A 115,343-nucleotide genomic window follows, 5' to 3' on the forward strand; every position below is an offset into this window, starting at 1 on the left:
ATTCCAAAAAGAGTCATCACCTGAATTTCCAATGATAACAAATAAAATAAAGGGAATGATCAATTCTTTTAAGGCACTCATGATTTCGTAAAAAATAGTAATGGGATGGAGACGTTTTGGTTCAGACATCATCTTTTGCCACCCTTGCCAAAGCCGAAATCAAACGGCGTAATTCCTCCGCTTCCCCTACATCGACTGCCGGTATTTCATGTGTGGTCGCCGCAGTCGAAATAGAAACGGTCGCTAAATCGTATTTTTTTAAGAGCGGTCCTTGTGAGGTATCGACATGTTGAACCCTCACCATCGGAACAAGCGTCCGGTGTACAAAAATGACGCCGTGCTGCAGCTCCAATTCATGCTCATTTACCTCATACCTCCAGCGTTTCCAACGGATTGAAGGAATGATCCAAACGGCGCTGACTGTTTCTATCAAAGCCAGCAGGCCGGTTACTACAACGATCCAAACAGGCCAATCCAAGAAATAAGCCGCTACTCCCACACCAATTGCAATCGCCCATGCGATAAGCGAAAAAATGACGCCCATCATCCTCCATACTTTTAATCCGCGCTTCGATATTCGTTTTGCCGGTATAGTGATCTCCATGAAATTCTCCCCTCAGTTTGCATCAATACATACGAAATGATCGTACCATGTCATTGCCTATTTTACATCTTGCACAATAAAAATGTAGCTAATTTCCAACAAAAAAACAATCGGAAGATTCAAACCCTCCGATTGTTTATAACATATGTTGACCGCCTACGCTTTTTGAGCGTGTTCTTATATGCCGCCTCTTGCACGGACGGTTATAAGCGAGTAAATATTGCGTTTCTTACTTAATAAGATGTTCTGCGGCCGCTAGGACGGCGCTGCGGTTTCCGGTGGCCCTTGTATGATTGCTGCCCCGGCTTTCCGCGTCTGCTTCGCCCTCCGCCGCCAAAATGCTCCCTTTTAGAAGGAAGCGGACGTTCTTCCGAAATATGGACCGGCGTTTTGTCCGGTTCCTTTGTGATGACTTTGAGCGCAGCAGCAATGATTTCAACAGGATCATCATGCTCAGTCAATAAATCTTTGGCACTCGTTTTATACTCATCCAAATCGCCTTCCTGAATTGCTTCGCTCAGTCTTTCCATCGCGATGCGCTGCTGTCCTTCGAGCGCCTCATCCCAGGTTGGCGGGCGCATCGGCTGCATCCGTTTTTTCGTTGTCTGTTCGACAATACGCAAATAACCCATTTCCCGCGGGCTGACGAATGTAACAGCCATCCCTTCTTTTCCGGCCCGCCCTGTCCGGCCGATCCGGTGAACATAGCTTTCCGGATCTTGCGGGATGTCATAGTTATAAACATGCGTGACACCCGAAATATCCAGGCCCCTGGCGGCAACGTCGGTCGCGACCAGGACGTCGACTCTGCCTTCTTTAAATTTTTTCAATACGGATATGCGCTTCGCCTGGCTTAAATCACCGTGAATTCCTTCTGCTGTATAGCCTCTGACTGTCAAGGCGTTCGCCAGCTCATCCACACGGCGTTTCGTCCGGCCAAAGACGATGGCCAATTCGGGTGATTGCACGTCAAGAAGCCGGGAAAGAACGTCAAATTTTTCCCTTTCAGGCACCTTAATAAAATATTGTTCAATTAAAGGCACCGTCATCTCGCGGGCTTGAACCCGAACTGTTTCAGGCGATTTCATAAACCGTTCGGCAATCCGGCGGATCGGGTCCGGCATCGTTGCTGAAAAAAGCAACGTTTGCCTTTCATCCGGAACGGTTTTCAATATGGCTTCAATATCATCAATAAAGCCCATATTCAACATTTCATCTGCTTCATCCAAAATAAGCGTATGCACATTGTTCAGTTTGAGTGTTCTCCGGTTGATATGGTCAAGAATCCGCCCCGGAGTTCCAACGATAATATGCGGGCCTTTTTTCAATGCGCGGATTTGGCGTTGAATATCCGAGCCACCGTAAACGGCAAGGACTCTTGCACGGGAATCCATACCGATTTTATATAGCTCTTCCGATACTTGAATCGCGAGTTCACGTGTCGGAGCGATAATGATCCCTTGAACCGTCGGGTTTTTTGTATCGATTTTTTCAATAAGGGGAATACCAAATGCGGCCGTTTTTCCCGTACCTGTTTGGGCTTGGCCGATCAAATCTTTCCCTTCCTTGCTGAGAGGAATTGTTTTTGCCTGTATCGGTGTCGCTTCTTCAAAGCCCATTCTATTGACTGCTTTTAAAATAGCCGGGCTTAAATTCAAATCTGAAAACTTCGTCAAAGCTTCTCAATCTCCTTTAAAAAGTATGAGGCAAAATGCCCCACTCACTTTAAGAACCGCTGCAAAAAATTGTAAACGATGTGCTTATTCTATCATTAAAACGAGTCGATTACAATTTTTTGCGACAAAGCCTTTCAGGCATTTTACCATGATTTGTATAATGTTATTCGTCAACTTCCAGCGTCAAAGCTTCCACAACTTTTTCCATTTTCATGCCTCTAGAAGCTTTTACCGCTATGATTTCTCCTCCTGTTAGCTTCTCTTGAAGGGCGGCAGCCAGCTCGTCTTGATCTTGGAAAGAAAATACCCGCTCTTCCGGGAAGTTTTCTTCTGCCCCCTTCGCAATACTTTTCCCTAACCTTCCGTATGTATAAACATACGTTATTTTTTCGGGACTGATTTCTTCGCCTATTTCCCGATGGAATTTTTCTTCATCTTCCCCGAGTTCCAACATATCGCCCAACACGAGTATTTTCCTTCTTTTTTCATCCATTGATTCAATTAATCCAATCACCGCACGGAGTGCTGTTGGGCTAGAGTTGTAGACGTCATTTAAAATGGTGGAACCTTTCGGGCCTTTTCTCCATTCCATTCTCATCGTAGACAGTTTTACAGATTTCAAACCCTCTTTTATATCAGAAAATGGGACAGAGAATTCTCTAGCCGCATGCAGGGCAGCCATGGCGTTCATCATATTATGCTTTCCTGCTATCGGAAGAAACAATGGTTCATCTGGATAACTGGAAACGACAAAAGTGCTTCCTCTTTCTTCCATTTGTATATGTAGCGGATAAAGATCATTGTCCGGCGTTTCTCCAAACGTTTTGAGCCTTGTCTGTTTTAACCTGCTTGCTCTTTGCACAAGCAGCGGTTCATTTCCCGGATAAACGAACAGACTGTCTTCTTTCAGTCCTTCCGTAATTTCAAACTTTGCATCAGCAATGGCTTCCCTTGACCCAAGATCTAGCAAGTGAGCTTCTCCGATATTGGTAATAATCGCCACATCTGGTTTGGCAATATCCGTTAAAAGGGAAATTTCCCCTCTTCCACTCATGCCCATTTCAAGGATGGCAATCTCCGTATCTTCTCTCAAAGATAGAATCGTAAGTGGCAAACCGATATGATTATTCAAATTTCCTGCTGTTTTTTGCACACGGTATGTTTCGCCCATCACAGATGCCGCTATATCTTTTGTCGTTGTTTTTCCATTGCTGCCGGTAATACCGACGACCTTGGCAGGCAGTTCGTTCCGGTAGGCCTTGGCCAGATCCTGCAGCGCTTTTAAAACATCTTTTACCACAATCAGCGGATATCCTTCCGGGGGATGGGGAACGTCCTCTTGCCATAGGGAAGCGGCGGCTCCTTGTTCAAAAGCTTTTTCAACAAATTGGTGGCCGTCCGAATTATCGCCTTTCAAAGGAACGAAAAGGTTGCCGGGAATGATTTTTCTGGAATCAATGGAAGCTCCTTTCAACATAACATGGGCATATGGCGAAAGGTCGTTCATTACATTGATCATGGTGGAGATCTGTCCTATCGTTCTTTCGATCAACGGAATACCTCCTTAAAAAGTATGGGTAATCTTTTGTTTTTCCTCAAAACGCTCTATGCCCAAGTCAATGAGACGCTCAATCAGTTCAGCATATGGAAGACCAGTGTGTTTCCAAAGCAGCGGGAACATGCTGAACGGTGTAAATCCGGGCATTGTATTCACCTCATTGATCAGTACCTGGCCATCTTCTGTTATAAAAAAGTCAACCCGCGCCAGCCCTGAACAATCCAATTCTTTATATGCGGCAATCGCCATTTCACGGAGCTCCGCATACTGCTCTTCGGAAATATCGGCCGGAATGACAAGTTCGGTCGATCCGTCCTGATATTTTGCCTCATAATCGTAAAATGCTTTTTTAGGAACAATCTCCCCCGCAACCGAGCAGGAAACTTCATCATTTCCAAGCAGGCCAATCTCAATTTCGCGTGCCGTTACCCCCTGCTCAATGATGATTTTGCGATCATAGCGAAAGGCCTCTTCAAATGCCGCAACCAATTCTTCCCGGTTTTCACATTTGCTAATGCCGACACTCGATCCGAGATTGGCCGGTTTTACAAAACACGGATACCCAAACCGGGCTTCCACTTCATCATAAGCGGTATCGCGGTCTGCTTCCCAAGCGCTGCGAATATACGAAACATATTTTACTTGCCGCAGCCCCGCCTGTGCGAACAAATTTTTCATCGTCACTTTATCCATCCCGGCAGACGATGCAAGCACGCCATTTCCCACATATGGAATATTCAACACTTCCAGTAATCCTTGAATCGTGCCGTCCTCTCCATTCGGACCGTGCAAAAGCGGAAAAACAACATCGTAACCAGACTGAAGAGAAGATGGAATCATATCTGTAGATTTATGTGAAAGCTGATCTTCACCAGTGCTGCTCAGCCCTTCGTTAGAATTGTTATTTAAAAGCTGCAGTTGGGCAACATCTGTGATTGTGTCTGTAATTTTCGATCCTTCGGCCCATTGCCCTTGCTTGGAAACATAAATAGGATAAATATCAAACTTGTTTTTATCAAGCGCTCCGATCACCGCTTTGGCTGTTTGCAGTGAAACCTCATGCTCTGCGGATTTTCCTCCATATAATAAACACAATTTCATTGCTTCTTACATCCCCTATCTTCATGACATGTCTTTTATTTTAACATGATTTGCCGAAAAACAAATGGTTTTCATCAGCCCAGTTTAAAATATGCATTTGGGCAAGCAGACGTGCAAAGCGTTGGTGTTCAAGAAAGGATTCACCATCCATTTTTCCAAAATTTAAAACTAATCTAAATCCTCAAAAATTATGCTATAATAATGCAGACGCCACTCTCCCGTTCCCTTAAAAAAAGATTTTTATAAAGGAGGTTTATCTTGAAAAAGATTGGTTTATTGCCCAGAATTATCATCGCGATTGTCCTCGGCATTTTGATTGGTCTTGTTTCTCCCGAATGGCTTGTGCGTATATTTGCAACATTCAACGGACTCTTTGGAAACTTTCTTAACTTTATTATCCCATTATTAATCATTGGATTTATCGTTCCCGGAATTGCGTCCGTTGGAAAAGGCTCGGGAAAACTGCTGGGGTTTACGGCTGGGATTGCTTATCTTTCCACCATTGGAGCCGGACTGCTCGCCTTTCTTACAGCTAAAATACTATATCCCAACTTGTTGAACAATCAATCTGTCAAAGAGTTCACCAACCCGGAGGAAGCACTGGCATCACCCATGTTCACCGTTGAAATGGCACCAGTGATGGGAGTCATGTCGGCATTGCTATTCTCATTTGTAATCGGAATCGGTATTGCCGCTCTCAAACTCGAAACCATGTTAAAGTTCTCCGAGGATTTTCGATCCATCATTCAATTAACGATTGAAAAGGTCATTATCCCATTACTACCTGTCCATATATTCGGCATCTTCGCCAATATGACGCATGCAGGACAAGTTGGAGCTATTTTAAGCGTCTTTATAAAAGTATTTATCATGATTATCCTGCTTCACCTAACGTACCTAATGATTCAATACACGGTTGCGGGCACGACAAGCAGGCAAAATCCGTTTTCGATGTTAAAAACGATGGTCCCCGCCTACTTTACAGCCCTGGGAACACAATCATCAGCAGCAACGATTCCGGTGACATTAAAACAAGGCAAAAAAATTGTAAAACGAGAGCGCATTGCTGATTTCGCCATTCCACTGTGTGCTACGATCCACCTGTCGGGAAGCACGATCACCATTGTCAGTTGTGCCATGGCTGTCATGTTTATGCAGGGTCATACCTACACATTAGCATCTTTAATGCCGTTCATTTTGATGCTTGGAATCACAATGGTTGCCGCTCCCGGCGTTCCAGGCGGAGCCGTGATGGCAGCGGTTGGCCTGCTGGAATCAATGCTTGGATTCGGACCGGCAATGACCGCCTTGATGATCGCCCTTTACATCACGCAAGACAGTTTTGGAACTGCGTGTAATGTTACAGGGGATGGAGCTATCGCAGTGCTCCTTGACAGTACGGTAGACAAAAAAGCAACGGCTTAAAGCCGTGTAAAAGAGGAAAAATGGGCGGAGAAATGCGACTTCCCGCCCATTTTTTAATAGATGATCGCCTGCCATTCACTGTTTCTTCGGTCAAGGACAAGCCTTCCCGCAGGTGCTCTCCTGCTTCGAACCTCAAATTCCTCCACCATTTCATCCATGTCCTGAAAGTCACCCATCACCCAAATCGGAATAACGGCTCTTTGCCTGTCAACGGTGACTTTTTCAAGGGAAAAAGCGAGCCCTTCACACATAAAGTCAGTATATACTTGTAACACTTCCAACGGGACCGGAGGAATGGATCGGCTCCGCAATCTTCCAAAAAATGAACGCTCTCTTTTCGGACTGACCTTGGTGGACAACACACCCCCAAGCATGCCGTAAAAGTGCTCCCAGTGTTTATAATAGGTTCTATTGAAGAAGCCGTCTTCCTGGGTAAGATAGGCATACTGGTTTCCAAGAATTCGATAAAATGGCGGCCTGAGCGGAGCTTTCATATGGCTTAAATACAAAAGCTCCGCCAATGATTGGCTTTCCATTTCATTTAAATCATCCTCATCCGTAAAATCAATCCAGCAAAAATCACCATATCGATCGACATGATCATTCATCAGTTGCTGAATGCTATCTTCCGATGCGTAATGAAGAAGTGTATGCATATTAAAATATCCGTCCTCAAATTTATGCTTCAATAGCAAAAGATTCGCAGGCTTAAATGGAATGCTGTCCATAAACTCTGGAAACTCAATCCCATATGACAATACATACTTGTGCGTATAGTTCATATGTACGTATATTACATTTTTACCGCCAGAATGATTTCTCAACGATACATCCTCCACATCAGATTAACGATGAACCTATTGGTATATCTATATAATAGCAAAAATAACTTGTTGTAGTATTACATATTTACTACAAATTTCACCAATTCAAAAACCAATAGTTTACAGGCGTTCCATTTGGGGACATGTCAACATTGAATACGTGTATATCAATTAAATGGAAATGGGGCGTTTTTTATCACAAACAACTTCTTCCAGGAAACAAATTCCTTTTTGTGGAAAATAACTAAAAAATCTGCCGGAATCATGATAAGAATCTCCATTTAGAGGGTAAAGTAGGGATACAACGAACAGACTTTTCCAATAGGAGGTGAAGTCCCATCCGGATGAAAAAAGAATCCGGTAGTGGGATGCTCCATTGCTTGTTATCAACATTTTACTCGTCATCTTACTCATTGGTTTAACAGCATTTTTCGTAGCATCAGAGTTTGCCATCGTAAAAGTCAGGAGTTCACGCCTCGATCAATTGATGGCGGAAGGAAATAAAAAGGCGGCTATAGCCAAGCGCCTTGTGGCAAATTTAGACGGTTATTTATCAGCAACCCAGCTGGGCATTACCGTAACTGCCCTTGGACTTGGTTGGCTTGGAGAGCCAACGGTTCAAGTCATCGTAACACCTATCTTTGAGAGCCTGAATATACCTGAGCCATTGTCAGGAGTCCTTTCTTTTGTCATTGCCTTCAGCCTGGTCACATTTCTCCATGTCGTAATCGGAGAACTCGCTCCAAAAACATTTGCCATCCACAAGGCAGAAGAAATTACTCTTGCGGTGGCGATACCGCTTATCTGGTTTTATAAAATCATGTTTCCCTTCATTTGGCTGTTGAATGGAGCGGCACGCCTAATAGTGGGGTTATTTGGAGTCAAGCCCGCTTCGGAAGGAGATATTGCCCATTCCGAAGAAGAACTCAGGATTATTTTATCGGACAGTTTAAAAAGCGGGGAAATCAATCAGTCGGAATATCAGTATGTGAATCGGATTTTTGAATTCGATAACCGGGTAGCAAAAGAAATCATGGTTCCAAGAACAGAGATCTTGACAATTGATAAATCAGCCACTGTTAGTGAAATGATGAAAATCATTAAGAAGCAGCGTTTTACCCGCTATCCTGTTATTGACGGAGATAAAGACAACATAATTGGGGTCGTCAACATCAAAGAATTTCTAACCGACTGCATGGAAGACAATTGCACTGACAACCAGCCGATTTTACCATATGTAAAGCCGGCCATCCGTGTCATTGAGACAATCCCGATCCAACAGCTCCTTGTTAAAATGCAAAAAGAACGAAACCATATAGCTGTTTTATTTGATGAGTACGGAGGAACCGCAGGCATTGTGACGGTTGAAGATATACTAGAAGAGATTGTTGGAGAAATCAGAGATGAATTTGATGAAGATGAAATGCCATACATTCGCAAACAGGGGGAAAAACATTACCTGCTTGATGCCAAAGTTTTAATAGAAGAAGTGAACGATCTTTTGGCGACCCATATCGAATGTGAAGATATTGACACCATTGGCGGTTGGCTTTTAACACAAAAATACGATTTGCAGGAAGGGGATGTAATCGAAGCTGAAGGATATCAATTTCATGTAAAATCCATGGACGCCAAACATATTCATGTGATTGAGGTAACTCCTTCTGGATGACCATTTTATTACCCAGGAAATGATGCATTTCGACAAAATGATTATATAATCTTAATGTGGAAAGCTCCAAAAAACGCATGAATAAGGGGCTGGGACAAACCCTGTAAAATGAAATAAACCGCATGGAATCAAGTTTAAAACCTTGATTTCACGCGGTTTTATTCTCACGATCTTTACGAATATGAATCAGCTTTTAATTTATGTCTCGGCCCCTATTGTGTTAAAAAATCCCTATCATCGCTACATCAACATATTTCGCTTTCCGCAGGTCTCTTCAGCTTCCTCGGAAAGCAAAGGGTCGCTTTCCTGAGGGATCTTCAGCTCGAACTATTCCCGCAGGAGTCTACCTATTTTGACTACGCTAAAAGCTTACGCATTATACACTGGGACAATTTATCCCGCTTGTAAGGTGCCGCAAGACTTCCACTTCAAAATCTTGAGTGAATACAAGAGAAAACGGCACCTAAATGCCCGATTGGTTCAACTAACATTCAGTAGGAGCCCTACTGAATGAAGTTTCACTTTATTGTTCGTTTTTTCATCAGCTGATTTTGTTGTGTCCCAGTCTCTACTACTCTATATCTAAAATTGGCATTCAGTATAACCTGGCATTGTCTCGATTTCAGCAAAGACTTCCATTAGTTCAAGCCTTGACTTCGTCTTTGAAATGTTCACTCCCATCTCCATAAGACTATTGATCATTTGTTCCAATTGCTCATGATCTCTTTGCAAAAAGACCACCTCATTTAGAATTTCCACTAATGACATTTTACCTTAAATTTTATGTAGTGTGTATCGCTTACAAAATAATTCACAAAATTTCTATCAAATGTTAAAAGTTTTCTTTATATATCCCCTATTTTTTATCGAATAAACCTGTTTTTTTGAAAAAGGGCTATTCCATCAATATGCTGGAATAGCCCTCCCTTTTATTCGCTTGGGTTCATATCCGAAAAGCGGTCTTTTGCTTCTTCATATTTTTACTTTGCTTCTCCTTTTGCCTTGTCCCATTTTCCTTCCGCCTGAAGCCGCTTGTTATCCGTCGCTTCACCAAAAGTATCTTTCGCTTCGCCTTTCACTTTATCCCAAGTTCCTTCTATTTTTCTATTCTTGCTCATAAGGTTTCCTCCTTTTAAAAAAGAATTATATTTTATACGTACCCGCTGTAAAAAACGCAAAACCAAATAGAGCAAACGAATCCGTTTGCTCTATTTACGGAGATATTTTCTTTTCCGAGAAGGTCATGAATGAACGAAAAAACGCAATGGCTCTTCTTTTCTTTTTATTTCGGCTTGCTTCTAAACGTTCAAGCAAAAGCTGGTCACGTTCTCGATCCTTTATTTTTTCGGCCAGTTTTTCTACTTTCATTGTCAGCTTTTCATTAATATTTGCCAGTTCGGCTTGTTTTTCTTCTAAATAATGGATTTTTTCCGTCAACTTTCCAATTGTGATTTCTTTTTCTGCACTAGGGAGAACCTGCTCACCCCGGCTGGCCACCTGTGCTGCTGTAGCTTCTGCCGCCTGCTCCACTGTCCAGCCTTCCTTGGAAATGCTGTCGATCATTTCTTTTATGTTATCCAAATCCTTTTTCCGAAAAATCCGTCCGTTATTTGCTCCACGTTGAAAACCGTAACCCTTTGACTCCAGAATGACTGCATAATTTCTGAGGGTGCTGACCCCAATTCCCAATGCCTTGGCTGCCTCGGAAGTAAATACTTCTTTTTCCACAACAGACCCTCCCCGATTTTCACTTGTACTAATACATATTCTTCATTCGGAAAGATTGTCCTCTCTCTAATAATGTAGATTGGAAGGAAGTTTTGTCACGCCCTTTTTCAAAAAAAGACAAGGAGAGCACTTTTTTTACATAAGAGTCAACAGCGATAAAAACCAAACTGCATGGTTCTGCTCATCTGCGGCGGCCCTTCGAAACACATGCCTCATATATGGGTGGTTTGCCCGATCCGCGACATGAAGATAAAAATCAACGGTGTCTTGTTCATTTTCAAAAGCGAACCTTAATCCCTCACGATATCGATCCGGACATGGTTCGCTTATCTCTGGTACTGGTTGACGTTTGATAAGGAACATATACAGTGCAGAAAACTCATGAAAATGCCGAATTTCATCTTCCCGAATCTCCGTTATGATCTTTTTTTCTTTCTTTGTCGGTGCCATCTCGATCAGTTTCGTATAACACTGTATGGCGCTGTACTCCCCATTGACAGCTCTTGCAACCTCCTTCAAAAGTCCTTGGTCGACCGTAAAACTTTTCAACGGCTATCTTCCTCTCTTTTTTTCTGTTGTATCATATGCCGTCGCTGTACCAAGGTGCTTGCCCTAAGCACAAGGAGCTATATGCGCCAACATTTTGCCGCTATCTACAAGTAAGCAAGAAACATCAGCCACTATTCTTCTTTTTGCTGAATGAGGAATTTGTTAGGAGCGCCAAGGTGGCAGAGCTGATAACAGTCCCAAAATGAAATACAGGCATCCGTTTCGATCCTTCATGGAACAATACACAAGGCGTCAGAGCTCGTTTGTGAAATGTTAATGGGCGCTTTTTAGTATAAAGATCAATGAATGAAAATAAGTTGAAGCAGATCAGTTTTTCTGATAAAGCTTTTTAGAAGACAATAGTTGCACCATTATAATAACGATGCTTCGTTATAAATAGTGAAGGGAGACGGTGGAAGGCGTTAATAAATTTATGAGGTTGAGAAACATACAATCCAAAGGACATATCCAGAACATTAAATTTTCAAATTTTAAACATCATTATTACTCACTTTGATTTTATGCTAGTGGAGTCAAAGGAGAGTGTCCATGTCGGCCTTTGAACGCTCTCCTCTTGCATTTAAAACTTTGACATCATCTTCTGATCCTTACTTATGATGATGGAACTGGTTCCAGTAAAAAACAGCTGATTGCTTTATCATTCTTATTCTCACCCTGAAAGAGTAAATTCAATTCTATGGCATGTACATTCTGCCCGCATACTCTCTCATTTTTTCTCCCAGAGTGCTATTTTGAATACCAGATATCTTACTTCAACCAAAAGACATTTGCATGAGAATAATGATTTTTAGGAGTTCAAGCCGTTTAACACTTTATGTAGCAAGCGACGGTTCCCGCCATAAACAGATAGGAGCGATGGTCACTACATTCCAACGCTCCTCTGGACTACCTTGTTTGGCCACGGTGAAAATACCCGATCATCCCATTATCAAACCTGCCAAGGGCGATTGATGGATGGCGTCCTTTTTCTTGGGATGCTCGGGCCAAGTTCTTTGCGACTCATCCGCCTTGGTTCCATGCCATTTTCAATTCTCGTTTTCAAAACTTGCGGCATGGAATACAAGTTTGGCGGTAAAAATACCCGTTTTGCCAGCATTCCGCATTCCGGACATCCGGCACTCCCCCGGTTCCCCTCCATGTTCCGAAAAACCAATGTAAACTCCCCGCAATCATTGCAACGAAATGTATAGCTTGGCAAAATATTTCCTCCTGTTATTTCGGCATGATGTCTTTTTCAAATATTTGCGTTGGTAGCGCAACCGTACAACAAGCGTTCGGAATATCGACAATGCCGGCGACATGGCCTTCAACCGGTGCCGAACTGAGCAGCATGTATGCCTGCTCACCTGTATATCCAAGTGTTTTTAAGTAGTCAATCGCGTTTAGGCATGCCCTCCGATAAGCGATGTTGGCATCCAAATAGTGTTGTTTTCCATCTTTTTCATCAACAGAAACGCCTTCAAAGACGAGAAAGTCGGTGTAAAGAGGATCGACAGGCCCCGGTTTGAAAACAGGGTTGTTTTTAATCATATATTTTTCCATTCCACCTTTGATGACATCGACCTTCAGGTCGATCCATCCCGACATTTCAATTCCGCCGCAGAATGTAATTTCCCCGTCCCCTTGCGAGAAATGGAGGTCTCCCACCGACAACTTTGCTCCGTCCACAAACACCGGGAAGAAAATTCTGGATCCTTTCGACAAGTTTTTGATATCACAGTTTCCGCCGTTTTCCCTTGGAGGCACGGTCCGTGCACCTTCCTTGGCTACCCGGTCAAAATCGGCACCTTTGAGTGTTCCTAAAACGGCGCTTTCAGGTGTTGGCAAATTGGCAAGCGGCGGCTCCCGATCGGGATTTGTTGCCTTTAATGCTTCCTCTCTCCTGTTCCACTCGTTCAGCAGTTCCAGCGATGGCGCCACTCCGATGAGACCCGGATGAATGATTCCTGCAAACTTAACCCCAGGCACATGGCGTGAAGTTGTATAAATCCCTTCGAAATCCCAAATGGATTTTTGCGCTTCCGGAAAATGGTCGACGAGAAAGCTGCCACCGTTTTCTTTTGCAAAAATCCCATTAAATCCCCATTCATATTCCTGAAAAGCGCCTATATCCAAAATATCAACGACCAACAAATCTCCCGGCTTTGCCCCATTTACGTAAACTGGCCCGCTCAACACATGAACGCGTTCCAGATTTACGTCCCTTACATCGTTAGGACTGTCATTATTTTGAATTTGACCATCCGTCCACTCCTTGCACTCCATCCGAAATGCCGTTCCCGGATTGACCGAAAAAGCGGCCGGGATATCAGGGTGCCACCGATTATGTCCCGGGTGAGCCTGTCCCTCCATTGGTTTGCTAAGGTCCAGCTTAAACATTGTCTTGGGCATGCTTACTTTCCTCCCTACATGATTTTTCAACATCTTTGAGAAAAAATTGTGCAAATACATTATATTATAAAGTTTCAAAAAATTATATTGTTTTCAAAAACACTTCCCCATGACGATAACCCGGGACCGCTTAAACTTCTTCTGCTCGACTATGACACTTCGTAAAAAAATGGGGATATAAAATCAATCATTGCCTATCGACGAAACCCATACCTTTCAACTGCCTGTATAAAGTGCTTCCCGCTATTCCCAAGTGTTTTGCGGCCAAGCTGTAATCGCCGTTGCAAAGCTGGATGGAGCGAATCAGCGCCTGTTTTTTAATCTGTTCCTTTAATGGGACCTCCCCATTATACTGGGGCATCAGTCTTCCAAATAAAGTAAAACTTCATTCAGTAGGCGTTTTCTTCCATCTCCTACTGAATGTTAGTTGAACCAATCGGGCATTTAGATGCCGTTTCTCCCACTTGGACATTTTGTATTCACTCAAGATTTTAATGTGGGAGTCTTACGGCACCTTATATGCGGGATAAATCTACCGGCAACACTTCCATGCCAAGCTCACATCCGCTCATTCTGACCAAGGCCATCTCCAATATATGTTGGAGCTCACGAATATTGCCGGGCCACTCGTATAGCTGAAGCGTATCGTAAAATGAAGGAGATACCTTGATAAAAGGCTTGCCCCATCTCTCTGCCCATTTTTCAATAAAATGGGCGGCCAGTAATGGAATATCTTCCCTTATTTCCCGGAGAGGCGGAAGATGAATCGGGATGACGTTCAGATGGAAAAATAGATCTTCCCGAAAATTCCCTTTCTCTACTTCCTCATGCAAATTTTTATTTGTCGCTGCGATAATTCGAACATCGATTGGAATCATCTTATGGCCGCCAATCCGGACAACTTCTTTTTCTTGTAAAATCCTTAGCAGAACCACTTGCATTTCCAAAGACATTTCACCAATTTCATTTAAAAAAGCCGTTCCCCCGTCCGCAAGTTCGAACTTTCCCGAACTGCCGACTCTCCGTGTACCCGTAAAAGCGCCATCCTCATAGCCGAAAAGCTCACTGCCGAGCAAATCACGTGGAACGCCGCCGCAATTGATCACAATAAATGGTTTATGTTTTCGCTTGCTTTCGTTATGGATCGACTGCGCAAAAATGTCTTTGCCTGTCCCACTTTCGCCAATGAGCAGCACGTTGGAATCAGAACGGGCGGCCTTTTTGCCTTCCAGCTTACTTTTCCGGATGATTTTGCTTTTACCAACAATATCTCGAAATGTCACTTTCTCCTGGCTGCCTGAAAGCGGATCGATGAATGGCCTTGCTCTTTGAATTTCTTTTATCGTTAATAATTTCCCGATTTTTTGACTATGTTGAAAGATCGTTTTGGAGGTAAGCAACACATGAGTCTGTTTTAGATTGTTTAACAATTTTAGTTTTATTTCTTGATGCAGGTCATTTGGAATAGCTGGCAAATCATAGAAGATGCGATTTATAAAAATGTCCGTAACATGCTTTCCGAGCAATTCATGTTCTTTCTTTTGGATGATCCGCTGCAACACTCGATTCGTCTTGATAATTTTCCCATATGTATCAATGATGATCATTCCCTCAGCAAACGTATCCGTCGTGACTTCCAAAAGACGGTTCTTCACTTCGTTGCCTCTTGATTTTTCTAACATTTGTAATTGCTTCTCGATGGCCTCTGCAGAAGGAACAACCAAACCAAGCGTGTGGGGATGAGCTTTCCCTCCCAGCCCCGACATATTCAAAACGCCAACCATATTTCCCGCAGAATTGCGGATCGGAGCTGCGGAACACGTCCATGGATGGCTTGCTTGTATATAATGTTCGAACTCCCAAATTTGTGTAGGTTTTCCTCTTGCGATACAAGTGCCAATCCCGTTGGCCCCCTTTGCCTCTTCGCTCCATAACGCCCCTTCCAGAAATTGAACTTTCTCGGCCAATCGTAACGGCTCCTTATCACCCAGCATTTTGATAAGACGGCCATGTTCGTCACACAGAATAACAAGAAAACCCGAGCCTTTGACAATGGAAAAAAGATGTTCCATAAGCGGGAGAGAAGTGCTGATAAATTCCTTTTTCTTCAACTGCAGACTTTTCAATTCACTAGGCGACATCACATTTGTTCCCCTATGGATATACGGATCCACACCGTAAGCTTTTGAACGCAGCCATGCCTCCCGTACCTCTTTTTTGACAGCTCTATGGAGCTGTCCATGCCAAACAAAGTCCTCCCAAAGCTCCTGCATCAACTTTCTTTTTATCAAATAGATCACCTCAAAGATATCTTATTTTCATTATAGATTGATCTTTAAGAAAATTGAAACTTCTTTTTATGGCCAAAAAGAACTAAAAGTGCGCTAGGTCTTTTATCATGGTTTCATTTTATCATTAAAGAAGCGAAAAAAGTAGCTATTCTGTATGGAACAGTCCATCCAAGCCATAATAACGTAAAAAGGAGAGAATCTTTCATGAATATATTTGAACCTACGTATTCTCCCGGAGACATTGTTTATGTCCTGTACCGCAACCCCCATACGCAAAACGTTGCCATGATTCAAGAGGCGGCCATTGTCAGCGATCCCGATCACCCGGGCCAACTTGCCGTTTTCCTGTACGAAACGTACTATCCGATCACGGAGGATATGGCAATTTACCGTACGGAGGAAGAGGCTGAAAAAGCTTATAACTACTACTTTGGCTCAGTTGAATAATTTTTCATACAAACCTAAAGGAGGGATAGCAAATGGTGAAGCCATTTATGCCGCAACTTGTATACTTCGAACCAAAAGCAATGGAATATCCACTTGGGGAACAACTGTTTCAAAAATTTACCGACTTGGGAACAGAAATCCGGTATACGACCTCACACAACCAAATCCGTAATTTGCCGGGAGAGAATGATTTTCAAAGGTACCGGATTGCCAAATCAACACTCGTTGTCGGGTTGAGAAAGACGCTAAAATTTGACACATCCAAACCATCTGCCGAATATGCCATTCCATTTGCAACGGGTTGCATGGGCCACTGTCATTATTGTTATTTACAAACGACGATGGGCAGCAAACCTTATATTCGAACGTATGTCAATGTCGATGAAATTTTACAGGCGGCACAACAGTATATTGATGAACGAACCCCTGAAATTACAAGGTTTGAAGCATCCTGCACATCAGATATCGTCGGGATTGACCATTTGACGCATACGTTAAAAAGAGCAATCGAATATTTCGGGCAATCGGATTTTGGCAGGCTTCGGTTCGTGACAAAATTTAACACCGTTGACCATTTGCTTGATGCCAAACATAACGGGCGGACCCGTTTTCGCTTTAGCATGAACGCGGAATACGTGATCAAATATTTTGAACCGGGGACATCCCGGTTACACGAGCGGATTGAAGCCGCCGCAAAGGTCGCCCACGCCGGGTATCCCCTTGGCTTCATCATTGCGCCGATTTATTTGCACGAAGGTTGGCAGGAAGGTTACAGGCAGCTTTTCGAACAACTGAGTGCCGAACTGCCTGATGAGGCGAAAAATGGAGTGACGTTCGAATTGATCCAGCATCGCTTTACAAAACCGGCCAAGAGAGTAATTCAAAAAAATTACCCGATGACCAAACTCGAACTGGATGAAGAAAGACGCCGTTATAAATGGGGTAAATACGGCATTGGCAAATATATTTATCCGAAAGAAGAAGAGACAGAAATGAAAGAAACATTGTTCAAGTATATCGAAACATATTTCCCGGAAGGAAAAATTGAATACTTTACGTAATCACTTGTACCGGGTGAAAGAGTCGCCCGGCGCGCATCCGAATGTTGTCTTCTGCCGCAGCGTCATATACGACAATAAAACAAGTCGATGGACCCGCTGTTTTTTCCATGTTCAATGGAGAGGAAAACTGTAAAGATTGGGCCGCAAAAAGCTCCCTCAATTCATATAAAATGCCTTTGGAACCGACGGGAACGATGGAAAGCACCTTTTTTTGACGTGAAAACCATTGAAAAAGACGTAGCGGCGCCACATCTCCGTTACATTCAATGACCTCATTCCCGACTAGCGGTTTCCCTATGACGGCCACTTTCATCTGTTCCGTCAAACACAAGGGAGCTTCCTTCCGTTTCTCTCTTTTACCCAGGACAGAAATGCCAACAGCTGACTGACTTAAGGAAAAATTTGTTTCCGTACTTCCGGTTATAGAAAGCTCCTCCAAACCCAATTCTCGAATCCCTTTTGTAATCCCCTCCTTAAGAGAAAACCAGGCACGATCTCCGCAAAAGTTGTAAAGAACAACAGAAAACGGGACAGCTCCTGCCGACACGCACTCCATAAAAGCGACGCGAAAACTGTAATAGGACACAATCTCATAGGGAACAGCCACTTGATCGTCCGGCTTCATTCCGATCGCCCCGCTGTTGTCACAAGCCACAACAAGTTCCAGCCTGTCATTAAACGGAATGATAGCAACATCTCTCTTCATCTTGCTGATCCCCAAATCCTTTTTTGGAAAATGCCTTCAAACCTTGGAATAATGAGAAGCGCCGCAATAGTGTTGCATGCCGCACCAAGGAGCAAAGAAGGAACAATGGCTACGTAAAATGCTGTGTTGAAAAGAAAAATCATAGGCAAAGGAGCGATCAGGCTGTTGCTTAGGATAAAAAGGATGGCCGCCGTTTTCCTTTTGCCGCTCCGGTATACCCATGAAAACATCCAGACGACCACTGCCATTTCTAGAGCAATGATAAAATGCGCCGGTCCCAACGGCATCCCGGCAATTAATGCAGATAACAGGTGGCCGAAACCCGCCACAAAACCGCCCGCCCTTCCGCCAAGCAATGCGGCCGCAAGGAGTGCCGGGAAGGAATCCAAAGCAATGCTTCCAACAAAGGAAGGAATTTTAATCGAAGCCCCGATGACTGACAGAGCCAGAAACAACGCGAGCAAGCTGATCTTTTTAACGCTCATCCTTCTTCCCCTTGCGCTTTCCGTCACGGAATACGTTCGCGCTTCTGACATACTCGACATCTGGCACATTCAACCGGAAATTAATAACCCGGGCCAGCGCGAAAAAATAATCGGAAAGCCTGTTCAAATATTGCAAAGTGACCAGAGAAAGAGACTCGTCTTGCTTCATTAACTTCACAACAAGCCGTTCCGCCCTTCTCGTCACAGTTCGAGCGATATGAATGGATGCGGCAGGCTTCGTGCCCCCCGGTAAAATAAACCGCTCCAATTTTGGTGCTTCTTCAACAAGCTTGTCGATCCTCTCTTCTAAGTATGTGATCGCCTCTTCCGTTAACTTCAAAGGCCGTTTTTTCGAAACACTGGCCAAATCCCCGCCACAATCAAACAGTTCATGCTGAATTTTTTCCAGATCATCCAGAACATCCGCAAATTGGTTACGATCAAGCTCCGCCATTGCCTGCCCGACAAAACCATTCAACTCATCGACCGTTCCATACGCCTCCACCCGAATATCGTCTTTATCAACCCGGCCGCCAATAATGCTCGTTTTTCCTTTGTCACCCGTTCTCGTATAAATTTTCAACACTTTCCCCTCCCCAAAATGGTTAATCGTCTATGCGACATTTCCGACCAGAATGATTCTGGATGCGAGCCAACATGAACATACTCGCTAACTTCCACAAATACTTGCCGCTTTACGCAAACACTCGCTAATTTCCATAAACACTTACCACTTTACAGAATTACTCGCTAATTTCCACAAATACTTACCGCTTTACGCAAATACTTGATAATTTCCACAAATACTTACCGCTTTACGCAAATACTTGATAATTTCCACAAATACTTACCGCTTTACGCAAACACTCGCCGCTGATCACGACATGCTCTCCACCCTCCTGAACTCGCGATTACGAGCCGCTTATCATCAAAATACTAGCAATCTCTTATACGGACTACGATCAAGATGCTTATTTCAAGCGCTTTGCCACACCGTACCAGATCCAATCAAACCGGTCACAGCATTTGACCGCATCTTGGTAAAACCAGCCCGTCAAATCACGCCACTCTCTTACTTCTCTTTCCATCGGCACAATTCCTTTAGAAATATCCGTTCCTATTAAAACAATTGTTCGCTCACCGCTTCTTTCCCAATCAAGCCAGGCTTCGATCCATGTTCTTCCCGTATCCCGGGTAAAGGCGGAGCCCATTTGCAAAATCCATTGCTCAACACCTTCCAACACGACGATGCGGCTTTCAGGGAGATCATTCGGAAGGGCATCCTCCCGATAAGCGGAAAACCAATTGAATGAACTTTCTTTATGAAGTTTGTAAAACGACCTCACCCACTCGGCCTTTCCATTAAAGGCACCTCCTGTAACGAAATGCATATGTCACCCCTCCTAAATCCTTCCTTTGTCCAAACGAGTTCGTATCCAGAAGCCAACGGGACATGCCATTCAAAAAAAGCTTTGCTTTCCGGCGCCACCTTCGATAACAAAAAGCGAATCACTCCTCCGTGAGTGATGACGGCAGCGCTGTTAACTTGAACTGCTTCGATGTGCGCTTTTATGAAATCCCAGCCTGTTTGCACTCGTGCCGCAAACTGGTCAAACGATTCTCCACTGTCAGGCCCCTTAGAAAAAGGGGCATCAAGCCACGCTTGGTAAGTTTTCAATTGCCGCAAGTCCTCATAAGTTTTTCCTTCCCAATCACCAAAGTGCATCTCCTTTAATTCGGTGAGCGCCATCACAGTTTGCCTAGGAAATAAGATACCGGCTGTTTCCAAACAGCGAGCAGCGCTACTTGAAAAAATAACACCGGGCGATATCACATGACTGGAAAGCGCCCGCACCATTTCCCGGCCTTTTTTATTCAGGGGAGAATCTGTCCAGCCAATGTAGGCAGACCGCTCATTCTCATCCGTCATCCCATGGCGTAATAATGTAATAACCAAACGATCATCCATAATCCGGCTTCCGTCCCCTCAGTAGCGGCCCCGACGATATCACCTGTGATCCCGCCAAATGCTGTTTTGGCCACTTTTTTCCACATAACGAACAACAAAATCGCAGCAATGATCATCAAGAGAGCTTCTGTATTCCATAAAAAAACGAGAAGATAAATAGGATATACCCATCCTGTTTGCCGTCTGCATGCTTGTTGAAAAAAATGGGCCAGCCCGTCGTTTTTCGCAGCCGGTACAAATAAAAGCATCAGCCCGGCAACCATTTTACCTAAAGCAGGAATCAGCATGATCCATAAATATGTAACATCTTCAGCCTTTTGAACAATCTCATAAATAAAAAGGAATTTCGCTGCTAGTAGCACGATGATACTGATGACGCCAAACGCTCCCACTCGCGGATCAACCATGATTTCCAGACGTTTTACCCGGTCCCGATAGGAAAAATAGGCATCGCTGCTGTCGATCCAGCCATCCAGGTGAATCCCGCCGGTAACCACAATCATCAGAAACCAGATCATAAATGACACGGCAAGATCGGAAAACGGCGACCATTCCAATAACATGTATAAGCATCCGGAATAGACCAAACCTTGAAGCATGCCCAAGAACGGCAAAAATCGAACAGCACGCTCAACGTACACCGAAGTCATCGGTATTTCTTTGCGAATCGGAATCGTGCTAAAAAACTGAAGAGCGATAAGGAAACCGAACCAATAGCTTCTCATCGTTTTTTCCACCGAACCATGATCTCTTTTATCCGCGGCCAATCAAGATGCTCTTTGACGTTTTCTGCCAAATCTCCCATAGACCCGTTATTCATAAAGGGGACGACCCCTACAACTGGAACGCCGGTTTTTTCCTCAATCCAGCGCACACCGTCTTGGAACAGCAAAACATCGCCGCGAAACTTATTAATAATAATGCCTTTTATCCGTCTGCTTTCTTCAGGAGCGAGCAGTTCGAGTGTTCCCACAATGCTTGCAAACACCCCGCCGCGGTCAATATCGGCCACGAGCAGGGCTGGAGCCTCCGCGATCTTTGCCACTCTCATATTGACAAGCTCTTTTTCTCTTAAATTGACTTCAACAGGACTTCCAGCGCCTTCCAGCACGATGGCATCGTAACGCTTTGCCAATTCGTTTAATGATTCTTTAATCGCAGCCAATCCCATTTCATATGAAAACGAATCCGTCTTTTTCCCGCATAAAATCACCTCTGTCCGGCCATCCACAGGCTTTAATAAAATCGGGTTCATGAAAGCGGATGGTTCGATTCCTGCCGCTTTCGCCTGAATCGCTTGCGACAGACCGATTTCATCGCCCTCTTTTGTTAAAAACGTGTTGTTTGTCATATTCTGGGATTTAAATGGGGCGACCTTCCATCCTTCGTTTTTCAACAATCGGCAAAGCGCTGAAGTGATGAAACTTTTTCCGGCATCTGAAGCTGTCCCCAATATCATCACTCTCATGATTTTATCCCCTTCATCAAAACAGGAATTCCCGCTTCCACCAAATATGCTGCCGATGCTCTTTTCACAAGCTCCCGGTGCAGATTCCCAAGCAAATGCCCATACGTCAGCGTGAGCCGATCATTATTCAGCGGAGCGTTGAGCACTTCATTCGAAACAACGACCAATGCCCGACAATGTTTTTTCAAGTCATCTATGGGACGCAAAATCGCTTCCAGCACCCGGTCTTGTTTTCCATCCAATCGTAACTCGTTCGCCAACAAAATCGTTAAACAATCCAGCAACACAATATCCTCCGGACCAAAATGAGCAACGATGGCCCCCAAACGATCGTGACATTCCCACGTTCTCCATGGAAAGCCTCCTTTTTTTCTTTGCTCCTTATGCCGGCGGATCCGCAGCCGCATTTCCTCATCCGACGGTTTGCTCGTGGCGATATAATGAAGTTTGCCCCCTTCGTTTAGTGCCAACCGAGCCGCTGTCTGCTCCGCGAACGTGCTTTTCCCGCTTCTTGCGCCTCCTGTAATAAAAGTCAATGCTGTTTCCATTTCCCTAAAGCCTCCAAAAGAACATCATTTTCCTTTGCCTGTCTCACTCCAAACCGGAGCCAGCGGCCGTCAAGACCAGGATAATTCATCGTGTGTCTCGGCACAATTCCTTTTGCAAGTAAAAAGGTCAAAAGCGGGAGTTGGTCAGCAAGCAACGGGTCTTTCAACAAATAAAAATTCACTTGGCTGGCGGACAAGATGTAACCCATTGACCGCAAAGCTTCATGAATACGAAGCCGTTCCTTTGCGACCCACCGGCGCGTTTTCCGAGCATATCCTTCTTCTTGCAAGCAACACTCACCGGCCAATAATGCGAGCGAATTGACCGCCCAATATGGCTGAAAACTCCTTAGTCTTGCCACTACTTCTGGGGAAGCCAGCAAAAACCCAAGTCTTAGACCCGCGATAGCATACATTTTTGTTAACGAACGGACAACAATGAGTCGGGAATATTCCTTTACACAAAATGCGAGCGTACGCCTTTCCTCAAGAAAATCTTCAAATGCTTCATCCACAATGAAAAAGCAGTCATGCTCTTGACAAGCCGCCAATATTTCCAACAAAACAGATTGTGGATAAGCCGTCCCCGTCGGATTATTCGGATGACATAAAAACAACGCATCGGCCTCTTTGATTTGTTCCAGTAAAAGATCAGTATCTTGCGTCCAGCCACTTTCTTCACTCAGTTGAAAAAAAGAAACGATGCAGCCATTCGCCCGGCATATTTTTTCATATTCCGTAAACGTTGGCTGAACGATGATAATCTTTTGTTTCGCCAACAGTTGCCCCAATAATGTGAAAAGCTCCGCTCCGCCGTTCCCCAAAAGAACCGCGTCATTCGACAGCCGCTCCTTTGCGGCAATCAATTCAACAAGCCTTTCACCTTTCGGATCAGGATAATCGACGATATGATCCAGCCAGCTCCCCCAATGTTCCTTTATGGCAGGGGGTGGTCCAAATGGATTGAGATTCACACTAAAATCAAGCACATGCCCGGGTTTTAATACATCCAGTGATTCGTATAGATACTTTGGATTAGATCCATGTAAAGGCCAGTTCACATGCGACTCCCCCTATCATCATCAGCAGCAGGAACACCAGGGAAGTCCTTTTCATGATCGTAACCGTCTGCATAATATGGTCGATGTTCAAGTTTTCCAGACCCTCCCCCATTTCCATCCGGTATGATTTTTTTCCCTGATACACATTCACTCCGCCCAAGCGAATACCGAGCAGAGCAGCGACAGTCGCTTCTCCCCAGCCACTGTTTGGACTCGGGTGTTTTTTGGCATCCCGGAGTAATACGGACCATGCGTGGCGATACGTTGTTTTTACCGGCTTCATGACACACATCATCATGATAGCCGTAAGCCTCGCCGGAATCCAATTGAACAGATCGTCCAATTTGGCGGAAGCCCAACCATATTCCCGATAACGCTCGTTTTGATAGCCGACCATGGAATCACATGTATTGACCGCCCGATAAACGAGGGCAAGCGGCGCTCCCCCGATAAGCCCCCAAAAAAGCGGCGCCGTAATTCCATCACTCGTATTTTCAGCAACCGTCTCGACCGTCCCCCTGACGATTTCTGCCTCCGGAAGCCCCAGTGTATCGCGGCCTACAATATAAGACAGTTTTTTCCTGGCTTCCGGGAGGTCTCCGTCCCGTAAAGGCTCGTATACTTCACGAGCGGCTTCACCCAAGCTTTTTTGAGCAATCGTTGTTGATATGATGACTGCTTCAACGAGGATTCCCGCAACAGGATGGATGTGATAACAAAGCGAGACAAGAAAAAATCCCGTAATATAGACCATGCCGATAACAGCCAAGACCATGGCTGTTCCTTTTAACTTCCGATGCGATCCCCGATTCCAGCGGCGGTCTAAGAAAGAAATCATTTTCCCTATCCATTTAACAGGATGAGGCCAATCGGGCGGGTCCCCAATGGCCAAATCAAGCAAAAACGCGAGGGCAAGGGCTGTTACATGGGCGTTCAACGAAGGCCGTTCCTTTGTAAATGATTATGCAACGCTTCTTTTGTACATAGAAAGACACCTTTGCCGACCAGCCGGCCAAGTAGCGTGATCGAACCGCCAAAAGGAAGAAACGGCCCTTCCTGCGTTGCCGCAATTAATATACTATCTGTCGATGTTCCAGTCGCAAGGGTGCCTGTCGAAGAATCGACGACTTGACATTCATGCAGCGCTTTTACCTTTGCTTCGGTTGCCGTCATAATGCTTTGTATAAAAGCTTCCTCCGTTAACTTACCGTTTACGAATACCCATGTGTTAATGGTTCCGGGGGACACGAGAACCCGGTGTCTTTCACCCAATGATGCATCGACGGCATTCCCGGCACCCGCGGTCACGACAACAAGCACAGACAAACCAGCTTCTTCAAACACCTGGTGGGAAACATCGTGCAGATTCACCGCCGTCATCATCCCGACTGTTTCATTCGGGTCATATCCATGATCTTTTAAATAAAGGATCATCTCTTCCTTAAAGTTGTCGCATTGATAGTTTTTGTCCACATGCCGGTTGACAAAAGAGCGGTGCCAGCCCACGCCTGATCCGGTAACACCCGATGACATCGTCCGCAGCGGGACCGGTGATTCAAATGTAATGGTCTCATTCGATACTTTCAGCATGCTTTCTTTCAGCAATAATGGATTCTGCCCACTTGGCCATTGATGCGGAACGAGCATCATTTGTGGTTTCGGCACTTTTGGGTGCGGATATTTTTCAATGTCCGCTTTATAAATACACTGAATTCTTTCTTCTTTTAACACCTCAGCAGGCGCATCGCATATTTGCTTTTTTCCTTCATGCAAAAGCAGCAAGCGGTCACAGTACAGACCAGCCAAGTTCAAATCGTGAAACACGGAAACGACTGTGAGATTCTCTTCTTTTGTCCACTTTTTCAATAGATCGAGCAGTTCTTTTTGGTAGGCCAAATCCAAGTGATTCGTCGGCTCATCTAAAAGAAGAATTTTCGGCTTTTGTGCCAACGCCTGTGCCAAAAAGACGCGCTGTCTTTCCCCGCCCGAGAGCTCTTCCAACGGACTTTCGGCATATTGGAGAATGCCTGTCTGCTCCATCACTTCGTGAATGATCTTTTCATCTGCCTCATCAAAAGAATGAAACAAGCTTTTTTGATGGGCATACCTCCCTAAAGAAACGGTTTCTTTCACTGTGTAATTAAAAGCCAAAGATGACATTTGCGGGAGGACAGCCGTTAACCGGGCAAATTCTTTCGAGGAAAAAGATGAGATGGGACGGCCGGCCAGCCTCATTTCACCCGACTGAAGCGGCATCGTGTTGCTCATCATCTTTAAAAGCGTTGTTTTTCCGCTCCCGTTTGGACCGATGATGCCGAAAAACTCCCCTTTTTGTACTTGAAAAGATATATCTTGAACGACAGGCTTACGCCAATAGCCACCCGAAGCTTGAATAACTTCAATCATGGGAATCTCTTCTTTCATGCTTAATATGGTAATGAATCGTGCCTCGTAAGGATGTTTCCTTCTAAAAAATGGCGTTCGGCGAGAATCCCCGCCCTATCCGCCAATTATTGAAATGCATCGGGATACACTGCTTTTGCCAGTTCTTCAACCCCTTCCGCCAGACGGGGACCGGGACGATTGATGAGATCGGAGTGCACATCAAAAACCTGTTTTTCCTTAATGGCCGTAATATCAGTCCAGCCTTCACGCTTTAACACTTGTTCCACCGGATTATCCACATAGTTGCTATATGTAGTAATGATGACATCCGGATTCATCTTGATAACAGCTTCATCATTTACCTTCTGCCAGCCGTCAATTTCTTTAGAGGCGTTTTCTGCATGAATAATCGTGAGGAGTGTATCCATAAACGTATTGTTACCTGCTGTATAGATTTCCGGTTCGGGAGATATTTCCATAAAAACCTTTTTCTTGTCTTCTTCTTTTATCCCCTTAACCTTAGCTTCAACATCGGCGATTTTTTTCCGCATATCCTCTATGACCTTTTCCGCTTCATCCACTGTATTTGTCGCTTTTCCGATTAACTCAATCGACTTATACACATCATCCAAACTTTCCGAGCTGTTGACAACAAGCACCGGAATGTCTGCCGCTTTTAATTGCTCTACAGCTTTTTGATCATTGGAAGGGTCAACCAGCACAAGCTGGGGGTCCAAGGAGAGGATTTTTTCTATGTTCAACTCAAGGCCGCCGATTTTTTCCTTCTGGGCCGCTTCTTCTGGATAATTGTCATGGTCGGATACGCCGACAATTTTATCACCCAATCCAAGGGCAAACGCAATTTCAGTGTTGCTTGGGAGGGCGGATACAATTCTTTCGGGTTCCTTTTCAATCGTTATCTCTTCCCCGTTACCGTCCGTTAATGTGACTGGAAAAGCCGCCTGTTCCGATTGTTTCGTTTGTTGTTCGGATGGTTGATCTGTTTTTCCACTTTTTTCAGCAGCCTGATTACAACCGGTCAACAGGCTGAACAGCATGAAAATGGATAGTAATAAAATGTGGAATTTTTTCAATGTTTCTCCCCCTGTAAATTGATTTTTTTCTCAATAAAAAAACATCTCTTCGCAAGAGATGTGTGCAGTTTGGAACAGCCATCCAATATTAGATGGCGATTCCACCAGTACACCTCCCTATCCTCGTAGGTTCATGGCGTGAAGAATCAGGCAGGTCTCCTGGCTTATGGTCATCGTGATCGCTGTTCCTTCCCATGCAATGAAACACAGTGGATACTCAGCTCACTCCCATTCACAGTGGCGGGACCGCGTTGGATTTTCACCAACTTCCCTATTAAGTCTTTTCATAAGACACCCCATTCTTTCCATATGAAATTGTCAACTTGACTTTAGTATACATGATCGTCTCTTATTGTACAGTTGGATTTTTCAATGAAAGATGGCTCAAATCCCCTTCCGAGAGAATTTCAATTTGGCTGCCGGCTCTTTTTAAAGCCGTTACACTCGTTCCTTCGATATAAGGAGTTTTCCAAAGCTGGTCCATGTCAAGCTGGCGGAAAATAAGCTGCACCATTTTCACGACAACACCATGGGTAATGATACAAACATGGCCAGATTCATAGGTGGATAGCAATTCCTTGACTAACGCCTCGACTCTATCTTTTACTTCGTAAAAGTTTTCCCCAGACGTATGAACATATTTACTTGGCTGATGCCAGTAATGATGATATTGCTCAGGGTAAAGCTCCTTAATTTCTTCCATTGTCTTTCCTTCCAGATCTCCAAGATCCATCTCTATCAGTCGCCCATCAACGGTATAAGAAGAAAAGCTTTCTCCATGAATCAACTCCAGCGTCCTCACGGCACGCTTGCTCGGACTCGTGTAAACCGCTTGCCAATCTATCTCTTTGAACTTTTCTCCAAGCAGTCGCGCATCTTCCACTCCTTTTTCAGTTAAACCGGAATCCCTCCGGCCTTGAACTTTTCCCGCAACATTCCATTCTGTCTGCGCATGTCTTATAAAATATAAATACAGCATAAGTACCCTCTTTCTATACGGTGATTCGTTTTCATTTTTCGTATCATACTGAAATGTAATGATAGTTATAGCGCCTTAACAAACAACACTCTATCTTGTTCCACACCATCATAATCACTATGTACATCAATGCCATCCACCTGTTTATCTCCTTTTTCAATGACAAAACCCATTTTCGTATGGTAAGCGATAGAGCTTTGATTCACTGGAGATGTGACACAGCGAACTGTTTTAACCGCTTTTTTCTTTACATGATCAAAGAAGGTTTGATAAAGTTTGCGCCCGATACCGTGTTGGCGGTAATGGGGATGTATGCCAACAAAATGGATATAGGCCTCTTTCTTGCGTGATTGCGATAAAAATCCAATCAGAAACCCGATTATTTCCCCCTTTTCTTCAATGATATAACTAGTGTCTTGAAAATGATCAAAGAATAGTTTGGGCAGCATATCCGTCATCGTACGACCATTCCACCACTCATTTAACACAGAAATAATGATCTTGTAATCTGAAGATTTCACGTTTCTTATATTCATTATCCTGCTCCTCTTTTTTAGGTATAAAAACAGCCCTATCCAAAGGGACAAAGCTTCGCAACTTTTTTGAAACAGACAATTTTATTGTAAATGACTCCAATACCGCATCTTACTTTTAAAACGGCATTTCGAGTAGTCTCTTTTTAAGAATAGCCCACTCCTTGCAAAAAGAAAATATCCTGTAGCAAAAAAAAAGAATCCGGCCCCTACCTATGAATCACGACCCGCGTCCCAATCGGAATTCGGCGGGCAAGATCCAGCACATCACGATTATGCATTCTAATACAGCCATGTGAAACGTTTTTGCCAATGGAAGAAGGGTTATTTGTCCCATGAATTCCGTAGTGGGGCTTTGATAACCCGATCCACATAACACCAAACGGACCTCCGGGATTCCGCTGTTTGTTGATGACCGCAAAGTTTCCGTATGGTGTTGGCGTTAACATCTTGCCGACAGCAATCGGGTACGTCTTTATCAACTTGTTTCCGTCAAAAAGCTTGAGCTGGTGTTTCGTCGTTGAAACATCAATCCATTTCGCCACGATAAATCCCTCCAACATCTTTTGGGAATATCGTATGTAGAACATCAATAAAAAGCCCCTTCACGAGAGCTTTCTTTCTCTCCATCTCCCACCGCAGCTCTACCCGGACGCGGATGGACTTCCGGAAAATAGGCGAGGGGACCGTCTTCGATATCGCCGTTCCCGATTTAGCGGGATCAACTCCCGCTTCGCCAGCTTTGGCGATCATCATTTGTTTGGCCAGCGGCCCGGTTCATCTAAAGGAAACACCCTTTGACTTACCGACGGAAGGCTTAGCCACAGCTTGATTGTTGAACAGAATAACCTCTGATACGCCTTTTACCAAAATAACCGATAAGGACGGGATAGCACTTGGCAATCCCACCATGGATGTAAGCACCCTATTTCCCGGGCGATCCTTAAGCAGGCATATTTTCGGAAGCGGGGTCGCAAATCGCTTTTTTAGAAAAAAACTCCCCTTAAGGAAAACAGATTTTTATTTTTTATCTGTCTACCTTTAGGGGAGCATATCAGTTTCCTTTCGGGGGCTTTTAGTAGTGAACCAGTAATAATATAATACATTCACCTTATTGCATTTGCTGCAGGTTTCATAATATGCATCGCCAATAAAATGATGGTCGCAGGCTTGTTGGATTTCATTTATCCGTACCTGCAATACCTCTATTTTCCTTTCCAACTGCTTAATTTCCTCTCTTATTTTTTGTACATTCATACGGAAAACCTCCAGAGAAAATTATTGGTATATACTGCTTCCGGCTTTTTGGAATTCAGCCGCTTTTTCCTGCATTCCTTTTTCAAATGCTTCCTGCGTGTTTAAGTTGTTTTTTTCCGCATATTTACGAATGTCATGAGAAATTCTCATGCTGCAAAATTTGGGTCCGCACATGGAGCAGAAATGCGCTGTTTTGGCCGCATCAGCCGGAAGAGTCTCGTCATGATATTCCATTGCCCGTTCCGGATCCAATGATAAGTTGAATTGGTCTTCCCAGCGAAATTCGAATCGGGCTTTGGAAAGTGCGTCATCTCTCATCTGCGCACCCGGATGGCCTTTCGCCAAATCTGCCGCATGTGCGGCGATTTTATAAGTGATGACCCCTTCCCGAACATCATCTTTATTCGGAAGTCCCAAATGTTCTTTTGGGGTGACATAGCAAAGCATGGAGGTTCCATACCAGCCAATCATTGCAGCGCCAATAGCGGAGGTAATGTGATCATACCCAGGAGCAATATCGGTTGTCAGTGGTCCTAGCGTGTAAAAGGGAGCTTCTTGGCAGGCTTCCATTTGCCTGTCCATATTTTCTTTAATAAGATGCATCGGCACATGCCCCGGCCCTTCCACCATCACTTGGACATCATGCTTCCAGGCTATTTTCGTCAGTTCACCAAGCGTCTCCAACTCCGCAAACTGCGCTTGATCATTTGCATCCGCAATCGACCCCGGACGCAAGCCATCCCCTAACGAAAAGGCGATATCATAAGTCTTCATGATGTCACATATTTCTTCAAAATGAGTATAAAGAAAGTTTTCTTTATGGTGATACAGACACCATTGGGCCATAATAGACCCGCCCCGGGAGACGATTCCTGTAACACGATTGGCTGTCAAAGGAACATATCGCAACAGAACGCCGGCATGAATGGTAAAATAATCGACCCCCTGCTCCGCCTGCTCCAACAAAGTATCGCGATATACTTCCCATGTAAGATCCTCCGCAACTCCATTTACCTTTTCCAAGGCCTGGTAAATGGGAACTGTCCCAATCGGAACCGGAGAGTTTCTAATAATCCATTCACGGGTTGTATGAATATTTTTCCCTGTTGATAGATCCATGATTGTATCAGCGCCCCAGCGTGTTGCCCAAGTCATTTTCTCGACTTCTTCCTCGATGGAGGACGTTACCGCGGAATTCCCAATATTCGCATTGATTTTCACATGAAAGTTTCTCCCAATAATCATGGGCTCAGCCTCTGGGTGATTAATGTTTGCAGGAATGATCGCCCTGCCGCTTGCCACTTCATCCCGGACAAATTCTGGTTTCATATTCTCTCGAATTGCAATAAATTCCATTTCAGGTGTAACAATCCCTTTTTTGGCGTAATGCAACTGGGTAACGTTTGCACCTTTTTTGGCGCGGAGTGGTTTACGCTTTAACCCGGGAAAAATATGACGATCGGCACGGGGGTCATGATTGGATTTAAAGCCATTGTCTTCCGGTTTCATTTCCCGGCCTTCATATTCTTCTACATCCCCTCGTTCTTGAATCCACTTGCTTCTAAGCGGAAGCAAGCCTTTGGCAATGTCTACGCTAACATCAGGATCCGTATATGGACCGCTTGTATCATATACTCGAACAGGAGAATTCGCTTCCACTTTGGCCTCCGTCTTCGTCTCACTCAACATAATTTCCCGCATGGGAACCCTGATATCAGGCCTTGACCCCTCTACATACACTTTTTTGCTTCCTGGAAATTGAAACATGACTGTACCATTTTTTTCATTTGTGAATGACATGGACATAAAAAAATCTCTCCTCTACAAAATAATTGAAAGGACGAGATCTGAATACACAGCTTGGAGGCAGATACATTAAAAAGCCGGGTCCACAAAGAAAGACTGGACCCGGCTTGCATATACTGTATCCCAAAACTGCCGACTAACTTCCCTACGCTGGCATTAACCAGATCAGGTCCAAAGGGTCAAGAAACTTCATCGTGTTTCTCCTCTCAGCCCAACTCATTGGGCACCCCCAGTTATTGCTATTAGATTTACTTAATATTATACAAATTTTGAATAAAAAAACAAGAGCTATGACAAAAATGAACCTTTTGTCATGATGAGCCCTCAATCTATCTCCCTTCAGATGATACGTAAAATAGAGATTTCAATAAGATTTTCCATTCAATAAAACCTTCAATCCAATAAGATCCAATCAATAAAACCTTCAAGGAAAAAATGCTGGAGTTCGGATGATAGTTAGAAACAAGAAGTTTGTGGGGCATAAAGAAAAGCCGTTCGCGATTGCCTAAAACTGCCTGTCTAAGAAACAAGCACTTATCCGGCATCCTCTATTATCCTATTGATTTTCGCCAAAAGCTCCATTATCATTAACCTAACACTTGTTAGGTGGTGTGGAATTTTTTGACAAAAGACAAGATTTTGCAAGCTGCCATTCGCGAATATTCCAAATTCAATTACCACGGTGCCACGATGCGGAATATTGCCAAAGAAGTCGGCATAAAACCAGCATCGATTTATTTTTTTTACAAAAATAAAGAAGCGCTGTTTTTGGCGGCTTTTCAAAAGCTATTAAAAGATCATTTCATAGAAATGCAGTCAATTCTTCAAAAAGTGCATGATCGGCCGATTTTTGACATTTTTGAAGCGCTGATCAAAGGAGCGGTCGCCTATCACCAAGAGAATAACGAGGAAACGAATGCCTACATTTCTCTTGTCACCGCACCGCCGCCGGAAATCCATGAGTATCTTCAGGAGCATATCCAACAGTTTGACGACTGGTTGATTAACTCTTTATTGACACTGATTACACGGGACATCCCGTCTATAACTGAATATCAGGCGACAAGGCTCATCAAACAATTTGTCGTAATCATGGATGGGGTTTTTTGGGAAATAAATCTGTACGATCAAAAACAACTGCAACATCAAATAGAAGAAGCTCTTTACATCATGAGGATTTTGCTGGGAGGATATGAAAATGAAAAATGATTACGCCAGAGAAGCCGTTCCGATGAGCGAGAGGAAAGCATGGTTTTCCATCAGCCTCGTTTGGATCGCGGTTGGCATCGACTTATCCGCGATGCTGTTCGGGGCGGAACTCGGAAAAGGCATGGCCTTTCAAGACGCTTTGTGGGCGGTCTTGATCGGTTCTGCCATTTTAGGCATCTTAGCCGCTTTTTGCGCCTACGTCGGAGCGGTAACCGGATTATCCACATCAATGATTTCCAGATTTACATTCGGCATTTCGGGAGCAAAGCTTGTGTCCTTATTTATGGCGATTTCCTTACTGGGCTGGTTCGGTGTCCAAGCCGGATTCTTTGCCGAGAATGCGTATGCCGCCATTGAAGGTGCGCTCGGATTAAAAGCTCCTGTCCCGTTGTTAGCTGCAATTGGCGGAATATTAATGATGACAACCGCAGTAATCGGCTATAAAGCGATTGAAAAATTAAGCTCATGGTCCGTTCCACTGCTGCTCATCCTTGTCTTGGCGGCAGTGGGGCTGGCCATTCGGCAATTTGGCGCGAGCGAACTGAACGCCCCCGTAGAAAACACATTTACGTTTGGGATGGCCATCTCGCTCGTCATCAGTATTTTTGTTGTCGGGGCGACGATTTCACCGGACATTTCAAGATGGGCTCGAACAAAAAAAGATGCCGTCCTGGCATCCTTTTTCGGATTTTTCTTCGGAAACAGTTTTATGATCATTATCGCAATGATTTTGTCTCGCATTATGGATGAAAGCAGCTTAACAACGATAATGATTACAGTCGGCCTCGGTATTCCGGGCATTTTAGTACTGATTTTGGCCCAATGGACAACGAATACGAGCAACGCCTATTCATCTGGATTGAGCCTATCGGTTATTTTTACCAAAACGAGCAAAGTGACACTCACCCTGATCGCCGGAGTTGTCGGCACACTACTTGCCGTCCTAGGTATTTATGATCACTTTATCGACTTTTTAACGATTATGACGATGTTTATCACCCCCATCGGCGGTGTTTATACAGCATCCTATTATATCGGGGGCATGCGGTTGTTCCGGGAAGAAAACGATAAACGCTTTAAGCTGTTGCCGCTTTTGGCCTGGGCGCTCGGAACTTTGATCAGCTGGCTGACAATGGAAGGCCCGATTGGATTGGCGCTGTTTACTTTAACAACCATTCCTTCTTTGGACAGCTTTTTGACCGCATTTATCTTCCAGTTGATTTTCATTCTGATTTTTTATAAAAAGGAGCGTTTTTAAATGAAATGGTTAACGGAAGAAGATATTGAATGTATTGCCGTCGGCGCAACCGTGCTCGGAACAGGCGGCGGCGGTGACCCCTATATCGGAAAAATGATGGCTTTATCCGCCATACAACAATACGGTCCCGTTGAAGTGATCACTGTTGATGAACTGAAGGATGATCAATGGATACTGCCGGCTTCCGGAATGGGCTCGCCAAGCGTTCTTGTCGAAAAAATTCCATCCTTCGAGCAACTGGCCGCTCCATTAAAAGCTTTTGAAAAAGCAAGCGGCAAAAAGACCGACGTCGTCATGCCGATTGAAATAGGCGGCGTCAATTCCCTCATCCCTGTGGCGGTGGCCGCCATGAACAATATTCCCATCCTGGATGGAGATGCGATGGGCCGCGCTTTTCCCGAAGCGCAAATGGTGACATTCCATTTAGACGGTCTCAAACCTGAACTCGTCACATTGGGGGATGAACAAGGAAACGTTGTGACGATCGAACCGGCCGACGGCTATTGGAGTGAAAAAATCTCCCGTAACGTCACCATCTCCATGGGCGGCTCTTCGATTGTCTGCGACTATGGAATAACCGGAAAACAGGCGAAAGAAAGCGTCATTCCCGGAACTTTGACGCTTGCCAAAAATGTGGGTGGCCTTTTACGGGGAAAAAGAGAGTCGGCGGAGCATCCCATCTCACAAATCACCCGGCTTTTGAATGGCCACATTCTGTTTAAAGGAAAAGCCGCCCTCATTAAAAGAAAGATTGAAGGCGGATTTACAAGAGGCGAAGCCCATTTTGAAGGACTCGACAACTTTCAAGACAAGTCCGCGACATTATTTTTCCAAAACGAGCACCTGCTGGCAGAGGTGAACGGCAAGCCGGTTGCCATGACGCCGGACTTGATCGCCGTCCTTGATGAAGAAACCGGAATGCCTATCACAACCGAGGGGCTCAAATATGGCGCGCGCGTTGTCATCACCGCCTTCCCCGCGCACGAAAAGTGGCGGACTGACATGGGAATCGAAACGGCTGGACCAAGATATTTCAAATATCCATATGACTATATTCCGCTCGAAACATTAGTAAAGGAGCGATTGGACAAATGATCAGATTGGGAATTGATGTAGGAGGAACGAACACGGACGGCGTCCTGTTGGATAATGACAATCAAGTGCTTGGCAGCACAAAATCCCCTACAACAAAAGATGTATTTACGGGAATCCAAAAAACGATCAAAAAGCTGTTGGCAGAAACGAACGTGAATGTAAAAAAAATACAAATCGCCACGCTTGGAACGACTCATTGCACAAACGCGATTGTGGAACGAAAATCACTGAACAAAGTCGGTATTGTCCGTCTTTGTTTGCCAAGCGGGACAACCGTCCCGCCCCTGCTGGATTGGCCACCAGATTTAGTGGAAAAAGTACAGGCGGAAACCGTCTTGATCCATGGGGGATATGAATATAACGGCTCCCCTATCTCAAAATTGGATGCGGAAGAGCTAAAAGTCGCGGCGGACCGCTTCCGGGGCAAAGTCGATTCGATCGCGATTTCCGGCGTCTTCTCTCCTGTACTAAGTGATCAAGAAAAAGAGGCCGCGGCTTTTTTTGAAAAAGAACTGCCCGGAATCCCCATTTCGTTATCAAGCGAAATTGGCTCGATCGGATTAATTGAACGCGAAAATGCGACCGTTTTAAACGCCGCTTTGATGACTGTCATCAGCCGCGTGTCCACAGATTTCGAACGAGCTTTAAAAGACGAAGGAATTGATGCCCATATTTATCTGGGACAAAATGATGGCACATTGATGACAAACAGCTACGCACAAAAATATCCAATCTACACGATCGCTTGCGGCCCGACCAACTCCATCCGCGGAGCGGCCCATTTATCAAAAGAAGATGATGCAATCGTAGTAGATATCGGCGGTACCACGACAGATATTGGTGTGCTCGCAAACAGCTTTCCCCGCCAAACTTCACTAGCGGTAGAAGTGGGCGGAGTCCGGACTAATTATCGCATGCCAGACATATACTCTATCGGCTTTGGCGGCGGTACACGGGTGTATTTGAAGGAAGGCTCGTGGAAAATCGGACCGGAAAGCGTTGGATATCAATTGCCGGAAAAAGCAATCGTCTTCGGCGGTGATGAACTAACAGCAACAGATGTGGCAATTGGCACCGGCCAAATGGAAATCGAGGGAACAGATGCATCAAGAGTTGATGATGTTCCCTGCGAATTGATTTATAAAGACTTCGTTCGCATGGTCGAAGATGCCATCGACCGGATGAAAACGAGCGCAGAAGACCTCCCGGTCGTTTTGGTAGGCGGCGGAGCAGCACTTATGCCTAAAACACTCAAAGGAGCAAGCCGTGTCATCCGCCCGGCCCACGCCAGTGTCGCTAACGCCATCGGCGCTGCCCTTGGCGATATTAGCGGGACCGTAGAAAGAATCTACTCACTCGAAAATCAAGACTATAAAACGGTCATTGAAGAAGCAAGGAAGGAAGCCATCCTGGAAGCCATTCAAGCCGGGGCTGATCCCGCCAAGGTGGACATCATCCAACTCGAAGATTTCCCGCTTGCCTACCTCCCAGGCAACGCCATAATGGTCAGAGTAAAAGCCGCGGGTCCCTTAAAGATTACATTGTGAATATGAACAACGCCGGTCCGTGAGTGGGCCGGCTTTTTTTTGGTTGGAATTAGGGTGTGCTTAACGGAAGTGATGGAGATACACATTATTTGTTCCCCGTACTTTAGTATGATCGTGTTCACCGTCTAGTGTTCAGTCTGGATTCACTGAAGACAAGCTCTCCCCTACTCCATAGCTTGTAATATAGTTTCTTCTCATTTCTATAGCAGCCGCCTCTACTGCATGATCACTCCATTAACAATGAGACAATAAAAGCTTCATATGATAGACCCCCTTGACATAACAGGTATTAATACCATATTATAAGCTGTAATATATAGATGATGAACAATCTAGATAAAAAAGTAGTGTAGTTAATATAAACGGAGTCAATAGCTAATCTTGCAAAAAGTAGTTTAGAATTACAAGCGGTCAGAATAAGGCTCCTTCCATATACTTTTTAAAATCCGCAATATTTTATGATCACAAATGAACTGTCTGAATAGTTTGCGAAAGGAACGAACTATATGGAAGATTACATCCATTCACCTCTACGCCATTCATTTACCGCTTGATCAACCTTTTACTGTCAGTTACAATACTTATCATGAAATGCCTTCCATCATCATTAAGATTGAAGCCTGACCAAGGAATTTCGGGTTTTGGTGAAGCGGTTCCAGATGAATTCGTAACAGGTGAAACGTTTGAAAGTACATACCAACTGTTAAAGCAGACCTTTGCCCAGGTCATAATAGGACAAAATCCCATGGCATCTTACTAGAACAGCCCGGCTTAGGTGTTGATATAGACGAACAAACTCTGCAAAGAGTAACAAAGTTTCAAGATGTGATTACATAATAAAAGGAGCGTGTACATGGTGGCTTATTTTTATAAAGGGGTAATGGCTACAAATAATAAGCAATATAAAGTCCGTCACCTGACTATGAACGATATAGAGCATATATTGCAACTTCAAGAATTGGTTGTGCAAACACTTGACAACCAGGATATATTGCAGCCGCTTTCTTATGATGAATATCAATACATTATGGATGGCAAGGGGATGATCATTGGTGCTTTCGCCGACGACAGGCTGATTGCTTTCCGCGCCCTTTTGATTCCTCCAAGCGATGACGCAGAACATTTGGGGCTTGATGTCGGATTGAAAGAAGAAGAATTGCCAACTGTTATTTATCAAGAAATATCCAACGTTCACCCTGACTATCGCGGTAACCGCTTGCAGCAAAAACTGGCCCAGCTGATCATGAACGAACTGTCGGCTCTTGATCACTCATTTAAATACGTCTGCTGTACGGTCATGCCCTCGAACATTCCCAGTTTGAAAGACAAACTAGCACAGGGCATGGTGATTGCTGCCTTAAAAGAAAAATATCAAGGACGGCTACGCTATGTACTTGTAAAAAAACTACATGAGAACACCTGCGAAAATTGGACTGATACCACGGCTCTTCCAATAAATAAGATCAAAGAACAACAAACATTACTGAAGGAGGGCTGGCTCGGATTTACATTACAAAAGGACGAGGAACATTATAAAGTTGTGTACGGCAAAATATAAAGTAAATTAGTTATGGGATATTACCTTTAATGTGGGTTCCAAGCACCTCCACAAATTGAATCAAGAAAATCTTTTGATGACCTTTTAATTGAAGAGAATCTGAAAAAGACATCGATCACCTAAAGTACAAACAAGCCTTTCGCTCGTTCCTAAAAGCTGTAAAAAGAGGCCGTCCAAAAAGTAACATCGCAGCTTGAAAACTAAAAAACAAAACCCAAGTTTCCGTAAAATCAACATTCTTGGGTTTTATATTTTAGTGCATTTGCTCTAAATTGGACTTTTTAGACAGCCCCAACCTTCTCCTTTAAAATTGCTTTTAAGGCAATATAAAAAATGGCATGAAGCTGCTCTTCCCTGTAGCAAAATGATCGTTTTTTGACCCAACGATATATCGGCCTCATCAGCTCTTACCTTTAATGGTGGAAATAGAGTAGCCCGTATATACTTTTTTTCCCGGGCGCACTTCACGGCAGGTTCCCTCGGCCTGGGCGATGGCCAGCCAGTCTTCTGCAGTTTCTTTTCGCGGGTTTCGCTTGATGATAAAGTCTACTTCGTTCTGGAAGCAAACTTTCATATTGTCAGCACTGTCACACCCCGAATCCATCCGGACAAGCAGCGGTTGATCTGTCATTTGTCTTGCAAGTTCAATCGTCTTTTGAAGAAATTCCGGGGTGCCATTTTGTGAATGAACATTGCCTTCACGCAACTCTACATTGACACAATACCCTTCTTGTCCCAGATAGGCAAGTATGGGGGCATAGCCGTCACAGCCCTTATACGTTCTTTCCACTCCTTCTTTCCTGGTATTGGAGTTGTCAAAGGGAGAGACATCCACATCTAAAGGGACATATGGCGTATCGTTCGCATAGACAGGCGAAATGGATGTATTTAAACGCTGGACAAGGTCTGCTGACTCTTCCAGCAAGATCTCTTTCCAATCGTCCGACAAGGCAGCCTGGTCCAGCCGTTGGCGAAGAGTGGGGCTTGAAGGGACGTTGTCGATATTCAGGGCGTAACGGAAAAATTCATCTTCCCGGAAATCCTCGATATCATCAAAATCACTCTTGCCCTGGCAGAGTAAGCCGATATAGGAAGAAGCGACATCTCCGTTAGAAATTGAAGGGTTTTCCGTTTTATCCAGTTTCGTATTATTTAATCGCTGCGAAAGATTGGTGTAATGTAAAAGGTCGCCAACAATGGCTAAACCGGTATGCGCTGTAATTCGTTCATCTGTAGTTTCAATAATAAACTTTTTCATAGAAATATCACCCGTTTGGTGAATTTACTAAATTCTTCTTTTTTGGGTATTATACCTGATTTCACCAGCTTTTGGATGCATTTTAGATAAAATTAGTCACGGATTAAGGATATATTTATTAAAATCGTGAGGTGATTTTATTAATATGTTAACTGTTAATATAAACTCTGCAGGATACGATAAAAAAAATATATATTTAAAAAATATAAAGTTTAAAATTAATAAAGGTGAAATTGTTGGTTTAATTGGAGCAAACGGTGCTGGAAAAAGTACAACTATTAAATCAATTATAGGTACTATCAATGAATTTGATGGTACTATTGAAATTCAAACAAATTTGCGCTTTTCTTATATCCCCGAAGAACCTATTATTTATGAAAATCTTACGTTATGGGAGCATTTATCACTTGCTTCATCCTCGTATCAATTAAAAGATTGTGTTTGGATTCCGAAAGCAAACGAGTTACTGCAATTATTTAAACTAGATGATAAAAAAGATGCATTTCCTGTGAATTTTTCAAAGGGGATGAAACAAAAAACACTTATCGTATTAAGCTTCATGACACAGTCTGATATTTATATAATTGACGAACCATTTATTGGTCTTGATCCGATAGCAACAATAATTTCACTTCTTATACTTGAAAAAAATCGAGGAGCTTCAATACTGATGTCTACACATGTCCTAGATACAGCAGAAAAACTATGTGATAGATTCATTCTTTTATCAAATGGTCAAATCTTATGTGAGGGGACTTTGAGTAAAGTTCGTAATCTATCCGGCCAATCAAAAGATTCATCATTACTTGATTGTTTCAATTACTTATTAGAAGGTGAAAGCAATAATGAGTAACTCTTATCAATTATTTTTGCAAAGACTGAAATTAGATTTATTAAATCTATATAAAGTATATAGAGTAATAGTTGATTGGACTATCGCTCTTTACATAATTATTCCTGGTTTAGTTATTGGTATTGCTTTTTATATGGAATGGTGGAGTGAATTGCCTTATGTCCTTCAAACTCTAACTTTTAATAAACTATTAATAATTACCTTTCTTACTTTCTTTCTAAACGACATTAAAATTTTTATATATTCTACTGATCAATTGTTTTTAATACAAAACATAAAGCTTCTCAAAAAGATTACATTATATGGACTAATTTATTCATTATTTGTAACATTCCTTACCTCAATCATTATTTTTATAATTTTACTACCTATTTTAGTTAATAAATTTCATTTAACCATTCAATTTATTATATATTTCTATTTTTACTACTTATCTTCAAATGTTTTGTTTTTGATTATTAGGAAAAAAATAAAAATTTACTGTGAATCTTTTTTATTTTATATACTCTTTTACATTCTTTCACTAACTCTTTATTTTATTTTATGGGATTACTTTTTAAGCTCTTTTTATATTATGATATCAGTAATAAGCATCTATATAATATTCACAATTATATTTTCTAAAAAGATCCTCTTTTCAGGAGTGAAGTTTACAAAATTAGTTAGCCTGGATGAAATTATTAGAAATAAATGGATTAGGCTCGTACTTTGGCAAGGTGGCCATACAAAGTTATTAAATAGTCAAGGTACATACAGACCTTGGATTTTAAAAAGCTCTAAACTTATTTTTAAACAAAGAACAGTTCCTAATATATTAACAGATGCTTTTATTAAAACTTTTCTAAGAGATAAAAGCAGTATACTTACTTTTTTTCAGTTAATGGTACTATTTATAACTGCTTTATTTCTTGTTTCTAATTTTTGGACTAGATTTATTATCTGGGGATTTGCAATTTATATGATTTTGGATATCTTTAAAAATAATTGGTTAGCTTTCCGCTTTAGCTCATTTATATCTATGTTTCGTTGGGATTATAATGATTTAATTATTTCACTAAAAAAAAGTATGTACATCTTATCATTTCCCTTTATTTTCATTATAGGTGGAATCTTTGGTTACTTAAATTTTAATCCTTTAGGGATTATTACATTCTCATTTATTTCAATTGTTCTATCAATTTTGAAAATAAAATATAATATCCGAAATTTAAATAAGAATTATAAGATAACCTGAATCCGTGGTATAGATTGTTAAAACAATAGAAAACCGGTACTGTCCACGCTTATGAGTGTTTCTTTTGTAATAACATGAATACGAAAACGAAAAACAGGTCACTTCATTTGTTTTCAGCTTTTTTGCCTCCCTTTTGAAGGCATGCTTAAATAAGCCTTGGGATATAAATGTCAACGATGATATGTACACTTTTGACTGTTTTAATATGTACAATTTTGATAAAAGACAATGGCTACAGGAACCCTAACTATATACAGATCATCTTCACGTGATCAAACAGTTCGTCACCCATGATCACATACCATTACTGGCCATTGCTTTCTTTATTCTCTTTCACAAGGTGGTTTTTCAGACGGTAGGAGTCCCCGGCTATGCTCACCACTGTGGCATGATGAAGGATTCGGTCCAAAATGGCATTGGCGATTTTAGTATCTTGGAATACCTCTCCCCATAACTTGAAGCTTACGTTTGTAGTTAGGATAGTGCTTTTCTTTTCATATCGCATGTCAATCAGTTGGAAAAACAGTTTGGCATCTTCCGCATCGATAGGTAAATAGCCAAGTTCATCAATAATAAGTAGCTTATATTTGGCGTAATGTTTCAGCCTGGTTTCCAGTCTGTTTTCAACGTTTGCCTTTTTCAGGTTTAGGATCAGATCATTGCACTTGATGAAATACGTGCTTGTCCTTTTCTTTGCGGCTGCGATGCCGATAGCCGTGGCCAAATGTGTTTTACCGACTCCGCTGGGCCCCAGGAACACAATATTCTCCTGCAATTCTATAAACCGCAAAGTGGTAAAATCCAATATTTGTTCTTTATACACCGATGGCTGAAAATCAAAGTCAAAGTCTTTCACCTCCTTTAAATGCGGAAACGCCGCCACCTTGACCATCGATTTCATCATATTGATTTCTTTCATGTCAATTTCATAATCCGTCAGCTTGATTAATGTTTCTGTAAAAGATAGCTGGTTCTTCATCATAAAATCAACGGTTTCATCCAAATGTAGAGCCATCTGGTTTAACTTCAGATACTCCAGGTTTTTCATCAGCTTTGTATAATGGCTATTCATTTTTATACACCTCATTAATCGCTTCTAAATTCTTCCTGGCCAGTTCCTCAATATCTAGGTCATCGGTAGACGACAGGCCTCTGGCTAAAATTTCGGTATAATGTTCCGGCTTATAATTCATTCGGTGCTGACTAATATGGTGTTGGACAATTAATTCTGTGTTATAATAAACGTAAATATAGTTGTCATATATTTGCAGACCTACAGTTCTTCCTATGTATCCAGCGGGTACTGAATACTGGTTAGACTTGTAGGTGATCATATTCGAGGTGTTTACTTTCACCGGTTTATGATCAATCTTATATGAATCTCTTATTCGTTCATTTGGTAGTGGGCGTAGGAGGTTCTTTTCTTTTTTCAAAGCGAGTATTGGTATTTTCCCAGTCCCCTGATGATAGCTGTTATTGATCCGGTTACAAAGCTTTTGGACAAATTGATGGAGCTCCTCGTAACTGAACTGCCCTTGATAAGCATGGATCTCATCAATAAACTTCATTGGGGCTTCCACCTTGGCTTTCGTTCTCGGTTTCCCCGCCATACAAGGCCTTACCTCAAACCCCATATCTTTCGCGAATTGATAGAAGCGTTCATTTACCTTTCCTTTCTGATACTCTGTCCGGGGAGTGTCCATGACGGTTTTCATATTATCTGTCAAAATCTCCTGAGGAACCCCTCCAATGGCTTCAAAACTCTCTGTCAGGAAAGATAACAATACACTTTGGGATTTTGAAACGGATAAATAGTAGGTCCGGAACCTTGAATAGGAAAGCAATAGCACACAAACATTCACATAGATCGTTTCACCATCCTTCGTGATGTAACGGATGTTCTCTTTCCAATCGAGCTGGGCCTGTTCTGCCGGTGAGGTTTCGAAGCGGATCACCTCACTCTCCGCACTTTTTCGCTTTCCGGCTTCAAAATATCTTTGAAATTCCGGCTTTTTTGATATGTAGGCTCTAAATGTTGACTGAGAGCACTTCAGGCCGTGATTATCTTTTAAATACTGCCAAAGGACCCTTTTATAATAGAAGACCTGTTTTGATTCTGTGGATAAAAGCAGGGAGATTACATCGTAATACTCATCTATTTTTGATGTTCGCTCCCTGAAGTTTTTAGGCATATAACCCTTGAGATATTTATCCACCGTCCTTCGATCTACACCCATATCTCGCGCCAATCTACTTTTATTTATTTTCATCTTTAAGCTCTCCATTAGTGTATTTAATTTTGGCAAATCCGTAAGATGGTTAATCTCTATATTTGTGTTGACGTCCAATGTTATGTACATAATATTCACCTCAAGAATATTATGCGGTTATTGGTCGAAGCTGTACATTATTAAACAATCAACTTTGTACATTCTTAGAGTAGCATTTATATTGGGATTAGGCTTTTTTAAAAAAGCTATTCTTTTTAACGATGAAGTTCAATAAAAAGCGTAGTGGAAGTTCAATAAAAAGCATAATAGATCCTTTCAAATACCGGAAGCCAGCGATGATGCCTGTGAATTTTTAACTTCCACTGCCTACTGTGATAGACAAGCTTCGAGGCCAAAGTAATCATATTTTGAATAACTGTTCGTATACGACGCCTTTTCACGTTTTTTCTTAATGGGGCATCGTCGGCTTTCAAGCTTTCCTGACCAATGATCCGTAGCAGATTGTATGCAAACAGGCCGAAGTGAAGTACGTAAGCGTAAAATAAAAAACACATAGGAATCCATGGTCATGCATGGAATAATCTTCTTAGAAATAACTTGGGAGGTTATGCGATGACCCTGAAAAATAAAAGAATAGAATGGAAAGAGCGATATACGACTTGGAAAGAGAGTGGCAAAAGTATTGCTGAATGGTGTCGTAACGAGGAAATCACGTTGCATCAAATGTATTATTGGGTGCGGCAATTTGAAGAAGAATCCGTTTCTTCCGAAGCAGATTCTCCCCAATGGCTTACTGTCCAATTAGGAGAAGAAGCTTTTCCTTCAAAACAAGGTGCGATCTTCGTTCATAAGGGAGACCTATCCGTGGAAGTTCGAACCGGAGCCGATATGGCCTTACTATCTGATATTTTGCTTGTACTCCAACGCCCATGCTGACAAACGTATCGTTCGATAGGGTGTATCTAGCATGCGGGAGCACCGATCTACGCAAATCTATAGATGGGTTAGCCGTTATTGTGAGGGAATGCTTTGACCTAGACCCCTTTTCTCCTAGCCTGTTCGTATTCTGTAATCGAAAACGGGACAAGCTGAAAATCTTGCAGTGGGAACACAATGGTTTCTGGCTTCATTACCGTAGGTTGGAACGCGGAACCTTCCACTGGCCTTCCGAAAAAGACTCAGCTCCCATGCACATTAGCCCTCGTCAACTTCGTTGGCTATTGGATGGGTTGACTCTTGATCAGAAAAAAGCTCACCGTGAAGTGACAGCGCGTACCATTCTATAAAGTGAAACTTCATTCAGTAGGCGTTTCTCCTACTGAATGTTAGTTGAACCAATCGGGCATTTAGGGGCCGTTTCTCCCACTTAGACCTTTTGTATTCACTCAAGATTTTGAAGTAGGAGTCTTACGGCACCTTACATCAGACTGTCTAACAAATAAAACCAAAAAAAGGTATAATATAGGTAACTTATAAGCAGAGGAGATTCTTTAGAATGGGCAATGTTCACGGTTTTTCAAGAGATCAAATAAGTTTTCAATTACTGTGTTTAGATGAAATGATTGATAAGGAAAACCCTGTTCGAGCAATTGATGCTTTCGTAGAATCACTCTGCTTGGTCGATATGGGAATTAAAGAATATAAAAAACATAATCCTGGACAACAACCTTATGAGAGAAAAGATTTATTAAAGTTGTTCATCTATGGATACTTTAACAAGATCAGATCTTCTCGTTCTTTAGAGATAGAATGTAAAAGAAATATCGAGTTAATGTGGTTAGTAAATGGAATACGTCCTGATCATGGGACTATTTCATTATTTCTAAAGGAAAACCGTAAAGGCTTTAAGAAAGTTATGCGCACTTTTACATACTTACTTAAAGGATGGGGATTAATTGATGGCAAGCTTATTGCCATTGATGGAACAAAAATACGAGCACAAAATAGTAAGAAAAATTGCATTACTTCAAATGGATTAACAAAGAAGATGAATTATATTGATGAAAAGATTGAACACTACCTCCAACAACTAGAACAAATAGCACAGGAGAATGAATTAACAGAAGAGAACGTTTCATCTATTGAATCGAAAATTGATAAATATCAAAAGAAAAAAGAATATTTAACAGAAATAAAAAAGAAAATGAATGAAGAAGAAAAGAACCAATTGACAACGACAGATCCGGAATCTAGAGCTATGAAAAATAATGGGAAAATAGATGTAGCTTACAATATGCAATCTTCTGTAGATAATAAGCATAAACTGATTGTCACTTTAGATGTGGTAAACGATGTAAATGATCAGAGTCAACTATCCTCGATGGTTTCAAAAACAAATGAAATATTATCAAAAAACACAGACAGAGTCATAGTAGCTGATACAGGATATTATAATGCAAAAGAAATAAAAGATTGTTTAGATGACGGAAACACTTTATATTTAAAACCTCAAAAAAAGAAAAGTATGTCAGGAGATCCTACTTATTCAAAAGATAATTTTCAGTATCAAAAAGAAACAGATAGTTATCGTTGTCCTCAAGGACAAGAACTTCCTTACAAGGAAAACACGTCTAAAAATGGCTTGAAGTACAAAAGGTATATTGGAGGAGATGTTTGTTTATCTTGTCCTGTATATAGTTTATGTACAAAAGCTAAAAGAGGAAGAAATATTCAACGCTGGGAACATGAAGAACTTATCGAAAAATTGAAAGAAGATACGGAAGCCAATAATGAAATTTATAAAAAACGATCACAAATTGTGGAACATCCTTTTGGAACCATTAAGCGATCCTTTGGTTATACTTTCTTTCTAGGGAAAGGGCTGGATTCTGTGAACGCGGAAGCAGCTCTAATTGGTGTTGCCTATAATTTCAAAAGACTAACGAAAATCAAAAAAGTTTCGGAGATTGTGGAGCTATTAGTAGCTTAACCACACCGAAACTCTTTGTTAATTTCAATATTAGAAGTTTTGCAAGCAAAAAAGTACGTTTGAGTGCTGAAAATTGAATATTTGTTAGACAGTCTGACATGCGGGATAAATAAAGTGAAATATAAAATAAGGTTCTATGTCAAATGTTGGGGTGGAGTGAGATGGAATCTCACCTACCCAACATGACTTCCAATTTTTTTATACTTATGTAAAAGAAGTATTCTTGCCCTTGCCCTTAGGAAGTTCCTAAATCCAAAGGCGTTCCTCTTCATGACTTTCGTCAGGTTATTAATTCCCTCCAAAAAACCATTTGAGTAATCAAATAAAAAGCTGTTTAGTACCTCTGTCTGCCAGTTCTTGAATGTACGGATAGCCTTCACAAATTCAGGGATGCCCTCTTGTTCTACCTTCCTATAAAAATCCATTAATCCTTGCTTGGTTTCTTGGATCTTAGCCTGTCCATTTTCCTTGGCTTGCTTGAACCAACAGCAGTAGGACTCTTTCAATTCGTAAGCCCTGCGAAGTTCTTCATCCATCCCAAGGTACCTGTCCAAATACCAGCGGTCCTCTTCGGTCAGCTTTGCACTGTCTTTGTAAAACACATAGCGCATCCTTTTACATTTCTGCAGGTATATCATTCCATTCAGACTGGATTCTTCTTCTGACCCCGTCAAGAGCCCAATAAATATAACGGCAAAAATGAAAACGATCTGCTACAATAACTGGCTTCCCCAACGCTTTTCGGACAGCTGCTTTAAAAGAAGGGCTCATATCCATAATGACCACTTCCACATTGGTTCCATGTTTTTGGAGATAATCCTTGATGGTCTTCTTTTTTCGGTTTGGCAAGATATCAATCGGTTCCTTTGTCTCCCCGTCAGCAATAATCAATTGATATTTTCCTTCCTTTGTATCTCCCTTGTACTCATCGATGGCGATCACCCTGGGCAGTTCTTGAACCTCTGTCATTTCCTTTACGGCCAAACGATCAAACCTGCGCATGATGGTCGATACGGAGACGCCAAACTGCTCGGCTGTTTCCTTAAACGTCTTGGCTTGCACGATCCGAATGGATACTGCCCGATTCCATTCGATAGAAAGCCGTTGATATCGATGAACAAAAGGGTTGTCCTCCGCAAATCGCTTCCCGCACGAACAGGCATAACGGCGCTTTTTGTAGAAAAGATAAGTTAACCGCTCAAACCACTTCAAATGCTTGATCTTTTGAATGCGATGAATCATGAACTTTCTTAGTCCATTCACAACAGCTTGGACACTTGTGGACCCTAACAGCCATTTCTATATGAAGCGCAATACGGGCTTCCACTTCTTCCACTTTTGTGATCCATACATCTTCAAGGCCGGGGATTTTTATGGTAAAATTCACTTGCACGCAACTCCAATCTTTTCTTGTTTCTAGGCAATTCAAGTATAAAAGAATTGGATGTTTGCGTGTATATTTTTATGTGCAAATTATGTGGAAACCCCAACATTTAGTATAGAGCCCTGAAAAAAATATCCGGTGGAAAATGCCCCTTCCACCGGATTCATGTTTGATGCCTATGAAACAAGTAACTGGACGATCATTAGCGACTCAGAATTTTTCCCGGCAACTGACCAGTGTGTTTCCCACCTCGAATCACGATCTCTCCATTAACCAAAACATGGTCTATACCCTTAGAATATTGATGAGGGTCATCAAATGTTGATACATCAATAATCTCATCCTCGGCAAAAATGGTGATATCCGCGTAGTATCCCTCTTGGATGATTCCTCTTTTATTCATTTTCATTTTCGTCGCGGGCAAAAAGGTTATTCTTTTAATGGCTTCCTCTAAACTGATAATCTTCTTTTCACGAACATACCTTCCCAGTATGCGGGGAAATGTACCATAATACCGCGGGTGAACAGCTCCTCTTCCTAATATTCCATATGGTGCCACCGCCCTGCCATCACTGGAAAGCATGGCTCTTGGATGTTTCATAAAATCTCTTATGTCATCTTTACTCATTGCAAAATAAATTGATTTAATCCCGCCTTGCTCCTCGATCAAAAGGCGAATGACTGCTTCATAAGGAGATACTTCCATGTCACTCGCTATTTCATTAATATTTTTACCCTCGTACTTTCTATTTTTTTCCGTCTTTAGCAAAGCGGCTTTTACATGCTCCCAACTATTTCCTGCCATTGGATTGTCCCATTCAGCATGTTCTCTTTTCATATCTTCGATCACTTTTTCCCGGATCGCTTGATCCCTCAGAAGTTGTGCCATATGTATAGCGCCCTTTTCCTTGGCCCATGGTGGAATGACATCCATTAATCCACTGCCATAAGCGGAATAAGGATAAAGGTCGAAATCGACATTGACACCAGCGGCGCGAGCTTCATCTATCATTGCAAGCGCTTCTTGCGCCCTTCCCCAATCAGGCCGATGGGCAAGTTTCAGGTGAGTTATTAATAAAGAAACTCCCGTCTTCCTTGCTATTTCTATGGATTCTGCAATGCTCTTAAAAACATCTCTCCCTTCATTTCTCATGTGTGTCGTATAAATACCATCATATGCGGCGATCAAACTGCAAAGCTCTAACAATTCTTTTTCACTCGTATAAAATCCGGGCTCATACTGTAAGCCCGATGACATTCCGAATAAACCTTGTTCAAGTTCATATTTTAATAAATCCAACATCTGTTTCATTTGACTTGGCGCTGGGGGATGTTTATCATACCCCATTACACCAACTTTAATGGTCCCATGTCCTACAAGAGGCGCTATATTAAAAGGAATTCCATTCGCGCCAATCTTTTGGTTTATAAACTCATGTTGGCTAGGCCAATTCCATTCCTGCCTGGCTTTTTCGTCAAGTATCGCCGTATTGGATAAGTAACTCAGCAAATTGTCGCGGTTTTTTTCTAACACTGGAGCCGCACTAAAGCCGCAATGCCCTTGCACCTCTGTTGTTACTCCCTGTCTTATCTTGCTCTCGCCTTTATTATTTTCAGGCAATGTCCATTCCGAATTGCCATGTATATCAATAAAGCCCGGAGCTACGATGCGACCCGAAGCATTGATTGTGATTCCGGCTTTTTGAGTTATATTAAAGCCAAGTTTAACGATTTTGTCCTGAACGATTCCAATATCGGCTTTATATCTCTTTTTACCGGTTCCATCAATTATCTCCCCATTTTTGATCAATACATCCAGCATAACGGCCTCCCGTTAAGAGTGATTTAGTCTTTTAACCGTGGATCTAAAGCATCCCTCAAAGCATCTCCAAATAAATTAAAGCCCAGTACTAATATCGCAAGAATAAAACCAGGAAAGAATATAATCCAAGGTGCTTCTAAAATGTAAGACCTTCCTCCGCTAATGATAGCTCCCCAGCTCGGGGTGGGTGGTTGGGCTCCAAGCCCCAGAAAGCTTAAGGAAGCCTCAGCAATAATGGCGATAGGGAACTCCATCGTCGTTAAAACAATAATAGGTGCCAGCGCATTAGGTAACATATGTTTAAAAATAATCCTTGCATGACCCATTCCCAATACTCTTGTCGCTTCAATAAACTCTTGCTCCCGTAAAGACAGAAACTCGCCTCTAATCAAGCGTGTATATTTCGACCAGCTCACCAAAGCCATCGCAATGATCAAGTTTGTCAAGCTGGGCCCTAATGCCGCGATAATGGCAATTGCCAACAGTGTTACAGGAAAAGACCAAGCAATATCTGTCATGCCCATAATGATGGAATCAATGCGGCCCCCAAAATAACCTGAGACCGCTCCGAGGATCACCCCGATCAAAAGCGAAATGGCGATGACACCAAAGCCTACGACTAAGGAAATTCTTGTTCCATAGATAACTCTGCTAAAAATATCCCTACCCAAATCATCCGTCCCAAAAAGATGTTGAGCGCTGGGTGATTGTAACATATTAGGCAAATCTATATAATCGTAAGGGTAAGGAGCAATGACAGGTGCAAATATGGCCGTAATGACCACAATGAATATAACGGCTGACCCAAATATAGCCGATTTATTTGAAAATAGTCTTTTCACAAACTCTATATTATTATTCGTTTCGAAATGAGTTTCGATGTGCGCAATCTTACTGTCGTCTTGAAAAACATAGTTCTCTTTCATCTATCTCCCACCCCCCATTAATATTTTATTCTCGGATCAAAAACAGCATATAAAATGTCGGTTATGAGATTTCCGATCAACACTAAAGCGGCCAAAATAAGCATCGAGCCTTGCACGATTGGATAATCTCTGGAAAATATTGCGTCAACCATTAACTTTCCGATGCCCGGGATGCTGAATACTGTTTCAATGATGACAGAGCCTCCAAAAATTAAACCAAGTCTCATTCCGAACAAAGTGATAATCGGGATGATCGCATTTTTTAATGCATGCTTAAAGATGACGCTTTTCTCTTCCAATCCCTTTGCCCTTGCCGTTCTGATATAATCCTGCCTAATCACCTCTAACATGCTGGATCTCACCATTCTCGCGGTGATTGCAGCATCTGTTAATCCGACAGTAAGTACTGGAAGCACAAGATGCTTGTATGTTCCATAACCGGATAGAGGAAACCAGCCAAGTTTATAAGCAAAAAAGTATAGAAGCAATAAGCCAAACAGAAAAGTCGGTAATGATAAGCCAATTAATGCACCGGTCATGGATGCATAATCTGCCAGTGTATTCCTCTTAATGGCCGCAACGACGCCGATAGGAATGGAGACAACAAAGGAAAAGATCAAGGCATAGATTCCGATCTCAAAGGTTACTAAGAGCCGTTCGCCAATAATGTCCGCAACCGGCCTATTTTGGAGAATTGAAACTCCTAAGTCACCTTTAAATAGATGACCAATAAAAGTAAAGTATTGAACATGAAGGGGCTGATCTAACCCCAAGTCTTTCTTAATGTTTTCATGCACCTCTGCTGGCGCATTCGGTCCAGCAATTAAATCGACAGGGTCGCCTGGTGATAAATGCAATATCATAAAAACGATAATCGTTAAACCAAATAAGGCGGGTATCATTAAAAAAGTTTTTCTGACGATGTAATTAACCATTGTTTCACCTCAACTGATAAGAGAGATGACCGAATACAAATTCATTCGGCCATATCCATATTGTCGCTCTACTCCATATAGACGCCATCGTTATAGTCGGGGGCTATAGGATCAAACTTGAAGTTCTGTACTTCTTTTCTGACAGCTATGCTATTACTTGGAATGTAAATCGGAACCCAAACGGCTTGTTCGATTAAATATTTTTGTACTTCGTGATAGCCTTTCACTCTTTCTTCCCATGTCGGTACTTGTTCAGCAGCCTGTATCAGATCATCCGTTTTCTGATCCTGCCATCTGGAATGATTGGGAAAAGGGAATTGTTTTGATGATAAAAACCAATCTAATATATCGGCATTTTGCCAACCATACATTCTTAGAAAGAGTTCCTGCTTCCCTTCCTTTAACATATCTGTGTAGCTTGAACTTTCGTACAATTGAATGTCTGTTTTAATTCCGACTTCCAATAGCTGAGCCTGCAGAACCTCGGCAAGCCTTCCGTAATTGCTGGCATTTTCAGCAGCGAGATTTAATGTTAAACCATCCCCATAGCCAGCTTCTTTCAGTGACTGCTTTGCTTTTTCGACATTATATTCGTACCCATCTTTTTCACTGCCTTCGTAATATTCTTCTTTTAAGATGGGAGGTAAATAACCGTGAGCTACCTCGGCATGTCCTCTAAAAACATGATCAATAATTTCTTTTTTATTAATAGCATGATTTAAAGCGCGACGTACTTTTACATCATTAAATGGCTCTTTATCTGTTGGAAAGGCAAGATATCCAAGCCTTGGGGCTCCACCGGTAAATATCTCGATATCGGCGTTTTTTTCGATACTTCCCATCATCGTTGGTGTTAAGTCCCGCACAATATGAACATTACCTGCTTCAAGCTCCATCATCCGGAGATTCTCTTCCGGGATCATTTTCATAACAATTTCACCTATCAATGGTTTGCCGTTATTCTCCATCCATTCTGGACCCCACTCATAATCGGGGTTTTTTTCCAGAACAATTTTATCGCCTTTGATCCATTCTTTTAATTTATACGGACCCGTTCCAATCGCATATTTACTGCCATACTCATCGCCGTATTTTTCGTAGGCGTCCTTACTGATAATTCCGGCTGCTGTACTGGAAAGTCTAAACAACAGATTTGGATAAGGCTTATCTAGTAAAATCGACAAAGTATGGTCGTCTTCGACCACAATTTCCTTTATGGGTTCGAATTCACTTTGAGCAGGGGATGCCGTTTCAGGATCTTTTATCGTATCAATGGTCCATTTAACATCATGTGCGGTAAGTTTGCTTCCATCATGGAAGGTAACGTTCTTTTTCAAATAAAATGTCCACTTTAAACCATCTTCTGACGTTTCCCATTTTTCGGCTAATCCAGGATGAAAATTAAAATCATTATCTCTACTAACCAATTTGTCAAATATATAAGTTAAGGCATTATGATAATCACTTGTTTTTATATGATTCAATGTTTCGGCATCCCGATCATAAGCGATTACTAATGCTTTCTTTTCGTCTTTACTTTTGGTATCTTTGTTTGCCTTACTTGAGCACCCCGATATGAATACAATGAGAACAGCAACCAGCAATGGATACATCCATTTATTCATTTTTAGTACCTCCCACCTTATATTTTTAATAATATTAAAAAGATTCAGTCTAAATTGAAGTGACAAGCTACAAAGTGATGGTCATCAACCTTTCTTGTTAGAGGTTCCTCTTGTGCGCATTTTTCAGTAGCGAATTTACAGCGTGTATGGAACCTGCAGCCCGAAGGTGGATACAAAGGGCTTGGAATTTCTCCTTCTATTACCGATAAGTCTTGCATTAATTCTGGATCTGGCAGTAGTACCGCAGATAGAAGAGCTCTTGTATAAGGATGGCGAGGATTTTCAAACAACTCATTGCTTTCGGCCATTTCTACGATTTTTCCTAAATACATGACAGCGATTTTATCGCTAAAATGATTCACGACACTTAAGTCATGCCCGATAAACAAATACGTCAGATTTAGCTCTTCTTGAAGCCGCTCCAGCAAATTAATAATTTGAGATTGGACGGAGACGTCCAATGCAGATACAGACTCATCACAAACGATAAATTTTGGATTAACGGCGAGGGCCCTTGCTATGACAATTCTTTGACGTTGTCCACCACTAAACTCGTGAGGGTATCTCGACAAATGATGTTTATTTAGGCCTACCATCTCCATTAATTCTTCTACCCTTGCTTTCCTTCTTTCTTTATTTCCCATTTTATGGACGATCAAGACTTCTTCAAGAGCATCTCCTATCTTCAGCCTGGGGTTTAGAGATGCATAGGGATCTTGAAAAATGAGTTGCATATCTTTTCGTACTGTTTTTAAGCCGTTTTTTTTCATCGTTAATAATTGCTTACCTTCAAACAATACCTCCCCTTTACTTTCTTTTAATAACCCCAAAATGGCTCGTCCTGTAGTAGATTTGCCACATCCACTTTCACCGACTAACCCCAATGTTTCACCATACTTTATATCAAAACTAATCCCATCAACCGCTTTCAAATAATTCCCTTGCTTGGGTAGTAATTCTTTGCCTATCCGAAAATGAACTTTTAAATCTTTTACTTCCAACATGTTAGAACTCACACCGTACCACCTGCTCTCATATTTGCCAACACCTTACCAAGCTGCCATTTTTCTCAATTAACGGGGGTTCTTCCAATCTGCATTGCTCTGTTACTAACTCACATCTCGATTGAAACCTGCATCCTTTCTTTATTTGCCCCGGAGCAGGGACAGAACCTTTAATTGAAAACAACTTTTTTTGAGGTTCGGCGATTTTGGGGATAGACTTTAACAATCCAATTGTGTAAGGATGCTTCGGATCCTTAAATATGGTTTTCGCATCCGAACATTCCACAATCCTGCCGCAATACATAACGATGACTTTATCTGCTGTGGCGGCAACCACGCCCATGTTATGCGTAATAAACAGAACAGCAGTCTCGGTTTGTGATTTTAGATCATTCATAAGCTTTAAAATTTGGGCTTGTGTTGTTACATCTAAAGCGGTTGTAGGCTCGTCGGCTACTAACAACTCCGGCTTGCACACAAGCGCCATCGCAATCACAACTCGCTGTCTCATCCCTCCACTAAGTTGATGAGGATACTGTTGCAGCCTTTGTGCTGGAGAGGGTATATTGACCTTTTTCAACATTTCCAGCGCTTTTTCCATGGCCTCTTTTTTCGTCACATTTTGATGCATCATAATCGTTTCCATTAACTGATTCCCGATGGTAAACACGGGATTCAATGTAGTCATCGGTTCCTGAAAAACCATGGAAACCCTGTTCCCGCGAACAGCCCGCATATCTTTATCGGAGAGCTTCAAGAGATCCTTGCCCTTAAAGACGATTTCCCCGCCTGTAATTTTCCCGGCATGCTCTGGAATCAATCTCATGATGGATAAAGCTGTTACACTTTTACCTGATCCCGACTCTCCCACCACACATACGGTTTGCCCCTTTGAAATGCTGAAGCTTACATGATCTACTGCTGGTACAAGTTCTTTTTTTCGATAAAAAGAAGTCGTTAAATTCGTTATTTCCAAAATTGGTTCTTCCATTTTTATCCCTACTTAACTCTCAGAAATTTTGATGTTATTTTTGCTAGTCTATCGTCGTTCAACAAACCAAAATAACAAAAATATCAAATAATTTACTTGTGAATCGACTGTTTCTTCATTGCCTCGTTTTTAGCTTCATTTATAAAACGTTGAAATAAACTGACCGAATTGTTATCACGGCTTATTAATTGTTCCGGATGGAACTGTACACCGACAAAAAATGTCTTGTCATGAGCTTCCACCGCTTCAATGATGCCATCAGTCTGATTAGTTGCCGAAACTTTTAATGATGCAGGCAGTTTTTTTGCCGCTTGGGTATGGTAGCTATTTACTTTCCATTCCTTACTTTCAGTAATTTCATCCAATAAGGTATTCGGCATTATTTCGACGGTGTCCCAGTCACTTATACCATCTTTGCCTGAATGGTTTTTGATTGGTTGGTTTGTAATTTCGCCGCCAAGAACTTCCACAATCATCTGGTGGCCCCGGCAAACCCCCATTACTGGCAGGTCCTTTAGCCAAGCTTCCTTTATGAGTGCAGATTCAAATTCATACCGATGTCTCTGTTGCTCAATCAAACAGGGCACATATTCATCAGTAGGGTTGATGCCAATGTCGCCGCCGCCTGACAACAAAAACCCGTCTAATTGATTCACTATTTGATTGATGACGCCCTCTTCTTCATGAACACTCTGAGGAGGCAAAATAAAAGGAATGCCCCCCAATTGGCAAATCGCATGGATGTATGAACGTCCTATGTAATAAAAATCAGGTATAAAATCTTGCTCATGCTTCTTCTTTGGCCATGTTTCATTACTCCAGGCCGCGCTTACTCCAATAACTGGTCTCATCTTAATTCTCCTTTACTTTTGGAATGAAATGTATAAGTAACCCCTTACATTACATCCCAAGCTATTTTCGATCATACATTTGGCTTTTCTTACATTAGATTTCGGAGCATGTTTGATAAAATAGTCAAAATATATAAATTTATTACTAAAACCATCTATTAGAAGAAGAGAGAATAAAAGTTGTTATATCCCGTAATAACAAAAATGCACTAAATAACATGTGGTTATTACCTCTATTAAACCATATTCTATTTATTGGAGTCAATTATTTTTTCGAACGATCTCCAAGATCACTAAAACGACGCAACCCATAAACTAATATCGTAAATATGAATGGGTTGAAGTCGTATGTGATCCTCCAACCCAACCTAGCCCTATTTTTAACGCTTTAACACTTTTCCAGGCAAGCTCCCAGTATGCTTCCCATTTTCCACTACGACTTCCCCGTTTACGATCACGTAATCTATCCCCTGCGGGTATTGATGTGAATCTTCAAATGTGGCAGTATCTATGATCGTATCTTTGTTAAAAATACATATATCGGCATAATATCCTTCTTTTAATTGTCCCCGTTTTTGTATTTGCATTTTTTGTGCCGGAAGAGACGTGCATTTCCTTATGGCCTCTTCTAAACTCAGGATTTGTTTTTCTCGAACATAATGACCCAGAATTTTGGGATAAGTCCCATAGTACCGCGGGTGTACCGCCCCTCTTCCTAGTTCCCCATACGGAGCAACAGCTCTACCGTCACTAGATAGCATTGCCCTTTCATGTTGCATGAAAGCTTCTACATCTGCCTCACTCATGGCAAAGTATATGGCCTTTATTCCGCCCTCTTCCTCTATCAATAAGTTAACAATGGCGTCGTATGGCGTGACTTCCATGTCTTCCGCAACTTGAGCGAGATTCTGACCTTCATACTTTTGATTCTTTTCTGATTTTAAGAGCGCGATCCTCATATCTTTCCAACTACTTCCAATGAGCGGATTATCCCAATCGCCATGTTCTGATTTCATGTCTTGTACGACTCGTTTGCGAAAATCAGCATCTTTGAGCTGCTGAGCCATCTTGACAGCCCCCTGTTCCTTCGCCCATGGAGGAATTAAATCAATTAATCCACTTCCAAAAGCAGCATAAGGATATATGTCAAAATCCACGAGAACTCCTGAATTCCTCGCTTCATCAATCATTTGCAAGGCTTCCTTCGACTTTCCCCAATTAGGCCGATATGCCGCTTTCAAGTGAGTAATCAGCAACGAAACCTGCGATTGTCTTGCAACTGAAATAGATTCAGAGATACTTTCTAAAACATCTCTTCCTTCATTTCTCATGTGGGTGGAGTATACACCGTCAAACTCACTTACTACTTTGCAAAGCTCAATGAGTTCACCTTTACTTGTATACAGCCCCGGGGCATACTCCAGCCCTGAAGATAATCCAAAGATACCGCTTTCTAATTCCTGTCTTAAAAGCCGAAGCATTTCATCCAGTTCTTCCCTTGTAGGCTCTCGTTTTTCAAAGCCCATTACCGACACTTTTAAAGTGCCATGCCCCACCAAAGGCGCAATATTAAACGGAATCCCCTGCTTTTCTATGGCACACTTCATAAAATCCGCTTGACTTTCCCAATTCCAGTTTTCCTTCGTCTTTTCATCCAACAATACTGTATTCGACAAATAACTCATCAGATCATTTTTACGTGCAGCAATGACAGGTCCGGCAGAAAAACCACAATTGCCCTGTACCTCCGTTGTGACTCCTTGCCTGATTTTACTTTCTCCCTTGTTATTAATAAACAATGTCCAATCTGAATTTCCGTGGATGTCAATAAAACCGGGAGAAATAATATGTCCCCGCGCATCAATCGTTTCTTTTGCATCAGCTTGTAAGTCCAAAGCTATTTTAACAATCTTACTATCTTTTATTCCTAAATCGGATACATAGCCTTTTGTCCCAGTGCCGTCAATAATGATCCCATTTTTAATCACTAAATCAAACAATCTTGTGACCTCCTCTTTACATCGTATTTGGGTAGTCATTTTGATACTCTTTACATCCAACGCGAGAAAAATTTAATACCACTATTCAATCACATTATAACAAGTAGGTCAACAACAACTTTTTTGATGTACAAATATATTGCTAAAATAAAGAATTCCCGTCTAATTCACCTGTTATTCATAGCAATAAAACGTGAATTCACCGTATTATTTACATAAATTAATTAAAATTTGACAAATAAAAGACAAATGCTTATGCTGTATTCCAGAGGTTATAACAAGTTGAACTAAAAGGAGGAATTGCATTGAAAAAAGAATTAAGAATTGTCAGCCCAAATGGGCATCTTGGGTTTGCCCCCACCAAAAAAGAAAGTTTTGAGCTGGCGGTGGAAACTTGCCCCGACTATTATTGCGCAGATTCCGGAAGTGACGATATCGGTGCATCCGCATTAGGAGCGGACAAATCGGTAAGTATGTATAAATGGCAGAAACATGACCTCGAATTAATGCTGTTGGCCGCTAGAAAACCAGGGGTTCCCATGATCATTGGGTCCGCTGGCGATACTGGAGCCAACAGCCGGGTGGATATGTATGTGCAAATCATTAAAGATTTGGCAAAAGAGCATCATTTGCCGCCATTCAAAATCGGCTATTTTTATTCCGAAGTTGAAAAGCCTTACTTATACAATAAGCTTGCTAGTGAAGTGACAATTGAAGGGTTGGATGGGCGTCCCCACTTAACGGAAAAAGATATTGATCAAACAGACAGAATTGTAGCAGTAGCCGGCATTCACCCGTTCATTAAAGCATTAGATATGGGAGCGGATGTCGTGATTGGCGGACGTTCAAGCGATGTCGCTGTATTTGCGGCACCGGTCATTCGCGAAGGCTTTCCGGAATCACACGCATATTACTTGGGTAAAGTGTTGGAGTGTGCGTCTTTTTGCGCCGAACCATATGGAGCAAAAGAAAGTGTCATAGGGACGATCACGCATGATGACGTGAAAGTAACAGCCATGCACCCCGATCAAAGATGTACGATTGCTTCTGTCGCCGGCCATGCGATGTATGAACGCTCCAATCCGTATTTTGAATATTTTGCCGGTGGCATGTTAGACATGACCAATTGCCAATATGAACAGTTTGACGAAAAGACTTGCCGGATTACCGGTTCAAAATACATACCGATTGAAGGCGACATCAAAGTAAAATTGGAAGGAAGCGGCCTTGTGGGAGAAAAATTTATCGGTATTGCCGGAGTCCGCGATCCTTATACAATCAAAAATATCAATCAAGTCATTGAGTTTGCCCATGAACAAACAGCCAAAGAGTTTGCCGGTATTCCTTACCACTTGAATTTCCGGATTTTTGGAAAAAATGGGGTAATGGGTGATCTGGAACCCGTTAAAGAAATAAAATCACATGAGTTAGGTATTGTTGTGGAAGGAATCACTGATTCAAAAGTGGTGGCTGAAGAGCTTACATTATTTGCAACACGGCAAATATTTTATGCAAAACTGCCTGAAGTGAAAGGGACGGCAGGAACAGCGGCCTATTTAATAGACGATGTCCTTTATGCGGGAAGAACGTATGAATGGACGATGAATCATACAGTTCCTGTTGCAGATCCACTGGAACTTTTTAAAGTTGAAATCACAGAAGTAAACGCAAGTATAAACGTATAGGAGTGATTAGCGTGAAAACAAAGCCATTGCAGGAGTTGGCTAAAACCATACGGTCTAAAAACGCGGGAACCGATAAAATTACATTCGATATTATTTTTGATGATCCCGCTCTATACAAACAAGTTTGTAACAGCAACGTCATTACGAAAAAAAATATCGCGGAATTATACGCGATCCCGGAACATATCATTACTGACTTCGTCCAATACGATCCGGCCAACGCCATTAAATTTACCATTTTAAGAAAACAACCGAGCGGCAGCCCTGGTGATGGAGACATTTTTGGTTCTCAACAATATCCGCCTCTGCTTGATTTACAAATACCTGTAGAACAATAAATTGAAGATAGCCCGGGTTCATCAAAGTACAGCAAGAGCCTTTGATTGTCTTGCTGTACTTATTTTCATTTGATACATCACCACTTTCGGGTGATAAAAAATCTATATTTATCGCCTCTATAATATGATTCTTTATACTCCAAAGGTAGTGTGTCTTGAAATACAATTGAAGTGATGCGCAAAAGAGGAAACCCCGTCTCAACATGTAAAATGTCAGATACATGTTCATTAGCCGCCACCGATTCAAATGTTTGTTCTACATGCGTGGGGGCAAGTTCTACATTTTCATAAAGATCCAAAGTAGAAAAAGGGATATTTTTTTCAATGGCCACGTCTGCGGACTCCTTGATTTTCATGCCAATATTGTACTCAAAGTAGCTGTTATAAAAAACAATGGGACTGTCATCACCCAACCCGACCAATTGCAGGTTTAACACTTTATCCATTACGTCTATGTGCAATAATCGGGATAGCTGGAAGTCACTCGAAATGACCTTTGAGTCATGATATTGAGTAGAAGCTAAAAGTCCTTGCTTTTCTAATGTGGATTTAAAGTTATTGATAGTGGTCAACTCTTGTTGAATTTTTGGTTTGGCCACAAACGTCCCAACACCATGAAGACGTTGAACCAACCCCTCTTTTTCCGCAAGCGAAATCGCTTGTCTAACGGTTATTCGACTGACATTAAATTGCTGGCAAAGTTCCCTTTCAGAGGGAATTTGATCATTATACCGCAACTTGCCATTCTTTATATCATCTTCAATAATACTTTTTAACTGTTCGTAAAGAGGTATTGGATCGTTCCGGTTTAACATAACCTCTGCTCCCATCTTTTATATTATTTACAATACCTATTATAACCAGATCCTTTTTAAAAAACACTTCAAAAGATTTATCATCAATGATCTTCAATGATTCCATGTAACTTCCATATTCACTTTATAGAAAATATAAGTTGTGAAATAGCCGCCCGCTGCTTCTGAAATGCAGGATACATTCTGAAAGAAGTTGTATTAACAAAATCCGCCTTGGCTGTCGCGGATTTTCTCCACTCCGGTCCTCCTATTTCCCAGCTCCCGTGCGTAAAGCTCATCCAACGATTAGCGGTCTTTCCCGCCACCGGAAATACTTCCGCAGATGCGTTCCTTCCAGGCTTTTCTATGAAAACATGTCCAAGGTCATTTCCTGGAAAAAGCAAATTCTTCCTTGAAATATAGAGTCAAAATCCCCCTGATTTTACACTAGTGCGTCCCCCATAAAAGACGCTGGAAATAAAGCAAGATTAAATCATATCCAGGGCTTTCAAGTTCACCAATTGCTCACGGAATATCCTTGTGTATGCCATCCCAATTTAACAGAAACCACACAAGTTTTGCCTACAATGGGGGCAAATACATCAGAGGAGGGAACAGGCATGAACTTTCCTGTTGTGGAATTTCCCTGGCTGGGCAACGGTACAGTCATAGCCATTATTGCCATTGTTCACGTCATCGTCAGCCACGGAGTGGCCATTGGCATTACGACGCTGATGGTTTCCATGGAGCATCGTGCCATCCACACAAACAATGAACAATTGGAATCAGTCGCAAGAAAATGCAGTAAATGGGTTTTAATTTTCACCACTACAGTGGGCGCTATGACGGGAGTTGGAATTTGGTTTTCAACAACCGTTATTCAACCGGATTCAATCGGCTCATTGTTGCGCATCTTTTTCTGGGCATGGTTTGTGGAATGGATCGTTTTTGTCACCGAAGTTGTCCTTTTAATTATCTACTACTTCACATGGGATAAGTGGAAAGGCGCCAAAAAAGTCATTCATAACCGAATTGGAATTGCGCTCGCCATTTTTTCTTGGATTACGGCCGCTATCATTACAGGTATTTTATCCGCCAAACTCACACCCGGCCGCTGGACGGAAACATTGTCTTTCTGGAATGCGTTCTTTAATCCAACGTATATGCCGTCGCTCGCATTTCGGACATTTATCGCTATTATTCTCGGTGTCGCTTTGCTGTCATTTCCTATTAAAATATTTATTAAAAATAAAGAATTGCAACAAGAGATTTTCCGCGTTTTTTCCTTTTGGACCGCGATTTCATTGCCAGGCTTATTAATTACCGGCATATGGTATTTGCAAAGCATTCCGCAAGAAGCATACGACATGATCGTTTGGTCAACTGGTATGACTAAAAATACATTTACCATTATGAATGTCCTTGGGCTTGCCGCTTTTGTCATCTTTGCCTTCTGGATGGTGTTAAGACCGAAAAAACTGCCACTCCTATTATCACTGGCGATTTTTGGAACATCCATGGCCTTCATAGCAGAGTTTGAAGCGGTCCGTGAATCTGTACGAAAGCCATTTATCATTTACAACTATATGTATGCCAACGGCGTTCTCGCAAAAAATGAAGATTTGTACCGTGAAGAAGGCTATTTAAAGCACTCTACTTTTTCACCCGTCAAAGAGGTCACTTCAGACAATCGCGCACAAGCGGGGATGGAACTGTATAAAGGACAGTGTATGGCATGTCATACAGTGGACGGCTGGAGAGAAAAACGCGCTTTTTCCAATAGGCTGAATGGTTGGGATGAGGAAAGCATCGCTTCCTACATTGAAACCCTCCATGAGACAAGGCCGTTTATGCCGCCATTTGTCGGTACAGAGGAAGAAAAAAAAGCCCTTGCCCATTATTTGTCTAAAGTGACTAAAAAAGAGCCGGTGACGGCCGTTTCGGAGGGAAAATGACATGCTGAACCTGTTTTCCATCATACCCAAAGATATCGAGCTGGCGATTCCGGGAAACATTGGATTCTTTGAATTTTTAATCGTGCTAAGCTTCTTGCTGCATATATTATTTGTCAATATTACAGTCGGCTCTTCCGCACTTGCCGTATTTCAAGAAATAAAAGGAATTAAGAAAAAAGACAAGCTGTTTGATGATGCGGCTTTTCAACTGGCAAATCATACATCTGTTTTAAAAAGTATTGCTGTCGTATTGGGTGTAGCACCGCTTCTTCTCATAAGCGTCATCTATACACAATATTTCTACGCCTCAACGATTTTAATCGGAAAAGCGTGGCTCTCGCTAATCATCATTTTAATTGCCGCCTTCTTGATCCTTTATGCATACAAATTTTTGTGGGATCGTATGGCCACTGGTTTCAAAAAAGCGTTTCATATTGTCTTAGGTGCCAGCGGCAGTCTATTACTGCTTTTCGTTCCACTGATTTTCATCGTAAATGTCGTTTCCATGCTTTATCCGGAAATGTGGGAAGGGTCCAAAGGATTCTTTCACGGCCTGTTCTATTACCCGCAAATATGGCAAAGATATTTCCATTTTATTTTGGCCAGCTTTGGTGTGACAGGCATTTATCTATACTTTTGGAACGGCCGATTACAGAAAAAGTTGAACATGAAAGCAATGGATCAGACAGAAAGGCTACAGACGGGAAAGCTATACAAGCACGGGAAAAAACTGGGCTTGCAAGTGGCCATTTGGGCAACGCTGCTGCAATTGGTGTTTGGCACAATCCTTCTCCTGAGCTTTGAGCGTTCTATCATGCTGCTTTATATGGGAGACGATATGTTACTCACAACTCTATTGGTTTCATCCATTTTCCTGACGCTCGCCATGGCCTTTTTCTTATACAAGTTGCAAAAACACGATGTCAAACGCTATTTTGTGCTTGCACTATCGTCCTTCCTGCTTGTGCTCAGCATCATGGGTTGGATGCGCCATGAATTAAGAGAATCGTATTTGAAACCTTATATTGAAGAAAATCCGCGGACAGTACATCAAGCAGACCGTCCGTAACGGATTGCCGACATCATCAATGCAGGGTGGGGAAAAATATGTTATTTCTCCCCCTGTTCACAAAGATGAAGGCCGATTGTTTCCGTGAATCCCATAGTTCTCGGATTGTTTCATTTCAATCCGGGCGGAAGAGAATAACAATAGACCTGACGACATCCGTTAAAAATAAAATGGATAAAAGGCCGATGACCGTAAGGGTATCAGCTAAAGAACCCTCAAACAGAAAAGCCCCAAGAAAAACGAGAACGAGCCCAATATAAGCCCCCGGATCAGAAAACCTCTCAAAAAAAATATCTTCGTCAATCTGGATTTTTTCCTGCAAGTCCCTATCACTTTTTATCAATTCGTCTATGGTTACATCAAACAGCTCACTAATCCGAATCAGATTTTCAATATCGGGATACCCTTTATGATTTTCCCATTTATATACAGCCTGTCGAGACACATTCAATTCCTGAGCCAATTTTTCCTGGGACATGCCGAAGTCTTCTCGTAACTTCTTGAGTTTATCACCAAATTCCAAAAAATCACCTCCATAACATAAGCCTACACAAGTCAGAGGATAAATTGAATAAACGAAACGTTGCAAATGTCAACCAGCAGTTTACATACTGTCTCCTTATGGTAAAAACTCTTGCCCTCTGCTCATTATGAATGGAAAAAACCCTGGAAATAATCCAGGGATATGCAACCATTCATCAATCGCCAAGTATTCTATTGATAGCAATTTTCGGACGAAGTGCCCATACCGATAGCGGCTCATCCAACAAACATGCGTTATTTGCGCTTGTCCCCATCACCCCAAAAATTCGGTGGGGCGACAATGCCGAAACAACTCCAGCATTAAATCTTGGTCATCGTATTGGGAAGCTTCAAAGCGGCTCATGAGCCGCCCATTGTTCATGACGAAGATGATATCAGCGGTTTCGACGGCAACATCCAGCTGATGAGTGGAAAATAAAACGGAAGTTCCTGATTTTTTCACCTTTGAAATAATCTGGACGAACGTGGACATCCAACGGGGATCAAGTCCGTTTGTCGGCTCGTCAAACAACAACAAAGAAGGTTTGCCCATGATGGCTTGGGCGAGAAGAAGACGTTGTTTCATACCTTTTGACAAATTTCCGATCCGATTTTTTCGTTCGTCGATTAATCCGACCGTTTCCAGAGCGCTAGTTACATGGTCCTCGTTGAGGCGGCGGAGTTTGGCATGATATAACAGCCATTCATTGACTGTTGCCACAGCTTGAAAATGATAGTCATCAGGCATGTAACCAAGCGAAGCGGCGTAAGCATAACGGTGTTGGCGATGTTTGAGTCCATTTACCTCGATATGGCCGTCCGTCGGAGGTAAAATGCCGGCTATCATTTTAATCAGCGTGCTTTTTCCCGCACCGTTTCCTCCACATAAGGCGATTGCCTCCCCTTTTTTAATGGAAAAGGAAAGAGGTTTGACCACTTCCGTTTGTTTGTAGCGTTTAACGACGTTGGTGACATTGACGACGATGTCAGAGCCCATGTTTTCGCTTCCTTTCGGTCTTCATGATGGCAACGGTTAAATGGAAAGAGACAAAGATCAGGACATACAGGGCAAGCAAGACATGACCCATCCGGCTGTTGAGCGCGGTCATTAATTCATAGTACGGTTGGCCAAAAATGGCTCCCCCGCCCAGCCAGTTCGTAAACAAAATGCGCAACACTTCTGCGGGATTCAGCAGTGTAAACAATTGTAGTGCCGCCGAAACAACACCAAACGGCAAAAACCCAAGGACACCAATCAGCAAAGAGGGCCAAACCATGATCAATACAAACCAGACCGCAACAGCGGCCATCAGGGATTGCCAACGTGTAGCGGAAAAAGCGCCGATGGCGAAACCGAGTGCCAGAAAAACAGCGGCAAGCAAAACAGTAAATAGATACAGCAAAAGAAATTCGCGCAGCGACATCGCCACTCCCGCAAACAGCCCTATCATGTTGGCAAGTCCAAAGCTAAACGTAATGATGATCCACTGAGCCGCATATTGTCCGGCAAATTTCCCCACAATATAGGATGCTGTCGTTAAGGGGTACGCCATTACCAATTCAAAGCGCTTATCCTCTTTTTCTTGCGTTAAGGACAAAGCTCCCAAAAACAACGTCATTAAAGGCAGCAAATACAGAACAATGTTCATCATGGTTGCCGAAAGCTGTGTATAGCCCGCCATCCCATCAACTTGATGAAGTATGAGAAAGATCATTACACACGTAAAAGTAAATAAGAATAAAAAGGTATAAAAGGAACGCTGCTTTAATGCAGTACGCCATTCATGCGCGAAAACGGTCAACATATCCATCCTTTATTCTCCTTCAACATCAACACCCTGTTTTTTACAACAACAGCAACTCCCTGCACATTCGGCAGCGAAGGTTGCCCCAATAAGGTTTATTCGTGCTGTTCCCCGTCATCTTGGCCATGAACCTCGTGTTCATGATCATCACCCTGCTCTTTTTCATCGCCGCCTTTATCATGACTGCCCCCGTTTCCATGATCTTGGTGGCCGTGATCCATCATTTCCTTATTTCGCTTCCAAGAATGACTTTTTAAATCTTCTGCCGTAAGCAATTGGCCTTTTCCTTCTTTTTCAATGAGCGCTTCCGCGTCTGCTTTGTCCTTAAATGAGTACATGCCATACGCCATCGGTGTTTTGAAAGATGCGTCATATACATATGTCGCATCATCATATGAGATCCACTCTTTCGTGTCAAAATCACGGACAAACACGGCTTCGGTTTCTTTATCATCATTCTCCAACAGCCAGTCTTTCACCATACAGCCAATATCGTCAAACATTAACGTTTCCCCATCTTTCAGGGCAATTTGTGTCGCAAACTGATCATCGGCGACATTCATATGGCAGATGTCACACTTATCAACTCCTTCATCGACTTCTTTTGGCTCCACCGCTGCTTCTTTTTTTCCACATGCGGCCGCCACAATAGAGATGGACAGCAATAAAATAAATAAATACATCCGTTTTTGTTTCATTGTCATTTCCTCCCAACTATAAAAAAGGTCATACTCGCGCACAAAAAGATCAGGCTCATCCATATTCTCCCGCTATAACGCGTTTCAGACGACTTTGTTTGCGCCATCACCGGTTTGGCCCGGGGCGCTTCATCAAAAACCAGCTGTTCCGGATCACCCTTGAACACTTGTTTTAACAATGTGATTCCCGGGGCATGGAACAACAACTGATAAGCAGGGTTTTTTTTCACAATCGTTAAAAAATAGGGATCGAGCGGATGGCTTAGCTCACTGCTTCCGTCCCCGTTTACATCTAGTACGGCGGCATCGTCCCAATAATTGTTGCGGACATCATTCGAAAAGATACCAAATGCCTGGCCGGGAACAATGTTGGCGATAAAGTCATTTCCGGTTAATGTATTTTGAATGGCTTCTTTTACCTGCAAGCCAATAAAGTTCATCGCGATCTCATTCGATATGAACCGGTTCTGCTCACTGCTTTCCAAGTAAACTCCCACACGATTATGGTTTAAGCGGTTAGAGTCAAAGACCGAATCAAACACATTAAATACAAGCAACCCCTGGGCATGGACATGCCTATCATTATATGACGCATCGTTTCCCTTCACTTCAACACGCTCCGACTCCATGATCATCAATCCGGTTATATTATGACGGGCATTGTTTTGCAAAACTCGTGTTCCTTCGGTAAACATCAGGTGGATACCATAACGGGAATATGTAATCGTATTTTGCTGAATGACATTATAATGGCTGTGGTCGACATAAATGCCGTCTTGGACATTTTGAATAGTAGATGCCGTAATGGTGTTTCGATGAGCTTGATAAAGATCAATCCCATTAAAAGCGTGTAACTCGCCTTCCGCTTCCGGTTGCCCAGTCACTTGGATGTTTTCCAACACATTATCCGCGGCCTGGAAAAGTTGGATGCCAATAGAATTTGTTTCCACTTTCATATCGCGTAATTGGTGCTTCATCCCGGTCATTTTAACCGCAGTTTCCGCCTCTGCAGACAGGCTTTTCACATGGATATTTTCTAATTGAACCCCTTGTCCTTCTATCGTGATGGCTGGCTGTTTGCCCGATGCCTGAATGATGGCCGGTTCAGTCGCTTTGATCGTCAATGGCTTCGAAATGATGACTGGACCCTCATAGATACAACCATCCAATGAAATGGTGCCATATGGCGGAGACTCGTCAATCTGTTGTTGTAAAGAGGTCGAGGCATATCCGGAATGAACCGGCAATAGAAACAACCAAGCAAAACACGCCAAGATGAAAATCCGCATGAACCACTCCTTCCTTTCCAAACAGCCCTAGACAGTTTTGATGTCGTGGTTTATGAAGTACACTGTATCGCTAACATATGTTGCCAATGTGATAAACAAATGACAAAATAGCAACAAAGACATGAAAGAGCGGCTTATGCTACTGTTCGTATACTCCGGAGACTTTTAAGCTTTTGGATTAAAAAATAGCATCGACTTGTTTGTCATACGTATTGTTAAACGATCATCATGAAGGTGAAATTCATTTCTCACTAACACGCAGTTTTGATTTCGGCCGCTATCCCACTTTTTCACGAAAAGCGCTTAAAGAAATGAACTGAAAGCTAAAAAGACAACAATATGAATAAAGATAATAGGAAGGTGATATTCGAAATGGAGGATAATTGGTTTCTAGTAAGCCTATTGTATAAATCAGTGAAGTCAGGTGAACAAAATGTGCCTCCTGAACTAGAAAAGGCTTGGACATAAGTTTGAAGAAATATATGAAGAAAGACATTATTTAATTAGAGCAAAAGATCGAGATCATGCCGAATGGAGTGGTCAGCAACTCGGAAGCCAACATGAACATTCCTATAAAAACATTTATGGTGAACAAGTTTTATGGAAATATGAGAGGTTATTAGAATGCTATGAGGTTGATGAAAAATTGGGAGATGGAGCAGAAATATACTCTCGTTACATTGTCAGCCCCAAGGGTACTACTCCTAATGAAATAGTCGAGAAATATTCCAGAGGAGTGAATAAGGTAATCATTCAAACCGCTGAATACAACGAAAAGATGGTGTGAAAGGAACTCGTATCACCTTCTCCAAACAGGATAGCTCATTGGCTGAAGCAAACAGATTTAGATAGGGCAAGGTACATTCTGGATTGAATCAAGAGTTGACTCTAGATTATGCGGCAAGCCAACTCCATTTTATTGTACATCACTAGCCGAGCTTCTTGATGTGGATGTCAAGTTCATAAAAACAAGCGAACGGCAACAAAGATTACTCTTTTTCGTAACGCTCCAGATAAAACGCCAGCGCCTGATTCAACCATTCCTCTTCTTCTTCTGAAAATGGCGTAATTGCCCATTTTTCCAATTCATCGTTCGGCATCTTTTCCATGGGTGGCAAACGCTTGAACGTCTCTTCCCCTATATATTCGAGAACCGATTCTACATACTCCTTGAGGAATTGCTGAACTTGCGCATCTTCTATCGGCCGGCCGTAAAGTTCCTTCACACCTTTACAAAATTCGATATACGCCTGATCAAGCGCAAGTTTCTCTTGCTTTGTTTTACTGAAAACCGAATCAAGGGCGTCTTTGGGAATAGATTTTTCTGCCCATTGCCGTTGTTCTTTCTCTGTTTGGAAGGCCCGAATCAAGCTCATCAACACCGCGCCATCCACCTCTTCCTGTTGTTCCAACAATTTCATTGTCCGATCAATCGTTGTTAACGTCGTTTCTATTCGTTCTTTTTCCGCTTTTAAGCTCTCTTTTTGTAACTGAAGCGTTTCTTTAAGCCCCAGATCAAATGATTTCTCCGTAAGCAACTTCTTGATTTCTTCCAATCGATAGCCGAGAGATTGAAACGTCACAATTTTTTGGAGCTCGCTTGCATCTTTATGACTGTACAGTCGATGACCTGAACTTTTATCTTTCCTGGGAGTCAACAAATTCATCTCATCATAATAATGGAGCGTCCGAACTGGAATACCCGTTTTTTCCGAAAACTCCCCGATACGATAAAACTTTTCCCGACTCATAAACGATCTCTCCTTTCCTTTTTTGGCATCTCATTCATTCACCATTATAAAACCTACGGTTACTGTAGGTTCAAGGGATAAATACCATAAAGAGAAGAAGAGTTGTACGTTGGTTCACTCTTTTTTTGTATGGCTCAGCTTTTATATTCCATTGAAAATAAAAACCCTTTGTTTTTCCGCTGAGTCGTACATTTTCTTATTACCAAAGATTTATTCAATCACCATGTACGATCATTTTCAGGTTAAAATAAGGCCATCTTTTATTCGAAAAGCTGCAAATAGAATCGTTAACCGACAAAACTTCTGCATTCTCAAAAAGTCAAAAATGGTAGTAATATGTATAGCCAGTTTTAGAAAAAAAGAGTCTGCTAAATCTCAAAAAGCAGACTCTTTGGAATTTGAACATACTGGCCTAGGTGGTTATTTTTATTTTTCTATATGTCTTTTATTTATTGTTAATATCGTCGTTTCTTCCCATTCTTTCCGTTGACAAAATACAGTTTAGTGAAATAACCGTAATATGCTTGCTATTTCCTCAGGACGATGGAGTTTACATATTCAAGACTTTATTTGTGAAGCACTATATAACTTGGCAAAATGCTTAAAGTGTAATTTTTTTGACTCAGCTGCGTGCTTTCAATTGCGGTTACTCGAATATAATACTGACCTGAAATTAGATTTTCATACGTTACGTAACCTGAGGAATCCATAGGGACTTTCCTTAATTGGTTGTTGACCAGTCGATATAGCTCAACTTTATAACCTGCCTGTTGAGATATAGAATCTAATGTCAGTTGGATCCCTACATAACTCTTAGATTCGGGAACCGTAAAAGAAAACCAGTCATTATCCACTAAAGAATCCATGGACCGCATATTAATTTTGGTTGGTCCTTGGGGGATGGAAGGTATCGAGAACTTCAAAGCAGTTCTTACGTTTTCATCTGGCTCATAAATGTCCGAATTTTTATTGATACCTACATGCAACGTAAATGGTTGGTCGGTACTCGAACCTTTTTCAGAAACGACAAAAGCGGCATACTTTTTCTTCTCTGATGTGTTATAGTCACCTACGTTTTCAGGCGCTGTCCCTTCCGTGCCGTTTAGATAGGTACGATTTTGCGATACGTCCACCAATGTCATAGATAAATTATCAGGGTTTACTTCATAAAGGTATAAATCATAGTCTAACTCGTTTGAATTTGGTGAATCCAACTGTACATTCAAGACATGGCCTGGTTCAACAGTAATAGGATATAGATATTTATATTGTCCTTCTTCTGTCAAATAGTCAGTGAAGTTTAAGTACAATCCATTTTGATTCGCAGCGTCAGGCTCTGTTAATTGAAGTTGCTCCGCTCCCTCAATGCTGTTCGATTGCTCCATTTGAAAAGAACGATCTAAATCAGTTAAATCACGTGGTTGAGGAACAGAGAAAGATTCAATATAATTTTCAGACATTTCCCCATCTTTTTTTACTTGAGCGTAGGCTGATGAAGTATTCGCTAAAAACAAAAATAAACTGCAGACAATGAGCAAATAAAATAGTTTATTAAATCTGATTTTTGAAGTCAATTGTAATTCCTCCTCATTTTTTATAATAACCATGCAACACTAAACAACATTTTCCTCCTTTCTCCATTTGTAAAAACTTTTAAAATAAACTAATTTTAAAAGTATAAATCTATTATAAACTAAATTCCAAATAAAATTAATAACTTTTAATAATTTGTATTTTATTTATTTATAGAAAGTGGTATAAAAAGAGAATGCCCCCTACCATTTCTAGTATATAAAAAGCGCTAAAAAACCTCGGCCATAATGGAATAGACTGCATTATAGCAAGGACTTGTATTGATCGTGTCCAGATGGAAATGGAGTTGGTTTTTGTCTATTAGACTGATCAAAAAAACCGGAGAGATGACTTTTGAAATATACAGACAAACTAATAATCGCATTGAATATTTCGGTTTTATATTAGTTTTAGGGATTTAACATTTATCAAATTAGTGAATTTCAACATTGTTTTCTAAGTCTAAAATACAAATATTACATATATTCTGAATAATATAGACAGATCCTGCCTCCGGGATTAGCTTGCGCCGAAGGTCCCGCAGAAGCGAAGCGGCGAGGAAAAAGCAGACTAGTGGAAACCGTCCGCCTGTAGAAATGCAAGTATGAAATCTGTAACATTGGCATGTTCGCTTTTTTAGGCATTACACAGAATGATGAAATAGGTTCAAATGTTAATGAACACTGCACTTTAGTTCATTGTAAACTTTTACAAGATAAAAGAAGTCAATAAGCGCAAGAAATGAATTTGAAATTTGCTTTCTATTAGGTAAGCAGTGGATTTTTCGCCGCCTGATCATCTGAGCAGCAGCTTTTTCAAGTCATTCCTCTTAAAAGAAGACGGGGATTTGTACTCTATCACTCAGTGGTATATCATGGAAAGTGTTCTCCATTACGCTCTGTAGATGCTATACGGAGATTAAGCAAGGAGGAAAATGGTCGTATGAACCTTGATGCTTTTAGGTATTTTTTGGAAGTAGCCAAACAGAAAAACTTCAGCAATGCGGCACAAAAGCTATATATTTCCCAACCTGCTTTGAGCCAGCAAATCGTGTCGCTTGAAAAGCAACTTGGTATAAAACTGCTGCGCAGAACAACGAGAAAGGTTACCTTGACGGAAGAAGGAGAATATTTATACAAAAAGCTTGCATCTTCTTTTGAAATGATCGAATCAACCATTCAATATATCAAAGAAAATAAAATCGTACCAAAAGCAAAAATGAATATTGCGACTGTCCCGACGGCTGCGAGCCTGTATATTCCCAATCTGTTTAAAAAGATGATTCTCGAATTCCCCGAAGTGGAATTTTATTTGCATGAAACGACCTCGTCCCAAGCGATTGAATTGGTCAGAAATGACAAATACCATCTCGCTCTTATTCGTACCCCCATCCAAAAAAACGAGATGTTGAAAGAGGGGATGAAGATGGTGGAGTTCAGCAGACAGCCCCTTCAACTTGTCGTGTCGGTGGAGCATCCGCTTGCCTCCAAACAATCAATTCATTTGGAAGAGGTAAGAGACGAAAATTTCATTCATTATGATAAAGAACAGGCCTCTTCTCTCCATTATCTTGTGGAAAGAGCCTGTACAATGGCCGACTTTACACCAAAAAGAATTTGTACGGTATCCGAGCTATTTACCGCCATCAACTTGGTGTCTAATAATGTTGGTGTAGCTTTCATTCCAAAAGAGATGGTCGATATTTTACAAACGGGAAAAATTCGGGCTCTGCCGATCAGCGATATGGAGTTATCAAGCTCCATTTCGGCCATATGGAAAGATGATGACTATTTGCCGTTACTCACCAGCCGTATCTTGGACATTCTGCAAAGTGATTTTACCATCTGATATTTTAGCTCTGCAAATGTACATACTGGCAGAATAATTCAGTTTATGTGGCAAGCCGCTTAAACAATGACATGTAGGCGCGCAGATATAGTCAATACAGTTCAGTTCAGCTCAGATTCAGTCAGCCCTCGCGATGATGCAAAGGGCGATTTTTCAACCCATTTCCCCTTGAGGCGGGCACGATCATTATGCCTTGATGACCTTTTATCTGTTTGGGCGGGGAACCACCTTTCCTTTGCAAAAATAGGAATTTGACGAACAACTTCATGCCAATAGAGCCCAATGTTAAAAAGGGAAAAATGCCATTCCAAATCAAAAAAGCCGTTACTTCCCGAGATTTATTTCCAGGAAAGTAACGGCTTATTTAAAAATAAACAATCTTCGAGCTTACCAATCTATCCAACTTTCAATTACTGTTTCCGGGACTTTCTTCTCCCCAAATAGACAAATCCACCACCGACGGCGATCAATCCAATGCCAATGACAATCAAGTTCCCGATGGATGTAGCCGTATTAGGAAGCTTGTCCCCATCTTTTCCTTCGTTACTCGATCCTGTTGAATCTTCTGTTTGACTCTTTTTGTCTGCATCAGAAGAACCATCATTGTTACCATTCTCATTTCCGTCATTTCCTTTTGGTTGATTGCTGCCGTCATTGTCGTCTGGCTTTTGTCCATTACCTCCATCACCATCGTTATGATCTCCAGGTTTATCACCTTTTCCATCTCCAGGATCTTTCCCGTCTCCCGGACCTTCTCCATCTCCCGGATCTTCTCCATCTCCCGGATCTTCTCCGTCTCCCGGATCTTCTCCGTCTCCCGGATCTTCTCCGTCTCCTGGACCTTCTCCATCTCCCGGATCTTCTCCAGGGGTTGTTGGGTCTTTAGGATCGGTCGGGTCTGTCGGTTTTTCAGCTTCTGGATGATAAATGGTTTCATGCTCAATTTTTTTACCATCAGCAGTTAATGTTACAACAAAAGGAGCGTCTGGCGATAACGCCTCTTTTGTCGTAAATGTTAGGTTGTAGTTGCCTTTATCATCGGCAGTAAACTCATCGATATACATTAACGTGTTTGAAGATTGTTCTTTTCCTTCAAAAACGGATAATGTCATCGTTTTATTTGCACTACTGGCATCTTGTCCGGTTATTGTAAATGTCCCGTCGTTATTGTGAATCGTTTCTGCCTTTAAGGTTAAAGGAGTGATGAAACTAAAGAGAACCATAACGACAAAGACATAGATCGTTTTCTTCATCGGAACCTCCATCTATTCATACTTGGCGAATCTAGTATTTTAATACAGGTAATTGTCGGTTTTCATCCCAGTGCCACACATGTTGGAAATCCCACTCCAACGTTTCCTCATAAATCGTTTTACTCGCAAGTCCTTCTCTATCAATGCTTTGACCTTTTTCATTTGTTGGAGACTCAGTTGTAACAGCTTCTTGATCAACAGTCATATCCGCTACGGCGAAATTGTTCGTTAACGTCGCTGTATGTCCTTTAAAAACTCTTCCAACGATTCGATTCGCGTGCGAGCCTGCCGTAACAGAAGGGTTTAAGGCAATGGCGCTTTTTACAACTGTTCCATTATAGCCATATCCTGTAATACCGCCGGCATTGCTTTTCTTTGCTGTAACAGAGCCTGCTGCATATACCTTTTCTGTTACACTTCCGGCATTCGTAATGCCGGCAACTCCGCCTGCTTGACTGACATTCGCGGTTACATCAGCATGCGAGTAACTGTTTTTGATCACACCATTGGAATATCCTGCTATCCCTCCAACCGTGTTATCACCAGTGATGGAACCAGTTGAAAAGACATTTTCAACTATTCCATTGTTTAAGTTGACGACCATTCCGGCTTGAGCCGCACCTTTTTCTCCAACAATTTTCGCCTCTATCATTCCAATATTTTTAATCGTTCCACCATTCAGTTGAAATAAACCGCCGACATTGGAATGGAAATGACGGATCGTTTTATTGTTTCCGTTCAACTCACCCATAAAAGGTTTTTCCACTGTAAACGATTGACCTGTAAAATCAAGATCATTATTTACGATATATTTCTCATTTGGAAACTGATTCAGTACTTGGAAATCAGCCGCGGTCTTGATCATATAGTATCCATCTTCATTCTGTTCCAGTGAAGGCCGTTGCGGATGACTATTTGGATCAATATACTCTTTATTGGCAACCAATAATGGGCGTTTCGCAACATCATCCCAAGTCCAAGTTCCATTAAAATCCCAGCCAAGCCCGTTTTCATACAATTGTTGACTCGCTAATTGTTCTATGCTTTTTCCGAGACCTTTTTCATTATTCGCCGCTTCATTTGTAACGCCCTCTTTGCTAACGGTCATATGATGATTTGCCACATTATTGACTAGCGTTGCCGTATGGCCAGCTTTCACTCTGCCGACAATTCTGTTGGCATAAGATATCGTATTGACCATATCGTTTAAAGCAACACTGTTTTGCAGCGTTGTTTCATTATACCCATATCCACTAATTCCGCCTGCATTTGAACTTCCCGCCGATACAGATCCGGCCGCATAACTATTTTCTGTTATACTTTCTGTGTTTGTAATACCGACAAGTCCTCCTGCCTGCTTAGATGTTGCTTTTACATGAGCCGTTGAATAGCTGTTTCTAATTTGACCGTTCGAATAGCCGACTAAGCCGCCGACATTTGAGTTGCCTGTCACTTCACCCGTTGTAAACGAATTTTCGATTACACCATCATTTACATTGATTAATATTCCAATGTTATCACCAGCAGCCTCCACTTTAGCGTCAACAACACCCATGTTTTTAATGGTACCTTTGTTTTGATCCATAAACGCTCCTTGTTTAGATGTATAATGAAGAATTTTCTTCCCATTCCCATCGAATACACCTGTAAAAGCGTTCGAGCTATTTAATGGAGCCGCATTCGCTACATTCGAAAAATCAAGATCTTTGTTGAGCTTATACTGTTCATTTGGAAACTGATTGAGTTCCTGTAAATCTTCAATCGTTCCGATCATGTAGAATCCATTGTCATCTTTTTGAAGCGCTGGTCCCTCAGCTTCCTCTCCCGGCTCTTCCTCGACATCCTCTCCCGGTTGTTCTTCTGTTACTTCGTTGAATGCCAGCGCGGGCCTATTATTTTGTGGATCCCATTTCCATATTGACGCAAAATCCCAACCCAATGCCTGAATATACGTGTCTTTGTTTTCTATTTCTTCTTTCGTTTTACCTAATCCTCGTTCATTGGTTAATGAGTCTGTCGTCACGTACTCATTTTCCATTGATATTCCCTGATATGATAGATTATTTTCCAACACCGCTATATGTCCTTTATAGATTCTCCCGACAATTCGGTTCGCTCGAGAATTGGTAGTAATAGACTTATTTAACGCTGCTGTATTTCTGACAATCGTTCCATTATAGCCATAGCCCGTGATCCCGCCAGCATTACTCGTTCCGGCAGTTATGGCTCCTGTCGCAAACACGTTTTCTGTTAAGCTGCCGCCGTTTGTTATACCTACAATACCACCCGCTTGACTTACTTGGGCGGTTACATCCGCTGTTGAATAGCTATTTCGGATCGTAGCATTCGAATATCCTACGATGCCCCCAACTGTATTTTTTCCGACAACCTTTCCAGTCGTATACGTGTTTTCAACCGTTCCATTGTTCACATTGACTAGAATGCCCGTTTGCGGTGCTCCTTCTTCCCCGATAACATTTGCATTTTCAATTCCGACGTTTGTAATCGTTCCACCATTTAAATGGAATAAAGCGCCCGTTTTCGACTCCATATTTTTGATGATTTTACCGTTCCCGTCAAATGTGCCTAAAAACGGCGAATCTATATTTAAAGTAGTAAACGTATAGCCGGAAAAGTCCAAATCATTTTGTAAAATATAGTCTGCTTTCGGAAAAAGATTGATCATCTGTAAATCTTGTACAGAAGTGATAATATAGGATCCATTTTCATCTTTTTCAAGTGAAGGTTCTTCCGTATTTTCATTTACCTTTTCTTGATTGTTTTTCAGTAATGGACGTTGCGCACCTTCATCCCATATCCAAACGTGGTCAAAGTCCCAGCCTAATCCTTTCTCAAATGTGGCTTGATCGGCCATTTGCTCTCTTGACTTTCCAAGTCCTTTTTCATTATTGGCATCTTCTTTCGTTATGCCTTCTTTGCTCACCATCATGTTATCGTAGGCGTAGTTGTTTTCTAATACGGCTTGTTGATCACTTCTAATCCGGCCCACAATTCGGTTGGCCGCACTCGTCGTAATGACAGAAGTATTGAAAGCAAAGTTATTTTGAATCGTTGTATCATTGTAACCATAACCGCTTATTCCACCTGCATTGGAGCTTCCTACCGTTACAGACCCCGTCGCATAACTATTTTCTGTCAAACTAAAGTAGTTTGTAATACCGACTAATCCGCCTGCTTGCTTCTCTTTTGCTTTTACAGTTGCAGTAGAATAGCTATTTCGAATCGTTCCATTAGAAAATCCTACTAAGCCGCCGACATTCGATTGACCCGTAATTTTTCCAGTCGTATAAGAATTTTCAACCGTTCCATTGTTCACGTCGACTAAAATGCCGATGTCATTGGAATGAATATCAATATTTGCTTTTAGTACAGCAACATTTTTAATCGTGCCGTTATTCACATTAAACAATCCTGCGCCTTGATCGCCACTCGGAGTCGTGATCTTCACATTTGTAATGGAATGCCCATTTCCATCAAATACTCCACTAAATGGGCTATCTCCTGATCCGATTGCTTGTAACGACTGCCCTTCGCCATCAATGTCAGCTGTCATCACATAATGGCGATCAGGGTAGTAGGCCATTTTCTTCATATCTTCTAAACTGTCAATCTTATACGGATTTTCTGCTGTACCCTCACCTTCCATTGCTTCCCTTACTACCATAGAAGGCACAACAGGTCGCTGATTTGAAAAATGATCCCAAACAAACAGCCTGACCGTATTCTGATCGGTAAATTTCATTGGTTCATCAAATCGTATGACTTGTTCCCGGCCTTTTTGTTCTAATTCTACCTCTTTGATTTGGGAATCGAGTAGTTTTTTACCGGATTGGTCATACTTGGCGGCAATCACCGTCACTTTATCTAGTGACCCGGGATGATTTAACAAGCCAACTCCTTTAAACATTCCGTTTTCCACATCAACACTTGATAATTCTATATGATTTTCAGCTTGTTGGATGGTAAATTCGTCAATTGTATCTCCAGCTTGGTTATACGCTTTAACCGTTAGCGATTCGCCGTTTGCTTCCAAAATCATCCCTGTCGGGACATTTTCATCATACACAATATGATCCCAGAAATAGGCTTCATTGTCATAATATTTCGGTCCGGAAGAACCCATCGTAATATGAGTCGTACCTAAATTCATCGCTTCCTGACTATTATCCATTTTGCCATCACGAATCGTGGAGCGTTTATATACATGATCATGCCCGCCAATATACAACTGCACGCCAAGCTGTTGCAATTTCTTCGACATAAGTGCGCGATCGGTACTCATACCAGGATCATCACTATGCGATCCGCCAAAATAAGAAAAGTGACCTGTCACAATTTTCCACTTTTTATCCGTGGAACGCATATCTTCTTCCAACCATTTTAGTTGTTCCTTGTTCAGATCCATGGAATTAATAACGGCAATATGAGCATCTCCATAATCAAAGGAATAATTTGTTTCTGGAAACGTCCCTTTTCCATTTTTGGGAGTATTAAAATAATGCGCAAATGAACTAGCATCGGCATCTTGCATGAATTCATGGTTTCCTGCCATGTTTGCTGATAATAAATCAAAATCTTTATAAACATGGTCAAAAACATCAGACCAAAAATCCGCTCTTCCACCTTTGTCAACAAGATCGCCAACTTGTAACATCAGCTTTCCATCGGGATTTTTGCCACGAATCATTTTCAGCGTGTCGGTAAACAAGGAGAAGCTTTCCGGATTTCTATCTGGCACTTGCAAGTCGCCCATCACATAAATTGTCGTATCATCAGAATCGGGTACCGTTTCAAACGAATTTACCGGCCCCCATGGACCGTTTTTCGACACACCATAACGATACTCATACTTTGTCCCTTTTTTCAGCTTGTCTATATTCGCTTCATGGGACGCTAAAATTCGGTAATTACTATTGTCGATATCTTTTCCATATGCCGATTCAAAATAAGAAACATCAGCTTGAACAACTTTTGCCTTTTTCCAATCTGTTTCAGATGCTTCTTTATATTGAACATAAGATTGTTTCACGACTTTATCTGTCACTAGATTAAGGCCAACAGCATCATCTGTTTCACCTACATGGACAACAGGTGAAAATTCCTGTAAAAGCTTGTCCGCATCTAGTTCTTTATCATCGACTACCATTCGCTCGATCTTTACTCGGGAATTGCCATTTGAATCGGTCGCATAGTAGCGAACAAAGTACTCTCCGTACTCTTTAATCGTAAAACGGTTATCGTTTACTTCAACGAACCCTTTTGAATCGAACACTTCCACTTTCACCGACGGGTTTTCACCACTGTCATCTGTCGCCGCCGCGTTAGGAATGGTTACTGTATCTCCAAGTTTAACAGTGCCGGGAAGCTCTTTCTCTACCGTAATCTCCGGAGCGTAATCCGTTCCTGCTGTTTCTTCCCCAATCCAGATTGGCGCACTGATAATCTCATCTTGATCTTTTTGAAATACCCGTACTAAAAAATATTCTCCATTTTTACTAGAAACCGTTTCATCGACAGTGAATGTATTGCTATTAATATCCGTATACTCTTTTACAATTTCACCATTATTTTTGTAAATCGTTACTTTCTCGATATGATCTTCTTTATCAGGATCCAATAGATCAATATGTATGTCTAATTCTTTTGTATCTTTCGGTAAAATCGATCCCATCATTTTCTTGTTGGCAGAATATTTCAAGTTAAAGTTTTCGTCAAATGAACTGTACGTTCTGCGATTTTTCAAGGCATCGTAAATGCCTTCCCTCGTTAATTCTTCTGTCCACAAACCGGTAAGGCCGGGGTGATGTGCTGCCCAATTGGCTTGATGTTCATCCCCTGAATAAGTTGGCGAAACATGCCAGCCATTATCTAATGCTTGTATATAAGTATTAAAATAACGCGACACTTTATATTCAAATAATGAGATTCGATCATCCACTTCTTTTGTTATATGTTTAAAGCCAAAAAAATCGCCCTTTCTCATGGCATCAGGATGATTAAACTGGGCAATCGCATCCGGATCTTCACTTAATCTGCCATAAAATGTAGGCAAATCATAACGTAAAACGCCCATGCCAAATTGTCCTGTTGCCCCTTTTCCATACGTTCGCGGGAACCATTCCGTATTAAATAAATTAATATGCCCCGCATTATCATACCAAGTCACTTCGATCCCCGGAACAGTGACGAATTGATCGGTATTATAATCATCATGCTGTTTCCGTGTTAGCTTATACTCTTCCGAATAAGAGTCTTGATATCGTTTCAAGTAATCGTTTCCCGAACTGATATCAAACGTAACATCATGCTCTGTCGTACCAAAAAAGTCGTGGTTCGTGTGCTTCTGTACATATTCAAAAGCATCTTTTGGAAATTCTACCCCATCACTAATCGAGGTGTGGGCGTGAATTTCCCCCCGATATAATTTCATCCCTAAATATTCCGCACGACTATTCTCATTTTTGGCTGCATTTGCCTCATTTTGTTGGACGAACATTATCTGGGCAAATAATGAGAGGAGAATAGTGAAAAATACTATTTTATAAGTATTGTGCTTTTTCACCTTGTCATAGGTCATAATAATCTCCCTTCTTTAAATGAATTACAACTTCTTAATTTACCAAAACATGGTTAACTGACCGTAAACGAATTGTATTATTCCTGTAAAAAGGGTGTAACAAACAAGCCGGGATGTGGATGCTTTTATTCGATAGAGCACTTTTGGCTTGTATGGTGCCGCTAAAGCTACTTTTTCCTCTAAGTCCTTTTCAAAAAGCAAGCGCCCTCTGGCAAAGCATGCTAATTTGGGGAAATATGGTAAACATCTCTCTGCATACCCAAACCTTTTGATCTGGCGGGAATACCTATTTGTTTTTCCGATCTATAAGGAAACCTTATAACCATATAAGATATATGTATTTCCGTACCGTTAAAGGCGGTGCTACGATTGGTTAAAAGATATAGAAAGGGTGCATATAAAAGATGAACGTATTAGTATTTGGCTTGGGGCCAATCGGCATAGAAATCCTCCGCAATGCCTATCAACTCAATCCCCATTCGGTTATTGGGGCAGTGGATATAGATCCCAATAAAGTGGGGAAAGATATCGGAGAACTCAGCGGGGAAGCTGACAGCGGAATCAAAGTGGCCGACAATGTTCAAGACGTCGAAAAAAGAAAAGATAGTCAACCGGTGGCTATCCATGCCACAGGTTCCAATTTAAAACTTGTCTGGCCGCAAATCAAAGAGCTTTTGGACAATGGTTATTCCGTTGTCTCTACATGTGAGCAGCTTTCCTACCCTTGGCATGCCTATCCGGAGCTTGCCCAAGAAATCGATGAGTACGCCAAGTCGAAAAACTTGACTGTCATCGGCACCGGCATTAATCCGGGCTTCATTATGGACACAATGGCCGTCTGCTTTTCGACTGTTTTGACGAGTGTGAAAAAAATAACCGTCATCCGGAACGTCGATGTCGCGAAAAGACGCATACCTTTACAAAAAAAGGTCGGCATCGGCATGTCAGAGGAAGAATTCCTCTCTTTGGCCAAACAGGATAAAATCGGTCATGTCGGCTTGGAAGAATCGGTCAGATTGATCGCCTATGCACTGAACTGGAAGCTGACAGACGTGAACAATACGATCGAACCGACCATTGCAAAAGACCAGGTTCATACCCCGCTCACACCATTGAACACGGGAGATGTTAGCGGTCTTCACCAAGTATCGCGCGGCAGAACCGCTGAAGGCTTCGAGATACATCTTGATTTAACAATGTCTGCCGGTATTGAGCAAAAGGACGAAATCATCCTTAAAGGAAATACCACCCAACGGATCGTTGTGCCAGAGGGCATATTCGGCGACACATCCACCGCCGCCATGGCTATCAACACCGCCAAACGGATCGACGCTATTCGGCAACCGGGACTGCTCACCATGGCCGACATCGGTCTGCCAAGATTCACGTACCAGCCGTCATAAAACATGTAAAGCAGAAGGTTCTCATGCAGCCTCATCTTAGTGGCGAGAACCTCCTGCTTTTTGTTTTATCATCTGAGCATCATTTGGAAAAAAATGGACCCAATGCCGCGCTAGAATAAAAACAGCCGATCATTCAACAATAAACACATGGAGGTGGCACAATGAACAGAAGAGACCCGATCAAAAATGAAAAAAGAGTCGTAACAAGCGTCAATCCACAAGGATATTCAGAAGATAAAGCAAATCAGGCGCCCAAAACCAAACTGGAAGAACGCAGCAAAAAAAGCAACACGAAAATGTAACGAAGAAGGTGATTCCCATCGATCACACATTAGGCTATTTGCGTGAAACAATGTCCAACTATGATGACGAAGAGTTCGGACGGCAAATATACAAAAAACTTGTAAGCCAGCATTACAAAAATGAAAAAGAATTCGTCGAAAAGTTGGGAGAAGAAGAGACAGATTATTTAAATTCCGTCCTAAAAGAAGAACTGAAATATGCCAGGCAGGCGCAAGATGAAAAGCGCCTAAAAGAATTAAATGAAGTATATGAAAGATTAACGCCGTAACCGTGAAGGCGGCCAGCAGAAAAAACTTATCATATTAACTGTTAAAAAACTGCGTACAACGTTGCTTTCGATCAGGACTATCGCCATCACATGGTGCTTTATGTAGAAAAGGGGTGCCCAATAAGCCGATTTTTCGGCCTGCGGACACCCCTGTTTCATTTCAACACTTCCGAGTTTGATCGATCATTTCCTGCTTTTGCATGAAGCTTTGTTCATTCAATATGTAAAAACAACTCTTGTATCGTATCATACGACTGTTTGAGCCGTTCCTCATATTGTGGCATATCCCAATTCTCCCAAGAGTACCCCTTCATCTTCAGGAGCCGGCCCTCTTGAACCGCTGGAAATGAATCAATGACATTGCCTCCATTTTCAACATATAATGCCCCCACGTTTATTTCATCCACGAAAGCACTGGCATTCATGCCATCTTTATAAAGATCTCCCACAAACTCTTTCTGACTGGGATCTTTTGCTTGGATCAACAGCCACGGAATTCTCAATTCCAGCATTCCTTCGTCATTCCGATAATAATCCGCCAACGAGTCGTAATCTTTGGATGATGGATTGCCATTGCCTTCCTTCAGCTTTCCGGTTTCATAGGCGCTGAAAGGTAAAACTGTATGTTGTTGGGGCAATGTTAATTCTTTGTTAAGCGCATATTGGATGATGGAAAACTCCCCGCTATTGTTGACCGGTTTTGGACCTGCTTCAATCATGCCCAATTGATGGCCATACTGATAGGTAAAAAGATTATAATAGGCATCCACTTTCATTCTCGATTCTTTTTTCCTCAAGTCGATGATGAAATCAACGCCATTGGAAAAAGAAACGTTATCGATACCCTTGATCAAATCATTCCCTTGATTCGGAGCAACATCAAGCAGAATCACTGGATCACCTTGTTTGGTCAGATCATTATCCAACCGGATATATAAATACCTTTCATCATGATCGACATATAATGCCTTCAGGCCGCTGTATTTTTGATAAAGCGGCTTGGATTTCCATTCTTCTGCCACCCCGTCCACCTGAATGCTGTGGCGGTCAAAGCTTAATAAACCAAATTGCTGTTCATTCGTTTGCGCATTCGACCAATAAGGCCGGCGATTCGGGTTGTCATAGTCCATCGTATTCCAAGTTCGTTTAAACCACTCATCCTGCCACGTGAAAATAAGGCCTCCCAGTAACTTTTCCGCCATGATATCTTCAAACAAACGCCGAAGAATCGCTCCTTGCTCTTTCTCTGACAAATAGCCCTGATTCCAGCCAAATGGGTTAGCATGGGTCAGTCCCCGTGAACTGGGCACGCCAAACTCGGCAACCAAAATGGGCAGCCGGTGTGCATCATGCAGCTCCGATAAATAGGCCGCATAACTGTTTTTTTCACCCCGGTGATCTACGTAAGACAAATAAGATTCATCAAAATTAAAGAAATCAGGATAATAAGGATAAATATGATAAGACGCAAATTGCTGCGTTTTGTTCATTTCTTTTTTTGTATGAATCACATTTGGATTCACACTGACAAGATCTTCATCTTCATTCGGTTCCGCCGGATGCTCTAACAAATCGGTTGTTACCCAGTTCGTAAAGCTCATGGGCCGAATGTAGCGATATTTGTCCACCTCATATTGTGTGATGAAGTCCATTTGTTGCGCCAACCAATGTTCAAACGGCTGTGCATCCTTTGTTTGAAAATAGGTTCCGTCATAATCTCCTATGGAAGCATGAACGTTATTCGTATTTTGCACCATATGCGGATACCATTCGATACCCAGTATCCAGCCAATGACAAACTCGGAAATATCGGCCCGATAGACACCGGAAGCATGGCCGGGCCTTTCTTCGACGATTTTATTGCCATGAATGACATCAACGATCGTTTTCATTTCTTCTTGGAATTCACGCAGATTCTCTGTTTCAAACGCATCCAGTGATTCTTCTAATTTTTCCTCATTGATCCAAACACCGTGGAAAAGGTAGATTTTCTCTCGATGTTTGTCATTATAGCGCTTCAAAGCCCGATAAAATCCCGGAGGGTGGAGCGTGTATACGCGTAATGTATTGGCATTCATTTTCCCAATTTGTTCAAACCACCTATAATACTCCTCCTCTGTTATAGCAGCTTCCCCCGGAAAAGCACCAGGTTTCCCCATCCCCATGTTAACTCCCTTAATGACAAGGGGCTCCCACTTGTTGCCCTTCAGGATTTCAAAAGAATCTTTGTTTACCCGGGCATTGTATGTCAATTTGGCGGATTTTTTTCCCTGAATGACCTCTTCTTTCTCGGCAAACGACTTTAAATTAGACTCCATCATTGGAAAATAAGTAGACCAGTAAAAAGCTTGATCGGAAAACGTTTGTGCCATTTTATAAATTGACTGCAAACCTTTCATTTGGTAAAAGCGGGGAACATCCGCCATATCATTAAAATCTCCGGCAAAATAATAGCTGGAAGATGGGCCGTGTTCCCTAGATAACACCGCAGCAAATTCAGCCGGGATGTCATGCTTTTTCAACAACTTTTCACCTTCATCCGTCAGATTCCAATCATAATTGGCAAGCACTTTGGCGTCACTCTTCGGCTTGACAATATCAAACCAATATTCATAGTCGGGGCTGTCATCCAAATGGAATTGCTTCCTGCCTTCTTTGGTAAAAGAAACACGTATCCCTTTTTCCCGCAAATGTTTGTCCATTTCCAGCACGACAACTTGATTATCCGTGTCATTGACCAAAAGAAAACCCGCGCCGCTGTAATTCCATGCAGTCCCGTATTCTTCCAAAATCCACTGCGGAATTTCCTTGTTTTTTTGCGGATCCAATTCATCAAAATAGCGGCCATTCCAGCCTGACCAATCCAGCCCCAAATAATCGGTAACACTATTTTTTACAGCTTCATGGGTAGGCGACGCAAATGTATTATATTCCGCGATCAGCAAGCTTTTCTCTTTCTTGCTTAGGCGATCCACAATGGCAGCCCATTCTTCCGAATCGAGACCGCCGTATATTTCACCTGAACGGGAGCCTTCCCGTTCTTTTTCAATCCATGGCAAATCTTCATCATATACCCCATATGTATCTGCCAAATAAATGACGCCATATCGGTCATAATTGTCCGGAAGCGCACGTATATCATATGCTTTTTCTTCATTATTTGGCACAAAACCATAGTAATCGCTTGCCGATTGAAATGGTTGATTTTTATGGTCCGTATATTTTAGATGATTTAACAGCCAGGTGATGCCAAGATGTTCACGAAATGTTTCGTTTGGAACTGTTTTATCAATGATCGCTATATGCAGCTTCTTGCCCGGCTCTGCCAACCATAAAAGGATCGGCAATAGTAAACATATGATGATGACGAGCCCCAAGATGTAAAATCGCTTCATTTGGACTTCCCTTCCCCGGATAGACCTACTCGCTCCATATGCCCCCACTCTTTTTTCCCCAGTAAAAAGGTGATAAATCCTTCACATTTATAAAATAAAGTGATAGGTCGATACCAAAACATTTCCGTCAGGGATATGAATAGGAGGCGCATGAGGTCTTTGAACTTTGGATATGTATTCATCGTCCATGCTTCAAGCAAAATCGTTGCCACTGTAAACAATACGCCATATAAGACAAACAGCAAGATCAACAGGATAGCAAACTCGTAATAAATATCGCCTAAGAAAAAAGCAATCACGATATAAAAATAGCCTGCCAACTCAATCAAAGGCCCCAAACATTCGACAAACCAGAAATATGGAAAAGAAACCATGCCGATGGCTCCAAACTTGGGGTTTAAAGTCATTTTTCGATGTTTCCACAGACTTTCAATCAACCCCCTGTACCACCTTTTCCGCTGATTTCTTAAAGACTGGAAATCTTGCGGTGTTTCGGTCCAACAGACCGGATCCGGTACAAATTGAATTCTTTTCTTTACTTTCTCTTCCTTTAGACGCCGATGTAGCTTGACGACTAATTCCATGTCCTCTCCAATCATATCCGTGGAATAACCTCCAACCGCAACGACCCATTTTTTGGAAAATACACTGAAGGCGCCTGAAACGATCAACATTAAATTAAATGTGCTTAAAGCAATCCGGCCCATCAGGAAGGCTCTTACATATTCAACAACCTGCATAACAACAAGGGCATTTTTCGATAAATCCGTTTGGAATATGGCCCCCAATTGAACATCAAGCCCATTGGCAATCCGGATCGTTCCGCCTGCGGCTATAACTTCATCATTGGACTTAATGATGGGATTCATGACACGCAACAGGGCGTTTTCCTCCAAAATCGAATCGGCGTCAATTGTGCAAAAGTAGGGATATCTTGATGCGTTAATCCCTACATTTAAGGCGTCCGCCTTTCCCCCGTTTTCTTTTTCAATCAACCATACATTCGGATGAATGTCCGACTGATAAAAATGTCGAATCGGCTTCGTCGGAATATGGTTCGCTATCGTTCCCTGAACTTCCTTCATTCTAAATTGCTCTATTATTTTTCTCTGTGTATTATCAGTAGAACCATCATTTACGATGATCAGCTCTATTTGCGGATAGCGCAGACTGAGTATGGAATGGATGCTGTCGATAATACCCGCTTCTTCGTTGTACGCAGGAACGATAATGGACACCGGTTTTGAGTAAAACGCATCAATATCATCTTCATCCACTTCATTTTTATCAATTAAGTATTGCTTCCTTAGCTGGATAAATGCCAATATCAGCATACTGCCGTATGTGACAATGACAATCATCATATAAAAGATGATCGTTCCCGAAAAGAACTTCATTAACAATTCCAGTAAACTGCCCATGTATGGCGACAATCCCTTCCAAGGATTAATAAACCTGCTGTTCTCTTTCCAGCATGGTAGTGTGAGGGTCCATTTTCAGCGTTTTGGCTGCCTCCTGACGCACCCGCCAAGTCTCGTCCGCCAACAATGTTTCCAAATAAGGAACAGAGTCACGGAGTGGCAAATTCCCAAGTACCTTCGCCGCCATGAGCCGCTCTTCCCATATCTCTGACGAGATAAAGGGTGTATACTTCTCTATTTGGTGAAGCGTGCCGATTTCATGAATCGCTTTTAAAGAGCGGATGCGGATTTCAGCGTCCTCTTCTTTTAGAAGGCTTTCTAAGAAAGGGACAGTGCCAATCTCCCGTTTCATTCCCAAGGTGTTAATGAAAGCGTATTTGCACGTTGAGGATAACTGATGAAAATTCTTGATAAGCTGCTTCAAGACAGAATCATCCGCAGTCTTGAATAGTTTCTTACATTCATATTCCGAAAATAAAGGCGGTTTCTCCAAAAATTTTTTTAAAAACAAATCCGGCTTGAATAGCGAATAGATTTTTAGCAGTTGAAACTGCTCATCTGGAGATAATTTCTTTTTTTCCATGCTGATACAATGATCAATTAAGCTGTCTATATGAAAATCAACGACCCTGTACTGAGCGTTCATGCGAATGCTCCATTTTCTGCTGGCAAGCAACTTCCCGTAGTGGTCTTTCATAGATTCATTGGAAAACAACTTGATTTTTTCACGAATCAACGGATCGGAGACATTTTTTATATAGGACAAAAAAATTTGTTCGACTCCGTATAGCTCATACGTATGTCTCGGCATCAGTGATTCCGGAAAGGGGCCGCTCCCTCTTACATAATGATACCAAGCGTCTTGATGCTCCTTTATGTAAGCTGCTTTTTTCCTTTCCCGCGCTACTTCCCTTGCCCGGTTCGAGAGTAAATAAATGGAAAATACAAGCAAAAAGACGGAAACCACCAGCATAAACTGAATTAAAAGATCAATCGACACATCCATCATGACCATAGCCTTTCGAACGTTCTTTTGATTTGGGCTTCAAATAATCGCAAATGAAATGGTTTCATTACATATTGATCTACTCCATGTTCATAGGCATAGATCATGTCTTCCTCCGTTTTTCTTTTTGTCATCATATAAATGATGATTTTTTTATTATTGGGCAGATTGCGAAGCGTATACAGCACTTCCAACCCATTTTTTCTTGGCAAAATATCATTCATGATCACCAAATGTGTATGACTCGACAAATACCGTTTCGATTGCAGAAAAAGATATCCATCAGAAAACGTCTCAATTTCAATCTCAAAATGTTTTAAGGACAAACCCTCCAAAGAGTTCTTTAACACATTTCGAAAAATCTCATCTTCTTCCAATATGCTAATCTTTACTGTTTCTAGGTGCTTCGCCTTATAATGATTCACATAAACAATTTGCCATTCCTTGTTGGCGTGAACCAAGGCGTTTCTTCCTTGTTCAATCAAATCCTCCAATTCCACGTCACTATTGCCAATTTCAGCGATGCTGGCCAAAAAAGCCGCATCATACTGATTAAATAAGGGAATCACTTTCAGTTGTACACGAGATTGGAGACGTTCAAGAAAAGCCTCTGCCTCTTTTTCTCCACTATGGGCAAGAATGATGCACCATTCAAATGGGACGGCCAGTTTAAAAACAAGATCGGTCTGCCTGATTTCATGTTGTAAAAACAAGGTCATTTCTTGCTCCGCATACTCCAAATCCTCTGCAGCAAAAATCGACTGATCAAAAACGGAAAGGACGATGGCGGTGATCGTTGACCTCGTTCGCACAACATTGGCTTTATAAATATCAAAAAAAGATGTTATATCCAAAGAGGAACTCACATGATGAACGGCGGATGGATTCACTTTACTCTCCCTCAATTCCAAAGTTTGTTTCGTGTGGATTTCGTATATCGCTTTAACTGATAGTTTGCCCCATGGGGTATATACGATCTCATGCTGAATCATATAGAGCGCGACAGTAAAAATGCCTAAAAAGTTATTGAAACTAATTATTTCAATCCAGACACTCATATAGAGTGCGACGTAAACAAGCGCATAGGCTGTAAAGAAAACTGCATTTCAATCCACGCACTCATAGCACTCGTTTTGTATGGACTGGCCATTCAACTATAAATGGACAGAACAAACTCCTGCAATAGTGTATCACCAATCAGACAACTGTGTCGATCATTATTTTTCATGGAGAATGGCAAAAAAATCTGCCGATGCAGACATGCTTTTTTATGGAAATCGAAAAACAAGTGACAAGTTGAGGCATTGAGGCTGATGTGTCAACAGGCCTCTCCAGCCGGCAAAAAGGTGATGGCAATTTTGCGTAATTTGGCTTATTATCCGAAATGCTCTTCACTTGGCGCTTCCTATCTGTTTGGATGATCAGTCCCCTTTTTATGAGCCAGCAAGGATCTCTTTTATTATAAACGACAGTGTTATATTTCATATTGTGGAAAATAATGCTAACCGCGACAGCGACAGCGACACTTCACTGCTAACAGAGAATATGTGAAACAGATCGAAGCTTCTTTGGGAAATGAAAGAGTGGGGATAACGAAACAATGAATGCTATTCATAAATTTTGAAAACCGTTGATCGTATAGCTTCACTGTTATGATAAAAAAAGCAGCACAGACTTTTTAGCCTGCGCCGCTTAAGTGAACATGCTTTTTGATCTTTCATTCTTAGATGACTTTTACCGGGCGAAGTTTGCACTGGTCTCCATGATTCCTTCTTTTTGCTACCTGAGTAGCACGGGATTCACTTTGTCGGCCTTCTCATCTGCATGTTTCTCAATTTAAAAAAGCAGGAAAAAATTCATTTTTTCCCATACAGCTAGAATGAACTTCGTAAGCTCACATTTACCGAAACCATCATTTTCTTTTGACCAAGAAGTAGAACTTCTCAATGGCCAATTTCATTGACACCGTTGGTATTCACACATACACATATCCTCATCTATTGGAAAAAAACTCTAAAGGAAAGAGAACAACCTCCGGAATATATGTGACGGCAAATAATACGGCAATTAATAACGCGATTTGTGGAAATAAATGCCGGAACATCTTGGGCACCTTGATTTTAGCTATTGATGCTGTAACAAATAAGCAAACTCCAAGAGGTGGCGTGACCATGCCAATTGTAAGGTTAACCGCCATGATAATGCCAAAATGGATTGGGTCGACTCCTGCCGCTAAAATCATCGGCAAAAATAACGGTGTAAAAATGGAAACAGCACTAATCGTATCTATAAATGTACCCGCAATTAATAAAACGATATTGATGATGAGCAATAGCAAGATGGGATTATCCGATATACCGCCCATCATTTCTATCAATTGATTGGGTATTCTCTTGAATGAAAGAAACCAAATAAACAAAGAAGCTGTCCCGATTAGAAACACGATCGCCGCCGTTGTTTTAGCTGTATTTAATAGAATTGGCCAAAAGTCTTCCATTCTTATTTCTTTATAGACGAACATTCCGATAAGTAACGCGTAAACGACAGCAACAACACCCGATTCTGTGGGAGAAAATATACCACTGACAATCCCGCCTATGATAATAATGGGCATTAATAAAGCCAGTACAGCATCTTTTGCTCCCCTCACAATTTCTTTTACCGTTGCCCGCTGTTCACTGGAGCGATAATTCTGTTTTCTCCCGACAACATAACTATACGCCATTAAAGCAATTCCCATTAAAATACCGGGTATGACTCCGGCGACAAACAGATCCCCTATCGAAACACTGGCTATAACACCAAATAGGATTAACACAATACTCGGTGGGATAATCGGGCCAATCGTTGCCGATGTGGCCACTAAGCTTGTTGAAAAACCGATATCGTACCCTTCTTTTTTCATGGCTGGTATCATCATTCCGCCTATTGCCGCAGCCGCTGCTATCGCTGTACCGGTCAAGGCAGAGAAAAACATGCTTGCTAAAACTACAACCATTGCCAAGCCCCCAGGTAATGGGCCAACAATTGTTTTAGAGAAATCAATCAGTCTTTTAGAGATCCCGCCTTTTGTCATTAATTCCCCCGCCAAAATAAACAATGGCACAGCTACTAGGGTAAAGTTATTGACTCCGCTAAATACCCTTCTCGGAAGGTTAATGAGAAGGCTTGGGTCGGTAAATAAAATCCCGATAATTGAAACAAACCCTAATGAAAAAGCAATCGGAATGCCTATCACTATAAGGATTAACAATAAAGGTATGAGCCAAATCATTTATACACCTTCTTAATCTGATAATATAGCATGAAAAGCGCACTAATGGGAATCGCCATATAAACATAAGCTTTTTTAATAGGCACCATACCCAAAACTTGTCCTGAATCAAAATTGTCCATCACAAGCCCGAACCCAAAATACAATAGACAAACGATGACCACAATAACAACCGTAAACTCTAACGCTTTAAATACCTTCTCAATCATTTTGGGCATATTTTCAAAAATGTTCACCTGTAGATGCTCACTGTTTTTAATGGCCAAAGCGGCACCGAATAGGACACTATATACAAAACAAACCATTAAAACTTCTTGAGACCATCCCAGTGGCTGCTTGAATACATACCTGAAAACAACTTGTAAAAAAGTAATGATGACAACCGCCGACAAACAAATGGTAATGATTATTTCAAGTGCCCGGCCAAGGTAATCATCTATTTTTTTAAAAGACATCCGATAACCTCCCAGCCAACAAAGGAGATTCCGGGAAGGAATCTCCCAAAAAATCACTTTGTCTTTTCAATCTTTTCGATCAGTTCTTCCGGCACTTCTTTTACCGCCTCTCTTACCTCTTTCGTGGCATCTTTAAAGAGCTCCCGATCAGGTTCGGTAATCGTTACACCATTATCCTCTAGCTTTTTGATAATCTCGCTTTCTTGTTCTTCCAGCGTTTTTCTTATAAAATTAGTTGTTTCATCCACTGCATCTTGCAGGATTTGTCGCTGCTCTTCGTTTAAGCTTTCCCAAACACCTTGGTTGATCACAACAATTGCCGGATTATAAGTATGTGCCGTTAACGATACATATTGTTGCACTTCATAAAACTTCATTGAGTCTATAGTTGGCAACGGATTCTCTTGACCATCCACCAAGCCCTGATCCAATGCGGAGTATAATTCATTAAAATCTACAGGAGTGGGACTGGCATTCAAGGATTTCATATGAACTTCCCAAACAGGTGAAGGTTGCACTCGTATTTTCAAACTTTTCATATCTTCCGGCGTTTTTATCTCTTTTTTATTATTTGTCAGATGTCTAAAGCCTACTTCCCACCAACCTAGTCCTTTCATTTGATGTTGATCTACATATGTAAATAACTGCTCTCCTATTTCTCCATCCAATACAGAATAAACATGCTCACGGTCTTGAAATAAATAAGGGATGCCAAAAATGTTCATTTCCGGTACAGTATTCGCGAAAGAACTATCAGGGGCAACAGTTGTTATTTCAATGGAGCCATCCATTACTTGCTCAATCGCGTCCGCTTCACTGCCTAAAGTGGCGTTTCCATGTATTTCGATATGAATAGAACCTTTTGATTGTTCCTCCACCAATTCTTTAAATTTTTCTGAAGCAATATTATATTGGTGTGAATCAGACCCTACATGGGCCAGTTTCAGCGAAATGCCTTCTTTGTCGTCACTATCATTCCCACCGGTCTCATTTGTATTAGAGCATGCACTTCCCAATACGAATAACAATAATAATAAAGCAGTAATGATTACGTTTCTGATGCTCATGACTAACTCCTTTCAGCTTCTTTGCTTACCTTTATTTGTGGCGGACCTCAAACATGATGCACCCGTTAGGCGATTTCCAAGGCCCATGCGGCATACCGGGCGGCCTTGATGCCGCCATGCCTTTCGTAAATTCTTTCCTTAAAGTCAGGTCTATCACTGAACCTTCTATAATATATATATGTTCCCAATATTCGTGATATTGTATCCCGTTTGGAGAAGTATCCACCCCCGGCTCAAACTCTAATACCCTAACCAGTTCTCTTTCCGAGTCCTTTGATAAGATTCTTTCCCATAAACCTTTTACCTTTCCCTCTATTTGTTTACGTGGGAACGCTTCATAAGTTGTAAATTCAAGCTCTTGTCTACCCATTTACTTTTACATCCCTCCAAAGATCAATATAAGTCCGGCACCCGGCTTTTGAAGATAGGAACCTCCTTTCTCACTTGAACTACCTTTGATAGATTGACATCCTGTACTAAAGTCTCTTCTTGATTGTCTTGTCCTTGCTTTAAAATATCCCCCCAAGGGTCAATGATCATGGAGTTCCCAGCATAAGTAACATCATCTACATTCCCGACGGCATTACAAGAAATGACATACATTTGATTTTCTATCGCCCGGGCTATTTGTAACGCTGTCCAATGATACTTGCGTGGCGTTGGCCAGGCTGCCACCACAAACAATGCTTGTACCCCTTGTAATGCCAGAGATCTGGCTAACTCGGGAAACCTTAAATCATAACAAATAATGATCCCCATCTTGATTCCATCCAATTCAAATACCTCGACCGCCTTTTTCCCGCCCGTTACATATAAGTGTTCATGTAACATGGGGACTAAATGGATTTTACTGTATTCATAAACAACCTCTCCTTCCCTATTGAAAATGAAGCTTGTATTATAAATATTTGTCTCTACGTTATGAGGAATGGAACCGCCGATTATATTCACTTTATATTTTTTGGCAAGCTTGCTTAAAAAAGATTTCGTTGGTTCTCCATCGGGCTCTGCAAGGGCTTTCAATTGTTTGAGTTTAAATGAAGAAGTCCACATTTCCGGTAAAACAATCGTATCCGGATTTTCTTCTTTCATGACTTTTTCTAGCCAACTTTGTACTTTTAACCTGTTTTCAGCTGGTTTTCCACCAATCACTTCCATTTGGTATATGGCAATTTTCAAGTTTGAACACTCCCCAATAAATTTTTAATTGTATATTCCATTAAAATGTTACGTTTATGAATAGGATCGGTAATTGTCATTCTAAATTGTTCTCCATATTTAAACCCGCACTTTAATGGAACAGTTCCCGAGAAAAAAATCGAGTTCGCCAACGGCACGCCCTTTCTTTCGAGGAATTTCATAATATCTTCAAATGAAAGGATCGATGATATTTTGTCTTTTTGATAAGGTATCCATCGATGATTGATGTAAATATCAGAGGATAGTTCCAGCAAATCCCAATGTTGAATAACATCTTTCAAATTCCAGGCTTTTGTTGCAAAAGGCTTTTGACAAACTTGCTTTGATTTATGAATATCTGTTGCCTCCAGCTCTCGATCCGTATGATCACTGCCGACAGTTACATAAATTTCATCTGTTCTCCCGCCAAATATGATCACAATTTCCGCTTCGCCGCTTGTTTTGTCCCCGACCACTTCAATCACTTTATTTTGAGTGACATTATTTAAACTGAGTGGATAAAGTGTCGGTATCTCTATCGGTCTTGGAACACCTATTTCTTCCAACTCTTTAATATGATCCATCGTTTTCTTCTTATCTCTTCCGGCATATCCAATGGCATAAACCCGGCTAATGGCCATTTCCTTTTTCTTGCCATTTAACGCCAATGAGAATATTTTTTTATCCATGGCTGTCTCCTTCTCTTTTTTGTATACGCTTTCACACAATTTAAAAAAATCATCAATCCGTAAAATTCCTCACACTATCTACAGTAGACAATAAGTGGTTCTCCATCACTTTGATGGCAAGCTCACCGTCTTTCGATTCCAAAGCTTTTACAATATCCAAATGTTCTTGAATAACCTCGGTAATCCTGCCTTCCTTCATTAAAGCTGTATGCCCCATTAATCTGGCCATATTGTATAGTTCGGATAAAAACTGCTCTAATAGCTCCTGACCTGCAAACTGCAATATTTTCCGGTGAAATAATTGATCCAATTCTATGAACTTAATACTGTCATTACTAGCAATCACTTTCTCTTGCCGTTCAACAATTTTATATAATTGCCGCACTTCTTCTTCAGTAATGATGTCAGATAAAATTTTTATGCCTTGTACTTCAATAGATGTTCGTAAAAAAATGATTTGATCCATTTCTTTTTCTGTAATCTCTCTTACTTTGAAACCTTTTCTAGGAATGTGAACCATCAATCCTTCATTGATGAGGTCAGCAACCGCTTCTCTGACAGGAGTTCTTGAAGTATTTAAGGAATTGGCCAACATTGTTTCTGTGAATATTTCCTTATGACTCAGTTCTCTGACAAGAATCGCTTTCTTTAGTTGCTCATAAACCATCTCTTTCGTTGTTTTTCTATGTATAGGTTCCATCCCCAACCCTCGTTTAACATCCATCAAAAACGCCCCATTTTTTTATTTTTTGTCTGCGTACTCTGTATGATGTGTTATGTATACATAATACATCAATAAATATAAAATTGTCAATATATTTATTGATTTCTAATTCAATCGCTTTTTTTGCGTAAAATAAAATACAAAGCTGCGCACTTCGCATGTGTGCAGCTTTGTATTGATTGCAGACATTCATCCATGGCTATACTTGGCAGAATTCATGAGAACGGACCAAAAGGATGACCTCTTTGCAGTCTTGTCAGACAACTTCTCCCATGTCCGGCACAATCGCTCTCACAGCTACCCGCGCGTCCTTGTTTGTTCCCATTTCTTATCGCTTTAGAGTCGAGCGGCTATCATTCGGCGAAGTCTGATCCTTCGCTAAAAAATAAACGGGCCGCCCCGCATTCCGGATTTGGCTCAACTGACGAGGATTTCCTGCTACACTTCATCTTCCCGTGTACCCAAGCTCCATGGATATGTTCCTTGCCGTTTCTTCCGTTTTGATTTGAGCATATTTTTTATGTTCACCAGACAGTCTGGTGACCGGCCCGCTTACACTTAACGCGGCGACAACACTTCCCTCCCGATTATATACAGGATAGGAAATTCCTACCGTACCGACATCCTGCTCCCCATAGCTGATGGAGAAGCCATTACTGCGTATTTCCTCTAATTTTTTTAATAACTCTTCGGCATCTACCACTGTATTGTCAGTAAACCGCTCGAAGCTCATTTGCGAAATCACTTTCTCCTGCTCCTGTTTGGGCATATAGGCAAGAAGCAGTTTGGGGCCGGAACCAAGTGACAACTCGGACCTTCTCCCGACTCTTGTATATAAACGCAATGCATGGTTGCTTTCTACCTTTTCAATATAGACAGCTTCATTTCCTTCGCGAACAACCAAATGGACCGTTTCATTAATATCGGCCTGCAACTTTTTCATAAGAGGCTTTGCGACTTTGCGAAGCTCCAATTGATCTGCGACAATTCCGCCCAACTCCAACAGTTTAAGCCCTAATCTATAGCGAACATCTTGGTCCGAATGCTTGTTTTTCGTTAAAAACCCCATATATTCAAGCGAAGAAAGCAAACGGTATGCTGTTGGTTTAGGCAAGCCCGACCGTTCCGATATTTCACGTAACGACAAGTCGGTTTCACCTTCCGTAAAATAATCCAATAACTGTAATGCTTTCACAACACTCTGATTCATAGTCCCCGCTCAACCTCCCCTAAAACCCGCCTATTCGTTCTCTCACATTGATGCGTAATATGTGACGGCTTCGTTAATTTACTGACGCTGATGATCACGATACACGCGGAAGTCAATGTTGGTATCATCTGGGCAATTCCTTTTGAAAGTATGTCTGCCGCCTGTAGGATCCCGCTAACCACAATGGCAATTCCGGTTACAAACCGCCCCACCGAAAATACCATGCTCATTATCATAATAAGCCCTCCTGTACCGCCAGCCATTACATGGGCAATTCATCATTTCCATTATATAGGAAGCACGCCAAATTCCAATAGGAACAGACAAAGCCCCCAAAATGATGACAAGCAGTTTGGTTATAACGAGATTTGCCAGGGTATATGAAACCGATCTCAAAAGCGTCATCAGCTTCCTATCATGCCACATCACTTTCGCTGATCAACTATGCCGCACGGCGCATAAAAGTTAGCTCTCATTCCCGCCCGCAACCTTCGTGTTACGAGGGTTCGTTATTTTAGCGGAAAAAGCGGTTCCGGAATCAGTTATGCTGTTTACTCTTTTGCCTGATAGAGTGAATCGTGTCATTCAATGAGATTTGCTCGGGATTCGTCAGCACCTCAATCACGACGGGGCTGTCGGAGGCAAGCGCGTGTTCGATCGCTTTCGTAAATTCAACGTTTGTTTTAGCCCTAAAGGCTTTTACCCCGAGCGCTTCGCTCACTTTTGCAAAATCCACATGATTTAACTCTGTTCCGATCACCCTTTCAGGGTAGTGCATCTCCTGGTGCATCCGGATCGTTCCATACATACTGTTATTAAAGATAAGGGCAATAACCGGAACTCCGTATCGCACTGCTGTTTCAAGCTCTTGGATGGTCATCATAAATCCGCCATCCCCCGACAAGGAGACGACCACTTTATCTGGATGGGCCAATTTCGCCCCAATGGCCCCAGGCAAGCCATATCCCATTGCTCCAGATGTGGGTCCGATATAAGTGTTGGGCTTTTCAAAACAATAAAAGCTATGAAGCCATCCAGCAAAGTTCCCCGCATCATTTGTGATGATGGCATCTTTCGGAAGCTTCTCCTGCAAAGTTTGTATGACACCTCTCATCTTGATCCAATCTTCATCTTCATTCAAATCCTTCAGCATGTCTTGCTCATAATCCGACCTGCGGCTCTTCGTCCAATCTCCCCATAATGCGTCAATATTTATTGTTAGCAACTCTTTTAAAGCGGATGTGGCATCTGATACAATCCCTATCTGGGGGTTACGTACCTTTCCCAATGTGTCGTAGTCTATGTCAATATGAATTAATCTTTGCTCAGTGGTTGGAAAACGATAATCCTGAGTGGTGATTTCCGAAAGACGGGTTCCTATCGCTAAGACGACATCGGCTTCTTTCATTGTGTTTATAACGGAAGGAAATGTACTCAATCCCGCATGGCCGACATACAGTCTGTGGTTATTCGGAAAAACATCTTGGCGGCGAAATGATGCTACTACTGGAATATGAAGCTTTTCTGCAAATTCAACGAGCAACCGTTCCCCATGAGAGGCAATGACCCCGCCTCCCGCTATAATGACAGGGCGTTCTGCATCACCCAATAATCTTTCCACTTTCTCCACCTCTTCCGAAGTTGGACGCGGAGAAGGAACATCCACCGGAGGTCCGATATTCATAACCGCTTCTTCACGGAGCACATCTTCCGGAAGCGAAACGACTACAGGTCCCGGGCGTCCTGACTGGGCGATTCTGAAAGCGCGGTGTATAAGCTCTGGAGTCCTTTCGGCATCTTTAAGTTCAACTGTCCATTTAGCTATATGGCCAAAAAATTGATCTAAATCGACCTCCTGAAACCCTTCACGCCCGCGGAATTTACTATGCACTTGCCCCAGAAAAACGACCATTGGCGTAGAATCTTGGTAGGCAGTATGAATTCCAATCGCCAGATTGGCTCCGCCCACACCTCTTGTAGCCATGGCCACCCCCGGCTTTCTCGTCGCCTTCCCATAGGCATCCGCCATAAACGCCGCTCCGCCCTCATGCCTCGCGGAAATCAGTTTAATGTGTTGCGAATCGTAAATACTGTCCATCAAGGGCAAATAACTTTCTCCCGGAACACAAAATACGTGTGAAATGGTTTCTAACTCCATGCATTTCACGATGGCATCAGCCACTGACATTAACTTGGTCATCATGCATAACCCCTTTTTAGTCTATTTCCTTTCAATACAGTACAACTCTCTCATCAATGAACAAGTTCATCCGCAGTTCCTAATGGCTGCATTTGCAAACGTCCGCAGTCCATGGAATGACTCCGCTTTCAAAATATCTGTTAGCGATCTTTTGGAAACGGCTTTCCAGCTACGGCTCCTTCATAAACTTGCATTCCCTTTTCGTACTCCATCTTTTCTGACTGGCCTGTTTGATACGCCACCTTTTTTACTATTAGATTCCGAATGGACTTCTACTAATGCCGCTTATTATGTACATCTATTATTTCCTGTTATAGCAACCAAGGGGCAGCGCGGAGTCTTTAGCGCTTTAAAAATCCGGGTCCCGTCATAACTGTTTTTCTGTTCATAAAACCCAATGAAAAGACCTCCTTATGTCATGCAAACCTATAGTTTCATTTATTGAAATGATATTTCATTTTACGAGTCAAGTATAACAACTGATTGTATAAAACTCAATCATTTTTTTCTTCAAAGATTGTCTTTTACCTTTACAAAAAATTTGACCTTTGCTTCAACTTATTTATATTCAAATAATTCAAACTATTCCTCATCCTCCTCATCTTCCTTAAATATGGCAAACCCGGTGAGGGCATAAATAGCCGCAATCAGCGGAGACAATAAGGCAAAAAATGCATATGGCAAATAAGCTAATGTCGAAACACCCAAAACCCCGGAAGCAAAAATGGCCCCAGACGACCATGGAATGACAAATGTAGTAATGGTTCCGGCATCTTCTAAAGTTCTTGAGAGAACCCGTTTTGAAATGTTTAATCCTTCATAAGCCGAACGGAACATTTCACCTGGTATCATGATGGCGACATATTGGCTGGCTGATAGCATATTGGTTAAAAAACAACTGAATATGGTAGTAAGAATCAATTTGGCCTGCGTATCTACAAAAGAACCCATTTTGCCTAAAATGACAGAAATAACAACTGTTCTCTGTAAAATTTCACTGAGGCTAAACACAAGGATGACTAATGTTATGACAGTAAACATACCTGAAATACCACCACGCTGAAGAAGCTTATCGACATCTTCCACACCTGTTTGATATACAAATCCCTCCATGAAAGAGTTTAATATAACGCCGGCCCCAAAAGACGGCTGAAAAATAAAGGCCTTCAAAACCGCCGCTAATGAACCCATATTTAAGGCAATGACAGGGGAAGTTTTTTTATGATGAGAAAGATTGTGAACAGCGGAACCAATAACAACACTGGATGAATCGTAAAGTGCTCCATTAATGTTTCCGTCATGAGTTCCGTTTTTCCCGAATTGTCATCACTCCCGTACCTTAACCCCAAAAGCCAATATAAAATACAAGAGATGAATACTGCGGGCAGAGTTGTATATAACATGGAATGAATATGTTTAAAAATATTGACTCCCGCTACTCCCGAGGCCAAGTTTGTCGTATCTGAAAAAGGCGTCATTTTGTTCCCGAAGATCGCACCTGAAATGACCATCCCGGCAATCATCGGTGCTGGTATTCCCATTCCAATACCAATCCCTATAAAAGCAATTCCCAACGTTCCAATCGTTGCATAAGAACTCCCGGTAAAATACATAACGATGCAGCAAATGATAAAACCTGTAATGAAAAAATAAGAGGGACTTAATATATGCAAGCCATAATAGATAATTGCCGGTACAATGCCCGATACAACCCAAGTCCCTATAATCATCCCAACACTCATAAGAATCAAAATAATGAAAACAGAGTTTTTCGTTCCCTGTATGAGATAATCTTGAATTTCGACTAATGTGAATCCGTTAAATCTCGCTAATAAAACAATGAAAAATAGGGCGATAACAAACACGCTGACGACAGAAAATTTAAACTAGGCCAATCCCACAATCAATACTATTGCAATGATAAAGATATGAGCTAATGCATAAGCAAATGAAGTATCTCTCCCATTCTTCATGATCATACTTCCCCTCACTTTTTTATGTAAGGCCGTTCATACAGAAGAAAGTTCCAAACTTCGTATCATTGAATCTTAGTGTGGATCTAAAATAAAGTTCGATAATTTATAAAAAAGGCTGATCATTTATAATAAAGATTGATAAAAACATCTATTTTATTGAGTATTTCTTTGTTCAATAAACGCGCCCTTATAATAGAAGAAGATTTTCGAATAAAATTGGATTTATTATGTTATTATTGTTTTGAGATTTTGTAGAAAGTTGCCATCTAAAGAAGCAGAACAGAATAAATGGATTTTTGTGGTGATGTAGAGGCAGATTGATAAAGGATGATGCACAAATGAAAAATATTTTTAATCAATTGCATTCAGAGGAAATTTTAAACCGTATTGACAAATTAAGTCCAGATTCACAACCACAATGGGGAAAAATGAATGTTTCCCAAATGCTAGCGCATTGTTCATCTTTTCAAGACATTGCAATGGGAAATTCTTTTCCACCAAGGGGTTGGTTAGGAATAATAGTAGGGAGGTTTGCAAAACAAATCATGTACAATGACAAGACATTGCCCCATAACATGTCTACTATTCCAACCATTTTGATTACAAATGATAGAGATTTTGAGACAGAAAAAGAAAAGCTTAAACAAAAAATTACCATATTCCAAAATAACGGACCAGAGAAGTGCACAACTCATCCGCATCCTTTTTTTGGTAAACTCACTTCTGAGCAATGGGGTAAAGGAATATACAAGCACCTTGACCATCATCTTAAACAGTTTGGAGTTTAGTTAATCACAAAAATAATCAAACTTTTTTATAAAAGGATGCTTCAATTGAATATAGAAAAAGCGTGTTTTGATCAATCTTCTTTCAAAACATGCTTTTTCTATTTGCTCTTTTATCAAGGTTTATTAAGTTAAATTAATCAAACTTTATTCCAAGGCTATACTTAGCAAATCAAATACAAAAGAAAGGAGCACTGTAAAAGAACTTATTCTAAAGCGACAAATGCGGACCCCGTCACTCAAATCGAGTCCTCTCCCCCAATTGAAAAGGTTCTGATAATCGCGGCATAGGGAGCGACAAAGCATAAGTGGGGTTAAGTTTAGTTTCGATCCAATACTCATATAGGGAATGATTGGCGGGGCTTTGGCGGACGCAAAAATTAAACTCTAAAATGAACTTTTTCTCTAAGCGTTCTTGTTATCCCCCAAAACAGAAAGCGATATAAAATTACAAAAACAACAAACAAATAAATAAATTCGAAAATAGAAAAAGGCTCATAATCTATGAAATAAGAATTAGCATATACCAAAATCAAAGATGAGAGCTCTGTTAAAGAATCTTTTAATCCATTTTTCTTATATAAACTTCTTAACGATTCTAAATTCAAAAAGTCATGAAGCTTCCCACTGCACCAACCTTTCATAAAGCCAAAAGCTAACAAATAAATTCCTAAAGCAGGTCCAAAAGACAGATCTATAAGTCGTGTCACCAAGCAATAAATGATGGTGAATAAAAATAAATACACGTTAAATGCCCCCTTTATTTACTAGCAGTTTGTTCAAAAATGTAGACCACCTAAAAAAGAAAAAACACCTTATAATAGACGGATAAGTGCTACCTTGTACAAATCCGTTAAAAAAGGATAGCTCTACGGAAAGCATACACTTTTTACGCCACTTGGTATACGAAATCCCTTTTGGGAGAAGCTTTTTTTACAACATGTTTCTATATGCCCTGCTGCAAGAATACCAGGGAATAAAGGCAATAAGCGATGATGCTCATGAAAAGCTTCGTAAACAATGAGTACCGAGCCATATTCCAGAAAAAACAGTCTCGTTCATGCCAATTGTCTTTTGTACATCTGGCAATCACTTACACAGTATTCGCATGCTGGACTTTCCTTTGCAGAAAATGATACATGCAGAGTCCCCATTCAACCGACATACATTCCCATTCAATAGAGTCATATCCTTTATTACTAAATGACATTTTTGATGGCAAGTCTATAGTATCGAATCTTAAAAACATTAAAAAGGTGAGTGTGCACCTGCATTACTCACCTTAGTGTTCTTATGCTTTGGAAATAATCATGGAATATTCACATTATAAGTCAAACTCAATCCAGGAATATTCCTGCCTAGCCAAACTTTTCTTATATTTTTTTCAACTGCACGTTTTACAGCAGCTGCTGTACCAGCAGTAATGGGATTAACAGCAAACTTTTTAGCATACCACCCTACATAACCTGCCGCAAAAGCACCGGCAGCCCATCCATTCATCTTACGAACTTTAGGACCTAAGTTAATGGATATACCAACAAATCCATAAGGTTGAACTTTTGAAGTTTGTTCAGGTTGTAATTCATCAACCGCCAGTAACATTAGATGAGCATCTTCCTCTGACACTCCTAACTCATTAACTAACGTATCACGATCAGCCGCAAATGTAAGGTTCCCATCTTCTAATTGTTTAACGCATAATCATATACGGCTTTTCCGATCTCTCCCAACACATCCAATGCGGTTTTTGAAGAAACATTTTCTGATAAAACGGATATAATCATTGTCCGTTGTCCCGTATATAAAATACCAGCATCATGTTGGCGGTTCAGATCCCATCCAGTCTTATGAGCCAGTTCCCACTTCGGAATCTCTCCGGCGATTTTTCCGGATGGACTTGGAAGCTGTGATGGAAGACCATTTCTATATTGCTGCCATTTCATGATTTGAATCATTTGTTCACATGCATGCCGGGATACAAGTTGACCCGCGGCCATTTTTCTCAACATGAAAGACACATCAGCCGCCGTAACGATATTTTGCAAATGCTCACGTGCTGGATAGACCATCAGCTTCCGTTGAAAGCGGCTGTTTTTCATCCCCGCTTCCAATAAAGTTTGCTGTATCGCTTCCATTCCGACCAGATCAATGAGCATGTTTGTAGCTGTGTTATCGCTTTGAACGATCATAAGAACCAATAAATCATATATGGATAACTCAATGCCGGGTGTTACGTATTGCAAAGCACCCGCACCACCGACCTGATCCCCTTGATTCATGCTTACACAGTCGCTTAATCGCAGTTGCCGATTTTCCGCGGCGGAAAAAACGGCTGCCATTATCGGAATCTTAATAATACTTTCAGCAGGGAATGGTGTATGTGCCTCATATCCCCAACTGATATCGTTCTGTATATCTTCTATCATGATCCCCCAATCTCCGCCCGCTTGCTCCATGAGTTTTTTAACTCGTATTTCCACAGTTTTCATTTACCAGTCTCCTAATGATGGTTATGTGTTGATGGTATCAGGTGATCTCTTCGAATGATTCGTCCTGCTGTTTCTCCCATGTATTTTCCATCTGATACAGTCCATTTTCCATTGACGAAAACGTGACGAATGCCTGATGGCAACTGATGTGGATTTTCAAATGTGGCACAATCCATCACTGTGGCCGGATCAAAAACAACGAGATCACCCCAGTACCCTTCTCGAATCATTCCTCTATCTTTTAAGCGCAGTAATTGGGCAGGCGCACTGGTCATCTTCCGAATAGCTTCCGGAATGGAGAAGATTTTCTCTTCTCGGCCATACTTGCCCAATACGCGTGCAAATGACCCATATAGTCTCGGATGCGGCTTTCCGCCGAACACACCGTCTGATCCGACCATCTGCAACGGATTTTTCATCACTTTCGTTACGTCTTCTTCAACGCCCCAGTGAATGATCATCGTAGCCGCAGCTTCCTCTGAGATCAGCAAATCCATTGCGGCGTCTGCTGGGTCCTTCTGCTGTATCTCTCCTATTTCTTGTAAGCTCTTGCCCTCAAATTTCTTGTTTTCATCCAAAACGACAGAGGCGATGACAATATGATCCCATCCATTATTTCTGACCGGATTATCGTACTCTCCATTATGGAGCATTTCTTCCTTGATTTTTTCACGTAGATGCGGCTCCCTTAACCTGTTTAAGATGGCCTTTGTACCGCCCGCTTGCGCCCAAGGAGGTAAAATAGCCTGAAGCATCGTGGAAGCAGCCGTATATGGATATTGGTCAAACGTCACTTCGATTCCTTCCTGCCGTGCTTCTTCTAATTTGCGCAAAGCCTTTTCGAGCTTATCTCTATTGATTTTCCCGCAAACTTTAAAGTGGGAAATATGCAAGCGAATACCCGATATTCTCGCAGCCTCTATCACTTCATCAAGCGCTTCTAAAGACAAATTGCTTTCATTTCGAATATGAACAACAAAGCAGCCATCATACTTTGCGGCTCCCTTGCATATTTCAGCCAGTTCCTCCAAGTTTGCATAGGCACAAGGAGGATATTGGATTCCCGAAGATATTCCAAAAGCGCCCTGACGCATTCCCGCTTCCACCCACTCACGCATTTCCCGGCACTCTTCTTTTGTTGCCTGGCGACCTTCAAATCCCATCACAAGCGTCCGAATATTGCCGTGCGGAATTAAATAAGCCGCGTTGCCAATCATATCGGCCGTCTCCAAAAAGGACAGATACTCTTCGATCGTTTCCCACGGCCAGTCCCCGATATCTCCGTTTAGACCTTTTAACTGTTTCTGCCATTCCTGCTTTGTATGTTTCGATACAGGAGCAACAGATATGCCGTCTTGCCCAAATAATTCCGTTGTGATTCCTTGAAGCACCCTTATTTTATGGATCTCCGGATTGGTGCATAACAAATCGGAATGCACGTGCGGATCGATAAAGCCGGGAGAAACGATGCAGCCTGAAACATCAACTTCTATTTCCGCTTGTTCAAAGACGAGTTTAGCCAATCTGACGATTTTTCCTGAACGGATGCCCACATCCAGTTTTGTCCAAGGATTTCCGGTCCCATCACATACCATCCCATTGCGGATAATCACATCATACATAGTTGGTGTCACCTTCCCATCATTCCTATCATCCTTAATCCTGCCTGAAGATATCCGATTTCCCGCCGCCAGATCAGATCTGGCGGAAGCATCACTCTCGTCAAATACAAAGGGGGGTATCGCGCTTTTCGCTCCCCAATAATAAGTGACAAGAGATATCAAGGCTACAATAATTTGATCCCATGGAGCCGCAATCCAGCCATTGCCGCCAAAAGTACCAGCCCAACTCAGTATGATCATGATGACATTGTAAAAAACGAGCCATCATGCGGCAGTCATTTGTATCCTCAAGAGAGAACCCGGCTTTTTCTTTCCTTTCCATATAGCGATATATGCCACACTCCAATAATTAATGAGGAAAAAGACGATTAACAAAAATAACTGGTAAACCATCCAACCGCAGTTGGATTTTGGGAACCAAGAGACGGCCACCACACGTACAAAGGGATTGACAAGTTTTTATATCCATTATTGGCTATTTGTGTGCATACTTCAACCTTCATTAATCCAGTATGTTTTGCTCATATGGAAGCCTTGAATATTCAGCAAAAAAAAGAGCCTGTCCCCTGTAAGGACAAGCTCATATGTTCCAATTACTTTTTAAACAACCTCGGCAACAATTCCTTCGGCACCACAATCCTCACTGTTACGAGCGGGTTTACGATCTGGCTGATCCGCACGTCACAGAGCATGCTCAGAAGCCTGTATGCTTCCTGGAATTCGAGCGACAGCTCTTGTTGCAAATGCCCGACAACGCGTTTCGATCCCTTGCGAATCGCTTCGTCCAACGTTTTTGCCGAGGCTAAAAACATGAAGGAATCCGCGGTTTCAACGACAGGCGCTTCAAGTGTCCCGCCTTTTACCGCTCGTACCGTTAATGTCGTCCTGCCGCCAATTTCAACACCGGTTCCATCCAATTCTCCATCTCCCATGGAGGCGTGAAGATCACCCAGGGCAAATAAAGCGCCATCTTGGAAAACCGGAAAATACAACTTGCTTCCTATCGTAATATCTTTCGTATCCAAGTTCCCGCCATGATCTCCGGGTGAAGCACAATGGACACTTCCGGAGGCTGGAGCCACTCCGATAACCCCAATCATGGGCCGCACGGGAAAAATAAAGTCTTCCTTAAAACAAATTCGCCCTTCTTTTACCGGCAAGATTTTGGTCGTCGGCTCCTCAATATGGTCACCCAAAACGCCCAAACCTTTGGATGTGACCATTATCCCACGGGGATCAAGCTCGATTTCCTCGATGTCAATTTGAAGCACGTCCCCCTTTTCCACGCCATTGACGTAGATTGGACCAGTCGCCTGATTCATCGTTTCCAAGTTAATATCCGGACGAAGCACAGTTTCACTGTCAATTTGGCCCCCATAACAATCATGGGTTTCAACGGTGATCGTCTCCTGAAGACGGACGTCTGTAATCGGCTCCATATTTGCAGAGAAATGAGTGATCGTTCTATTTTTGCTTATAAACCTCATATCCCGTTCCTACCAGCCTTTCGGAAGAACGTTAAAAATACCCAATAGCGTATAAATACCGGCACCGGTATATAAAGCAATGATCAAGGTTTGAATAGCAGGATGCGCTAGCTTACCGCATGTCCACTCCGGTTCCTTTTCTTGTATTTTCCTGGATTTATTCAACATCATGACTGGCACAATGGCCATGATGATTCCGGCAAAAGCGCCTGCAATAGACAAGGCATCTACAAACCCGACAAAACCGCTATAGGCCAAAATGAACGGTGGAACAGCAACAACCGCCAATACAATGGCACGATACTTCTTATTCGTTTCCGATGGAACTTTGAAACGGTCGATAATGTTTGTAAAATAACTTTGTCCCAACGCCCAGAAAGACGTCATCATCGCCATTAAAGCAAAGCCGTTCGCTGTAAAAAATGCCCAGTCTCCCAGCATTTCCGCCCAGGCGATCGTAACAACCTCTGTTACTTTATCAGGACCTGTCAAACCAAGCGCCGCCATTGGCACGAGCGTCAATAAAATACCTGTGATCGCCATACCGATGACAATGGCGCGCGGCAAGTTTTTAATCGTTTCTTTATCATAGCCGCGTGACAACTCAGGCACAATGTATTGCGCCAAAAAGGCAAATACGGTCAAACTGAAAACAGGGATGGCAAATTTTGGATTGGTATAAATAAGATATTCCGCTTTCAATCCCGGGCCAAAGACCGATGCCAAAATTAAAATAAGAACTAACACAAGCATCCCGAAGGTTATTACTTTTTCCGCAACCCCCGCAGCTTTTAACCCCAACCAAATAACACCGACAGCCGGAATAAAAAAGAGAAAGCTTCCCAATACATTCGGTATACCGAAAACTTCAGCCATTATTTGGCCGCTTCCAGCCGTATAAGCAATCAATGCTCCAAGCGAGTTGACGGCTACAGATAAAAAGATCAGCCAAGATCCCAGGTTCCCGACATATTTTTCCGCTAAACCACTTAGCTGCAAGTTTTTCTTTGTCCGAAGCGTCGTCTCCGCAACATAAAGCATTGATATTGTTGTAAGAATACCCGCCACAATCACCCAGAAAACGAGCACGGGCCATCCGGCATTTTTCGCACCGTACGCTAAACTCAAAATGCCCGCACCAATATTGGCACCGACAATTAATGCAATCCCTTCCAACAGGGTCAATTTCGTCCGGACAAGTGCGGACTTCCCATTACTATTTGACTCAGACAATAAAACCTCTCCTTTGCTTCTAAAAAAATTCTATGATGTCAATTTGTCTTTAAAAAAAGATACAAAGAACATTATATCAAAACAAAAAAAATGAGACCGATTACATTGAAAGGAATTTTTTTTCGTTTTTTTCCAACTCTCCCAAAACCCTTTCATATCAATAGTTTTATCATTTCCAACTGTATATAAAAAATGAATTCAAAATTTTTCATCAATACATTTTCGCCTTTTCGCCAAAAATTTGGATCCTATTTTCCACAATTTCACAATTCGGTCATATTTTTTAAAAGTAGACCGTTTAGTCCATCCTCCTTTTTAGCCACTACACAAAAACACCTCAAATTTAGCCTTAAACATTGGATACAGTTCGAAGAAGGAGAGGACGGTTATACGCGGACAGAAAAGATGATATAAAGTGAAACTTCATTCAGTAGGCGTTTTCTTCCATCTCTTACTGAATGTTAGTTGAACGAATCGAGGTGCCGCTTTCTCCCACTTTCAACTCAGGTCTTGAAGTGGTGTATATGGCACCTTACATGCGGGATAAAGTGAAACTTCATTCAGTAGGCCTCCTACTGAATGTTAGTTGAACCAATCGGGCTATTTAGGTGCCGTTTTCTCCCACTTAGACCTTTTGTATCAACTCAGGTCTTGAAATGGTGTATATGGCACCTTACATGCGGGATAAATGGAATAATGAACACAATCGAAATGTCAGATGTGGGCGGAAGCGCTTCTACGGCGGAAGAATATTCATAACTACAGTCATCTATAAAATAGAAATGAGAAGAGAGAGTTTCAAAGCACGTTATTGCACAGCGTACAGCGAAAGAAGATTTGCTGGAAAAATTTATAACGATTTCATATTTTAAAGAAAACAGAGGGCTTATTTGCTTAGGTTGTAAACAATTCTTCCAGGCCAGGGATTTTTATGGTGACATTTATTTGCACGCAACTCCAATCTTTCTTGTTTCTCGTCAATTCAAGCGTAAAAAATGGGATGTCCACGTGTGTTTTTTTGTGGTATCTACATTATGGGGGCAGGAATCCATTTTCATTCATGGGTTGAGAGCGAAAGATCATGAACGTTTTTTTATATGCAAATTGTGTGTCCCTTACATTTAGAATAGAGCCAACAGAAAAAACCCCGGACTATCAATCCGGAGCAAATGTAAAAACCCCAGATTCAATCTGGGGAAGGTATCCTTAATAGCCACTTCTATGAATCCACTTCACACCAATCCACAATCGTAGCCGCTATAATCTTAGCAGCTTCAAATATTTTTTCAATGTCAATCGCTTCATTTGGATAATGGGCAAGACCAGTCGTTCCGGGCCCAAACACAACGGTTGGCGTATCGCCCACTTGTGATAACAAGCCGCCGTCTGTCCCCCAAGGCGCCGCTTCGATCACAGGGTCTTCGTTCGTTATGGCTTTAAAGTTGCTGATCAAAGAAGTCATGAGCGGGTGATCCGTGGCAATCTCTCCCGGCACCCACCGTGCCCCGAACCATTCAATTTCCACGGGATGATCTTGAAACCATTCATCCTTCTCAGACAGCTTCTTCATCCATTGCTCCATTTCCGCTTGAACTTGTTCCATCGTTTCATGGGGAGCAATGCCAATTCGTCCCTCCAATTGCACAATGTCCGGAACAGAAGAAGGCCAGTCCCCGCCTTTTATGACTCCCATATTAATGGGAACAGGAATCGGGATATTGTTGTACAACGGATCGGTGATACGGTCGTTTCTGACTTTTTCCAATTCCTTTATATGTTCAGTCACGATGAATGTTTTATCAATCGCGCTAACGCCATGATATCTTGTGCCGCCATGGGCCGTTCTCCCCGTGATGATCAGGCGAAACCATTTGGAACCTTGCTGCTTAGGAAAAATTTTCATGTTGGTCGGCTCTGGAATAATGGCAGCATTCGCTTTATAGCCTTTCAAAATCGCGTCTAACGTTCCCGCGCCGCCGCTTTCTTCCTCCACGACACTCTGAAAAATGACGTCACCTTTCAAACGGATATCCAAAGATGTAACCGCATCCAGCGCAATCATCAATGATGCGTTACCGCCCTTCATATCCGTGGCACCGCGACCATAGATTTTTCCGTCGACAATTTTGCCGCTGTACGGATCGTCGTCCCATTGTTCATGATCCCCTTCAGGGACAACATCCACATGGCCATTTAAAATAATGGATTTCCCGCCGCCCGTTCCTTTTAAAACACCCACCACATTGGGGCTGTTTTCAAATGTTTCCCGGTTTGAATAAAAATAAGGATGTTGTTTCAATCTGTCCCCATCCAACTCCCAAACGTCGACATCCAAATCAAGGCTGTTCAGAAAAAGGGCCACATTGTCTTGCACTTCCTTTTCATTCCCCTGCGTGCTCGCCAATTGAACTAATTTTTGTAAAAATTTAATATGGGCCTCTCTGTTTTCGTCGATCCATTGATTGATACGATGTTTCATCTCCATGATTTCCTCCCTAGAAAAAATCCTGTATAACTCAATGTTAAACTATAAAGTCATATTTTCATAGATCACTGTAATTCCCATACCTCCGGCCATGCACAAGGTCACCAAGCCATATTTCGTTTTTGAACGGATCATTTCATGGATAAGAGTGACGCTTAATTTGGCGCCAGTTGCACCTACTGGATGTCCAAGCGCAATGGCTCCTCCGTTCACATTTACCCGGCTTTCATCCAAGCCCAACTCTTTTATAACAGCAAGTGCCTGGGCGGCAAAAGCTTCATTTAACTCAATTAAACCGATATCATCAAGCGTTAAGCCCGCTTTTTCCAGTGCCTTTTTCGTTGCAGGAACAGGGCCGATTCCCATGACAGAATGGTTTACCCCGGCACTTGCATAAGCTTTTATTTTAACGAGCGGCCGCAGTCCCTCCTGCTCTGCTCGATCCATGGACATCATCAAAAGTGCTGCCGCCCCGTCGTTCATGGGGCAAGCATTTCCTGCTGTGACGAGACCACCCTTTTGAAAAACCGGGTTTAATGACGCCAGTTTTTCCAATTCAACGGATTCTCTTACACTTTCATCTGTTGAGAAAAATTGAATGCCTTTTTTTGTTTGTATTTCCACTGGCACGATTTCATCCGAAAATATATTTTCCTGAATCGCCCTGGCCGCCTTCAGATGACTGTTATAGGCAAAATGATCCTGCTCTTTGCGGGAAATTTGATATTCTTCCGCAAGCCGTTCGGCGGTAATTCCCATATGTTCATGTCCAAGTGAACATATAAGGCCGTCTGCCATCAGCGCATCTTCCATAATGATGTTGCCAAACTTGGAACCCCAGCGATTTTTCACTATATAAGGAACGTTACTCATACTTTCCGTTCCCCCGGCAACAATGACTTCATTTTGCCCGGCTTGAATGGAAGCCGCCGCATTTGTGATAGCCTTTAAGCTTGAACCACATGCTTTTATAACGATATATGCCGGCGTTTCTTCAGAAAACCCTGCTTTTTGGGACGCAATTCTAGCTGAATTCAACCCGCCGCCATGTACGTATCCATGTCCAAAGACCACTTCTTCCACACCGCTTTTGGGGAAAGCTGTTTTTTCCATTAATTTTTCTAAAACTTGCCTGCCAAGTTCAACTGCTCCCACGTTTTTTAACGATTTGCCAAAAGCGCCGGCTGCTGTTCTAACGCCTGCTACGATCACTGCATCTTGCATCGTGAAATCCCTCCACTATTTTACAAAGTCGGGATCAGGGAAATTCCCGCTATTTTACAAAGGATGAATCTGAAAAATTACTGCTACTTTACAAAGGATGAATCCGAAAAATTATTGCTACTTTACAAAGTATGGATCTGAAAACTCCGCTACTTTACAAAATCGGCAACATGAAGTGCCGCCCCTGTAGCATTGATCACATCTTCCACTGTATAAGGTTCCTTAACTTCTATTAATTGCAGCCCTTGATCCGTAACCTCGATGACTGCCATATCTGTGATAATCAAATCTACACACTGTTCTGCAGTAAGCGGTAGCATACATTTGGGTACAATTTTTGGATTGCCATGTTTATCTGTATGATTCATCAATACAATGACTTTCTTCGCTTTTTGCGCTAAATCAACTGCGCCGCCCATACCGGACACAATTTTTCCAGGAACAATCCAATTCGCCAAATCCCCGTTTTCACTAACTTCAAACGCCCCTAAAATCGTAATATCCAGCAATCCGCGGCGGATAATACCGAATGCAATCGTACTATCAAAGTAAGATGCACCCGGTACAATAGTAATTGGAATTCCGCCGGCGTTACATAAGTTAGGATCTTCCTCACCTTTTATCGGAGCCGGCCCCGTACCCAGAACGCCATTTTCAGCATGAAACATCACGTTACTATTCGATGGAATATAATTGGCAACGAGAGTAGGTATCCCAATGCCCAAATTGACAACCATTCCATCTTTGATTTCTTGTGCGGCCCGCTTTGCGATCGCCTCGCGTACGCTTACTCCCATGCCCATGCCCAATTCACCCCTTCACTTTTTACGACCATATCGACAAACGCACCAGGTGTAACGACTTCCTCCGGATCCAGCCCGCCGACCGGTACAATTTCTTCCGCTTCCGCAATCGTAACCGTTCCAGCCATCGCCATGAGCGGATTTGTATTTCTTGCACTCTTATCAAAAACTAAATTGCCAAATGTATCCGCTTTTTTCGCATAAACGATTGCCACATCTGCGGTTATCGGCGGTTCAATCAAAAATGTTCTGCCATTGACCCCCACTTTTTCTTTCCCTTCCGCAACGAGTCCATTCACACCGATATCGACTAAAATGCCGCCCAAACCGACACCCCCGGCCCGGATTCGTTCCACTAACGTTCCCTGCGGAGAAAATTCAACATCTAATTTTTTCTCATGCATCAATTTTCCTGCATTCGGATTAGATCCGATATGTGATGCCACGAGCTTCTTTGCCCTGCCTTTTGTTATCAACTGGCCGATCCCAATATGCGGAAACCCGGCATCATTGCAAATTAAAGTCAATTCATCAATGCCGCTTTCTAAAATCGCTTTGATTACAGTCGGCGGATTTCCGATTCCCCCAAAGCCGCCAACCATCAGAGAGGAACCGCTTTTTATATGTTGAACCGCTTCCTGTATCGATTGTACTTTTGTCATCATCGACGCTCCTCTATTTATTAAAAGATATATGGATAACCTTGTAATCATCCTTATTCAACAATGCATTCGCTCACATTTGGCTTAAAAGAATCATTTACCGCGCGCACGGACCTTGTATCAACTTCCGGTAAATTCTGCTTTGTCGGGAATACTCGCCACTTCTCGGAAATATTATCAGTTTTTTGTGAATACTAACAACTTCCCGATAATACGATCAGCTTCCTGGGAATACTCGCACTTTTCCGTTAATACCATCAGTTTCTTGGAAACACTCACAACTTTCCGGGAATACGATCAGTTTTTTGGAAATACTCACCAATTTTCGGATTTACTCGCAACGTCCAGATTTACTAACGAATTTTCCATTTTACTCGCCACTTTTTCCATTTTACTCGCCAAAATTTCTGAATTACGCGCTGACTTTACAAACTTTTGGAATTACTCAGTTCTTCAA

The 115,343-nt window shown here is 41.9% G+C and carries 101 protein-coding genes, 3 pseudogenes and 2 riboswitches (1 of these 106 cut by a window edge); of the genes and pseudogenes, 23 read left to right on the forward strand and 81 right to left on the reverse strand.

Features of this window, described 5'->3' with window-relative positions:
* The 5 genes from MHB50_RS16630 to MHB50_RS16650 form a co-directional block, all read right to left on the reverse strand.
* On the reverse strand, positions 1-132 hold the 5' end (the start) of the coding sequence (locus MHB50_RS16630; RefSeq protein WP_236017093.1) for a PH domain-containing protein. 1,326 nt of this gene lie to the left of the window's left edge; the window shows 132 of its 1,458 coding nt (coding positions 1-132); the start codon lies at positions 130-132; the stop codon falls past the left edge of the window.
* Complete coding sequence (locus tag MHB50_RS16635; RefSeq protein ID WP_077111426.1) at positions 122-604, reverse strand: PH domain-containing protein; 483 nt, start codon at positions 602-604, stop codon at positions 122-124. The genes MHB50_RS16630 and MHB50_RS16635 overlap by 11 nt, the downstream gene beginning before the upstream one ends.
* A 233-nt stretch (positions 605-837) precedes the next feature.
* Positions 838-2,280, reverse strand: coding sequence for a DEAD/DEAH box helicase (locus tag MHB50_RS16640; protein ID WP_077111427.1), 1,443 nt, complete (start codon positions 2,278-2,280; stop codon positions 838-840).
* Positions 2,281-2,443: 163 nt separating this feature from the next.
* Positions 2,444-3,832, reverse strand: coding sequence for a UDP-N-acetylmuramoyl-tripeptide--D-alanyl-D-alanine ligase (murF, locus tag MHB50_RS16645; protein WP_205179581.1), 1,389 nt, complete (start codon positions 3,830-3,832; stop codon positions 2,444-2,446).
* 12 nt (positions 3,833-3,844) lie between these two features.
* Positions 3,845-4,939, reverse strand: a complete 1,095-nt coding sequence (locus MHB50_RS16650) for a D-alanine--D-alanine ligase (protein WP_340084243.1) — start codon at positions 4,937-4,939, stop codon at positions 3,845-3,847.
* Between the two features lie 258 nt (positions 4,940-5,197).
* Here MHB50_RS16650 and MHB50_RS16655 point away from each other — a divergent pair, with 258 nt between their 5' ends.
* Positions 5,198-6,364: a dicarboxylate/amino acid:cation symporter gene (locus tag MHB50_RS16655; protein ID WP_339164813.1), complete on the forward strand. Its 1,167-nt coding sequence runs from the start codon at positions 5,198-5,200 to the stop codon at positions 6,362-6,364.
* A 53-nt stretch (positions 6,365-6,417) separates the two neighbouring features.
* Here MHB50_RS16655 and MHB50_RS16660 read toward each other — a convergent pair whose 3' ends face one another.
* Positions 6,418-7,188 carry a hypothetical protein gene (locus tag MHB50_RS16660; protein ID WP_205179579.1) on the reverse strand — a complete coding sequence of 257 codons (771 nt, stop codon included), beginning with the start codon at positions 7,186-7,188 and terminating at the stop codon, positions 6,418-6,420.
* Between the two features lie 376 nt (positions 7,189-7,564).
* Between MHB50_RS16660 and MHB50_RS16665 the strand changes: the two genes are divergently transcribed.
* Positions 7,565-8,860 carry a hemolysin family protein gene (locus tag MHB50_RS16665; RefSeq protein WP_205179577.1) on the forward strand — a complete coding sequence of 432 codons (1,296 nt, stop codon included), beginning with the start codon at positions 7,565-7,567 and terminating at the stop codon, positions 8,858-8,860.
* A gap of 582 nt (positions 8,861-9,442) precedes the next feature.
* On the opposite strand, the gene MHB50_RS16670 is transcribed toward MHB50_RS16665, so the two are convergent.
* The 8 genes from MHB50_RS16670 to MHB50_RS16705 form a co-directional block, all read right to left on the reverse strand.
* A complete protein-coding gene (locus tag MHB50_RS16670) occupies positions 9,443-9,592 on the reverse strand; it encodes an Lmo0850 family protein (protein WP_205179575.1) in 150 nt (49 codons plus the stop codon).
* A gap of 248 nt (positions 9,593-9,840) precedes the next feature.
* Positions 9,841-9,978: a CsbD family protein gene (locus MHB50_RS16675; RefSeq protein WP_205179573.1), complete on the reverse strand. Its 138-nt coding sequence runs from the start codon at positions 9,976-9,978 to the stop codon at positions 9,841-9,843.
* Between the two features lie 94 nt (positions 9,979-10,072).
* A complete protein-coding gene (locus tag MHB50_RS16680; protein WP_077111435.1) occupies positions 10,073-10,588 on the reverse strand; it encodes a hypothetical protein in 516 nt (171 codons plus the stop codon).
* Positions 10,589-10,723: 135 nt separating this feature from the next.
* Positions 10,724-11,137, reverse strand: a complete 414-nt coding sequence (locus MHB50_RS16685; protein WP_236017092.1) for a ferritin-like domain-containing protein — start codon at positions 11,135-11,137, stop codon at positions 10,724-10,726.
* A gap of 949 nt (positions 11,138-12,086) precedes the next feature.
* The gene (locus MHB50_RS16690; protein WP_077111437.1) at positions 12,087-12,356 is read right to left on the reverse strand and encodes a zinc ribbon domain-containing protein; all 270 of its coding nucleotides are present in this window, start codon (positions 12,354-12,356) and stop codon (positions 12,087-12,089) included.
* 14 nt (positions 12,357-12,370) lie between these two features.
* Complete coding sequence (gene fmdA / locus MHB50_RS16695) at positions 12,371-13,549, reverse strand: formamidase (protein WP_205179571.1); 1,179 nt, start codon at positions 13,547-13,549, stop codon at positions 12,371-12,373.
* A 187-nt stretch (positions 13,550-13,736) separates the two neighbouring features.
* Positions 13,737-13,910: a helix-turn-helix domain-containing protein gene (locus MHB50_RS16700; RefSeq protein ID WP_205179568.1), complete on the reverse strand. Its 174-nt coding sequence runs from the start codon at positions 13,908-13,910 to the stop codon at positions 13,737-13,739.
* A 154-nt stretch (positions 13,911-14,064) separates the two neighbouring features.
* Positions 14,065-15,840, reverse strand: coding sequence for a sigma-54-dependent Fis family transcriptional regulator (locus tag MHB50_RS16705; RefSeq protein WP_340084247.1), 1,776 nt, complete (start codon positions 15,838-15,840; stop codon positions 14,065-14,067).
* Positions 15,841-16,044: 204 nt separating this feature from the next.
* Between MHB50_RS16705 and MHB50_RS16710 the strand changes: the two genes are divergently transcribed.
* Both MHB50_RS16710 and splB read left to right on the forward strand, forming a co-directional pair.
* A complete protein-coding gene (locus MHB50_RS16710) occupies positions 16,045-16,287 on the forward strand; it encodes a transcriptional regulator SplA domain-containing protein (RefSeq protein ID WP_340084248.1) in 243 nt (80 codons plus the stop codon).
* Between the two features lie 32 nt (positions 16,288-16,319).
* Entirely contained in the window at positions 16,320-17,348 is a 1,029-nt protein-coding gene (splB, locus tag MHB50_RS16715) for a spore photoproduct lyase (RefSeq protein WP_077111441.1), read from the forward strand.
* Here splB and MHB50_RS16720 read toward each other — a convergent pair.
* The 18 genes from MHB50_RS16720 to thiC form a co-directional block, all read right to left on the reverse strand.
* Positions 17,341-18,054 (reverse strand): ATP-binding protein, encoded by a 714-nt coding sequence (locus MHB50_RS16720; protein ID WP_340084249.1) that lies wholly within the window; start codon positions 18,052-18,054, stop codon positions 17,341-17,343. The genes splB and MHB50_RS16720 overlap by 8 nt on opposite strands.
* Positions 18,051-18,539 carry an ECF transporter S component gene (locus MHB50_RS16725; RefSeq protein ID WP_340084250.1) on the reverse strand — a complete coding sequence of 163 codons (489 nt, stop codon included), beginning with the start codon at positions 18,537-18,539 and terminating at the stop codon, positions 18,051-18,053. Before MHB50_RS16725 ends, MHB50_RS16720 begins: the two co-directional genes overlap by 4 nt.
* Positions 18,529-19,122, reverse strand: a complete 594-nt coding sequence (locus MHB50_RS16730) for a cob(I)yrinic acid a,c-diamide adenosyltransferase (RefSeq protein ID WP_077111444.1) — start codon at positions 19,120-19,122, stop codon at positions 18,529-18,531. The genes MHB50_RS16725 and MHB50_RS16730 overlap by 11 nt, the downstream gene beginning before the upstream one ends.
* A 388-nt stretch (positions 19,123-19,510) precedes the next feature.
* Entirely contained in the window at positions 19,511-19,930 is a 420-nt protein-coding gene (locus tag MHB50_RS16735) for a bifunctional adenosylcobinamide kinase/adenosylcobinamide-phosphate guanylyltransferase (RefSeq protein ID WP_077111445.1), read from the reverse strand.
* A complete protein-coding gene (locus tag MHB50_RS16740) occupies positions 19,882-20,508 on the reverse strand; it encodes a histidine phosphatase family protein (RefSeq protein WP_077111446.1) in 627 nt (208 codons plus the stop codon). The genes MHB50_RS16735 and MHB50_RS16740 overlap by 49 nt, the downstream gene beginning before the upstream one ends.
* A complete protein-coding gene (cobS, locus tag MHB50_RS16745; RefSeq protein ID WP_077111507.1) occupies positions 20,466-21,233 on the reverse strand; it encodes an adenosylcobinamide-GDP ribazoletransferase in 768 nt (255 codons plus the stop codon). The genes MHB50_RS16740 and cobS overlap by 43 nt, the downstream gene beginning before the upstream one ends.
* Positions 21,230-21,976: a cobyric acid synthase gene (locus tag MHB50_RS16750; protein WP_077111447.1), complete on the reverse strand. Its 747-nt coding sequence runs from the start codon at positions 21,974-21,976 to the stop codon at positions 21,230-21,232. Before MHB50_RS16750 ends, cobS begins: the two co-directional genes overlap by 4 nt.
* Positions 21,973-22,524 carry a bifunctional adenosylcobinamide kinase/adenosylcobinamide-phosphate guanylyltransferase gene (locus tag MHB50_RS16755; protein WP_077111448.1) on the reverse strand — a complete coding sequence of 184 codons (552 nt, stop codon included), beginning with the start codon at positions 22,522-22,524 and terminating at the stop codon, positions 21,973-21,975. The genes MHB50_RS16750 and MHB50_RS16755 overlap by 4 nt, the downstream gene beginning before the upstream one ends.
* Entirely contained in the window at positions 22,509-23,585 is a 1,077-nt protein-coding gene (gene cobD / locus MHB50_RS16760; protein ID WP_077111449.1) for a threonine-phosphate decarboxylase CobD, read from the reverse strand. The genes MHB50_RS16755 and cobD overlap by 16 nt, the downstream gene beginning before the upstream one ends.
* Complete coding sequence (cbiB, locus tag MHB50_RS16765) at positions 23,560-24,522, reverse strand: adenosylcobinamide-phosphate synthase CbiB (RefSeq protein ID WP_340084251.1); 963 nt, start codon at positions 24,520-24,522, stop codon at positions 23,560-23,562. Before cbiB ends, cobD begins: the two co-directional genes overlap by 26 nt.
* Positions 24,519-25,991 (reverse strand): adenosylcobinamide amidohydrolase, encoded by a 1,473-nt coding sequence (locus MHB50_RS16770; protein WP_077111451.1) that lies wholly within the window; start codon positions 25,989-25,991, stop codon positions 24,519-24,521. Before MHB50_RS16770 ends, cbiB begins: the two co-directional genes overlap by 4 nt.
* A gap of 104 nt (positions 25,992-26,095) precedes the next feature.
* Positions 26,096-27,064, reverse strand: a complete 969-nt coding sequence (locus tag MHB50_RS16775; RefSeq protein ID WP_077111452.1) for an ABC transporter substrate-binding protein — start codon at positions 27,062-27,064, stop codon at positions 26,096-26,098.
* Between the two features lie 131 nt (positions 27,065-27,195).
* Positions 27,196-27,378, reverse strand: a riboswitch (cobalamin riboswitch).
* A 35-nt stretch (positions 27,379-27,413) separates the two neighbouring features.
* The gene (locus MHB50_RS16780) at positions 27,414-28,043 is read right to left on the reverse strand and encodes a histidine phosphatase family protein (protein ID WP_077111453.1); all 630 of its coding nucleotides are present in this window, start codon (positions 28,041-28,043) and stop codon (positions 27,414-27,416) included.
* A gap of 65 nt (positions 28,044-28,108) precedes the next feature.
* On the reverse strand, positions 28,109-28,579 hold the full coding sequence (locus MHB50_RS16785; RefSeq protein ID WP_340084252.1) for a GNAT family N-acetyltransferase: 471 nt from the start codon (positions 28,577-28,579) through the stop codon (positions 28,109-28,111).
* A gap of 206 nt (positions 28,580-28,785) precedes the next feature.
* Complete coding sequence (locus MHB50_RS16790) at positions 28,786-29,121, reverse strand: L,D-transpeptidase (protein WP_077111455.1); 336 nt, start codon at positions 29,119-29,121, stop codon at positions 28,786-28,788.
* Positions 29,105-29,332: a hypothetical protein gene (locus MHB50_RS16795; protein WP_339164836.1), complete on the reverse strand. Its 228-nt coding sequence runs from the start codon at positions 29,330-29,332 to the stop codon at positions 29,105-29,107. The genes MHB50_RS16790 and MHB50_RS16795 overlap by 17 nt, the downstream gene beginning before the upstream one ends.
* Positions 29,333-29,617: 285 nt before the next feature.
* Entirely contained in the window at positions 29,618-29,833 is a 216-nt protein-coding gene (locus tag MHB50_RS16800) for a serine protease (RefSeq protein ID WP_340084253.1), read from the reverse strand.
* Positions 29,834-29,854: 21 nt separating this feature from the next.
* Positions 29,855-31,639 (reverse strand): phosphomethylpyrimidine synthase ThiC, encoded by a 1,785-nt coding sequence (gene thiC, locus MHB50_RS16805; protein WP_340084254.1) that lies wholly within the window; start codon positions 31,637-31,639, stop codon positions 29,855-29,857.
* A 125-nt stretch (positions 31,640-31,764) separates the two neighbouring features.
* Positions 31,765-31,880, reverse strand: a riboswitch (TPP riboswitch).
* A gap of 380 nt (positions 31,881-32,260) precedes the next feature.
* Between thiC and MHB50_RS16810 the strand changes: the two genes are divergently transcribed.
* The 6 genes and pseudogenes from MHB50_RS16810 to MHB50_RS16835 all read left to right on the forward strand — a co-directional run bounded on the left by MHB50_RS16810 (position 32,261) and on the right by MHB50_RS16835 (position 38,306).
* Positions 32,261-32,848 (forward strand): TetR/AcrR family transcriptional regulator, encoded by a 588-nt coding sequence (locus tag MHB50_RS16810; protein WP_339164841.1) that lies wholly within the window; start codon positions 32,261-32,263, stop codon positions 32,846-32,848.
* Positions 32,838-34,106: a cytosine permease gene (locus MHB50_RS16815; protein WP_340084255.1), complete on the forward strand. Its 1,269-nt coding sequence runs from the start codon at positions 32,838-32,840 to the stop codon at positions 34,104-34,106. Before MHB50_RS16810 ends, MHB50_RS16815 begins: the two co-directional genes overlap by 11 nt.
* Entirely contained in the window at positions 34,107-35,201 is a 1,095-nt protein-coding gene (locus MHB50_RS16820; RefSeq protein WP_340084256.1) for a DUF917 domain-containing protein, read from the forward strand.
* Positions 35,198-36,748 carry a hydantoinase/oxoprolinase family protein gene (locus MHB50_RS16825; protein ID WP_340084257.1) on the forward strand — a complete coding sequence of 517 codons (1,551 nt, stop codon included), beginning with the start codon at positions 35,198-35,200 and terminating at the stop codon, positions 36,746-36,748. Before MHB50_RS16820 ends, MHB50_RS16825 begins: the two co-directional genes overlap by 4 nt.
* Before the next feature lie 468 nt (positions 36,749-37,216).
* Positions 37,217-37,496 (forward strand): annotated as a pseudogene (locus tag MHB50_RS16830) (hypothetical protein); the annotation flags it as partial.
* 108 nt (positions 37,497-37,604) lie between these two features.
* A complete protein-coding gene (locus MHB50_RS16835; RefSeq protein WP_339165500.1) occupies positions 37,605-38,306 on the forward strand; it encodes a GNAT family N-acetyltransferase in 702 nt (233 codons plus the stop codon).
* A gap of 400 nt (positions 38,307-38,706) precedes the next feature.
* Here the strand turns inward: MHB50_RS16835 and MHB50_RS16840 are convergent, their stop codons facing one another.
* A complete protein-coding gene (locus MHB50_RS16840) occupies positions 38,707-39,564 on the reverse strand; it encodes an IS1380 family transposase (RefSeq protein ID WP_339164847.1) in 858 nt (285 codons plus the stop codon).
* A 145-nt stretch (positions 39,565-39,709) separates the two neighbouring features.
* Here MHB50_RS16840 and MHB50_RS16845 point away from each other — a divergent pair, with 145 nt between their 5' ends.
* Positions 39,710-40,417 (forward strand): ABC transporter ATP-binding protein, encoded by a 708-nt coding sequence (locus MHB50_RS16845; RefSeq protein WP_340084258.1) that lies wholly within the window; start codon positions 39,710-39,712, stop codon positions 40,415-40,417.
* On the forward strand, positions 40,410-41,651 hold the full coding sequence (locus MHB50_RS16850) for an ABC transporter permease (protein WP_340084259.1): 1,242 nt from the start codon (positions 40,410-40,412) through the stop codon (positions 41,649-41,651). Before MHB50_RS16845 ends, MHB50_RS16850 begins: the two co-directional genes overlap by 8 nt.
* 304 nt (positions 41,652-41,955) lie before the next feature.
* Here the strand turns inward: MHB50_RS16850 and istB are convergent, their stop codons facing one another.
* The 3 genes and pseudogenes from istB to MHB50_RS16865 form a co-directional block, all read right to left on the reverse strand.
* Positions 41,956-42,723, reverse strand: a complete 768-nt coding sequence (gene istB / locus MHB50_RS16855; protein WP_077109955.1) for an IS21-like element helper ATPase IstB — start codon at positions 42,721-42,723, stop codon at positions 41,956-41,958.
* Positions 42,716-44,011: an IS21 family transposase gene (gene istA, locus MHB50_RS16860; RefSeq protein ID WP_077109956.1), complete on the reverse strand. Its 1,296-nt coding sequence runs from the start codon at positions 44,009-44,011 to the stop codon at positions 42,716-42,718. Before istA ends, istB begins: the two co-directional genes overlap by 8 nt.
* A 161-nt stretch (positions 44,012-44,172) precedes the next feature.
* Positions 44,173-44,412 (reverse strand): annotated as a pseudogene (locus tag MHB50_RS16865) (IS1380 family transposase); the annotation flags it as partial.
* A gap of 82 nt (positions 44,413-44,494) precedes the next feature.
* Here MHB50_RS16865 and MHB50_RS16870 point away from each other — a divergent pair.
* Together MHB50_RS16870 and MHB50_RS16875 are read left to right on the forward strand one after the other, a co-directional pair.
* Entirely contained in the window at positions 44,495-44,818 is a 324-nt protein-coding gene (locus MHB50_RS16870) for an IS66 family insertion sequence element accessory protein TnpB (protein WP_340084260.1), read from the forward strand.
* A gap of 559 nt (positions 44,819-45,377) precedes the next feature.
* Positions 45,378-46,811, forward strand: a complete 1,434-nt coding sequence (locus MHB50_RS16875) for an IS1182 family transposase (RefSeq protein WP_340084261.1) — start codon at positions 45,378-45,380, stop codon at positions 46,809-46,811.
* Positions 46,812-46,984: 173 nt separating this feature from the next.
* Here the strand turns inward: MHB50_RS16875 and MHB50_RS16880 are convergent.
* From MHB50_RS16880 to MHB50_RS16920, 9 genes and pseudogenes are all read right to left on the reverse strand, one after another.
* Positions 46,985-48,198, reverse strand: a pseudogene (locus MHB50_RS16880) (ISL3 family transposase).
* A gap of 199 nt (positions 48,199-48,397) precedes the next feature.
* Positions 48,398-50,017: a D-aminoacylase gene (locus MHB50_RS16885; protein ID WP_340084262.1), complete on the reverse strand. Its 1,620-nt coding sequence runs from the start codon at positions 50,015-50,017 to the stop codon at positions 48,398-48,400.
* Positions 50,018-50,040: 23 nt separating this feature from the next.
* Positions 50,041-50,943, reverse strand: a complete 903-nt coding sequence (locus tag MHB50_RS16890) for an ABC transporter permease (RefSeq protein WP_340084263.1) — start codon at positions 50,941-50,943, stop codon at positions 50,041-50,043.
* Positions 50,944-50,960: 17 nt separating this feature from the next.
* Entirely contained in the window at positions 50,961-51,878 is a 918-nt protein-coding gene (locus tag MHB50_RS16895; RefSeq protein WP_077111467.1) for an ABC transporter permease, read from the reverse strand.
* A 68-nt stretch (positions 51,879-51,946) separates the two neighbouring features.
* Positions 51,947-53,503: an ABC transporter substrate-binding protein gene (locus MHB50_RS16900; RefSeq protein ID WP_340084264.1), complete on the reverse strand. Its 1,557-nt coding sequence runs from the start codon at positions 53,501-53,503 to the stop codon at positions 51,947-51,949.
* Positions 53,504-53,547: 44 nt separating this feature from the next.
* Positions 53,548-54,507, reverse strand: a complete 960-nt coding sequence (locus MHB50_RS16905) for an oligopeptide/dipeptide ABC transporter ATP-binding protein (protein WP_340084265.1) — start codon at positions 54,505-54,507, stop codon at positions 53,548-53,550.
* Positions 54,508-54,535: 28 nt separating this feature from the next.
* Positions 54,536-55,498, reverse strand: a complete 963-nt coding sequence (locus MHB50_RS16910; protein ID WP_340084266.1) for an ABC transporter ATP-binding protein — start codon at positions 55,496-55,498, stop codon at positions 54,536-54,538.
* A gap of 92 nt (positions 55,499-55,590) precedes the next feature.
* Positions 55,591-56,349: a gamma-glutamyl-gamma-aminobutyrate hydrolase family protein gene (locus tag MHB50_RS16915; protein ID WP_340084267.1), complete on the reverse strand. Its 759-nt coding sequence runs from the start codon at positions 56,347-56,349 to the stop codon at positions 55,591-55,593.
* Between the two features lie 380 nt (positions 56,350-56,729).
* Complete coding sequence (locus MHB50_RS16920) at positions 56,730-58,349, reverse strand: D-aminoacylase (protein WP_340084269.1); 1,620 nt, start codon at positions 58,347-58,349, stop codon at positions 56,730-56,732.
* Between the two features lie 305 nt (positions 58,350-58,654).
* On the opposite strand from MHB50_RS16920, the gene MHB50_RS16925 reads away from it, so the two are divergent.
* Both MHB50_RS16925 and MHB50_RS16930 read left to right on the forward strand, forming a co-directional pair.
* Positions 58,655-60,034 carry an acyclic terpene utilization AtuA family protein gene (locus MHB50_RS16925; RefSeq protein ID WP_340084270.1) on the forward strand — a complete coding sequence of 460 codons (1,380 nt, stop codon included), beginning with the start codon at positions 58,655-58,657 and terminating at the stop codon, positions 60,032-60,034.
* 11 nt (positions 60,035-60,045) lie between these two features.
* On the forward strand, positions 60,046-60,372 hold the full coding sequence (locus MHB50_RS16930) for a DUF4387 domain-containing protein (RefSeq protein ID WP_077111473.1): 327 nt from the start codon (positions 60,046-60,048) through the stop codon (positions 60,370-60,372).
* A 77-nt stretch (positions 60,373-60,449) separates the two neighbouring features.
* On the opposite strand, the gene MHB50_RS16935 is transcribed toward MHB50_RS16930, so the two are convergent.
* Positions 60,450-61,187 (reverse strand): GntR family transcriptional regulator, encoded by a 738-nt coding sequence (locus MHB50_RS16935; protein WP_340084271.1) that lies wholly within the window; start codon positions 61,185-61,187, stop codon positions 60,450-60,452.
* A gap of 599 nt (positions 61,188-61,786) precedes the next feature.
* On the opposite strand from MHB50_RS16935, the gene MHB50_RS16940 reads away from it, so the two are divergent.
* Positions 61,787-63,121: a c-type cytochrome gene (locus MHB50_RS16940; RefSeq protein WP_077111476.1), complete on the forward strand. Its 1,335-nt coding sequence runs from the start codon at positions 61,787-61,789 to the stop codon at positions 63,119-63,121.
* Between the two features lies 1 nt (position 63,122).
* Complete coding sequence (locus tag MHB50_RS16945; RefSeq protein ID WP_139345620.1) at positions 63,123-64,190, forward strand: cytochrome c class I; 1,068 nt, start codon at positions 63,123-63,125, stop codon at positions 64,188-64,190.
* A gap of 115 nt (positions 64,191-64,305) precedes the next feature.
* Here the strand turns inward: MHB50_RS16945 and MHB50_RS16950 are convergent, their stop codons facing one another.
* The 7 genes from MHB50_RS16950 to MHB50_RS16980 all read right to left on the reverse strand — a co-directional run bounded on the left by MHB50_RS16950 (position 64,306) and on the right by MHB50_RS16980 (position 71,829).
* Positions 64,306-64,713 (reverse strand): helix-turn-helix transcriptional regulator, encoded by a 408-nt coding sequence (locus MHB50_RS16950; protein WP_077111477.1) that lies wholly within the window; start codon positions 64,711-64,713, stop codon positions 64,306-64,308.
* Between the two features lie 273 nt (positions 64,714-64,986).
* Entirely contained in the window at positions 64,987-65,709 is a 723-nt protein-coding gene (locus MHB50_RS16955; protein WP_077111478.1) for an ABC transporter ATP-binding protein, read from the reverse strand.
* Complete coding sequence (locus tag MHB50_RS16960; RefSeq protein WP_083717478.1) at positions 65,699-66,523, reverse strand: ABC transporter permease subunit; 825 nt, start codon at positions 66,521-66,523, stop codon at positions 65,699-65,701. Before MHB50_RS16960 ends, MHB50_RS16955 begins: the two co-directional genes overlap by 11 nt.
* Positions 66,524-66,612: 89 nt before the next feature.
* Entirely contained in the window at positions 66,613-67,215 is a 603-nt protein-coding gene (locus MHB50_RS16965; protein WP_340084272.1) for a nitrous oxide reductase accessory protein NosL, read from the reverse strand.
* 2 nt (positions 67,216-67,217) lie between these two features.
* Positions 67,218-68,504: a NosD domain-containing protein gene (locus tag MHB50_RS16970; protein WP_077111479.1), complete on the reverse strand. Its 1,287-nt coding sequence runs from the start codon at positions 68,502-68,504 to the stop codon at positions 67,218-67,220.
* Positions 68,505-69,493: 989 nt separating this feature from the next.
* Entirely contained in the window at positions 69,494-70,255 is a 762-nt protein-coding gene (locus tag MHB50_RS16975; protein ID WP_077111480.1) for a MerR family transcriptional regulator, read from the reverse strand.
* 566 nt (positions 70,256-70,821) lie between these two features.
* Positions 70,822-71,829: a hypothetical protein gene (locus MHB50_RS16980; RefSeq protein ID WP_139345621.1), complete on the reverse strand. Its 1,008-nt coding sequence runs from the start codon at positions 71,827-71,829 to the stop codon at positions 70,822-70,824.
* Between the two features lie 940 nt (positions 71,830-72,769).
* Between MHB50_RS16980 and MHB50_RS16985 the strand changes: the two genes are divergently transcribed.
* A complete protein-coding gene (locus MHB50_RS16985; RefSeq protein ID WP_205179552.1) occupies positions 72,770-73,675 on the forward strand; it encodes a LysR family transcriptional regulator in 906 nt (301 codons plus the stop codon).
* A gap of 410 nt (positions 73,676-74,085) precedes the next feature.
* Here the strand turns inward: MHB50_RS16985 and MHB50_RS16990 are convergent, their stop codons facing one another.
* Positions 74,086-74,928 carry an LPXTG cell wall anchor domain-containing protein gene (locus MHB50_RS16990; protein ID WP_340084273.1) on the reverse strand — a complete coding sequence of 281 codons (843 nt, stop codon included), beginning with the start codon at positions 74,926-74,928 and terminating at the stop codon, positions 74,086-74,088.
* A 31-nt stretch (positions 74,929-74,959) separates the two neighbouring features.
* Positions 74,960-81,526, reverse strand: a complete 6,567-nt coding sequence (locus MHB50_RS16995) for a metallophosphoesterase (RefSeq protein WP_205179544.1) — start codon at positions 81,524-81,526, stop codon at positions 74,960-74,962.
* 404 nt (positions 81,527-81,930) lie between these two features.
* Here MHB50_RS16995 and MHB50_RS17000 point away from each other — a divergent pair, with 404 nt between their 5' ends.
* The 3 genes from MHB50_RS17000 to MHB50_RS17010 all read left to right on the forward strand — a co-directional run bounded on the left by MHB50_RS17000 (position 81,931) and on the right by MHB50_RS17010 (position 83,500).
* Complete coding sequence (locus MHB50_RS17000) at positions 81,931-82,929, forward strand: hypothetical protein (RefSeq protein WP_205179540.1); 999 nt, start codon at positions 81,931-81,933, stop codon at positions 82,927-82,929.
* Between the two features lie 161 nt (positions 82,930-83,090).
* On the forward strand, positions 83,091-83,231 hold the full coding sequence (gene sspL, locus MHB50_RS17005) for a small, acid-soluble spore protein L (protein WP_077111486.1): 141 nt from the start codon (positions 83,091-83,093) through the stop codon (positions 83,229-83,231).
* Between the two features lie 17 nt (positions 83,232-83,248).
* Positions 83,249-83,500, forward strand: a complete 252-nt coding sequence (locus tag MHB50_RS17010; protein WP_077111512.1) for a sporulation protein — start codon at positions 83,249-83,251, stop codon at positions 83,498-83,500.
* Between the two features lie 212 nt (positions 83,501-83,712).
* On the opposite strand, the gene MHB50_RS17015 is transcribed toward MHB50_RS17010, so the two are convergent.
* From MHB50_RS17015 to MHB50_RS17090, 16 genes are all read right to left on the reverse strand, one after another.
* Positions 83,713-86,895 carry a hypothetical protein gene (locus MHB50_RS17015; protein WP_340084275.1) on the reverse strand — a complete coding sequence of 1,061 codons (3,183 nt, stop codon included), beginning with the start codon at positions 86,893-86,895 and terminating at the stop codon, positions 83,713-83,715.
* Positions 86,892-88,316 (reverse strand): glycosyltransferase, encoded by a 1,425-nt coding sequence (locus tag MHB50_RS17020; RefSeq protein WP_077111488.1) that lies wholly within the window; start codon positions 88,314-88,316, stop codon positions 86,892-86,894. The genes MHB50_RS17015 and MHB50_RS17020 overlap by 4 nt, the downstream gene beginning before the upstream one ends.
* Before the next feature lie 25 nt (positions 88,317-88,341).
* Positions 88,342-89,325 carry a HEAT repeat domain-containing protein gene (locus tag MHB50_RS17025; protein ID WP_340084276.1) on the reverse strand — a complete coding sequence of 328 codons (984 nt, stop codon included), beginning with the start codon at positions 89,323-89,325 and terminating at the stop codon, positions 88,342-88,344.
* A complete protein-coding gene (locus MHB50_RS17030; protein WP_340084277.1) occupies positions 89,322-90,212 on the reverse strand; it encodes a response regulator in 891 nt (296 codons plus the stop codon). The genes MHB50_RS17025 and MHB50_RS17030 overlap by 4 nt, the downstream gene beginning before the upstream one ends.
* A 1,103-nt stretch (positions 90,213-91,315) precedes the next feature.
* Positions 91,316-92,596 (reverse strand): TRAP transporter large permease, encoded by a 1,281-nt coding sequence (locus MHB50_RS17035; protein WP_205179230.1) that lies wholly within the window; start codon positions 92,594-92,596, stop codon positions 91,316-91,318.
* Positions 92,593-93,051 (reverse strand): TRAP transporter small permease, encoded by a 459-nt coding sequence (locus MHB50_RS17040; protein ID WP_077111492.1) that lies wholly within the window; start codon positions 93,049-93,051, stop codon positions 92,593-92,595. Before MHB50_RS17040 ends, MHB50_RS17035 begins: the two co-directional genes overlap by 4 nt.
* 53 nt (positions 93,052-93,104) lie before the next feature.
* On the reverse strand, positions 93,105-94,118 hold the full coding sequence (locus MHB50_RS17045; RefSeq protein WP_340084278.1) for a DctP family TRAP transporter solute-binding subunit: 1,014 nt from the start codon (positions 94,116-94,118) through the stop codon (positions 93,105-93,107).
* Between the two features lie 31 nt (positions 94,119-94,149).
* Positions 94,150-94,488: a cupin domain-containing protein gene (locus MHB50_RS17050; protein WP_205179227.1), complete on the reverse strand. Its 339-nt coding sequence runs from the start codon at positions 94,486-94,488 to the stop codon at positions 94,150-94,152.
* Positions 94,489-94,511: 23 nt separating this feature from the next.
* Positions 94,512-95,297: a carbon-nitrogen family hydrolase gene (locus tag MHB50_RS17055; protein ID WP_205179226.1), complete on the reverse strand. Its 786-nt coding sequence runs from the start codon at positions 95,295-95,297 to the stop codon at positions 94,512-94,514.
* Positions 95,294-95,986 carry a DUF2848 family protein gene (locus MHB50_RS17060; protein WP_205179225.1) on the reverse strand — a complete coding sequence of 231 codons (693 nt, stop codon included), beginning with the start codon at positions 95,984-95,986 and terminating at the stop codon, positions 95,294-95,296. Before MHB50_RS17060 ends, MHB50_RS17055 begins: the two co-directional genes overlap by 4 nt.
* Before the next feature lie 52 nt (positions 95,987-96,038).
* Positions 96,039-96,710 (reverse strand): GntR family transcriptional regulator, encoded by a 672-nt coding sequence (locus tag MHB50_RS17065; RefSeq protein ID WP_236017048.1) that lies wholly within the window; start codon positions 96,708-96,710, stop codon positions 96,039-96,041.
* A gap of 445 nt (positions 96,711-97,155) precedes the next feature.
* A complete protein-coding gene (locus tag MHB50_RS17070) occupies positions 97,156-97,920 on the reverse strand; it encodes an IclR family transcriptional regulator (RefSeq protein ID WP_205179224.1) in 765 nt (254 codons plus the stop codon).
* Entirely contained in the window at positions 97,917-98,156 is a 240-nt protein-coding gene (locus tag MHB50_RS17075) for a hypothetical protein (protein WP_205179223.1), read from the reverse strand. Before MHB50_RS17075 ends, MHB50_RS17070 begins: the two co-directional genes overlap by 4 nt.
* Positions 98,157-98,458: 302 nt before the next feature.
* The gene (locus MHB50_RS17080; RefSeq protein WP_236017050.1) at positions 98,459-100,120 is read right to left on the reverse strand and encodes a thiamine pyrophosphate-dependent enzyme; all 1,662 of its coding nucleotides are present in this window, start codon (positions 100,118-100,120) and stop codon (positions 98,459-98,461) included.
* Between the two features lie 582 nt (positions 100,121-100,702).
* A complete protein-coding gene (locus MHB50_RS17085) occupies positions 100,703-101,311 on the reverse strand; it encodes a Na+/H+ antiporter NhaC family protein (protein WP_083717488.1) in 609 nt (202 codons plus the stop codon).
* Between the two features lie 2 nt (positions 101,312-101,313).
* Complete coding sequence (locus MHB50_RS17090; RefSeq protein ID WP_083717490.1) at positions 101,314-101,985, reverse strand: Na+/H+ antiporter NhaC family protein; 672 nt, start codon at positions 101,983-101,985, stop codon at positions 101,314-101,316.
* Positions 101,986-102,434: 449 nt separating this feature from the next.
* On the opposite strand from MHB50_RS17090, the gene MHB50_RS17095 reads away from it, so the two are divergent.
* A complete protein-coding gene (locus MHB50_RS17095; protein WP_339164907.1) occupies positions 102,435-102,884 on the forward strand; it encodes a DUF1569 domain-containing protein in 450 nt (149 codons plus the stop codon).
* 377 nt (positions 102,885-103,261) lie between these two features.
* Here MHB50_RS17095 and MHB50_RS17100 read toward each other — a convergent pair whose 3' ends face one another.
* The 10 genes from MHB50_RS17100 to MHB50_RS17145 form a co-directional block, all read right to left on the reverse strand.
* On the reverse strand, positions 103,262-103,627 hold the full coding sequence (locus tag MHB50_RS17100; protein ID WP_340084280.1) for a hypothetical protein: 366 nt from the start codon (positions 103,625-103,627) through the stop codon (positions 103,262-103,264).
* Between the two features lie 562 nt (positions 103,628-104,189).
* Positions 104,190-104,507, reverse strand: coding sequence for a hypothetical protein (locus tag MHB50_RS17105; protein WP_340084281.1), 318 nt, complete (start codon positions 104,505-104,507; stop codon positions 104,190-104,192).
* Positions 104,508-104,563: 56 nt separating this feature from the next.
* Positions 104,564-105,370, reverse strand: a complete 807-nt coding sequence (locus MHB50_RS17110) for a serine hydrolase (RefSeq protein WP_340084282.1) — start codon at positions 105,368-105,370, stop codon at positions 104,564-104,566.
* An 11-nt stretch (positions 105,371-105,381) separates the two neighbouring features.
* Positions 105,382-107,232, reverse strand: coding sequence for a D-aminoacylase (locus MHB50_RS17115; protein WP_340084283.1), 1,851 nt, complete (start codon positions 107,230-107,232; stop codon positions 105,382-105,384).
* Between the two features lie 353 nt (positions 107,233-107,585).
* A complete protein-coding gene (locus tag MHB50_RS17120) occupies positions 107,586-108,479 on the reverse strand; it encodes an acetamidase/formamidase family protein (protein WP_339164918.1) in 894 nt (297 codons plus the stop codon).
* Between the two features lie 9 nt (positions 108,480-108,488).
* Positions 108,489-109,712, reverse strand: a complete 1,224-nt coding sequence (locus MHB50_RS17125) for an amino acid permease (protein WP_077111504.1) — start codon at positions 109,710-109,712, stop codon at positions 108,489-108,491.
* Between the two features lie 1,219 nt (positions 109,713-110,931).
* A complete protein-coding gene (locus MHB50_RS17130) occupies positions 110,932-112,197 on the reverse strand; it encodes a peptidase (RefSeq protein WP_340084285.1) in 1,266 nt (421 codons plus the stop codon).
* 42 nt (positions 112,198-112,239) lie between these two features.
* Positions 112,240-113,421: a thiolase family protein gene (locus tag MHB50_RS17135; protein WP_340084286.1), complete on the reverse strand. Its 1,182-nt coding sequence runs from the start codon at positions 113,419-113,421 to the stop codon at positions 112,240-112,242.
* 149 nt (positions 113,422-113,570) lie between these two features.
* Entirely contained in the window at positions 113,571-114,224 is a 654-nt protein-coding gene (locus MHB50_RS17140; protein WP_077112992.1) for a 3-oxoacid CoA-transferase subunit B, read from the reverse strand.
* A complete protein-coding gene (locus MHB50_RS17145; RefSeq protein ID WP_339165503.1) occupies positions 114,209-114,886 on the reverse strand; it encodes a CoA transferase subunit A in 678 nt (225 codons plus the stop codon). Before MHB50_RS17145 ends, MHB50_RS17140 begins: the two co-directional genes overlap by 16 nt.
* Positions 114,887-115,343: the final 457 nt, after the last annotated feature.

It is taken from the genome of Siminovitchia sp. FSL H7-0308 (assembly GCF_037980985.1).
In the GTDB taxonomy this organism is placed as follows: domain Bacteria; phylum Bacillota; class Bacilli; order Bacillales; family Bacillaceae_C; genus Siminovitchia; species Siminovitchia thermophila.

Coding starts and splice junctions, on each gene's coding strand:
- MHB50_RS16820 (WP_340084256.1), top strand. CDS start 34,107: ATGAAATGGTTAACGGAAGAAGATATTGAATGTATTGCCGTCGGCGCA.
- MHB50_RS16845 (WP_340084258.1), top strand. CDS start 39,710: ATGTTAACTGTTAATATAAACTCTGCAGGATACGATAAAAAAAATATA.
- MHB50_RS16990 (WP_340084273.1), bottom strand. CDS start 74,928: ATGAAGAAAACGATCTATGTCTTTGTCGTTATGGTTCTCTTTAGTTTC.
- MHB50_RS16995 (WP_205179544.1), bottom strand. CDS start 81,526: ATGACCTATGACAAGGTGAAAAAGCACAATACTTATAAAATAGTATTT.
- MHB50_RS17050 (WP_205179227.1), bottom strand. CDS start 94,488: ATGGGTAGACAAGAGCTTGAATTTACAACTTATGAAGCGTTCCCACGT.
- MHB50_RS16960 (WP_083717478.1), bottom strand. CDS start 66,523: ATGGATATGTTGACCGTTTTCGCGCATGAATGGCGTACTGCATTAAAG.
- MHB50_RS17110 (WP_340084282.1), bottom strand. CDS start 105,370: ATGAAAACTGTGGAAATACGAGTTAAAAAACTCATGGAGCAAGCGGGC.
- MHB50_RS17040 (WP_077111492.1), bottom strand. CDS start 93,051: ATGTCTTTTAAAAAAATAGATGATTACCTTGGCCGGGCACTTGAAATA.
- MHB50_RS16750 (WP_077111447.1), bottom strand. CDS start 21,976: ATGAGAGTGATGATATTGGGGACAGCTTCAGATGCCGGAAAAAGTTTC.
- MHB50_RS16915 (WP_340084267.1), bottom strand. CDS start 56,349: ATGAGACCAGTTATTGGAGTAAGCGCGGCCTGGAGTAATGAAACATGG.
- MHB50_RS17080 (WP_236017050.1), bottom strand. CDS start 100,120: ATGACCAAGTTAATGTCAGTGGCTGATGCCATCGTGAAATGCATGGAG.
- MHB50_RS17015 (WP_340084275.1), bottom strand. CDS start 86,895: ATGAAGCGATTTTACATCTTGGGGCTCGTCATCATCATATGTTTACTA.
- splB (WP_077111441.1), top strand. CDS start 16,320: ATGGTGAAGCCATTTATGCCGCAACTTGTATACTTCGAACCAAAAGCA.
- MHB50_RS16720 (WP_340084249.1), bottom strand. CDS start 18,054: ATGAAGAGAGATGTTGCTATCATTCCGTTTAATGACAGGCTGGAACTT.
- MHB50_RS17120 (WP_339164918.1), bottom strand. CDS start 108,479: ATGAGGTTTATAAGCAAAAATAGAACGATCACTCATTTCTCTGCAAAT.
- MHB50_RS17130 (WP_340084285.1), bottom strand. CDS start 112,197: ATGGAGATGAAACATCGTATCAATCAATGGATCGACGAAAACAGAGAG.
- istA (WP_077109956.1), bottom strand. CDS start 44,011: ATGTACATAACATTGGACGTCAACACAAATATAGAGATTAACCATCTT.
- MHB50_RS16940 (WP_077111476.1), top strand. CDS start 61,787: ATGAACTTTCCTGTTGTGGAATTTCCCTGGCTGGGCAACGGTACAGTC.
- MHB50_RS16675 (WP_205179573.1), bottom strand. CDS start 9,978: ATGAGCAAGAATAGAAAAATAGAAGGAACTTGGGATAAAGTGAAAGGC.
- MHB50_RS16955 (WP_077111478.1), bottom strand. CDS start 65,709: ATGGGCTCTGACATCGTCGTCAATGTCACCAACGTCGTTAAACGCTAC.
- MHB50_RS16735 (WP_077111445.1), bottom strand. CDS start 19,930: ATGCATTTCGTTACAGGAGGTGCCTTTAATGGAAAGGCCGAGTGGGTG.
- MHB50_RS16725 (WP_340084250.1), bottom strand. CDS start 18,539: ATGAGCGTTAAAAAGATCAGCTTGCTCGCGTTGTTTCTGGCTCTGTCA.
- MHB50_RS16770 (WP_077111451.1), bottom strand. CDS start 25,991: ATGATTGAAGTTATTCAAGCTTCGGGTGGCTATTGGCGTAAGCCTGTC.
- MHB50_RS17145 (WP_339165503.1), bottom strand. CDS start 114,886: ATGACAAAAGTACAATCGATACAGGAAGCGGTTCAACATATAAAAAGC.
- MHB50_RS16935 (WP_340084271.1), bottom strand. CDS start 61,187: ATGTTAAACCGGAACGATCCAATACCTCTTTACGAACAGTTAAAAAGT.
- MHB50_RS16905 (WP_340084265.1), bottom strand. CDS start 54,507: ATGTTGGAAGTAAAAGATTTAAAAGTTCATTTTCGGATAGGCAAAGAA.
- MHB50_RS17075 (WP_205179223.1), bottom strand. CDS start 98,156: ATGATAATGAGCATGGTATTTTCGGTGGGGCGGTTTGTAACCGGAATT.
- thiC (WP_340084254.1), bottom strand. CDS start 31,639: ATGTCCATGTCATTCACAAATGAAAAAAATGGTACAGTCATGTTTCAA.
- istB (WP_077109955.1), bottom strand. CDS start 42,723: ATGAATAGCCATTATACAAAGCTGATGAAAAACCTGGAGTATCTGAAG.
- MHB50_RS17085 (WP_083717488.1), bottom strand. CDS start 101,311: ATGGGTTCATTAGCGGCGGTTTTGAAGGCCTTTATTTTTCAGCCGTCT.
- MHB50_RS17045 (WP_340084278.1), bottom strand. CDS start 94,118: ATGAGCATCAGAAACGTAATCATTACTGCTTTATTATTATTGTTATTC.
- MHB50_RS16650 (WP_340084243.1), bottom strand. CDS start 4,939: ATGAAATTGTGTTTATTATATGGAGGAAAATCCGCAGAGCATGAGGTT.
- MHB50_RS17025 (WP_340084276.1), bottom strand. CDS start 89,325: ATGATGGATGTGTCGATTGATCTTTTAATTCAGTTTATGCTGGTGGTT.
- MHB50_RS17115 (WP_340084283.1), bottom strand. CDS start 107,232: ATGATCATACTGAGTTGGGCTGGTACTTTTGGCGGCAATGGCTGGATT.
- MHB50_RS16945 (WP_139345620.1), top strand. CDS start 63,123: ATGCTGAACCTGTTTTCCATCATACCCAAAGATATCGAGCTGGCGATT.
- fmdA (WP_205179571.1), bottom strand. CDS start 13,549: ATGCCCAAGACAATGTTTAAGCTGGACCTTAGCAAACCAATGGAGGGA.
- MHB50_RS16870 (WP_340084260.1), top strand. CDS start 44,495: ATGACCCTGAAAAATAAAAGAATAGAATGGAAAGAGCGATATACGACT.
- MHB50_RS17140 (WP_077112992.1), bottom strand. CDS start 114,224: ATGGGCATGGGAGTAAGCGTACGCGAGGCGATCGCAAAGCGGGCCGCA.
- MHB50_RS16700 (WP_205179568.1), bottom strand. CDS start 13,910: ATGCCCCAGTATAATGGGGAGGTCCCATTAAAGGAACAGATTAAAAAA.
- MHB50_RS16850 (WP_340084259.1), top strand. CDS start 40,410: ATGAGTAACTCTTATCAATTATTTTTGCAAAGACTGAAATTAGATTTA.
- MHB50_RS16740 (WP_077111446.1), bottom strand. CDS start 20,508: ATGGATGATCGTTTGGTTATTACATTATTACGCCATGGGATGACGGAT.
- MHB50_RS17000 (WP_205179540.1), top strand. CDS start 81,931: ATGAACGTATTAGTATTTGGCTTGGGGCCAATCGGCATAGAAATCCTC.
- MHB50_RS16840 (WP_339164847.1), bottom strand. CDS start 39,564: ATGAAAAAGTTTATTATTGAAACTACAGATGAACGAATTACAGCGCAT.
- MHB50_RS16800 (WP_340084253.1), bottom strand. CDS start 29,833: ATGAATGTACAAAAAATAAGAGAGGAAATTAAGCAGTTGGAAAGGAAA.
- MHB50_RS17020 (WP_077111488.1), bottom strand. CDS start 88,316: ATGGGCAGTTTACTGGAATTGTTAATGAAGTTCTTTTCGGGAACGATC.
- MHB50_RS16885 (WP_340084262.1), bottom strand. CDS start 50,017: ATGCTGGATGTATTGATCAAAAATGGGGAGATAATTGATGGAACCGGT.
- MHB50_RS17065 (WP_236017048.1), bottom strand. CDS start 96,710: ATGGATGTTAAACGAGGGTTGGGGATGGAACCTATACATAGAAAAACA.
- MHB50_RS16970 (WP_077111479.1), bottom strand. CDS start 68,504: ATGCGGATTTTCATCTTGGCGTGTTTTGCTTGGTTGTTTCTATTGCCG.
- MHB50_RS16635 (WP_077111426.1), bottom strand. CDS start 604: ATGGAGATCACTATACCGGCAAAACGAATATCGAAGCGCGGATTAAAA.
- MHB50_RS16755 (WP_077111448.1), bottom strand. CDS start 22,524: ATGGAAACAGCATTGACTTTTATTACAGGAGGCGCAAGAAGCGGGAAA.
- MHB50_RS16825 (WP_340084257.1), top strand. CDS start 35,198: ATGATCAGATTGGGAATTGATGTAGGAGGAACGAACACGGACGGCGTC.
- sspL (WP_077111486.1), top strand. CDS start 83,091: ATGAACAGAAGAGACCCGATCAAAAATGAAAAAAGAGTCGTAACAAGC.
- MHB50_RS17095 (WP_339164907.1), top strand. CDS start 102,435: ATGAAAAATATTTTTAATCAATTGCATTCAGAGGAAATTTTAAACCGT.
- MHB50_RS16795 (WP_339164836.1), bottom strand. CDS start 29,332: ATGATGATCGCCAAAGCTGGCGAAGCGGGAGTTGATCCCGCTAAATCG.
- MHB50_RS16890 (WP_340084263.1), bottom strand. CDS start 50,943: ATGAAAGAGAACTATGTTTTTCAAGACGACAGTAAGATTGCGCACATC.
- MHB50_RS16985 (WP_205179552.1), top strand. CDS start 72,770: ATGAACCTTGATGCTTTTAGGTATTTTTTGGAAGTAGCCAAACAGAAA.
- cobS (WP_077111507.1), bottom strand. CDS start 21,233: ATGAGAAGCTATTGGTTCGGTTTCCTTATCGCTCTTCAGTTTTTTAGC.
- MHB50_RS16895 (WP_077111467.1), bottom strand. CDS start 51,878: ATGGTTAATTACATCGTCAGAAAAACTTTTTTAATGATACCCGCCTTA.
- MHB50_RS16785 (WP_340084252.1), bottom strand. CDS start 28,579: ATGAATATAAGAAACGTGAAATCTTCAGATTACAAGATCATTATTTCT.
- MHB50_RS16900 (WP_340084264.1), bottom strand. CDS start 53,503: ATGAATAAATGGATGTATCCATTGCTGGTTGCTGTTCTCATTGTATTC.
- MHB50_RS17135 (WP_340084286.1), bottom strand. CDS start 113,421: ATGCAAGATGCAGTGATCGTAGCAGGCGTTAGAACAGCAGCCGGCGCT.
- MHB50_RS16875 (WP_340084261.1), top strand. CDS start 45,378: ATGGGCAATGTTCACGGTTTTTCAAGAGATCAAATAAGTTTTCAATTA.
- MHB50_RS16815 (WP_340084255.1), top strand. CDS start 32,838: ATGAAAAATGATTACGCCAGAGAAGCCGTTCCGATGAGCGAGAGGAAA.
- MHB50_RS16710 (WP_340084248.1), top strand. CDS start 16,045: ATGAATATATTTGAACCTACGTATTCTCCCGGAGACATTGTTTATGTC.
- MHB50_RS17035 (WP_205179230.1), bottom strand. CDS start 92,596: ATGATTTGGCTCATACCTTTATTGTTAATCCTTATAGTGATAGGCATT.
- MHB50_RS16780 (WP_077111453.1), bottom strand. CDS start 28,043: ATGCTGTATTTATATTTTATAAGACATGCGCAGACAGAATGGAATGTT.
- MHB50_RS17060 (WP_205179225.1), bottom strand. CDS start 95,986: ATGGATAAAAAAATATTCTCATTGGCGTTAAATGGCAAGAAAAAGGAA.
- MHB50_RS16965 (WP_340084272.1), bottom strand. CDS start 67,215: ATGAAACAAAAACGGATGTATTTATTTATTTTATTGCTGTCCATCTCT.
- MHB50_RS16975 (WP_077111480.1), bottom strand. CDS start 70,255: ATGAGTCGGGAAAAGTTTTATCGTATCGGGGAGTTTTCGGAAAAAACG.
- MHB50_RS17070 (WP_205179224.1), bottom strand. CDS start 97,920: ATGAATCAGAGTGTTGTGAAAGCATTACAGTTATTGGATTATTTTACG.
- MHB50_RS16910 (WP_340084266.1), bottom strand. CDS start 55,498: ATGGAAGAACCAATTTTGGAAATAACGAATTTAACGACTTCTTTTTAT.